Raw genomic sequence first — 115,343 nt, forward strand, 5'->3', positions numbered from 1 at the left:
AGCAGCTAGAACGGTTGGAGAATAATGCGGGGCCAGCGGATTATGACGCAGGACGGCGCAAACGCATTTATGGCTCGCTAACCACGACAATTGGCGCGGCAGAGCTGGCGTTGTTACAACAATTAGCCCAACCAGAGCTTGTGTTCACCCAGGATCGTTCTTTAACATCTATAGGGGGAGTGGATGCGGCTCCCCACGGTTTGTGGCGTCGGGTGGAACGTTTGCTCAGGAACTATGCCCAGTTTCACTTTGATCGTCCCATTCGCTCTGCTGCGCTAATCGATAGCTGCTTTGCTTCACCCGCTTATGCTTCGTGAGTCCGACGCCAATGAATCATCTAAGCTGCCAGATGCTGACCAGCAGTCGGCAGCTGACAAGATAGATGTGGGCTCACTGACCGAGCAGAACGGCAGGGCCACTGAGGCCCAGGCGGCATCCCCGCAGCCCGCCACCGGCTTTTGGCCGGTCTTAAAAAATCGAAATTTTCTGACTCTGTGGGGCGGTCAGGTCTTTTCCCAGCTGGCGGACAAGGTGTATTTAGTGCTGATGATTGCCATCATCGCGAGTCAATATCAGCTGCCGGGGCAAACCATCAGCGGCTGGGTATCGGCGGTGATGATTGCGTTTACCATTCCGGCGGTGCTGTTTGGGTCGTTGGCTGGGGTATATGTCGATCGCTGGCTCAAGCAGCCGGTGTTGGTGTGGACCAATATTTTTCGGGGGGCCTTGGTGATTGTGCTGCCCCTACTGTTGTGGCTCAGCCACGACTGGGGAAATGTTGCTGGCATTCCCGTGAGCTTTTGTTTGTTGCTGGTAATTACCTTTTTGGTATCTACCCTGACCCAGTTTTTTGCCCCGGCTGAGCAATCGACGATTCCGCTGATTGTGGAAGATCGTCATTTGCTGTCGGCCAATTCGCTTTACACCACCACCATGATGGCGTCGGTGATTATTGGCTTTGCCGTGGGGGAACCGCTGCTTGCGATCGCAGATAAACTCATGGCGCCCTTAGATCACGGCAGTGGCATTGGCAAAGACATTTTGGTGGGCCTCAGCTACTGTTTGGCGGGCCTGATCTTAATTGCCATGAATACCGGCGAGGCTGCCGAAACCCTGCAGCGCGATAGCCACGTGTTGACCGATATCAAGGATGGTCTGACCTACATCAAACAGCGTCCCCCCATTCGTAATGCCATTATTCAGCTAGTCCTACTATTTTCAGTGTTTGCCGCGCTGGCGGTGCTGGCGGTGCGTTTAGCGGAAGTCATCCCCGCCCTGAAGTCATCTCAGTTTGGTGTTTTGTTAGCCGCTGGCGGTGTGGGCATGGGTATTGGTGCCGCCATCATTGGGAATTTGGGTCACCGTTTCAAGCGTCGTCACCTGAGCATGGTGGGCCTATTGGGCATGGGGGCCGCTTTAGCAGGGTTAGCAACTACCATTCACAGCCTGGGGTTTAGCCTGGGGCTGATTGCGCTGCTCGGGGTGTTTGCCGCTGCGGTGGGCATACCGATGCAAACCACTATTCAGGAGCAAACCCCAGAAGATATGAGGGGTAAAGTATTTGGTCTGCAAAATAATCTAGTCAATATTGCGTTGAGTCTGCCTTTGGCATTGGCGGGGGTGGCGGAAGCGTTCTTTGGCCTGCGGCTGGTGTTATTTTCCCTGGCGACCATTGTGGTGTTGGGTGGTTTGTTTACCCAAACGGTGTTTACGGTGCCCGCAGAATCGACCGCTGATGCCCGTACTTAAGAGTGGATCACGCGAAGGCTGGGGACACGAACCCCTGAGTAAATTCTAAAATCCTGATAAAGTCGTATAAAGTATTCGTACGGCTGCTTAAGCAATATTAAGTTTATGAACTTGGTCTGGGGCTTGGGCACAACAATCTCGCCGCAGGGCAATTCCCCAACGGTTGCAAGCGTTAAGCCGTCAATGTTTGCTTTGGTTATTACGTTTGAAATAACCCTTTTTATAAACACTTATATAGCCACCCTGTTAGATGCATATTGCATGGATTGGTAAAAAATCCCCTTTTTGTGGAAATGTTACCTACGGTCGAGAGATTACCAACGCGCTACTAGAGCGTGGTTACCGGGTGACGTTTTTGCACTTTGCAACGACTGAAGAATCTGAAGGAGAGCAGGGTGGCTATGAAGAAGTTTCGCTGCCATTTATCTTCAAGTCCCAAATTTTAATTATTCCTAGCTTTCGGTCAGCCCGTCGGCTGGCGGAGGTGTTGGCGGAACTTAAGCCCGATTTAGTCCACGCCTCGTTATCCTTATCCCCGCTAGACTTTAAGCTGCCAGAAATTTGCCATGAGCTGGGTATTCCCCTGGTGGCTACTTTTCATCCTGCCTTTGACCGCAAACGCCGTAATTTAACGTCGGGGACCCAGCATTTTACCTATCAGCTCTATGCCCCTCGGTTGGCGCACTATGACCGAGTGATTGTATTTTCTAGAATCCAGCAGGAGCTATTGGTGAAGTTGGGGGTGCCCCTGGAGCGGGTGGCGGTGATTCCCAACGGTGTGGATGTGTATCGCTATTCTCCGGGGACTTCCCCCATTAAAAAGGAGCTGCGGGCCCGGTATCTGTATGTATATCAAGGGCGGCTGGCCATTGAAAAAAATGTTGAGTCGATGCTGAAGGGCTGGAAGCTGGCCAATTTGGGCCCTGACCATAAGCTGGTAATTGTGGGCAGTGGCCCCTTGGAACTGGCCTTGAAAACGGCCTATGGTGCCGATGATTCGGTGATTTGGTTGGGGTTTGTGGCGGATGAAAATCGCCGCATTGAAATTTTGCGGGGTGCGGATGCGTTTATTTTGCCGTCCCTGATTGAGGGATTGTCGCTGTCTTTGTTGGAAGCGATGGCCTGTGGGGCGGCCTGTATCGCCACAGATGCGGGCGCTGATGGTGAGGTGTTGGAAGATGGGGCGGGCATTGTGCTAGATACCCAGCGGGTGGCCCAACAGCTGCATACGATTTTGCCCCTGTTGCGGGACCATCCAGAAATGGTCTCGCTGTTGAGTAGCAAGGCACGGCAGCGGGTGTTGGATCGTTACACCTTGAGTAAAAACATTACCCAGTTGGAAAATTTGTATGCCCAGATGGTGCCCAGTAAGGCTCGGTATTCCATCCCTCAGCAGGTGGGACGTCTCTAGCGCGGGCGCTGGCTTTAGCTGGCCCAGGCCTCCGGGGCTAGCACGCTGTTCAAAATTTCTAAATCCTCAGGTCGATCCACATCCCGTAGTTGTTCTAGGGTGGCAACAGAAAGATTTAGGGTCTTTGCGATCGCAACCGTTTGGGCAAACACCTCACTAGTGCCCCAGGAAATATTTTCAAACAGTTGGGGCTGGGGATGATTCAGACCAATCATGTAGTAGCCACCGTCTGCGGCTGGCCCCAGCACCACATCATGGGTTTTAAGCAGCCGAAATGCCTGCTTAAAATGGCTGTTCTTTAGCTGGGGGCAGTCCGCCCCAATGGCCACCACCGCCTCCATCTCCAAGCCAAAATTATCCACAAAGGCCTGGTGCAACCGATTGCCCAAATCCCCAGCAAACTGGGGTAAATAGGTAAACTGTCGGCCTAGCCAGGTGCGCATTTGGGCGAGTTCGCCACCGGCAAAATGAACCTGCCGGTCAATCTCTGGCCCCAGGAAAGCCATTTCCCCAGCCATGGCTTCCGTCATCCTGCGCTGTAGTGCAGCGGCCTCGACCGCACCTAGGTGGGGAATCAGTCGAGTCTTGGTATTCCCAGCTTTGGGATACCGGGTAAACAACATTAGGCAAGCGTTTATCGCCACGATAATTCTCTATTTTAATTTTTCTTTATTATCACTGTTTGTTCAATGACCAGTCGTAGTCGAAGTAACTAACCTTGTACTCACCCGCTTCTAGATAGGCCCGTTCCTCTGCACTCACGTAGTTGCTAATAAAGTTCAGCACAGCGCGCTCTTCTTTGCTGCCCGTAAACCCACTATCCACTCCGTAGCTAGGGATCCAATCGCCACCAAACCAGCTAAAAATTTTAGATAGCTTGACCTCACCGCCCTCTTGGTCGATCTTTAGACCATCGGGCCTTGCTAGCCACTGGGTCACCTGTTCATCTAGCTGTTCATCTAGCTGGGCGCCGGTAAAGGCCTGATTGCGCAAGGGCGGGCAGCTAATGGCGGCACAGACAATGGCGGCGTGGAGACGGGGTTCATCAAAGTCCACCCGCAGCACATCATGCTCAATTTCGTTGAGTGTTTTTTCTGTTTGCCGAATGGGATGTTTCCGCAGACGCCATACCCCAGTAATATCCTTAATGCTCGACTTGAGCGGCGTTTGATCAACAATGGACTTGAGCGTAAGAGAGTTATAGGCGTTAATCCAATAGGCAATTTGTTCCGCCTCACTCCAGCCGCTGACGGTGGCTTCGTCAACGGTGGCTAAACCCTTGTTGAAGGTATCCAATACCTCCCGAGACTGTTGCAAATCAACGTAGTTAACCCAGCCTTCGTCATTGACGTAGGTGCTTAAAACATCATCGTAAATGGTGTAGTCAATCCCCTGGGCAGAGGCAATCTCCACCTGGGCTGAGGGGGTATTGGCGGTGGTGTCGGGGCCGGTGGAACACCCCACTAGGCCAACGGAGAACGCCAGAATAAGGGCTGATAAATACTTATGCTGCATAATAATTTTGAAAAAATCGTAGGGGGAATATGTGGATCAAGCCTTAACTGGTAATCTCTCACGGCCAACTGAATGCAGCCTGAGATGCGGCTTAAGTTCTGTTCAATTTTGGGGTTAACCCCAGCTTGGGCCAGGTGATTTTGGCGCTGCTCCAGGCAATGCCCAGGACAAAGGGCCACCATAAAATATGGCGCTGGGCCTCGGGCAAAATCCAGCTGTAGTCTTCCTGGGCAGACATATATAGCAGCGTGAAGTACACATAGGCTGAGAGACTAATCAGTCGAATCCCTAGGTTGCGGCTGAACACTAGAAAAGGCATGAGCCAGCTCAAGTACCAAAAGTGAATGATGGGGGAAATTACCATCAAAAAAATCAGATACCATTCGGTGAATTTGTGGAACGTATGGGCCCGCAGCAGCAGCCACACAACGACTAACGCCAGGGGAAAGGCATAGAGCCAGTTGGCCCAGCGTGAGGGTTCCCAAAGTTGTTCAACAATATAGGGAATCAGTTCAGAACAGCGCCCGGTAACAACGAAGGACGACCCAAATTTTACTAATGGGCAAGATGTGGGACTACAAAATGGCACGGCGGCCAGGACCACGGGCCCTAGGCCGAGGATGCCGCTGCCTAGGGCCGTGGCGATGCGCCCTCGCCGCAGGGCATGCCACACCACAAAGGCGAGCACCGGTAGGGAAATCCATTTCACGGCGATGCTAATGCCCACAAAAAAAGCACTGCCTAGATAGGTGAAGGGGGGGAGGGTGTCTGCGGCGGCACCGGGGCGATCAAACCATAGCCAGGCCATCACCAGGGGTAGCACAAACCAGCTGTCGTAGTGGCCCCCACCGGCAAAGCTATAGAGCACTAGGGGGTTCCAGGCATAGAGGAGGGTGGCCCGATGGCCAAAGCGACGGCTCAGCAGCCAGCACACGGCTAGGTCGGCGGCGGCAAAGGCGGCCTTGAACAGGGGGACCCATAGGCCAATGCGGGCTAGGGTTTTGAACCCAAACTGGGTGACGGGGGGATAAATGGCTGAGGCGTAGGGGTGGTTAATTTGGTCCCACCATTCGGTGCGCAGCGGCTTAAGCACATCGGCCATGGGGGAAAAATCGTAGGGGCTAAAGCCCTGGAGCTGAACGTAGCCCTCCCATAGGTAGCGCCAAATGTCATTGCCGGGGTACATGGTGAGGAGCAGCAGTCGGGTGGCGATCGCAACTCCCCAGAACCAGATGCCGGGAACGCTGCGCAGCATCCAGGCCAAGATAAACCCCACCCCCATGATGGCGCTGCCAATCCAAAAGTGAATGACCGATGTGGGTTCGCTAAAAGCACCGTGGGGCAAGGTGTAGATGGTGCCTGCCACAAGCAAAAAAGCACTCAGAAAGAGCAGCCCCGGCTGATGCTTTTCTGGGTTGGGGGTGGCGCCGCCGCGCCAGAGATTGTGCCAGTACAGCTGGGTCAGGGTGGACAAAATAATGGTGCCGGCTTGGATGCTGCCGCCAAGGGTGCCGGAAATTTTGGATGTGCCCCCCTGGCGCGGCAAGTAGTTGACGGGCAGTTCGCAAATGCGCAACCCGCATTCGACGGCGCGGGCCTGCATTTCCACGGTCCAGCCAAAGTTGCGATCGCGCATGCCAATTTGGTCTAAGGCCGTTTTGCGGATTAGGCGTAGGGGGCCTAAATCTTGAAAGCGATGGCCCCAGCCAAGGGCAATCAAAGACCCCGACAGCCAATTGCCAAAATTTTGCACCGGGCTCAGCTGTTTGCGCCCTGCTGCTGTGCCCCGGCGATTGCCCAAAATCAAATCGTAACTTTGCCGCTGGGCCAAAAACTCCGGCAATTGCCCCAAATCATCACTGCCGTCCGCATCACAAAATAAAATCCATTCTATGGCGGTGGGCATGGCCTGCAGACCTGTCCAGCAGGCTTGCCCATAGCCCTTTATCGGTTCTTGCACCACCTCGGCCCCGGCTTGGGCTGCCACCTGGGCTGTGCCATCGATACTGCCGTTATCCACCACCCGAATGTGGTTTAACCCCTGGGTCTGCAGGGCCTGAATCACCTGGGGGATGGTCGCCGCTTCATTCAGCGCTGGAATAATAACTAACGTATTGTCTAAGGTCATGGGCTGCCACGAAACTGCGCTGGGCTTATTAAATAGGGTGTGGCTGAAATTCTGCTGAGCTTTTTAACAGCAAATTCTCAGATATCGGCAGTTATGTGGGGGGTATGCGGTCATTTTCTCAGCCAAACATCTTAAGTTCTCCGTGCCAATTCCTCTGCTACCAATTACCCTCTGTAAACTGTAGTAGCGGTATGTAGGAGTGGTCCATGGCAACAGCAGCAAAACCAACAACGATTATCGATCCGCAGTTGCAAACCTATCGCACTGCCCTGGCGGAACTGCTACAGCGGATGCAGGCCTTAGCCGCCAGCATTAATAACCCGGCCTTGGCGGAAACCACCGACAGCCTGCGCCGCAACATTGATGAACCCTTTTTGTTTGTGGTGGTGGGGGAGGTCAAAGCTGGCAAAAGCAGCTTTGTGAACGCGTTGCTAGATGCGGAGGTGTGCGCCACGGATATTGCCCCCTGCACCGATTCGATTCAGCAAATTGTCTATGGCGATCAAGAGACCGTTGAGCAAATCGAGCCCCATCTGCGCAAGCTGAGTCGCCCCATTGAGATTTTGCGAGATGTGTCCATTGTGGATACGCCGGGCACCAATTCCCTGGTGGATGGCCATCAGGTGATTACGGAACGCTACATTCCCAACAGCGACCTCACCTTTTTTGTTCTGTTTGCCAAAAACCCTTACCAGAAAAGTGCCTGGGACTTTTTGGACTATGTCAGTGTGAACTGGCGTAAAAAAGTGGTGTTTATTTTGCAGCAGGCAGATTTGCTACGGTCTGAAAATTTGGCCACTAACGTTCAGCAGGTGCGGGACTACGCGATTCAAAAACAGATTCCTGACCCGATGGTCTTTGCCACATCGGCGGAAATGGAATTTGAAGGGGATGCGGACAATAGCGGTTTTGCCCCCGTCCGTCAGTACATTCGCGATATGGTCTCCACGGGGGAGAGCTACAAAGTGAAGCTGCGGTCCGTGAGCGGCACCACCCAAAAGCTGATTGAAGCGCTGACGGACGATATCAATATGCTGCAAAAACAGCTGAATGAAGATAGGGCAACGGCCGATGGCATTCGCCAGCAGATTGCTGGGGGCCGGGCGCGATCGCAAACCGAAATTGATACATTAGTGAGTCGCCTTAGCGATCGCTACGACACCATTGCCAGCCGCATCAAACTAGAATTTCGCGATAGCCTGTCTGTGATGACCGTAATGCGTCGGTCCTTTGTCGGCATTTTTAACAAAGAGGCATCGCTGCAGGCCTGGATGAACGACTTCAAAGATCGCTGCCAGGACGAACTCAAAACATCCCTAGAAGAACTTTCCAATGAAGGTGCCCAGCATTTTGTCGATGGCATTCGTCAGCTACTCCAAGGATTAACCGATGACCTGAATGCGGTGCAGACCCATCAGCTTCAAAGCAATGCCATTTCCATCAAAATCCTAGAACGCCGCCAAGAAGTCATCGAAAGCGTTAAAGCCAAAGTCGGCACCCTGCTGACCGATGAGGGGCTAACGCGCACCCTGGGTTCCGAAGCTGAAAGCATGGCCGCCGAAATTGTTGGCGGGGCCTTTGTGGCCGTAGCCGGCACCATTCTCCACATTGTCGAATTTGCCGTAGCCGAGGCCATTATGAACGCCATTGGCATCGCCTTTGCCGGTATCGGCGTCATTTTTCTAGCCATTGGCATTGCCTGGCAGCGCCGACAAATCATTACTAAATTTGAGCAGGCCCTCGATAGCGAAAAAAGTCGCTTCAAAACGGATGTGGCCGATCGCCTCAACCAAAAACTGAGCCTAATTTACGAAGAAGTGGAGCGTATTTTTGTCCAGTTTTACGATTATGTAGAACGCGAAACTGAAGCCGTTGCCCCGGTGCTAGACCAATACGACGCTATCCAAACCGAGGCCAAGGACTTATTTAACGAAATGGCCACTCAAAACCTATTGCAATAGTCTTCTCGATAAAACATGGGGAAAGGATACAGCCATATCAACCTGCATCCTTTCCCCATGCCCTTAAGCTAATAAGTTTTGAGGTAGATTTCTAATCTTCCTTGGGCTCTTCTAGGGATGTGCCACCGCCTGAAGATTCATAGATAGCATCCAGCTGCTCGCGCGCATCTTTGATCGAAATAGAGCGCATTACCAGCAGAGGCTCATCGAGCACATTGCCATCGTCGTCTAACAATTCCGGGTGGGGGACACGGCGGGGCTGCTTGGGTCTAGATGCAGCGACACTGCCAGTGCCTCGCCGGGTTTCGATACCCAGGCTAATAAGATTACGGACTAAATTGACAATTGCCAATACAGCCAGAATCGAAAACGCAAAAATATAGAGTAAATGCAGCATAGGAAGAAGCGTTTGCGCTAATTGTCCTCTGTGAGTTTGTCTGGAGCCGCTTGGGCTTGCTGCTGTCGGAACCGAATCGCCACATTCCAACATTCATGGACCAGCTGATGCCAAGACATTACCACGGCAACATCGACACCAGCTTGGCTGTCGGTTGCCTGAAATAGCGCCTGAGATGCACTCACCAGCTGTTGAGCTTCACGCACCCGAGCCAGCAAATTTTGCTGTTCGTCTTCACCAAGAAAATCAATGGTCTCAGCTTCGAGCAAAGTAATAGAACGACTGAACCAGTGCTGGAAATCGTTCAGGAGGGGTTCTAGGACCGCCTTCATTAGCTTTGTTTCGGGGGCGTTGGGACTGGACATCAGCTGTGTTTAAGCTAAACAGTTAGAGTACTTATGAATGTTTAGTTAAAATCCACAAGCTATTACTAGCTTAAACAGAACCTCCAGAGAATGCCAATTAGCATGTGTATTGAGAAACAATAGGCAATACCAATGAGCTTTCCGTAAGGAGTATTAATTACGGTATATATTAGCGCTATTCTCATTTGAGAATAGTTAAGATATGACATCAATTTTACCGTTACGCTTTGAGCGCATACACCAATACTTATTGCTGGCGGTGTCTCGGCCTGTTTGGGATGCCCTCAAAGGGCGCAGAAATACCGCAATTTTGCTGACTATCCTGTGATTTCTTCTAAGGTTTGCCAGCCAGCTTTCCAAAGCTGTCGATTTTTTAACACCGTAGCGTTAATCCAAAAGCGTACGGTGGGGTCGCAGGAGGCTACCAGTTCAGCGAAGACGAGCTTGCCTTGGTTTTTGCGATTGACAACTTGAAAATGCCGCCAACCCATGGTCCTTTGCTGGGCTGTCCATTTGGAGCCTACTAAGTGGGGAAATTTTTGTTTCTTTGGTTTGGGCATTAGTCGCTGTTATGGCGCTGCTGTGTTGAAGCATGGGTGGGTGGGCAAGCTATCCTCAACCATGGTTTGGCCGAGCGTCGTTCTACGGTGCTCAACCATAGGCTGGCTAGCTCAGAATTTTTTTGAGCCCGCGAATATGCACGGCGCGGCTGGTGATATAGGCGGTTTTGGGTTCTAGCCGGATGTACACTTTGCCCGATAGCAGACCGCGCACATTTTGGCGTCCATAGACAACGATATCTGCTGGCAAATTATCGTCGTCTAGGGGGGTGTAGCCTAGTTCGGCTAGGGGTTGACTGATTTGGTTGAGAAAAACTTTGTGGCCTTTGATGGGTTGCTTGAGGGTAATCGATCGGTTGAAATATAGCCCTAGGAAGCCGCCAACTAGTCCCATGACTAATCCCATTTGGTTGGGGATAGAACTCATGGGGCTTAGATTTAGCACCAGGCTGGCCAGCACAATGGTAATCAGTGTCGTGGTGCCAAAGTAATACAAAAAGGTGAGGGAGTTTTCAGGCCCTGGATTGCTGGTCGTCATAGGGAGGCTGATGCATTATTGTCGTACATGGCAAATCCTTGATGTATTAGGATATTTGCGCGCTAGGGTAGCCTTTGAACGGGCTGGGGACATGGTCAATGGGTTGTCCTACCCTGACAAATAGTATAGGGTTGCGCAATTTGTCGTTACTGATTTTTGAGGGCAAAGCTACCTTTGAAACTGTCTTGTAGCCTGGGTTTGAGGAATATCCTCATGATTTGGATGGCAAATGCTCATAATTTTATGGCAATCCTTGGGAAATTCAGTGGCAGAATGGTCAAGCTGTTTCGCTCAGCCTATGGATATTGGACTGGTAAACCATGATTGAGGTAGATCAGCTAAGTAAGGCCTATGGTTCCACACTGGCCATTAAGGATGTGTCCTTTAAAGTCGAGCCGGGGGAAATTCTAGGTTTTCTGGGACCCAATGGGGCGGGCAAAACCACCACCATGCGGATTTTGGCTGGCTATTTGCCGGCCACCAGTGGTACGGCACGGATTGCCGACCATGAGGTGCATACGGATTCTATGGCGGTGCGCCAAAGCATTGGCTATTTGCCAGAGACTCCCCCCCTCTATCCGGATATGACGGTGGAGGCGTTTCTTTATTTTGTGGCCCGGATCAAGGGGGTGCCCATTGGCGATCGAAGCCAGCGGGTGGCGTCGGCCATGGAGCGCTGCAACCTGGGCGAAAAGAGGCGGATCCTGATTCGGAAGCTGTCGAAGGGATTTCGTCAGCGGGTGGGGATTGCCCAGGCGATTGTGCACGATCCGCCGGTGATTATTTTGGATGAGCCTACGGTGGGGCTGGACCCAAAGCAAATTATTGATGTGCGAAATCTGATCAAAAGCCTGGCGGGGCAGCATACGATCATTCTCTCCACCCACATCCTGCCCGAGGTGAGCATGACCTGCGATCGCATCACCATCATCAATCAAGGGCGCATCGTTGCCACCGATACGCCAGAAAATCTGACGGCGCGGTTGGCCGGACAGTTGGGCTATGCCATTGAGGTGGCGGGCGACCCAGAGCGGGCGAACTCGGTGCTAAACGATTTGGAACAGGTGGAGTCGGTGACGGCCCTATCCGGCGAGGGCCTGGCGGAAAATCATTATCGATTTCAGCTAGTGTCGGCCACGGAAGACGATCCGGGCAGTGAGATCGCCAGCGCCATTATCAATTCAGATTTGGGCCTGTATGAACTGTCCCGCAACCGGGTCAGTTTGGAAGATGTCTTCATCAACCTGATCACCGAAGACCCCTCCACCGCAGAAGAAGACGATTCCGAGACCGAGCCCTGCGAGGCTGTCGTAGATGATGACCCAGAAAACGATGACCCAACGAAGGCCGAGGCCGAGCCAGACGATGAAGCCGCTTTGGTAGCCGCCGCGGAGCCACCGACGGATAGTGCCGCCGACCCCGCCGACCAGACCCCAGAAGATTCTGCCGAACAAGACACCCCAGCCAAGACCGATGAATAGCATCGTTACCGTTATCAGCAACATCATTGCCATCTACCGTCGGGAACTCCAAAGCTACTTTGCGTCTCCCCTGGCCTACGGCATTGCCACCATATTTTGGCTCTTAGCCAGCTTCTTGCTCATTATTCTGGTGTTTGGTCCCCAGGGATTGCTAGAGCAGTCGGCCTTTGCCGACCAGGCCGGGTTGCAAAGTGCCCCCCTGGATCTGCCCTACGAATTCACCCAGTTCTATCTAGGGCTATTGGGGTCCCTGGCCATGTTTGTGCTGCCCGCCCTTTCCATGGGGCTCTATACCGATGAGCGCAAGCAGGGCACCCTCGAACTCTTAGCCACCTCCCCCATTACCAACTGGGCGGTGGCCTTAGGCAAGCTGCTGGGGGTGGTCACCTTTTTTCTCACCATGGTCTTGCCCCTGCTGGTGTTAGAAGCCCTGATTGTGGGCGCATCGGACCCACCATTTGACCTCAACCTACTGTTTATCGGTCATCTGGGGCTGATCTTGATGGCCGCAGGGGTGCTTTCCCTGGGGATGTTTATTTCCTCACTTACAGAAAGTACGGTGCTGGCGGCTATTCTCACCTTTGCCATGGTGCTGGTGCTATTTGTGTTAGAAGGTGTGGCCAGTGGCTTGGAAGGCCCCCTGGGGGAAGCCATTAGCCATTTATCGTTGCTCAAGCACTACAGCGATTTTACCCAAGGGGTGTTTGACCTCGGCGGGTTTGTCCTGTTCCTGTCCTATGCGGTTTTAGGGTTATTCTTAACCGCCCAGTCCATCGAAGCCTTTAGGTTTCAGCGAAACTAGCCCGTGTAGAGTTCCTGACTGGCCCCGCCAAAGCATTTGTCCCACTTCATTGATACTCTTCTTTCTACCTCCACTGTATGAAAGCGCTGTCTACCCTTCGCCCCTATCTCCGCTGGTTAATTTGGCCCGGTTTAGCTCTGACCACGGCGGGGCTGATCTCTGGTTTTGTCGGTGCCTGGACGGCTGTCCCCGTGACCCTTTTGGTGGCGGGTGTGGCGCTCACCCAAATTGGCCTATTTATGGGTGGGGGTGGCTATCGCAACTTTTTGCAAAGTCGATCTACCCAGGCGGGGACGAATGCCGTCCTGGCAACGGTGTCGGTGCTGCTGATTTTGGCGGTGGCCAACTTTTTGGCGGTGCAATATGGGCCGCGCATTGATTTTACCGAAGGCGGTCTATTCACCTTGGCCCCCGAGACCCAGGCCGTAGTTAGCAATTTAAGACAGCCCGTGAATGTGGTGTTGTTTGATGCGTCGCTCAATTCCAATGATAAGGAGTTGCTGGATAGCTATCAAAATATTAATGAGAACCTCACCTACGAATATGTAAACCCGTTTCAAAACCCAGGCATTGCCAGGGAGTTTAATGTGTCGGGGGAAGGTCGGGAAGTGCACCTAGAGGTGGGCGACAAGAAAATTTTTGTGCAGCCCCTGGGGGTGCAAGGCTTAAACGAGCAGGACCTGACTAATAAATTGGCCCAGATTGGCCGCGATCGCGATGCCGTTGTGTACTTTCTCCAGGGCCATGACGAATTCCTCATCGACGGCAGTGTCTCCGGCTATGCCCAGGCCGCCGCAGCCCTAGAAGAAGATGGGTTTACGGTGGATACCCTGAACTTTGATGAAATCGGTGTGGTGCCAGGGGATGCCAATGCCCTGGTCATTGCTGGGCCGAAGCAAACCTTCTTTGAACCCGAGGTGGAGATCCTCGAAACTTATCTGGATGAAGGGGGCAGCGTTTTGCTAATGGTAGATCCCCAAACCAATCCAGAACTGGACAGCCTGCTAGAGGAATGGGGCATTACCCTAGATGAGCGTCTGATTGTCGATGCATCCAATACGGGGCAACTGGTGGGCCTAGGCCCTGCCGCACCTCTGGTGACCGACTATGGTGAGCACCCCATTACCGAAGCATTTGACAATGGCCGTTCGTTTTATCCCCTGGCCCGTCCGGTGCTGGTGGAGGAGGTGGACGGTGTGGAGGCAACGCCCCTATTGCTGAGCAATGCCCAAAGCTACGCCGAAGAACTGTCGCCCACCGGCGAGCTTAATGTGGATACGGAACAAGCGCCGGAAGGTCCGTTTACCATTGGTGTGGTGCTGACAAGGGAGATTCAGGACCCGGATCTGGAAGAAACAGAATTTTCGGAAGAGTCCTTTGAAGACCCCTCCTTTGACGAGGCCGAAGAAGAGGCCGAAAACGAAGAGACTGTGGAAGAAGAAGAAGCTACTGCAGACGGGGGTGAAACAACATCCGAGGCTGAGGACGAAGGCGCCCAGGGTGAAGGGCGGCTGGTGGTGATTGGCAATGCGACATTTGCCACCGATGGTCTGTTTGGTCAGCAGTTAAACGGGGATGTGTTTCTCAATAGTGTTACCTGGCTCAGCAATCTGGAAGATTCGATCCTATCGATTCGGGCTAGGGAAATTACTAACCGTCGCATTACTATGACGGTTTCTCGTCAGATTTTGGTCATTGTTTTGGCGCTGATTGTGTTGCCCTTACTCGGCTTAATCGGTGCCACCGTGACTTGGTTCCGTCGTCGTTAGGTTTTTTAGGGAGCATATGCCATGAAGCTACAGCGTAGCACTGGGGTGTTGTTGGGCGTTGCGATCGCGCTGGTCGCCACCGTTGCCATCATCGAAACCACCAAAAAAAATAGACCCGAAAAGGGGCAGCCTCTCTATGCCTTTGCTGAGGAAGATGTGGATGCATTTACCATCACCCGCAGCGACACCACCCTCGCCTTTGAAAAAACAGACGGCACCTGGCAAATGACCGCACCCGAAGATGCCCCAGCAGATCCGTCGGCCATTGCCTTTTTCCTCAATATCATCACCACCGATCCGATTACGGAAACGATCTTAGCGACCACAGCGCAGCTGGACGACTATGGCTTAGACGCCCCCCGGGCCACGGTGGAGATGACTGTGTTTGAAGAGAGTCATACGTTGGCCTTAGGCGACGAGGACTTTAGTGGGTCCTCAATGTATGTGATGACGACTGAGATTACGCCAGAGACTGAACCTGGAGAGCTTTATTTGATGCCCAATAGTCTACGATCTGGCATTGGGCGTCGCATAGATCAATGGATTGCGGCCGAAGATAGCGAAGAGGCAGTAGAGGAAGGATTAGAGCCTGAAAGTGAAGAAACCACAGAACCGTCGGCATCTGAAGAGTCTGAACCATCCGATGCTTTAGATAGTGCGGACGAAGATGCTGATGCAACAGGGGAAGAGTCAGAAGCAGAAATATCAGAGCCTGACAGTGAGGAAACCACAGAACCATCGGCATCTGAAGAGTCTGAATCACCGGATGCTTCAGACAGTGAAAGTGAGTGACTCTTCTAGAGTTCAATTAACTTCTCTTAGTGAGAATCAGAAGAACTCTGAATCACCTGGAGTTAGTCCTCTTAACCATATTCCACCCTCACGTCTTCAGGGATTTCTGAGGGTTCTAAAACAACGTCTTCGTACAGTTCAGTAAAGGTACCTGTGAAATCAATACTCTTCAAGTCAAACGTCTCATCTTCTAACGTGTAAAATTGCAACACCCACTGTCCAGAGTCATTACGACGAAAGATTTCTAATCGCTGACAGTGAGTGTTGATCAACACATATTCCTGCAAGCTCTCCAACGCCCGATAGGCGGCAAACTTATCTCCCCGATCATAGGCTTCTGTCGATTTAGACAATACTTCGATCACCAACTTTGGAAACCGCTTGTACGTATCCGTCTCCTGATCGCGCGGGTCACAGGTAACCATCACATCCGGATAAAAGAAGCGATTTCGTGCCTCCACCTGTGCCTTCATATCTGAAATATACAAACGGCAACCGGTCCCTCGTATATGCCCCCGCAGTGCCGCGAATAAGTTACCTGCTATGGTCACATGGCTATCCGTGGCCCCAGCCATGGCATAGATTTGGCCGTCGATATACTCATGCTTAATGGGGCTTTCGGCCTCTAGCCGCAGATAATCATCAACGCTTAGATACTGCTCGGGTAAAGCAACCATGGCAACTGTGGCAGGTTTCCGTGCCCATTGTAACGCCATAATTAAAGCGCCAGAGACAAGCCCCCGGCGCTGAAACCTTTATTCCGATAACGCTTACTGCGGCAAGACTTGAGCGGGGTATGAGCCATGCTTGGTAAAAACATGGCTCACGTGCCCTAGGTTAGGGTGAAGCTGACAACGGTGTCGTTAAAGTCCGCATCACCCAGACCCACCAGGTCTTCAAAGCCAAAGGTATTGTTACCCAGCTGTCTAACGTGGTCATTGCCACCATTGGCTGCCCCGTAGGAGAAGAACACATCGTTGCCGGCGGCCTCAGTGCCATTGGCGATCAGGTAGGTGCCTAGGAACCCGCCTGCATCTAAGGTGGCGGTGCCAGTCACCACCTGACCATTTTCGCCGGTGATATTAACATCAACCCGATTGGCCAGGGCCGCTTCTTGGTACCCCGCATCTTCTGGCTGCAGAATAGCCCCGGTGACAGGATCCGTCACACCGCCGTTAGCATCGACAGTGGTGTAGAAGCCCACGGTGTTGTCGAATGCCGCCTCCCGGAACACCGAGAAGTTCATGGTCAATGAATCACTCTCTCCGCTGAGGTTGATTAGCTCATCGCCCGCTGCATTTACTTCCAGCGCGCTGGTGCCAACGCCCACATCAAAGGCACCGATGGCTAGGTTTAGGCTAATGTTGTCCCCAAAGTCGAGGGTGACCTGACCATTGTTTAGAGCGGTTGGTGTTGCCGTTCTGGTGTTGCCGTTTTGCACGAGTAGGGCTTGGAAAAACTCACCATCTTGGAAGTCGTCCACTGTAAACTGTGGCGAGAAGCCTGCAAGACTATTGTTGTCGGCAAGCAGTGACAGGGTGCTGACCGGGCTATTACTAATGATGTTGCCTGCTGCATCGGTGCTAAATAGCTGAAGCTCACTCACCTCGTTGATATTTTGGCTATTGATGGTGAACTGTAGGGCATTGTCGCCAGCGGCTAGGTCGAGCTGTACTAGATTATTGCCGGGGAGTACAAAGGTGCTGCCGTTGTTGCCGTTTTCAAACTCGAAGTTGTCGGCGGTAAAGTTGGGCAGGGCGTCAATGGCGTCTTGCCCAGTTAGGTCTGTTTGGCGTGAGAGAATGCTAATGCCTGCATTGGCGTCGCTTAGGTCTTCTGAATAGACCAGACGGTTAACGCCAAGGGCCGTGTTGAAGTAGGCAAAGAAACCGGGACGACTTTCATCGGTCAGAGATGCGATCTGATCGGCGGCGGCAACGGCGTTAAAGCCCGTATTTGGATCATTGTCATTGGCGTTTTGCAGCACGATAACGTTGGCATTATCTGAGATGCTTGCCCCGGCAGCATTGGCGTCTAGGGACTGGAAGTTAAGCACTGCCCCGGCCATGTCAAAGCTGGCAAGGTTGAGCTGGTAGCGATCGCGAGCAAAATCGAAGTCAGTGATGAAGTCGTCACCCACGCCTACGCGCCGAGTTGGCGTTTCGACCACCTGCCGGTCAAAGGGCGCATCGGAGAACCTAAAGGCATCTGCACCGGCACCACCGGTTAGGGTATCGACGCCCAAGCCACCATCAAGGACATCGTCACCGCCTTGACCATTGAGGGTGTCTGCGCTGTCATTGCCAGTGAGGGTGTTGTTGCCGTCACCGCCGTTAATGGTGTCGCCATCGTTGGAACCAATGATGTTTTCAATGGAGGTAAGGGTGTCAGTTTCGGTAACCTCGTTAAAGACATTCCCATCGCCTGTATTAGCAGCTGGTGTTTGGGCTACACCATTAATATCGCCCCCCGCATCCTGGACTATGTCTAAAATTACCGGGCCATTGACGCCAGCGGCACCCTGGTGAATGTGGATGGCGCTGAGGCCAGCAACGGGCAATAGGTCTGAGGTGGCGAGGCCGGTGACTGAAAAATCCGTGCTGTAGGTAATGTCGCCGTTGGCGTCTACATTTAGGGTGAGGGTGCCAGTGCCAGTGGCCTCAGAATCAGAGGTGCCACCGGGTTCTTGGCCTGCATCCAGCCCGCCGGAGATGACGACGGTGCCGATACCATTGGCATCGCGTTGGTCGTTGATGGTGCTGAGCTGACCTCGAATTTCGCCACCGCCAAAATCGTTGGTGTGGATATTGAAATACAGGTTGCCAGCCAGGGCTTCCGCTAAGAAAGCGGCGTCATCGGCAACGGCATCTGTGGTCAGGGATTGCACGGCGACATCGTCATAGCTAATGGAGAAGCCGGTTGCGCGGGTGGCGGTGCCATTGCCATTGGCATCTAGGGTGACGGTGACGGGCACATCGATGTCAGAAAAGTCAGCCGTATCGATACCAGCGCCACCGTTGAGGGCGTCACTGCCTAAACCGCCCTGCAGAGTTTGGTTACCACCTGCGCTGGTGATCGTGTCTCCTTCGGGAGAGCCAATTACCCTATTTACATCAGTGAGGTTTTCGGTAGACAATATTTCATCGAAAACATTGCCATCACCTGTGTTGGCCGCTGGAGTCAGGGCATTACCGTTGGTATCCCCACCAGCATCTTGCACCACGTCTAGGATGACAGGGCCATTTGTACCACGGGCACCCTGGTGAATGTGAATGGCGCTAAGGCCAGCAACGGGCAGCAGGTCCGAGGTGGTGAGACCGTTTAAAGTTAGGTCGGAGCTGTAAGTAACGTCGCCATTGGCATCCACTGTCAATGTGACGGTGGCGGTGCCAGTAGCGTCAGAAGTAGAGGTGCCACTGGGTTCTTGGGCGGCATCTAATGTTGCTGTTAAAGTGATAGAACCAACGCCATTGGCATCGCGCTGGTCGTTAATATCATCGAGTTGACCGCGAGTGGCACCACCGGGAAAGTCTTTGGTGTGAACGTTGAAATATAGGTTGCCAGCGAGGGCTTCGGTGACGAATGCAGGATCGTTTGCGATCGCAGCCGCTGTTAACGATTCAACCGCAACATTCCCATGGCTGACTGAAAAACCAGTCTCACGAGTAGCGGTGCCATTGCCATTGGCGTCTAGCGTTACTGTTACAGGAACATTGATGTCAGAGAAATTTGCAGTTGTTGCCATGAGTGCCTCCAGGAGCCCATAAGTTGATTGATTCGCAAGGCCATTATCTAAAAGCTAGAGAGATCAACGCTTGTATATTTCTCTGATTCGTAGAACATTCTGCCAAGTAGTTATATCCGCAGCCGTAAGTCCTTTGAGGTAAGCATTTTTGTGAAATGGGCGAGCTGTCGTCAACGGCTTGAATTGGCATTTTTAACAACTAAAAACCGTATCGGAGTCAGGCATTTTCGACTCCGATACGGTTGTTGGTAACGTTGATTGAAATTTCAAAGAGAGGAGATAGAAGGCTACTACCTCCTCAACATACAATTTTGATATCTCATATGTGATCAGACTGGTCTATTGAGTCGCCCAAAAGCGAATATTGCCATCGGTGCTACTGCTCATCAACCTTGTTCCAGTATCGTCAAATTCCACACCCCATATTGCAGTCTTGTGGCCTTCGAGGGTTTGTCGGTGCTGCTGAGTTGTCACATCCCAGAGTTTGACAGTCCTGTCATAGCTACCCGTGGCTACCGTGCGACCATCTGGACTAAAGGCAACAGCATAAACTGCCCGCTGATGGCCCTCAAATATGCCCACGGGAGCCAAGGTGTTTAAGTCCCACAGAATCGCTGTTTTATCCTGGTTACCGCTGAGCAACATGGTGCCATCGGGGCTAAAGACCAAATCCCATACTGTGCGGGTGTGACCGTGTAACGTGGCCTGTTTTAACCCACTGTCTAGATCCCATAGGGAGATCTTTCCCCGTCGGTCACCACTGGCTAGGATTTTACCATCCGGGCTAATGGCCACAGAGGTAATGCCATGGCTATGTTCAAAGGTGTGTAACAACTTGCCAGACTGCACATCCCATACCTTAGCGCTTTTATCAAAGCTGCCACTCACCACCAGTCGGTCATCTGGGCTCATGGTCAAGGCTTTGATATCATCGGTGTGCCCGATCAGCGAATAGCCCCTTTGACGATTGTCTAGGTTTGTAATGTGAATAGTATTGTCCCAACTGCTGCTGGCTAAAAGTTCGCCATTGGAGCTTAAAACAATGTCCTCAATGGCATCTGAATGTATGGCATGGGACTGTTGCAGCTTTCCCGATGTTGAATCCCAGATATCAACCGTGCCATTAAAGTTGCCAGTGGCAAAAATATGTTTTTTGGAGTGTAAGTCACTGGCATAGGTGACTCCATTGCCTGCAAAGGCTTGGGTGGGCTCAAATTGTCTATCTAAGGTCAACGCTGCGTCAGCTTTTGCCACACTGGCGACCATATCTGTGGGCTGTATTTTTGTCGCTATGGTAGCAGGAGCCAGGTCTATCAACATGGTGATGCCAGCGGCAGCCAAACTTATCAGTCCTAGTTTTTCGATGGTTGATTTTTGCTTTGGCCGTTTGCCTTTAACTTTGCGAGCTTTGGGCTGATGGCGCTGGTCTGTTGGATAGAGAGAGAGTCTACTGGTTGTCTGTGGAGAAGTGGATGTGACGATCATGGGTTTAATGGGGCACGACGAATACAATTCAATTGCTTGAATTCAGTGGAAAGAGTGACATTCTCGGGGGGCGATAGCAGTTTGGTGTTTCCTTTGGTTAGGAATTGCTACGGTGCTTACGAAATTCAGTTAGCTGCCGAATACAAAACAAGACTGTGATGGTGAGAATACTTGTTGCTGCAATGGGTGTGATCATTGTCCATTGACCTGCCATTTTGTTAATCACATGCCAGGTCAACAGAAACATGGCCATGTAGGTTAAGGTGTGTAAGCGTTTCCAGTTTTTCTTAAGGCGCTTGATGCTCCAATCGTTGGATGTGATGGAGAGTAGGGTGAAAATTATTAATGTGGATGCGCCTTCCGCACTGGCCTGGTAGGTGTGGAGGTCAAAAAAGTCGAAATTGCGTTTGCGCACAACAAAGTAGGTGTGGCCGACAGCGAGCACAAACGCCAGTATGCCAATGGCTCGACGCTGTTTTAATAGCCAACGGACGGCGTTGTGGGACTTAAACTGGGGTAAAACAATTCGGACAGTGGTGGGGACTAGGGTGGCAATGTAGGCGGCTAGTGCTAGAAAACCTAAGTTGTTACCAAGGGGGGCAAAATCAAGGGGCAGAGCTTCGGATAGCGCGTTCATCGGTTTAGGTCTTACTCTCGTGTGCGTTTGTGCGTTAACACAATCATTATGTAGACGAGGGTGAGCTGAGGGATTGTATGTTTTGCTGATGGACAGAACATTCTGCCAGTTAGTTGATTCAACCTGGATGCGCCTTAATTACGGCCTGCTATGGCGATTTTCCCTGGGTGTTTTAGCGAGTTAAGGTATGGCAAGCATTTTGGGTGAGTTGGCCCACGTCATGCTCACTGAGTTCTATGGTGTCACCCTCACTGATCAGCCATAGCAAATATTCGATATTACCTGCGGGACCTTGGATGGGTGACCAGGTAAGACCTTTAGCCTGCCATCCTAGTTGTTGAGCGGCCAGGTAAACTTGCCAAATAGCCGATGCGTGGTCTTTGGGATCTCGTACTACGCCTTTTTTGCCGATTTTCTCGCGGCCTACTTCAAACTGGGGCTTGACTAACAAAATACATTCCCGTGCGGCGGCCATGAGGTTCCAAAAGGCAGGGAGAACTTTGGTTAAGGAGATAAAGGATACATCCATCACACCCAGGTCTGGCCGCTGGGTGTTTTCGTCGTATAGGTCGTCTGGGGTGAGATGGCGTAAATTTGTTCGTTCGCGCAAAATTACCCGTGGGTCCTGGCGGATTTTCCAGGCCACTTGACCATAGCCCACATCGATGCCGTAAACCTGTTTAGCTCCGTTTTGTAGTAAGCAATCGGTAAAGCCACCGGTGGAAATGCCGCCATCTAAGCAGATGCGATCGCACACCTCGACACCAAACTCTGCAATGGCCTTGGCCAGCTTTTCCCCACCCCGCGACACATAGGGCGATTTTTGCTTCAGCACCACCACCGCACCGTCTTTAATTGGGGTGCCCGGCTTGTCAATGATGGCCTCGTCTACCTTGACCTCGCCCGCCCGGATGCAGCGCTGAGCCTGCTGCCGCGATTCACATAGCCCCTGTTCTACCAGGTATACATCCAAGCGTTGTTTGGCCATGGCGGGTGGTTTAACTAGAAAAAAAGCGGTTCAAAAAAAGCAGGCATTGCTCACCCTACCATTTTGTTCGAATGAGTCTTTACAAACCCTTTTTGTCTGCCCCCTAGACAGTGCTGGCAATTTGTCTTTAGATAGGAATGGTTAAAGAAATATTAAGTACACTTGCTCACACGCTGCTAAAATCGCTGACCTACGGGTCAATAGCTCTAGTCTCTATGGGGGATAGCTCAGTCTAATGCGCCTGCACTGGAACTTTAGCCTACGCGGTGGGCTTGGGTTCTTGCACGTTTGACTGGGCAAGACAGCGTCCTATTAACAATGTTTATTCGTTGCTGATGCTCAAGGATGTACTGGTCAACGTGCTACATCGTTCTCCAGATTCAACCTATCCAATGTTCAGTAACGTCCAATTTATTTTTAAGCTTAAGGAGACCCCTTGAATACTCGCACTCTTAATTTTCGGTCCCTAAATTGGCGTTCCATTAAACGGGAATGGTTACTGAACCCCAAGGACGACCTCCTGGCCGGAGCCTTGGTTGGGTTAGCCCTGATCCCTGAGGCGATTTCGTTTTCCATTATTGCTGGGGTGGACCCCAAGGTGGGGCTATATGCCTCGTTCATTATTGCGGTTATTACCGCCTTCCTGGGGGGGCGACCGGCCTCGATTTCGGCGGCCACCGGGGCGATGGCCCTGCTCATGGTGGATTTGGTTAAGGACCACGGGCTGCAATATTTGCTGGCGGCCACCTTCCTCACCGGTATCTTCCAGGTAATTTTCGGGCTGCTGAAGCTGGGTCGCCAGATGAAGTTTGTGCCTAGGGCGGTGATGATTGGCTACATCAATGCCCTGGCGGTGCTGCTGTTTTTGGCCCAGTTGCCCCAGCTCACCAACGTGCCCTCCATGGTCTATGTGCTCACCCTGGCATCCCTGGGGATTATTTATATTTTGCCCCGGTTCACCCAGGTGGTGCCGTCGCCGTTGGTGGCCCTGGCGGTGATGACCATTGCTGCGATCGCGCTGCGCTTGGATGTACCCACCGTAGGCGACATGGGCGAGCTACCCACCGCCCCACCCATCTTTTCGTTGCCCCAGGTGCCCTTCAGCCTAGAAACCCTGCAAATTATCCTGCCCTACTCCCTAACCCTGGCGGTGGTGGGTTTGCTGGCCTCCTTCCTAACCGCATCCCTAGTGGATGACTTTACCGACACCCCCAGCGACAAAAACCAGGAAGCCAAAGGTCAAGGTGTGGCCAACATAGTCACTGCCTTCTTTGGTGGCATGGCCGGATGCGGCATGATTGGCCAGTCGGTCATTAACGTGCAGTCCGGCGGTCGCGGTCGCCTGTCCACACTGTCCGCGGGTATCTTTTTGCTGATTGCCATTTTATTTTTGCAAGACTGGGTGCGCCAGATGCCCATGGCGGCCCTAGTCGCAGTGATGATTATGGTGTCCATTGGTACATTCCGGTGGTCCTCATTTACCAACCTGCGGAAGGTGCCCCGCAGTGAAGTGGCGGTGATGCTCACCACCATGTTTGTGATCATCTTTACCCGCAACTTTGCCTTTGGTGTCGCCACAGGCATTGTCATGAGTACGGTGTTCTTCTCTCGGAAAGTGGCCAAGCTGGTATTTGTGGACAAGGTGCTAGATGAAGATGGCGCCCACCGCATTTATAAAGTGTCTGGTCAGATTTTCTTCTTGTCTCGCGATGAGTTTTCCGCCTCCTTTAACTTTGCTGAGCGGGTGGAGCGGGTCACCATTGACCTGAGCGATGCCCAACTGTGGGACCAAGGGGCCGTGGAAGTGTTGGACAAAACCGTGCAAAAGTTTCGCCGTAAAGGGGTGGAAGTCACGGTGGTGGGGCTGAATGCCGCCACGGCCAACCTGCTGAATCGCTTGGCAACCGAAGAAGACCTGGTTGCCAATAGTTAAGCCCAGTTCGGTTTTATGTGTGGATTGTGGAGCGGGACGGTTTAGCAACGCTGAGTTCGGAATTGGGCAGTCGGAGTTGGGAATTTAATCCCTTTCCGCATTCCGACTTCCGCATTCCGAACTCAGCCGCTTGATTACCCTTCTGGCTGTTTACCCACCCCCCTCTCTGTCCCAAATGTTTAAGTTTGACGGACGACTAGTTCTGCTGTGCCCGTGATCTCCTAGACTGCATTTTATAAGAGGCAAAAAGGATAAAACACAGCGTATGAAAACAATTCTGATGTGCTCCGATGGGTCTGCCTTTGCAGACGGCATTTACCGATATGGAGCCTGGTTTGCCCGCCACTTTCAGGCCAAGGCAGAGGTGCTGTATGTGACCGATATTCGTAGCCAAAAGCTGGTGTCTACCGGTAACTTCACCGGCAGCATCGGCCTCGGCGCATCAGATCAGCTATTAACTGATTTAGTGAACCTGGAGCATGAAAAGGCCAAGCTCAACAACCAGCGAGCCCGGCTGATTTTGCAGCATGCCGAAGAGATGCTTAAGGCCGAAGGTCTGAGCGATGTGGCGCTGATCAATAAAACTGGTTTTTTGGTGGATCAGCTCCATGACTTTGAGGCTGATGCCGACATGGTGGTGCTGGGGAAGCGCGGTGAGGCTGCCGAATTTGCCTCGGGCCACCTGGGGGCAAACATCGACCGGATTGTGCGCAGCAGTACTAAGCCCTGTCTGGTCACCCCCCAATCCTTTGCACCCATTGAGAAATTGCTCGTGGCCTATGACGGCAGTCCCACGGGTAAGCGGATCCTAAGTTTCTTGGTAGATAGTGCCGAGGGCTTTAAGGATATTGATATTCATCTGCTGACGGTGGCCAAGTCGGATACTGCGCCGCCCACCGAATTAGAGAGCGCTCAAGCAACGTTGCAGCAGGCTGGGCTCAGCTCCACAACGACCGTGCTCAGTGGCGACCCTGAAACGGTGATTAGTGATTACATCGATAAAAATCAAATCAGTTTGCTGATGATGGGGGCCTATGGCCACAGCCGCATTCGTCACTTGGTCATCGGTAGTACTACGGTGCAACTGCTGAGAAGTGTGCAGGTTCCGGTGCTCTTATTCCGTTAGGTTGCGTTGGTGTCAAACTCCACTGTTTGCACAGTCGATGGGGTTTAACCTGGTTGAGGGATGCTCACAATGCGATCTAACGAATGCTGAGATATGTTTGCCGCCGACTCTTAGTTGCCATTCCTACGCTGTTGGCAATTAGTGTGGTGATTTTTGTGCTCCTTGCGATCGCACCCACCAATCCCCTGGGTGAAATGGCCACCAACCCCTCCATCACTCCAGAGGTGCGCGAAAACCTACGGCGGTCCCTGGGGTTAGATGACCCGATTATTATTCGCTACTTTAAATGGCTGTGGGCCTTAATGCAGGGCAACTTTGGCTATTCCTTTGGCAGTCGTAGTCCGGTCAGCGAACTGATTTTGCAACGGCTACCGGCCACCCTATGGGTGATCGGGTCAGGCTATTTGTTGAGCGTACTGCTGGCATTGCCCCTGGGCACCCTGTCCGCCATCAAAAAAGGCACCTGGGTAGATGGGCTGATCACCACATTGGCCTTTGTCGGGCTGTCGTTACCTACCTTTTTTACCGGGTTATTACTGATTTTGTTGTTTAGCGTTCAGCTGGGCTGGGTGCCGTTTATTTACAGCAGCACCTTAGTGGTCACCAATTGGAGCAGCTTTATCGAACTGGTGCGCCAGTCGATTTTGCCAGTGTTAGTGCTGGCGTTATTTCAAACGGCAGTGCTGATGCGGTTTATGCGAACAGCGATCGCTGAAGAGCTACCCCAAGGCTATGTGCGTACGGCCCGTGCCAAGGGCCTATCTCGGGCCCGCATTTTAGGCATTCATGTATTACGCAATGCGTCTATTCCAGTTGTCACCCTACTAGCCTTGGATATTCCCAGTCTGTTTACCGGGTCTTTGGTGCTAGAACAAGTCTTTCGGATTCCCGGCATGGGGGCATTGTTAATTGACTCTATTTACCGTAGTGATACGCCTGTGGTTATGGCGGTTTCATTTATCTATGCGGTTTTAGTCGTGCTGTTTAATCTTGTTGCCGATGTGTTGTATGGCTGGTTAGATCCAAGGGTGCGATTTGGATAAAAGAGAATTTACCAGGAGTACTACCCTGCCCCTGCCCCTGATGTTGGATACAGCCTGTCAGAATTTGAAAACATGTCAAGCCTGAGAAAAATACAGCCTACTACTCTCTTTGGCACCGTTACCTTGGCTGTGATTGTGCTAGCTATCGTTGTTGGGCCGCTCGTCTATCCCCAGTCCGCCGAAGCGATCGATTTTTCCCTTGCTAGCCAGCCGCCGAGTTTAATCCATCCCTTTGGCACCAATACCCTCGGCCAGGATCAGCTAGCTCGGGTGATGTTAGGGGGGCGCATCTCGCTGACGGTGGGCATTGCCGCCATGGCCATGGCGGTGAGCTTTGGCACCTTAGTGGGGGCGATCGCAGGTTTCTACGGTGGCCTGCTCGACTCCCTACTGATGCGCTTCACCGACCTGTTTCTATCGCTGCCCCAGCTGCCCCTGTCGCTGCTGGTGATCTACCTATTTGGCGACCACGCCAGGGAGCTCTTAGGACCCCAAAACGGCATTTTTGCCCTGGTAGTCTTAGTCATTGGTGGCTTTAACTGGATGTCGGTGGCCCGCCTGGTGCGGGCTGGGTTTTTGGCCAATCGAGATCGTACCTTTATGCAAGCAGTCAATGCCCTAGGGGCAAAACCCCGGCGGTTAATCTGGCACCATTTGTTGCCCAATGTTCTGGGGCCAGTGATTGTGGCGGCTACCCTGGCCGTGGGTAATGCGGTGCTGGCCGAAGCGACGTTGAGCTTTTTAGGGTTAGGTTTTCCTCCGGATGTACCCACCTGGGGGCGAATGTTGTTTACTGCCCAAGATTATTTAGACAGCGCACCCCACATGGCCATTTTTCCGGGGGCTGCTATTTTTCTCACCGTATTGAGCATTAATTTCATTGGTGATGGGTTGCGAGATAGTTTAGGCCCCAATTAATCCTGGAATATTCCTGGTTTTTAGAAAAAATTAGCTTTATAGGCCTGTCCTTTGGCACCTTGCTTCAGCATCCTGTTGGGGAAATATCTAGCTATCCGTAAAAAAAACGGACAGTTTATCAGAACTCAACAATCTAAGAAATGCTAAAAAGTCCTTTCCCATAGGTAGATTAAGCCTGCTCTCAACAATATTAGGGTGCAATTATATAAAGCCCCATGGCAGACCTAGAACAATTCTCCGGGAATCTTCTAAAAATGCTGTAGAAGATTCATAGCAACATCGGGCATCACTTACCGTACCTGATGTCTAAGGGACTCTATCATTTTAATGGCGTCATCCGTTGATATGCGAGGCAGTGCGTTACTGCCTAACCAGCACTATCACGGGGATATGCTCAGGTTCATTCTCTACTCTAAACATCAATACCCAGCAGTTCAACAACCGCTGGGTATTTTGTGTTGCCACTGCCGCTTGGCTGATATATGGCAATAGCTTCAGCCGTTTTGGGACAAACTGGCTTTATCTAGGAAAAACAGACTATGGGACAGTGCTGCATTGTTGTTGTAAATGAATGACTACATAATGCTTTGTACAAAGTCGCTCAACCGTTCTATGCCGCGCTCTATGGTGTCCATGTCGGTGGCGTAGGACACGCGGATGCCCGTATCGTCACCAAATGCCACCCCTGGAACGGCTGCTACATATTTTTCATTCAAAAGACGGCTGCAAAAATCAAAGGATTTTAGTTGCGTTTTGCTGATGTCGATAAAGATATAAAAGCTGCCATCGGGGACAACGCAGCTCAGACCAGGAATGGCATTGACTAGGTCAACAATGCCGCGACGGCGCTTGGCAAAGGCTTTGAGCATGGTGGCTACGCAGTCCTGGGGCGATTCTAGGGCAGCGATCGCACCATACTGGGCGAAGGTGCACACATTGGATGTGCTTTGGCTTTGGAGGGTGTTTGCCGCTTTGATCAATTCCACCGGACCCGCCAAATACCCTAAGCGCCAGCCGGTCATGGCATAGGCTTTGGCAAAGCCATTACTCACAATCGTGCGCTCGAATATAGCGTCACTGACGGCACCGATACTTAGGTGTTGCGCGCCATCGTACAAAATCTTTTCGTAAATTTCGTCGGCGACGACCCAAATATTATTGGCGACGATTACCTCTGCCAATGCCCGTACTTCATCCGGTGTGTACACCACCCCCGTCGGATTAGACGGGGAATTAAAAATAAGGAATTTAGTTTTGGGGGTGATTGCTTTTTGTAACTGCTCTGGTGTGATTTTGTAACCACTTTGGGTGGTGGTTGAAATGACGACCGGCGTTCCTCCAGCTAATTTGACCATTTCTGGGTAGCTGACCCAGTAGGGGGCTGGAATGATCACTTCATCCCCTGGCTCAATGGTGGTCATCATCAGGGCATACAGGGAATGCTTGCCGCCATTGGTGACGATGATATTTTCTGCGTTGTAGGCCAGGTGGTTATCGGTTTGCAGTTTGGTTGCGATCGCTGCCCGCAGGCGCGGTTCCCCTGAGGCTGGACCGTAGCGAGTTTTGCCATCATCCAATGCTTTCTTCACTGCAGCGCGAATATGCTCTGGAGTATCAAAGTCAGGTTCACCAGCACTGAAACTACATACATCCAGTCCCTCAGCTTTCATGGCCTTGGCCTTAGCAGAGATGGCCAAGGTCATTGAAGGAGTGACTTGCTGCACCCTTGCAGCTAACTTGATACTCATTAGAACGCTGTTCGCCTCCGGCTCAAAACCTTATTCTGATTAGCTTAAATCGATTTGTAGTGCAGATTGCAAATCTTCATGATTTGCTCGAATCATGACCAAAAAAAAACTCCTCTGGCATTGCCAGGGGAGTAAGTGTTCTTGATCTGTGTGAAGGAAACGGTGTGAGGAGAGAGGTTGTCAAGGTCATAGCCTCGGCAAAATCCCAATGCAAGGAGCACAGCTCGTACGGCAAATCGGCAGTAATTACTGTGATATCGCTTTTCAGGAACTCCAATTTTTGGATGTCATCCAACTATTGGATTGATTTAATAATCTCGTATATACAGCTCTTTTGATGTGATTCCATGGCCGTAAACCTGTGATACCAAAGACTTTTGCCGGTGATATGGGTGATACCCCCTAGTGATATAAATGCCAGGGGCCTGTGATATAAATCACGGGCCCCTGGATGGGGCACAGTGGGTCAGCCTGCTGGCGGGCGAGCCAAGATTCGGCTGGCGGGGTCAGGACGCTGGTTAGCGGGTCAGGACGCTGACTGTAATTGCTTCAGGTCCACAAAGTTGCTGCGGTGAGAAATCGCACAGCGGGTAAATACTTGCAGCGGTTCTAGTTTGGATGTTTGTTTGCCATTGGGGAGGCGGATGCCATAGCAATGGACGTTCCTTAAGTTAGCGCCGCATAGTTCGGCTTCGTAAAAACTGGCTCCAGCAATATCTGTGCATACGATGTGTGCCCTAGAAAGCAGGGCCATGCGAAAGTTCGTATGGCGTAAATCGGAACGGGAGAAGACAACGGCGTCGAGCTCGGCATAGCTAAAATTTGCCCAGTTTAGGCGGGTTCCACGAAAGCTAGCCCGTTCTAGCTGGGCATGGCTAAAGTCCACATTATCTAAGACGGCTTGGCTGAAGTCAGTTTGCTGTAGCTGGCTCTGACTCAGATTGGCACCAGTCAGATTAGCCCCAGAAAAGTTAGAGCCTCGGAGATCCGCCCCCCGGAAGTTAGCACCGGTCAAATCGGCCTGGCTAAAGTCAAATTCGGTGAGAATGCATCCTGTCCAATCTGCATTGCGTAAGCACTCTCCACGAAACGTGTGATGTTTCAAATGCCAAGCCAAATTTTTCAGATTCATCATTGGTATCCCCTTAGGCTCTGTGAATAATGACAGTTAATTAGGCATAAAGTCGGTTTATCTGTCGCTATTTTTATTCGATAATACAGGCATTTAATAGACATAAAATACTTTTCTCGCTTTAATAATGCCTTTTGTTGGTTTTTTGATGTCTAATTGATGAGTTTATATAGGTTTAATCTCTGGCTTAGGCGATATGATCTAACGTAGATATAGATGTTTTTCTGGCATAATCTTTCGGGAGATGCCTGGAAAATATCCTTATGTGTTTAAAAATCCTGAAAATAATGTGACTGCTACTGGATATGAATGCTTTTACCGAGTTGCCCCAAACCTATTTAGAAGAGCGGGCGGGCTATGCTGGCTTGACACTTGAGCAAACGAGGTTATTTTTGCTCAAGTTTCAGCAGGCTAAGCACAATCGTGCCATCGCTAGTGAGCTGGATATTACGGTGAATGCCTGTGTGCAGTGTTTGGGGGAAATTTATCGCAAGTTTGGTATTGAGGGGCGTGGGCGTGGCAAGGAGAAACGCCTGCGGGATGTTCTGGTTCAGGGCTATGAATCCCGTCAATCTGATCAGCCTGCTGGCGGCGTTCCCGATCAAGAGTCGGTCATGGTGGCGCTGCAGCCGATGGCACAAACCGAGTCGTCGGCTAAGGCGTTGACTCGGTTTGCGCAAGCTTCGCCCCCTGCCGCTAATGCTCAGTTTTTGAGGGGGTGGGTGAGATCGCTACGCTATTCCCAAACCAACCTGAACCACGAAGAGGGGCAGGAAATGGTTGACGACATCCTCCAAAGCTTGTTTAAGACCTTGCCGGTTGCCGTGACCGCGTTGGCTGCTGAGACGCCCAATACCAAGGCGGAGATTGTGGCCAAATTATTAGACCGTTTAGATCAGCTGGTTTTAGAATTGCAACCTCGGGTGGAAAAAGATCGTCTGCCCCAGCTGCGGTTTTTTCTACAGCAAAATTCGAATCCCCTGGCCCGCAGTGTCTTTGCCTTTGTGCTCAGGCTGCGATCTCAGCTGGGGCTCACCGACGATGACTTCATGCCTTGGGAAGTTATCGACGAAGCCATGGAAAACGTCAAACATGCCTCCAGCGGTGAGGCCAAGCCACCGTGGGGGATGAAAGCCTATTCAAGAATGATTCGTCAGCAATGTTGTCTATCGATCATTCAGCGATCGCAGCATCGGAAATCGGCACCTTCTGTCGACTCAATTGCCCCAGAAGTTTTACCGGAACGTCTGCAACGGGGGCTTCAGGCCATTGATCATGCCCTGCTCGATTTATATTTAGCCACCAAGCAGCGCTCGGAAGCTAATATCGACTTTTTCAATATTCTGCGGACCCGTTGGCTAGAGCCCTTAGAATGGGGCCGATATTCTACGGAAATCCAAAGCAATCGGAATCATTGGGCGAGCCGTAATTATTTAGCCACCACATTAGAAGAACAATGGGATTTCGAAATTAAGGCCCTGCGGGCGCTCAGGGTCGCATTTCATAACTACGACCAAGACTCCTTTGAGCAGCTATATGCGGACTTTGGCCAAAAGGTTCAAGTTCGCCATCGCACCTACTGCGAAAAGCTGTTTTACCCCCTGCGGGAGCCCCCAACGTCTGGCTTTTATAAATTAGTGGCCGTACCTCGGGGCGATCAGTTAAATCAAGCGGATATTCTGCTATCTAACCAAGTGTGGCGCTATGCCATCCTGATGGCCAAACCTCAGCTGACTGCCCTTGATTTAGATGAAATTCAGAAGCTCTTAGATGATGCGGCCACGCGACCTGGATTAGATTTCTGGCTCCGAGAAGTGGATCATCTGATTGCCCACGAAACTGAGATGGCACCAGATTCACTATTAGAAGTGGAGCAAATTCAACAGGCCGAACTCAAGAAACATAGCATTCGCCTATAGCCGCCCCAGCTAAACCACTAGCCAAATTCCCAAACCCCAGAACGGAATAAAGCGCAACGCTCTGATTCGTTCCCCCACGGGAATAATGGCGCCCATCAGCCAGATCTGAAATACCCAAAATAGGCTGATATCAACCGCAAAGGCTAGCGTGACTCGATTGCCGGCTAGCTGCTGCCCCAGATAGTCAAAGCGACTAAGCACTCCGCCCAGCTCTGGTTGATTCAGGCAAAACCACATCACTGCCAAACTACCGACAGTTAGTCCCACAGACCCAAATAGCCGAGCCAGGGCTCCTTTTTTTTGGGAGTCCGGTGATGTGCCGGCGGGTTTCCCTAGGCGCAGTGCCATGTAGGGCATCAAAAAAACATTAGTTAGAAACATGGCACAGCCCCACAAGCCGACCCGAGGTAGTTGCCGACTCCGCCCATCCATTAGCATTAGGGGGAGGAACATAAAAATCCACGCTTCTGCCAGATTAAAGAATCCCTGGACTGCTGGATGCACTGACGGGGCTTGCAAATAGCTAATCCCCATCCAGTTAAGCAACGGCAGAATAAAAAAGAAGTTTAGTGATTCATTGAGGATTTCTGCCATCGTATCTGGCTGAATGGCCCAGGCCGGTTCACCGGGTAGCCAATCCGGGGGCGATAGGAGTAATAGACCTACATAAATAGCCGTGGCAATCCACAGCAGTTTTTGGATCAGCACTATGTTTGGGGCTGGTAGGTCATTTGGGGCCGGTGTAGACGGGCCATGGGCGGATACAGGGGGTTTCTGCCCCAGCCAATAGCGGGCTAAAGGGGTGACCCAACGAATCAGAATAAAAGCCGCTTTGCCAGGTTTGACAGCAGGTTCTACACAATCGCGGGCATAGATGAGTTTATTCGTCTCGGGAGAAAATCGATAAAAGCTAACGCCGCGGCCATTGGGGAAAGGGCCTTCGTTCAATTCGACATGCCAGGTGATGCCGACTGCCAAGTCATCCCCTGTGATGTCATCAATGACGAACTGTAAATCCGCTGGCACCGCCTGACAAGACTCTGAAAATAAACCTTGAACCGCCGCTTTGCCGAGAAAAGTGGCGGAAAAATTTAAATCTTCGTATCGGCAATTTTCATCAATCAACCCGATGGCCTGGGGGACATCACGCTCATTAATGGCTGCATAGATCTGTCGGATACGATTGGCGGCGTCTCCCATGCTTTTTCAACCAGCAACGTTACTTGAAATAATAATGAACTTTGTAAATGTTCTGAAAACTCACAAATGTTCTGAATATTGAATTATTGGTGGATTGTCAAAAATCTTCCTGAAGAAAAACTGTGATTGTTGTCACACTCGTATGTGATTGTTGTCAGATTTTCACCGTGTTTGAAAACCTTGTGGTGATTAAGGTGTGGCTTTTCAAGAAGAATTTTAATCTTCTTGAAGCTAGCCTGAAATCTTCTGGTTATTTTTACTTTTCTAGATAAGAATCTAGGTGCTTTTGCCAGAATGGAATCAACTGTTCGTGACGAGTCTGCCCCTTAATGTTCCCGAATTTCAAAAAACATGACGATAGACGACACTCTCGTCGTACTTCTATAACAACGACCGATGTGATGTCTCCTATGCCTGAAACCCCGGATCAACTTGTCGATGCAGGTCTTGGATTTGCAAAGCAACGGATATACGAAGAGGCCCTGTGCTGTTTCGAGCGAGCCCTTGAGCTGCGGCCGAATCATTTACAGGCGTTGAGAAACCGTGCTTTAACCTATGTCCACCTTGGACATACGCGAGCGGCATTGGTAGATCTTGATCGCTTGATTAAGTTGGATCCTAAAAATTTGTGGGCCTATGCGAATCGTGCAATTATTTTTCGTGATTTAGGTCATTATGGCAATGCCATTAGTGATTTTGGTTATTTGATCAAGCACGATCGTCCTAAGCGTTGGCAGTGGTTAATTTCCCGTGGCGCCACATTAAAATTAATGGGCCACTACGATGAAGCCTTACAGGACTTTAATCTCTCATTGAAAATAAAGCCCAACAATAGCTGGGCTATGGAAGAAAGAGATGCAATGGTGCTGCAGGTGCGCCACTATTCTTGACGATCGATCTGTTTTCGATTCCTGTGGTAGCTCGCTTTTGATATTTTTGTTGTTGAACTATAGATTGACTAAATAATCGGTTAGAGCGAGTGATGATATTTTTGACTCTCTCGGTATGACCCAGGTGATCGTTACCTGTTTTGTTACAGGGCTATGAGAGATGTCTCCCGAAGACTTACGTTGTATACTCTGCATTAATTTTGACGTAGTCGTAACTGAGGTCGCAGCCCCACGCCTGGCCTTTCCCAGGCCCTTCTCCCACTGCAACGGTAATGCGAACAGGATTGGCTAGGGACTCTGTAGCGCCGGGTTTATGGTCAATGGCGCAGGCTTTGAGATAAGCGTGGGCCCCCTGATGATCAAAGGGTTGGGGTTGACCATGGTCTAACAGGATAAAGCTCCCCAACTTAATCATGATGTTTGACTGATCTAGGGTAACGCCCGCTCTGCCAGCGGCTCCTGCAATTCTGCCCCAGTTGGGGTCGCGGCCAAAGATTGCCGATTTTACTAGGGATGAACTGGCAATGGTACGGGCGATTTTACGGGCATCTGCGGCCGTGGAACTGCCTGATACATTCACTTCAATTAGGCAGGTAGCCCCTTCTCCGTCGCGGGCAATGCTTTTGGCTAGGTAGATACAGACCTCCGTTAGCATCGCTTCTAGTTGGTCGGCCGCAGGACCGGGGCCAGTAATGGCGGCTGTGCGGGACTGTCCGTTTGTCAGTGCGATGACGGTGTCGTTGGTGCTGGTGTCACCATCCACCGTAATTTGGTTGAAGCTTTGGTCGACGGCGCGGGATAGCATTGCTTGCCACAGGGTGGGGGAAACGGCGGCATCGCAGGTAATAAAGGACAGCATGGTGGCCATGTTGGGGTGAATCATGCCAGACCCTTTGGCAATGCCGCCAATGCGGATGGGGCGGCCATCGACATTGGTTTCTAGGGCATAGGATTTGGTGACTAAATCGGTGGTGAGGATGGCTTGGGCGGCGGCATCGCTGCCCTGGTCGGATAGCTGGGCGGCGAGTTGAGGAATATGGGCCACGAGTGGGTCCATTTTGATGCGTTGTCCAATCACACCGGTAGACGCAATCAGGATTTCACTGCTGTTGGTTGCTAGGACCTGGGCGGCGGTCGTTGCCATGGTGACGGCGTCTTCCCAACCTTGCTGGCCGGTGCAGGCGTTGGCCTGGCCTGAGTTACAGAGGATGGCTCGGGCCGAGGCTTGCTCGTCTAATTGCTGTTTGCAGTAGTCTACACAGGCGGCACGTACTTGGGATTGGGTGTAGACGGCCGCTGCGATCGCATCATTCTCTGACACAATCAGCGCTAGGTCTGGTGCTCCAGATGCCTTCAGCCCTGCACTCAGCCCTGCAGCCATAAATCCTTTGGGCGCTGTCACCCCCCCCGGAATAACTTGCCACTGAGCATTGTCCTGTTCCATTGCCATACCCCTGAGCCTGATTGCTAGTATCTCTACAGGAAATTTACTTCCCCCAGGGCTGAGAATAGCTCAAACATTGCTCTTTAACCATCCAATTTTTCAGGTTTAATCCTTTAATCCGGCGATGGTTCTTCCACTAATAGATCGTTTAGCAAATCGCTGTGACTATTAATCGTTTTATTCAGGTTATCTCCCCTGGCCTGAAAGAGAGATAACATAACTTTTGGCGTATTGTCCGACAGCACACAAAAGTGGTCGATAACAAATTTAAGTGTGTGACCCAGTTGAATCTCACCCTGGGCTTCGGGGGATAATGCTTGGGGTCTCATTTGGATTTGTTGCCCATTTTGAGATTGTTCTCTCACCCACCAAGAGAGAAATTCTAACGTCAGCCAGCCAGCCCGATCATAGGACAAAATGATATCCGTATTTGCCCAGGCTTCATTGTCTAACCCGCCATCCGTACGGCGTAGTAGAGCATGGGGTAAATCTCCTAAAGGACCTGAGGTTTTATAATCTTCAAGAGAGATTTGATCTAGCTTTTTAATGCCAGTGTTGACCTCTATCACCCCTCGAAAACGAGAAATCGCTTGGTGGAATACGCTAACCTGTGGTGGATAATTATCAGCCATAAAATCTCTCTCTTGCCATGGCTGTTGGTTATCCCATCATCTGATTAACAAAGTTGGTATAGACTTCCCCTTTAATAAATTCGGGACGTTCTAGTACCTGCTGATGAAACCCGATAGTTGTTGGTAGGCCGGTGATGGCACACTCCCGCAATGCCCGCTTCATGCGCTGAATAGCCGTAGTGCGATTGGGACCCCATACAATTAATTTACCAATGAGAGAATCGTAATAGGGAGGAATTTCATAGTCGGTGTAAACGTGGGAATCCATCCGCACACCCAACCCACCAGGCGCTAGGTAGCCGCTAATGCGACCGGGGTTAGGGCGGAAATTATGTTCCGGATCCTCTGCGTTGATGCGACACTCGATGGCATGTCCTTTGAGGTTAACGTCCTCTTGTCTGAAAGACAGCCGTTCCCCTTGGGCAATGCGAATCTGCTCGCCGATTAAATCTATCCCAGTCACCATCTCAGTGACGGGATGTTCCACCTGGATGCGGGTATTCATTTCCATAAAGTAGAAATCGCCGTGGCTATCCACGAGAAATTCCACCGTACCAGCCCCCACATAGTTAATGGCTTTAGCGGCCCTTACCGCAGCAGACCCCATGCTTTGCCGGAGTTCCGACGTTAAGGCAGGGCTAGGGGCTTCTTCCAATAGCTTTTGGTGACGGCGCTGAATAGAACAGTCTCGTTCGCCCAGATGCACCACGTTGCCATAGCTGTCGGCCAAAATCTGAAATTCGATGTGGCGCGGGTTTTCAACAAACTTTTCTAAATAAATGCCGCCGTTACCAAAGGCGGCTTCCGCTTCTCCCTGGGCCGAGAGAAACAGCTTATTCATTTCGCCCGCTTCCCGCACTAGGCGCATGCCCCGGCCACCGCCACCGGCGGTGGCTTTAATCATGACGGGGTACCCAATTTCGTTGGCTAAGGCCATCGCTTCGTCCGGTGTGTCTAAAAGGCCTTTGCTGCCCGGCACAGTCGGCACCTTTACCCGCTGCATGGTGGCTTTAGCGGTGGATTTATCCCCCATGGCCCGCATGGCCGCCGCCGATGGGCCGATAAAGACGATTTTGTGATCGGCGCAGATGTCCACAAAGCGGTCATTTTCTGCCAAAAAACCATACCCAGGGTGGATGGCGCTAGCACCCGTGGTCATGGCTGCGGCAATAATATTGGGTACATTAAGGTAGCTGCGGCTGCTGGGAGCTTCCCCAATGCAAACGGCTTCGTCGGCCAGTTGAACGTGCAGCGCGTGACGATCGATGGTGGAATGTACGGCAACGGTAGCTATGCCCATTTCCTCGCAGGTGCGCAAAATTCTCAGGGCGATTTCACCTCGGTTCGCAATCAAGATTTTCGAAAAGCGCATCAGCCAGCCACTACCTTTAAGGAAACGTTTTTTGTGAGCATCAATTAGGATGGAAGCTGATCGTACCACGCGGTCTTCCCTGGCATAGTCCCTGATATTGGATAGATTAAGCTGCCTAAATTGGATAGATAAATTGGGTGCTTGGGACGGCTGTTTATGGTTTACTGTTATATGCTGTTGTGGAAATATTAAACAGCTCTTGCGGATGTGGTGGAATTGGTAGACACGCACGCTTGAGGGGCGTGTGGCTTATGCCATGCGAGTTCGATTCTCGCCATCCGCATTATTCAAAACGGCTCACTTTTGTTACCAAAGTGAGCCGTTTTGTTGAAAGTACATCCATTGGCTCCATTCGAATGCTGCATAGCTTGGGTCAACCGTATATCATGAAAACAGTTATGAATTTTTGTAAACAGTTTTGACTTCAACGCTTGGACCATCGCCAAAGGCTCAGACTACCCATGGATGGCATTCTCTGGATATGCTTTGGCAGGGGGATAAGGCCGTTGTGAAGAAGGGGCTGCCCCACGATCAGCTATCGCCAGCCTGGCAAATTTTAATGCTGGGGGATGGTTCCCCCACCCGTCATTTGCAGCTGCTCACCAGAGAACCCACCGAGGTAGATGTGATTGAAATGTCCTTGGTGGGCATGGCCAATGATGGTGCCCCCGATGTGATTAGCTATGTGCCGGGGCCTAGGCTGCGACGGCAGGTGTGGCTGCGGACTGCCTCTGGCCAGCGTTTGGCCTATGCCACATCCTGGTGGGAAGCCAGCCATGTGGATGAATATTTGAAGAATCGTTCCTTGCCCATTTGGGCTAGCCTGGCCAATTTACGCACTGAACTGTATCGAGACATTCAGGGCATTTACTATGGTTGGAGCCCACCGTTGGAAGCGGCCTTCGGTCAAAAAGGACCCTTTTGGGGGCGCCACTATTTATTTTGGCACCATGGCAAGCCACTAACGCTGATTTATGAGGTTTTTTCTCCTTATTTAATGCGTTATTTAGGGCCTATGCGTTCTGAAACTAGCCATCGTTAGATGTGTTCGCCCGATGGCGTCGTTTCCGGCATCGGTCAGAACAATATTTCACCTCTTCCCAACAGTCGGCCCATTTTTTTCGCCAGGTAAACGGGCGCTGGCAGACAGCGCACGGTTTGGTGGGTAGATCGGATTTGCGGCGTTGGCGGGCCATGGTGCTGACGGGCTTTGGTTTTGGTGACTTGTTCTAGGCTCAGTGTAAGGGACTTTCCTGGGGCCGTGGGGCTGCCTTTGGGGGCAAGTTGTATCCCTTTTGCCTGTGCAGGATTAGGATATGCGTTAGTTGATGATTTTTGTATACCGTAGGCGTTGAATGGATGCCTACTCTGAGATCGCATGTCCTCTGATAGTTCCCTAGCGCAGCTGCGTATCGTTTTAGTTGAGCCTGCTGGCCCTTTGAATGTTGGTTCAGCTGCCCGGGTGATGAAAAATTTTGGCCTCACTCAGATGGTGTTGGTGAATCCCCAGTGCGACCCCCATAGTGCCGATGCGAAGCAAATGGCTGTGCATGCCTATGATGTGATTGAAGCCGCTACCATTGTCGGCACATTACCCGAGGCCTTGGTGGGGTGTCAGCGTGCGATCGCAACCACAGCCCGGAGTCGAGATTTACAGACTCCCCTGGAGTCTCCCGCAAGTACGTTGCCCTGGCTGTTTGAGTCATCTCCCAGCGCTTTGATTTTTGGCCCTGAAGATCGGGGCCTTAATAATGATGAGATGCTCCAAGCCCAGCGATTTATTAAAATTGAAACGCGGCCGCCCTACGAATCGCTCAACTTGGCCCAGGCCATTGCCATTTGCTGTTACGAATTATCCCAGGCAGAGCAACGTTCGTCGTCCGAGGTGTTACCTTCCACCGAGGAAGTTGCTACCCTAGACCAGCTTGAAGGGTACTATCACCACCTGGAGTCGGTTTTGTTAAAAATCGGCTATCTTTATCCCCATACGGCGCTTAGTCGCATGCGAAAATTTCGCCAGCTCGGTCATCGCGCGGCTTTGTCTTCCCAGGATGTGGCCATGTTACGTGGCATCCTGCGGCAAATAGACTGGGCGGCAACCCATCAGGGAAAGGATGTGCCAGCTCCCTAAGGAGCGCCACGATGAGCCAGGGCAACGGTTAGCAATGCGTTTAGCAATGCGTTCACACTTATGACGGATCCACAGCAGCCTCATTCCACCTCACGCCGATCGGGTCGGCCTCGACGGCAACGTCGCCCCAAGCCATTCCCTTTGTCTAGGGGGGGTAGCAAAGACTCACCCAAAAGCAGGTCATCGCGTCAGCGTTCAACGCCGACGGGTCCTGCCACGGGCATGTTTGGGGACATGGTCGATCCATCCCGCCATGTGCGTCGCAATCGCCGGGGGCGCTCTGCATGGCCACCCGAATCTAAGGCGTCCTTTTTTCCAAAGCTGCCAAAATCTTTGGTCTATGGCGTCCGGCTTTTAATTATTGGCTTAGGGGTGGCGGCGATTGCCGGCACCTTGCTGTCGGTGCTCACACCAGCGGATGAATCCCTGGGCCAAGGAACGGCGGCTGAAGTGCGCTCGGCTGTGAATGCATCGGCCAATAAGGATGATGATGTGCTGGTGCGGAATCGGGAGCTAGCTACCTTAAAGGGGAGTTTAGCCGAACTGCAGGAGCTCATCCCTGAGCTAACCCCCACCGTCTATGTATTCGATTTGGATACCGGGGACTATGTAAATATGGCCGGTACGACGGCGGTGCCTGCTGCTAGCACGATTAAGTTACCGATTTTGGTGGCCTTTTTTAAGGCCGTGGATGATGGCCGCATTACCGTTGACCAAACGCTGGTGATGCAATCTAGCCAGATCGCTCAGGGGTCTGGTGATATGCAGGTGCAGCCCCCTGGGACGCGCTACACCGCATTAGAAGTGGCCACCCAAATGATCATTAATAGTGATAATACGGCCACCAATATGATGGTGGATTTGTTGGGGGGCGGCGCCTCCCTCAATCAGCAGTTTGTCGATTGGGGGCTGACGACGACGGTCTTGAATAATCCCCTTCCAGATATTGAGGGCACCAACACCACCAGCGCTGAGGATCTAGTGCGGATGTTGGCCCACCTACATAAGGGAGACCTCCTGACCCTGCGCTCTCGAGATCGTGTGTTTAATATTTTGCAGCGTACTTACAACAAAAATCTGCTGCCATCGGGGGTGAATGAAGGCACGGTTAGCTATAACAAAACTGGCGATATTGGCGAAGTCCTAGGGGATGTGGCCCTGATCGATGTGCCCAATGGTAAGCGCTATGCGATCGCAGCCCTGGTGCAGCGTCCCGATAATGATGGCCGAGCCCGAGAATTGATTCGACGCATTTCTCAAATTGTTTATCAGACCATGGATGATGCAGTTTCTGTGATTAAGCCCGTATCGGGTGAGCGGCCCGCATCCACTGACCCCGCCTCCACACCGGGGGAACGATTGCCGGCGCCCGAAATTGCCCCCTAGTGGCATGCCCTAGGCCAACAAAATCATGCAGAGAATCACCAATATCTCAAAAATAATTCTGGATTAAACCCTGAAATAAAGGAAAACCTGTGGAGTCACAGTTGACAAGAACCCATCTTTGATACACTCTGTCAGACAAGTTCGGGGGTGTCCCATCTACACTCTGATACTGGCCAATGCGAGAGAAATATGAGCAACCCCCCTGTAGATATCCATCAGGTTAAAAAACTAGCTTCCACTGGCCATTTTCGTTCAATTGCCCTGTGGCTAAATTATCCCCTCGTTCCCCAGGCAATCTATGCCCAGGTACAGCCCCATGAAAAGTCTGGCTACTTACAAGTTTTAATTGAATTTGAACGTCCACCCAGGCAAGACGCACTAATCCGTCTAATCTGCCATCGTATTTGTTTGCTCGAATCCAGCGTTATTCGTGGCGTGCATCTGGTTGGGCGTCAGGTAGGCATGCAGCAGCCTCTCTGGCAGCAACGGGTGCGTCTGGCAAAACGCCGTCGTTTTTCGGCTCCGGCGGTGGCCAATGGTGCAGTTCCTTCCAAGTCAGCGCCGCAGCCGTTGCATGCACCGCAGTCGGTCCATCCGCCCTCCCCACAGCCTTTGGCGAACGATGGCCAGCAGCCTGACCCCGTGCCACAAAACCCATCGGACTTAGTCACGGCTATTCCCTATGGGAGTGAAACCCTCGATACAGTTCCCTCGGCTCTAATTCCGCGCGAATCCAGCCATTCCGACCGTCGTCGTCGTCGTCCACATCGCAGCACCGCTCCAGCGCCGGTAGTGCATATTCGCCCAGCGGATATCGATTCCACGCGCACGCCTTCCCTGCGCCGCCGTATCCAGCGCCGTCGCATGACGCTAATTCCAGGCGAAATTTTGGAACACCAGTTTAAATATCTGCGGGCTATTGTAATCACGGGGTCGGCGGCGGCGGCCTTTATCCTGGGCTGTGTGACCGAATCCGTCATGTTCAATCGGGGGCAAGTGGCTCAGTCCCCCGCACTGCCTGCTGTGGATGAGGGCTGGCGTGCATTGAGTGATGTGGAAGCTCAGGAAGTTGCCTACCGTTCTTCCATCCGCGAGCCGTCTGTGTCTGCAGCATTAGAGCCCGTTGCCGTGATGCCTCACGAAGCGAACGATCCACAGGATCCCACTGTCACCCTTGTGTTTGGTGGTGATGTGGCTGTGGGTGATGTGCCTTTGCAAACGCCTGATGCGGTTGGTCAGGTGCTAGGAGACTTGGACATGTTTCGTGAAGCCGATGTCGCCATGGTGGGGTTGGGCAACTCCCTAGCCATGGCAGACACCTCTTTGCAAGAAACCTACCTGGACCGTTCCCGGGCGGATGCGGTAAATTCCCTAGAACAAGGGGGGATTGATATTGTCAGTCTCACCGGAGACCACACCATGGACTTCGGTCGTCATGGTTTAACCGAAACCCTCGAATCCCTAGATAGTGCCGGGATATATCGAGTAGGTGCAGGGCGCAATAGCCAAGAGTCTCGGCGACCAGAAATTTTAGACGTTAAAGGGCAGCGAATTGCATATTTGAGCTACGCCCCCGAAGGAAGCTTTGGCGCAGACATTGATAAAGCTGGAGTTAACATCCAAGACAAAGCTGGCATCGTCGAAGATATTGCCGCATTGCGCCAAGCTGTGGATTGGGTGGTGGTTAACTATCGCTGGCATGGTGAGCTGGAAACCGAACCCAGTTGGAAGCAGATTAACCTTTCTAGAACGGCCATCGACGCCGGGGCAGATTTGGTTGTGGGGTATCACCCTAAGCAAGTCCAGGGGGCTGAATTATATAAGGCTCGGCCAATTGTCTACGCCTTAGGGGATTTTGTCTTTCAAGATGCTCCCTTGGAAAATCGAGATACGGCAACCCTGCGGGTTTCGCTGCGAGATCAGCAGATGAAGGTGGAATTTTTGCCCATCAGCATTCGTGATGCGCGGCCTAAGGAAGCCTCCATAGAAACGGCAAAAGCTATTTTGAAACAGATCCGTCAAGCCTCCGCCACCTTTCCTTCACCCTTGAGGTTTCCAGCCATTTTAGAAGCAACTCCTCCCCAGGAGCCTCTGCTAAAGCCTGACAAAACATCGGCTCCCCTGAAGACCCTGGGGGAACTAGAGCCGTCTCAGGCCACCGAAACCTGGTCTGACCCGTGGACCGAAACCTGGACTGAAGATCAGCCGACGGATGCCGGCACGGTGGACTCGAATACGTGGGTGCCGGAGCAATATGAGCCGAATAGCTATGAATCAGGTGGCTATGAACCGGATAGCTATGGGCTAGATAACTATGAACTGGATGGCTATGACCTAAATAGTCCAGAGGCTCCCAATATTCCGTCTGTGGATGCTGAAATGGCGACGCCTGAGTTCGAAGCGGAGGCAGAACTGCCGGCATCGGATTTGGAGGATCCATGGGGCGACCCCTATGACAACACGGTCAATATTAATGCCCCGGTTGGACCGTTAGATGGTTTTCAGGCTCAGCCTGATGCCTTCACCAACGACTATGGCGCAGCTGATGATGTTGTAGATGATGCGCTGCCGCTACCAGAGAAGCCAGCGAACCCTTTACCGAAGGAAAATTTAGGGACCGAAGGGTTTTCCAATCAAGATTCTGTTGTCCCTGATAGCATCCCGTCAGGAGATGCGGTTACTGAGGATGGTAGTTTCTTAGACGAGTCCATGGGCGGAGAAGAGCAGCCTGATGAAGAGCTCGTTGTGCCTGTTGAGGAGCCTTTGCCGGGGTATGACTCTTTGCAAAACTGGGGGGAAAAGGAATCACCCCACAAGGAATTCAACCCGATTCAAGATCGCTTAAACAGCCTCAAACAAGATGGGCTTGATACTACATCGGATGAATGGGCGCCGATGTCGGCGGAACAGCCCCCTCTTCTAGAAGAGGACCCTCTGGAGGTAGATAAGTCTATCAAAGATACATCTGGTGCCATTTCCCCCCACGATGAGCCGTTGGTCGGTCCCCTGAGTTAGGAAAACGCGCTCGGTTTATACCTATTTTGGTGTCTTGCTGTGTAGAAGAAGGCACATAGGTTGGTGCTGTGTTCGTAATTATCAAAAACCAACGTGTAATTAAAAGCTACATACGTATGAATGTAGCTTATGTATCAGTGGACAAATTTGGACAGATTCCATAAAAAAAATCCCCTCGGGATGACATCCGTGAATACCCTTATTCTACAAAGGTTTTCTGGCGTAGATATCGGTCTATTTACGCAGATTTTAGTACACCTGAACTCAGTATTTCTACTGTGTTTGGATACAAGGGGTTTACCACATCGTAAAAGATTCAGGTATACTTTTACTTCCCACCTGGATCCTTGTAGAAATCTTAAAAATCAGGGTAAGCGCGTAGCATTTTGAGGCAAAAGACACATTCCTGAGCCGTTTTATACTGATATCGTTCAGTGGCTCGGAAGAAAGAACATAGGCAGGTCAATACTCGTATGACCTCCTTTCGATGTTGTAATCTTTGTGAGATTTATAACCGCTATGGGAAGGGCAGGAAAAGCACTTAAGCATGTACTGACTCAGTACGGAATTAGTCAAAATCGTTTGGCTGTAACAATGGGCGTCGCCCGTTCAACTGTTAATCAATGGGTCAATGAAGTTAGCGATCCGCTAGCTGATTCGGTCCCGGAGATTATTGTGGCATTGGAAACCTTAGAGCCAGCTGCGGCAAATATTTTCCTTAGTATGTACTTGGAAAGAGGCGCTGAAGCAGCTGCTGAACGTTAGAAACTTTAGAGCACAAAACTAAGCTGTTACTTAGGGAATCCAGGTGGGATTGAGGCCTGCAAAGGGAAGCGCCTGAGGCTCAATGGGCTGCGGTCGCTTGCTAAGGCGAGCTTCAGATGTTTGATACAGGGGTAACAGCCAAAGTTTAGAAGTTGCGATCGCAACACCATCATCTACAATCGCCGAATTGTCTGCACCCGGTGTAATTTCGTCATACAAGATAGCCAAGCCGTCCGGGGCGAGGCTCATATGACTTGATGGTTGTGGAGGCAGTTGCCGCAGCTCCTCCACATCGCCTGTTTGCAGATTCACAACGGTGATAGACGGTTGTACCTGATAGGTTTCAGCTTCTATCAGTTCGCTTGTGAGGCAAAACAAAAGCTCATTGGTAGGGTCAAATTGCGCGTCTAATATTGCCCCTGTGACATTGAGGATGGGCGTTTCATCGCCCTGATTAGATACCCAAAACAATGTTTGGGTATATCGTTTTTCAGGATCATCCTGGTTGAAGCTAACCATGGCCGCTGCAGCGCCATTGCTAGCTACATCCATGACTAGTCCATATTCAGGCAAAAAATCTAAGGTTTCTCCACTTTGCTCATCCTGAGCATTATTTAAGGCGATAACGGCCGTCCCTTGCCCCTGTTGTAGTAGCAGGGACTGGCTGTCCGGAGCGATAATAAAATCGCCGCCAGGTTCAGTTTCTAATCGTCGAGGCGCCTGTCCTTGGGTAATCACCCAGGGACCGAAGTCCCCTGGGTTGTCTCGACCAACGCGCTGTACAACAATAGTTTGACCATCTAAGGACAGATCAAATTTCAAATTTTGATAGTCCTGATTATCTAATACGGTTTCGATATTGCCACTGGCTTGAGATGTTTCTCCTAAGCCGGTGGTTACTGTATATAGCTGTTGATCTTGTTGGCCACTTTGTCCCGGTTCAAGGGCTGCCAAGAGAATGCGATCGCCCTGACTGTAGGGCTTGTAGTCGAGGATGGTCCATCCTTCTGGAGTTAGGGCCGTTTGGGACTGATCGCTCAAGTTATAAAGCATGAGTCGGCCCTGTTCGTCGCCCTCAACACCGATGTAAACAAAGGAGCGCTGACGGGAGGTGAAGGTAGCCTCAAAAGGGGTGAACTTCGCGGATGCCCCACTAAACCGATCGCTCGCTACGGGTAAACTCACCTTAAAATCGCTGCCGTAGGGCGCTGGAAAATTTAATGTGTAGGCCATGCGCCGTCCGGCCCAGCTAAAACGACCGGGCAATGGGGGCTCAATGGTTAAATTTTCCTCTACGCTCGCCTGGTCCATGGGACGGCTAAAGGTCATCAGAAAAGAGGTGTCTTCAACGCCAATTTTCTGGTTGTCCCAGCTAAATTCTCTTACCTTAGATGCAGCTGGACCGCCAAAAAGCACCATGCCAGCCATAATCACTGCCAGTAGGACCATGAGGGCCTGGGCTAAACGATCCAGAGGCTGGCGACGACGAAATTTGGTCATCTTAATACTCGTAGGGGTTGCGGGGTTCGGGGATGGTTTCAATCTTAGTGGGCTCGATGGTGAGCTGACGCTGGCCATCGATGGTAGCGGTCACCATTTTGCCTTCAATATCTAGCCAGCTATCAGGGTTGTAAGCCTGGCGCGATACCGCTAGCTGCACCGGTAAACCAACCGGATAAGCGTCTGCAGCACAGCAGGTTAAAACAAATCGTGACACCATTAAATAGTCTTCGGGCCAGGTATCTGGATGAATGACAAAGCCTGATACTTTAACGTTTTGACCCGTATAAGCATCGGGCTCAGGATAAACGTTAAGAGTGCGAATCCAATCGATGATGGTCCTTTCATCGGAGGAGGTTTGTCGAACGAAACGTTGGGGTTGAGACCGGGTCATGGTGAGGGTGTCCGAAACCCCCCGTTGGATGGCCGTATCACTGGCAAAGGCTCGCGGCGTATAGATTAGGCCTAGAACTGCCACCGCTAATAGAATGAGGCTACTGATCTGGGGCGGTAGCAAGGTGGTATGGCCGGGGGCTGGCTGCACCCGTCGCTGTCCTTTGATGGTTTTGATCAGCTTGAACAGGGCCATGGCCAACAGCACCATGGCGGCCCCATTGGCTAGCCACATATAGTCTGGGTGCAGTAATAGGAAGAGTTTGCCGGTTATCCAATATCGAAATAGGGTCAAACTCCAAGCCGCTAAAACAGCCACATCTAGCCACTGTTGATTGAACCAAGGTTTCTGGGGTGAGCGCTTGGGGGTCTTTTTCTTGCGTGGTTTGCGGTTTCGTCTAGCTGACATAGAGATTCATAAATAGGGTCAAAATAAAGCACATTTGTGCGCCCAAAATAAAAATGTAGAAAATGGCCCTAGGTTTAAAGAGGGTCATGAGCAACCCGATGTTTTTTAGGTCAATCATGGGCCCAAAGACCAGAAATGCTAGCTGTGAGCCGGTGGTAAAGGTGGATGCGAAGGATAGGGCAAAAAATGAATCTACGGTGGAACAAATAGAGACCACGGCGGCGAGCACCATCATTGCGATGATGGACGTAATAAAGTTTTGCCCCAGGGCTAAAATCCAGTCCCTTGGGATGGCTACCTGCACAAACGCCGCGATCGCACTGCCTAACACTAAAACCGCACCCAGTTCCTTGAGCTCTTGGATCATGTTATCCACCACCAGCTGAAGCTTTGTGGCCAAAGGTTGATCTGGTTTTTGAGCTAGCACTGCCGCCGGATCATCTAGCTGGATTGCGGCCCCATCGGTTTGTAAAAGATACGTCCCCGAGCGCAGTAGCGGATTCACCTGTTCTTTTTTTTGTACCTGGGGCATCTGTCTCACCACGGCGTTTTGCAGAATGGGGCGCAAATCTTTTTGCCGACTAAACACCCAGGCAATGGTGACAGCAATGATTAATGTAAAAATGACCCTGAGAAAAACAATCTCTGGCTGATCGCGAAACGCCACCCAGGTGGCCCAAAAGACAACCGGATTAATGGTGGGTGCGGCCAACAAAAAACCGACCGCGACCGAAGCAGGCGCCCCTTGAACAATGAGGCGTCGTGCCACGGGCACATTGCCGCATTCACACACCGGAAAGAAGACGCCCATTAAGCTACCGGCCAAGGCCCCCATCAATGGGCCCTTGGGTAGCAGTTTGATCAACGTGCGTTCATCAACAAAGAACAATAGCAAGCTGGAAAACGTGACGCCAATTAGCAAGAATGGAATAGCCTCCACCAACAAGCTAAAGAAAAGCGTTAGTCCATTGCTGAGTTGTTCCATAAATAGTGCAATTGTGAGTTCTCTATCGCTGAGCAGCTATTCTACAGGAGCATCAAGCCTTCAGCTGCACCAATGCTAAGCGGATGGATAAAAAATCTAATTGTGTGCTCTACCAAAGGCACACTTTACTGACACTGATATTGCCAGAAAAACAAACATCAACATCGGCTCCCGGGTCGCGTCGCCGGTTTTTATACGTGCCAGTATAGCGAAATTGACCTGCCTCTAGGCTAGATTCTGTGGGTAATGGCTGGGTGCAAACCGGGCAAAAGACAATGTCGGGCTCTGTTTGCGATGGGGAATTGAGCGGTAGGTTCACATTCCAAAACTGACCGGCTGCAATGGGTTTGTCCATGAGCACTTTTAAGACCCGGGCGGTTTGGTGGGTGGCTCTTTCCCAATCAATGGGGATACTCTGGTTTTTGTACTGGGAAAAAGAAATGGCTGGCACCCTTAGAAGAGTTGCCTCCCGGGCCGCTGCGACGGTACCTGAAACGTAGATGTCGGCCCCCAGGTTGCCACCGCTGTTGATGCCCGATAGCAGCCAATTTAGTTTTGGATAGAGGTGGTGGGCCACCCGGGTGCAGTCGGCGGGAGTGCCGCCCAGGGCATATCTCTGGGGAGCTTGCTGTTTGACGTCGATGGCGCAGTTGCCTCGGTTAATTTGGTGGCTACAGCCAGATAAGTGTTGGTCTGGGGCCACAACACCAATGGTGGTGTCGTCTGAGATGCTGGCAATTGCCTGGTAGAGTGCTTCGATACCTGGAGCATCAATGCCATCATCGTTGGTGAGAACGATATTGGTCAAAACTTTGTGGGGCATGGGACGTTCACAGTGACTCACAAAATGGCGTCACCTGTAAATACCCGCACTGCAGGCCCCGTCATATAGATGTGATTGTTGCTGGCCGACCATTCAATTTGGAGGGGACCGCCTGGCAGCTCAACGGTGGCTTTGCGATCGCATTTGCCATTGAGCACCGCTGCCACCAACGAGGCACAGGCCCCTGTGCCACAGGCCAGTGTGGGCCCTGCCCCCCGCTCCCATACCCTCATTTTTAGATAGTCCGAGCGCACCACCTGGATAAATTCCGCATTGGTGCGTTGGGGAAACGCCCCATGGGTTTCAACCAAAGGCCCAACGACCGCTAAGGGGACCGCATCCGTATTGTCGACAAAGGTAATGCAGTGGGGATTGCCCATGCTGACGCAGGTGACCTGATAGGTGTCATCCCCCACGGCTAGGGGCACATCAATGGCTTTCTCCCCTGGTAAGGTGGTTGGAATTTCGGCGGCCATCAGGCGAGGTTCGCCCATATCCACCGTGATCTGACCGTCGGGCTGGAGCGTGGGCACAATTTGCCCGGCCAAGGTGTGGATGGTGTAGCGATGGGGCCGCTGCCGGGGGTGTCCAGCGGCCGTGTCCAAATCGGCTAGGTATTGCGCCATGCAACGAATGCCGTTGCCACACATTTCGGGTTCTGAGCCGTCGGAATTAAAAATCCGCATGGTGTAATCTGCACCGGCTTCGCCAGGGAGGGCAAAAATGACGCCGTCGGCGCCAATGCCGGTATTGCGATCGCATAGCTGAATCGCTTGTGTAGGGGTTAAAAGCGGCGCTGTCTGGTGACGATTATCCACCAAGATAAAATCATTACCCAGACCGTGATACTTACTAAAGGGGAGACCCATGGCGTGGGGAAATATGGGTGAACGGTGTACCCGAAGTAGTATAGACCGGGTACGTTATTACTGTTTCATCTGAGATTGCCATGGCTACCGAATTTGACACAGGTTTACCCAGCGTTCGCCAGCTGCAAGGCGTAATCCGCGAGCAGAGTACGGTTGAAGTTAAGCTGCTGACGGGTGATGTATTGAACGGCATGATTGTGTGGCAAGACGCCCATGCCATCTGTTTGAGTGTAGATGGTGCAACGATGCTGATGATGCGGGCGGCGATTGCCTATGTCAAAATATCGGCTTAAATAAATTCGACACTGTTGTCTATTTACAATTTTTTTGTTTAAAGAGCGTGGGGCTAACCTTAGCCCCACGCTCTTTACTTATCGACTGCGATGCGGAGTTCGGAAGATGGTCTAGAAGCCAGGGCACCTATCATGGCGCCGTGTGGCAACACAATATTTTTACGGATTACCCTTTAGTTTTAAAGAGTTAGCTGATTGCCCCCATCGCGATGCTTTTATTTACTCCGTAAAAACGCGGTGATTCTAGTTTTCTCCGGTGATTACATCAAGTATTTTCAGTAAGAAATGGAGTATCCATCAACTATTTTTTCTATTAGTTCTATCGTGTTTTTATGCACTAAATGTGTTTGTTCATGAACGTCCGGGCATAATAGCGTCAACACAATCCCTGGGGGTGCTTTCCAAGATTCAACAGGGGTTGCTAGTTGCTGATGGAGCACATTTTCTAACCCCATTAGGATGTTTGTGCGGTTCCATTGTTGCTACAACCTATGGCTTCAGGATATTGCTTTATCCGAGGCAATGGACTTATATAAATGGAGCGTTTTCTCAATGGTAAAAAGCTGTAAAAGCCTCTGCCTACTATTTTTGAAAACATCGATTTATGACCATCTACTAATCCCATCAGCAACATCCCAGACTGTTTACAGAGATATGCAACGGAGCCATTTGACAGGATGAGCAGTATTGAAAAAATCGTTGACCAAGCATTGCAGGATGGTTACTTGACTCCTGCTATGGAAGCCGAGGTGGGCCGCATTTGCGACACTGCATCTGAGCTTTCCATTGAAGAATATATGGCCCTTGATCGGCTCATGGGTTCTCTTCTCACGGGCGAGGTGGTTGCTGTTCCCCGTAAGCAATTTATCAATGTGATGGAAGAGTTGGTGCTGACAGAGGCTATTGCTCGGGTGGCCGAAATCGAGGCTTCCACTGACTGTAGTCTGGATCTGGGCGATGTGGCTGCCTATGCTCTCAACCGTCTTCCACCCTTGTATGCCACTACCGAAGAAGGCGCATCTTATCAGCGTAATAAGGCCAATGAGGAACTGGCTGAACTGATCTCTGATCAAGTGAAAGATGCGATCGCAAATAGTCTGAACCGACCTGACTTCTTCCCAGAGCGCGAAAGCATTAAGCGTTCTAGCGATGGCTTCCTCGGTCAGATGAATGATCTACTGAAGGACTATGCCCATAAGTTTGAGCCTGCCCAAGTTGCTTAAGCTTTAGACAATCAGAGACAGTACAAATCCGAATTCATTCAGTCTGGTTAAAAGGGGCAACCCCATCGGGGCATTCCCTAGTGGAGGGCGGCTAAGCTTACTGTCGAAGCCTGCCCTTCAATACCGGGCACTCTGAGTCAGGATTTTGTATAAGTCAAACCAACGATCAGGCCCCGATAGATTTCTATCGGGGCCTGATCGTGTTTCTTAAACCGGTGCCGAGCTGGCGGCCAAAGGCCACCTGTTCCTAGGATGGGTTTACAGCGGGCGATATACCCGGTAGTTAATGCTGGGGAAGATGTTGTCGATTTCCTCAACTTTTTGCAGCCAGCCAGAATCAATCTTTTCAGCCATGATATCTTCCCGTAGCTTGTCAAAGCGCAATAGGTGGGCCCGAGTGCGGCGAACGGCGTAGGGCACCATGGTGCCGGTGCGCATAATAAATGCCCAGTCAGACGATTGAGCTAGCAGCAATTCGCGCGCGGCCTGGTTCAGGGCTCGCCATTCTAGTTCATCGGCGGGTTCACGGCGGGCCAGTTCAATCATCCGTTCTGCCGCTTTGTGCAAATGGGGATAGATCCAGGCGTTGGTTTCATTTAGCCAATATTCATGGAAACCTTTGTAGCCCCAGCTAGACTGGGACGGACGACACACTTGCTGGGTGGGGTTGCCCCGCAGATAGTCCGCCAGGTGAGTCATTTCATAGGTGTCTTGGTCGAACCAGGTCTTACGGAAGAGGTAGTCAATAAACCAGGGACCTTCGTACCACCAGTGGCCAAATAGCTCCGCATCGTAGGGGGAGATCACAATGGGCTTGCGCTGCATCATGCCATTGAGGTTGGCAATTTGCTGACCGCGGTTGTACATAAAGTTGCCCGCGTGTTCAGCCGCCTTTTCCCTAGCCCAGTAGGGGTCGTACCAGTCTTTCTCAGAGAGGCCTAGGTTTTTGCCCGTAATCTTGTGATATTTAATGCCCACGTTCTTGCGCTGACCGTTGGGCATGATATACGGCTTGATATAGTCGTATTCTGCGTCCCAACCTAGGTCGCGGTAGAACTCACGATATTCCGAAGCCCCTGGGTACCCCACTTTGGACGACCACACTTGCTGGGAAGACTCATGGTCACGGCCAAAGGCGGCTACACCGGTTTCAGTGTAGATGGGGGCGTAGGCCCCAAACCGAGGACGGGGGCGGGCATAGAGAATGCCGTGGCCATCGGTGAGGAAATACCGCAGCCCCACGTCGGCCACCATGCGTTCGAGGCCTTCGTAGTAGGCGCATTCAGGTAACCAAATGCCGGTGGGGGCACGACCAAAGTTTTCTTCGTGGCTCTCGACGGCAACCTTGAGCTGTGCCCATACCGCTTCGGGGTACATCTTCATCAGCGGTAGGTAGCCGTGGGTGGCACCGCAGGTGATGATGTCTAGGTTGTTGCTGTCGACGTACGTTTTAAAGGCAGATATTAGGTCGCCCTTGTGGTCTTCCCACACCTGGCGAGTGTGGTTAAACTCATTGGCGTAATATTCCGCCAAGTACTTAACGTGACCGTTGTGCTCATTGCGCTCGATTTCGCGCTCGGTCAGTTCTTCAAGATTGGTCAGATGCTCGTCGTAGCGTTCTTGGAGCAGGGGGTCTTTGAGCATCGACACCAGGGGCGGTGTCATGCTCATCGTCATTTTGAAGTCGATTCCATCCCGCTTGAGACCATCGAACATGGTCAAAAGTGGAATATAGGTTTCGGTAATTGCCTCAAACAGCCACTCTTCTTCTAAAACAAAATCACTCTCTGGGTGCCGAACGAAGGGAAGATGTGCATGGAGAACCAGAGCAAGATATCCGAGAGACATAGGGCAACCTTTGATTGAAAGTGAGCATCTTATGGAAAATTGCTAGGCTAGCCTTAGCCCTTAGCTATGTTTACGTTTCAGGAACAAAAAAAATGCTTTACGGTTGAAGCTAAGGTGCTAAACCACTTTCAGGGAAAGCTTTTTAGGAAGCTAGCAGTGATGAATGGCAGCATCAAAGAAGTAAAACTTTAAACTAATTTAAGCATTTCTCGAGTGCATTCGATTAAGGAAATGAGTGAGCTCAATGGAACTCATTTCACTGTACTATCCGGGATTTAATCTACGTCTCCGGCGGGGATCGCTTCCGTAGCGGTTATGTCTTTTTGTAAATCAGTCCCTTGACGTTCTTCATTCAGTGGGATCTGGGGTTTGTAATTCTTCTATTTGCTGCTGCAAGGTGGCCATCTGTTTTTGCAGATTTTTTAGGGTGCGGTGCATCTCTGGCAGGCGATTGTAGATTGCCGAAGATTTGAGGTAAGTGCGATAGGAACTGGCAGGGCTGCCCATCATGATGCTGCCTGGGGTGACATTGCTATGGAGCCCGGCTTTGGATCCGGCTTGTACTCCTTTGCCAATTTTGGCGTTGTTGGCGACGCCCACCTGTCCGCCTAAAATCACCAGGGAGTCTAGTTCGACGCCCCCGGCTAAGCCAACCTGGGCTGCCAGGACACAGTTGTCGGCGATCTGGCAGTTGTGGGCCACATGCACTAGGTTGTCCAGTTTGCTGTTGCGGCCGATGCGGGTGGTGCCTACGGCGGGGCGATCTACAGCTGCGTTGCAGCCCACTTCCACATGGTCTTCGAGGATGACGATGCCGGATTGGTGCATTTTTTCCCAACCCTGGTCCGTGGGCACAAAGCCAAAGCCCTCAGAGCCGATGACGGCGCCAGCGTGGATAATGCAGTGGTTGCCGATTTGGGCGCGCTCATGGATGACGCAGTTGGCATGGAGGGTGGTGTGGCTGCCTACCGTTGCGTTGGGGTAGACCACGGCATGGGGATGGATACATACGTTATCGCCCAGGGTGGCGCCGCTATGGATAACGGCATAGGCCCCAATGGCGACGTTGTTTCCTAGGGTGGCACTGGGGTCGATGACGGCGGTGGGGTGAATGCCAGGGGCTAATTGAAATGGCTGGTAAAACAGTGCGATCGCCCGCGCAAATCCGAGCCGCGGCTCCTGAACGCTAACCCAGGCAATGTCCTTGGCGGTTGCCTGGGCCTGGAGAGTTTCATTGAGGGGCAAAATCAGCGCTGCATTGGTTGTTTGCTCAATGTAGGGGGCAAACTTTTTCCCTTCCACATAGCTGATGGTATTGGGTTCAGAGTCTTGAACCGCCGTGACTCCCACGATATCTGGATTAAGGTGAGGTGAGGCTGCCAAACTGGATGTTTCTGCCAGGCCAAGCTGCTCTACGATGTCGCTAAATTTCATGGGTGCGTGGGTGCTATTGGCGTCTCCAGCGTCAGGCTATCAAAAAAAGGTCAAGCCGAAGATGATTCCTGGGACCGGTGCTCTAAAAAGGCAACGCATTCCACATGGGCCGTTTGGGGAAAGAAGTCGGCGGGCTGCACCTTTTGTAGGCGATAGTCCTGGGCACAGAGAATTTTCAAGTCCCTGGCCAAGGTGGTCGGATTGCAGCTCATGTAGACCACACGGGCTGGAGCAATCTCTAGCAATGTGTCAAGCACGGTGCGATCGCAGCCCTTACGGGGCGGATCCAAGACCACCGCATCGATCGGTCTGGCCTCTTGCCCACTAATGTCCTGCAACAGCTCTTCCACTGACCCCGCAAAAAACTCCGTATTTTGCAGCCCATTCAATGCGGCATTGTGACGGGCCTGGGCCACCGCTTCGGCCTGCAGCTCAATGCCAATACAGCGAGCTACCCGCTGCGCTATGGGCAACGATAGGGTGCCAATGCCGCAGTAGGTGTCCACTACGGTCTCATTCCCCTGCAAATTGAGTTCGTCCAACACAATTTGAACTAACCTCTCCGCTTGGAGCGTATTCACCTGGAAAAATGTATTGGGTTGAATCCGTAATCGCAGCCCCAAAAATAATTCTTCAATGTAAGGCTGGCCTGCCAAACATGTGGTTTCTTCCCCAAATATGCGATTGGTTTTATGGGTATTGATATTGAGACATACCCCGACCAAATTCGGATGCTCTTCTAGCCATTGCTCGGCCTGCTGTTTGACATCGGGCAGGTGGCCGGTGGTCACCAATGTGAGCAAGACCTGCTGGGTATGTTGGCCGACGCGCAAACCCAAGTGCCGTAATCTGCCCTGGTGTTTTTTCTCGTTGTACAAGCTCCATTGGCGCGTTTGAATCGCCGTCTTGGCTGCCACCAAAAGCGGATCCAACTGTTCATGCTGAATGGGACATTGATTCAGATTAACGATTTGGTGACTGCCCTGGCGGTAATATCCCGCTTTCACGGTGCCACCATTTCCCCGAGCCAAGGGATAGGTAACCTTGTTGCGATATTTCAGCACCTGGGGTGCCCCCAAAATAGCTTCAATCCGAACATCGGATAGGCCCCCGATACGTGCTAGCGCAGATTGTACCTGGTGTTCCTTGGCGGCCATTTGCTGGGCATAGTCTACGGCCTGCCACTGGCATCCCCCACATTTATCCGCCACGATGCAGGCGGGGCGAACTCGGTGGGGAGACGGCTGCAAAATCTGGATCCATTTGCCATAGCCATAGTTAGCCTTAATGCGCGTTAGCCGCACCTGGAGCGTATCCCCCGGCACAGAATTAGCGACAAAGACTACGCGCTCTTGCCAGCGCCCGACTCCGTCGCCGCTGTTACTTAAGCTTTCAATTGTTACGTCAATAATTTGTCCCTGTTTCCAGTCAGAGAGCGTGGTCTGTGCAGCCATGGTGAGGGTTCTGTGGGACGAGTCGAATCCGCAAGGAATAGCTTCCAATTCTATGGCAACTCTAGGTCAGTGCGTTGTCTGGAAATGGTTCTAGTGCTTTGTAAACTCTCTTAACATACCTCTCAGACTAGAACACGCAGTCAGTTATTATTCAAAACAATAAAAGCCTTAAGGCATAGGTAAAAGTCATCCTTCCCTTGTGCCCCCTAGAGTCGATACACTGTAATCATTACGAGTCACCGCATTCATTAAGCTATGTCTGTTGTTAGCCAAGTAATCCTCAATGCAGATGATGAGCTGCGCTATCCTACCAGCGGCGAGCTCCAGGGCATTCAAGATTTTTTACAAACGGGTCCCCAGCGTTTGGGTATTGCTCAAGTTTTAGCTGAGAACGAAAAGAAGATTGTCGATCGTGCTAGTCAGGCGCTTTGGCGTCGCCGTCCCGACTTTATCGCCCCCGGTGGTAATGCCTATGGGCAAAAGCAAAGAGCCTTGTGCCTGCGCGATTACGGCTGGTACCTGCGCCTCATCACCTACGGCATTATTTCAGGTGATAAGGACCCCATTGAAGATATTGGGCTAGTGGGCGTGCGCGAAATGTACAACGCCTTGGATGTGCCAGTGCCTGGAATGGTGGCAGCTATTGAGTGCCTTAAGGATGCGTCCCTGGGTTTGCTGACCGAAGATCAGGCTGTGGAAGCGGCCCCCTACTTCGATTACATCATTCAGGCGATGTCTAGCTAAGTTTGAAGCTAGGACCCTTGATTTGTCTCAATTTAATTGAATATCTTAAAATGAGGAGTACATATGATCGTACGCCTCATTTTTTGTATATGCTTGGAGCACTGTTCATCTGAATTGGAATCGTGTCCCCTAAGCACAGTTATCGCGGTTGTAAGTTAGGCACTGTGGTGAAGTCCAATTCCCACTGTGATTATGTCGTACAGCTCAATACCGATCGAGATGTCATGGAGCCCCCGGTGGCCAGTGATTATGGATTTGGTCAGTTTGTGGCCTTAGAGACAGACCACCAGCACTGGGCCGTGGGGATTATTTACAACTCACAGTTATTAAATCCAACATTTTTGAATAATGGGCCCCAGTTAACCAGCGCGCCTGATCCATTATTTACCCCTGACCTGATTCAAGAAACTAAAACCCTGCTCAATGTGGTGTTGGTGGGCACGTTAATTCAAAAGAGTAACCAGATCTACGGTCAGCAGGGGATTCCCCGTAATGTTGTACCGGTCAATACACCGGTGTTTGCTTTGCAAGAAAAAGGCCGCCATCAGTTTCATTTAAGTGCCGATGCCCGTCCGCAGTTTAAGTACTATGGTCATCTTTTAAGCGGTGGTGGTGCGTTTGCGGCCCAGCTAACTCAACAGGTGCTGACTGAGTTAAGTGCATCGGGCTTATTTAAAAATGCCGATCAGCGGGCTTTACAGGTTTTGTGTCGGGAACTGGCTTGGAAAAATACGTTGGGGGCCATGGGATAGATCAACCGGGTAAATGGGCTGAAAACGTCTGCTGGTACGGATATCTGTGATCAAAATCAATAAAAATGTGATCAAATGTGATCAAAATCACAGGTTGATGATGACTTAGATCGCCATCACCCCTCTGTAAATTCAGCATACTAAGGATGACTCAACTCTAGCCGAGTCATCTACAGGGAACACACAACCAGCCGATAGAACTCGCGGGAGTTCTGTCGGTTTTTTTTTGCCTAGGGGAATGGTGGGTAGCCATAGGGCTCTGGGCACCTATGGAGAGGTGTGAGCGCTGTCTGAAAGCTTTAAATTGCGATCGCTACGCCCGAAGTAATCCACCGCAGACCTGCAATAGACGCCTATCCCCATAAAAATCCAGGCTATCGATAAAACCAGTGGGCAAAGACAGTTTAAGATCAAACACTGTCCACCCTGGTCCTGTTTCATGTCTACCCCTTCATCCACCCCGATTCCATTTTCTCCAGAGGAAATTGCCTCTGAAGGGTTAAAGCCCGGTGAGTACGATGAAATTTTTCAACGCTTAGGACGCCATCCCAATCGAGCGGAGTTGGGCATGTTCGGCGTGATGTGGTCAGAACATTGCTGTTACAAAAACTCCCGCCCGCTGCTGAAGCAGTTTCCCACCGAAGGGCCTCGTATTCTGGTAGGCCCAGGGGAAAATGCGGGTGTGGTTGATGTGGGCCATGGCCAGCGTCTGGTTTTCAAAATTGAATCCCATAACCACCCATCGGCTGTGGAACCCTTCCAGGGCGCAGCCACCGGGGTGGGGGGCATTTTGCGCGATATCTTCACCATGGGGGCACGGCCAATTGCGGCCCTGAATGCGTTGCGGTTTGGCACCTTAGAAGACCCTAATACCCGCCGGATTTTTACCGGGGTGGTCTCTGGCATTTCCCACTATGGCAACTGCTTTGGTGTACCCACCGTGGGGGGAGAAATTTACTTTGACGCGGCCTACGCGGGCAATCCTTTGGTCAATGCCATGGCCATTGGGCTCATGGAAACCGAGGACATTGTTAAATCTGGGGCATCGGGCATTGGCAACCCGGTGCTCTATGTGGGCTCCACCACAGGTCGAGATGGCATGGGCGGCGCCAGTTTTGCCAGTGCAGAGCTCACTGATGAGTCAGAAGCCGATCGCCCGGCGGTGCAGGTGGGGGATCCATTTCTAGAAAAATCCCTAGTAGAAGCCTGCCTAGAAGCCTTTAAGACAGGGGCTGTGGTCGCAGCCCAAGACATGGGGGCCGCTGGCATTACCTGCTCGACATCAGAGATGGCTGTGAATGGAGGCGTGGGCATCGAACTGGATCTCGATAAGGTCCCCGTGCGTGAGACCGGCATGGTGCCCTATGAATATCTGCTATCCGAATCCCAGGAGCGCATGTTGTTTGTGGGACACAAAGGGCGTGAGCAAGAATTGATTGATATTTTTGAGCGCTGGGGTCTGCATGCGGTGGTGGCCGGTGAGGTGATTCAGGAGCCCATTGTTCGTATCTTATTTCAAGGAGATGTGGCGGCTGAGGTACCTGCCTCTGCCCTAGCAGATAACACGCCCCTGTATGAGCGGGAAGTTTTGGCCGAACCCCCGGCCTATGTGCAAACGGCCTGGGCTTGGAGCGAAGGCCGTTTACCCAATGCTTCTGCGGCTGGCATCGATGGCAAATCCTGGAATCAGGTGTTGCTAGCGTTGCTGAGTACGCCAACCATTGCGTCTAAGCAGTGGGTTTATCACCAGTACGACCATCAGGTGCAAAACAATACGGTGATGCTGCCTGGTGGCGCCGATGCGGCGATTTTACGTTTGCGCCCCCTGGAGGGCGACGATGGAACAAGCAGTAATTCTGGGGTGGCGGCCACCACCGATTGCAATCCTCGCTATGTGTATCTCAACCCCTATGGGGGCGGCCTGGCGGCGGTGGCAGAGGCGGCTCGCAACCTCAGCTGTGTTGGCGCTGAGCCCATTGCGGTCACCGATAACTTAAATTTTGGTAGCCCCGAAAAGCCCGTGGGCTATTGGCAGTTGGCAGAGGCGTGCCGAGGTTTGGCCGATGGCTGTCGTTTGTTTGACACCCCCGTGACCGGCGGCAATGTGTCTCTCTATAACGAAACTGTGGATAGTGAGGGCAAGCCCCAGCCGATTTATCCCACCCCCGTGGTGGGCATGGTGGGGGTCATTGATGATCTCGATCTCATCTGTGGCCAAAGTTGGCAAAATCCTGGCGATCGCATCTATCTCCTCGGTACCCCCTTAGGGGACCTTGCCGACGAAACCGTTACCTTAGGCGCATCGGAGTACCTCAAAGTGATTCACGGCCAGGTGGCGGGCCGGCCCCCTAAGGTCAATGTCGATCTGGAGTTAAAGGTACAGGCCGCCTGTCGCCACGGCATTCGCCAAGGTTGGATCACATCTGCCCACGATGCGGCGGAGGGGGGAGTTGCGATCGCCCTCGCTGAATCCGCCATCGGCGGCGAGCTGGGCGCTACGATCCACCTGCCAGATACCCAGCAACGTCAAGATACCCTGCTCTTTGGCGAAGGCGGTGCCCGCATTCTCGTGACCGTCTCCCCGCAATATTTCAGCCTTTGGGAAGAGTATCTGACCCAGCATCTCGCGGCTCAATGGATGACATTGGGCACAGTGGCCCAGGCCAACGACCCATTAACCATTCAAACCCCAAGCGGTAACCCTCTGATTAGTGTAGATTTACCCACCATGGTGGATAGCTGGCGCTACGCTATAGAAAGAGCCCTGGACAATTAAGTCTGTTCGAAGCAAGACTAGCCCCCTCCATTCAGCTTTGGATGCTAGGATCCTACTAGTAGTTAAGAAAATGTTAAGAGTTGTTGGTTCATTGATATGACTTTATTTGAGCGTATCGATCTCCGCTATCAAAGTTCTCAGTAACTCAAACTTTCTGTTTCCTTTAATGTCACCATTTTCTTCCCGTATGTTTTAGGCAGCCGTCTAAAACATACGGGGGTTAGATCATAAATTTCAGCGCTGCTTTTAACCGTCATTCCTACCTAGCGGACTCACGATGCCTCTTCCCTCTGATTTTTCCCCGCAAACTCCTGCCGTGGATGTTCGTCCCGATAAGCCAGAAGAAGCCTGCGGCGTATTCGCCGTGTTTTCTCCTAAGGACGATGTCGCAACGCTCACCTATTTTGGGCTATATGCTTTACAACATCGAGGACAAGAATCCGCTGGTATTGCCACCTTTGATCATGGCAGCATCAACGTCCACAAAGATATGGGTCTGGTTTCCCAAGTCTTCGATGAAGACGTACTTCAGAACTTGACTGGACAATGGGCCATTGGGCATACCCGATACTCCACCACTGGTTCGAGTCGAGTCGCCAATGCACAGCCAGCCATCTTATCCACTCGCCTAGGGGATATGGCCTTGGCCCATAACGGTAATGTGGTCAATGCCGGTAAGCTCCGCGAAAAACTCCTAAAGCGCGAGCATACCCTACTAACCACCACCGATACAGAAGTATTGGCTCTATTGATGGCAGATGCTGTGAATGATGGCAAAGACTGGATCGCCGCTGCCATTGATGCTTGCCAGCAGTGTGAAGGGGCCTTTAGTCTGACCGTTGCCACCCCTGAGGGAATTTTGGCCATTCGAGACCCAAATGGCATCCGTCCTTTGGTGATGGGCTACTTTGGCGATGAGCACCCCCATGATGGCGCTGGTCAATATGTAGTATCCTCCGAAACCTGCGGGCTCGATATTGTCAACGCCCACTATTTTCGAGATGTTCAACCCGGTGAGCTGGTTTGGATTAGTGAAAGTGGCCTTAAATCCGTGCAATGGGCCGAGCCAGAGCGTCGGCTATGCATCTTTGAAATGGTCTACTTTGCCCGACCTGACAGCATATACCACGGCGAGAGTCTTTACAGCTATCGCAAGCGCCTGGGCAACATATTGGCAGAAGAATCACCGGCCGATGTGGATTTGATTATGCCCGTGCCCGACTCGGGTATTCCGGCTGCCATTGGTTTTGCCGAAACATCTGGGATTCCCTACGCAGAAGGCTTAATTAAAAATCGCTATGTAGGGCGCACCTTTATTCAACCAACTCAAATGATGCGAGAGGCAGGTATTCGCATTAAACTCAACCCACTTCGAGATGTGTTGCAGGGCAAGCGAATTTTGTTGGTGGACGACTCCATTGTGCGCGGCACTACCAGTGGAAAAATTGTTAAAGCGTTGCGAGATGCCGGTGCCACCGAAGTACATATGAGAATATCATCCCCCCCGGTGACCCATCCTTGTTTTTATGGCATTGATACCGATAGCCAAGATCAGCTCATAGCAGCCACTAAGTCTGTTAAAGAAATCGAAGCCAAAATCACAGTAGATTCCTTAGCCTATCTAAGTTGGCAAGGGATGCTAAATGCTACTCAGCAAGATACGGGCACCTTCTGCTCCGCCTGTTTCACCGGTGACTATCCTGTGGCAATTCCAGAAATGTTCAAGCGCTCTAAGCTGATGTTGGAAAAAACACCCATAGAAGCTTAGGCGTCCTGATCTTGTAAAACCACTACCGAATCCCATTTTGACTGTGTCAGTTCTTCACGTACCTAATGGCTATGTATAAGGCTGTATCCTAGATGAATATATAGACATCTAGACGTGTTTTAAAATTTCATAGTGGTACAACCAGGGGATAAGGTTCAAATTTTATACCCAGCCTATGTTGCTGGTAAAACAACTGTGGTTTTAGAAAAGGAAACGCTTCAGGATGGATCTAAAACAGGTTACTGGTTGGTTCGAACTGAAGGTGATGGTGAGGTTTTGGTATTGTTAGCTAAAGAAATGCGTCTACTCAAAAGCACGTAAAAACTGTCACTTGGTCAAATAAAAGCGAATTGGTTGCTTTTTCACAGTTCTTGATTCAATACGGTTCCAATAAAAAAGGCTCTGCATTTGCAGAGCCTTTTTTATTAAGTAACTAAGTTAGAAACTTAGAACTTGAAAGTAGAACGAACTACACCATAGAGGCCGTCATTGTCACCACCGTCGGGGTTGCCGTAGATCACAGAAGGAGTCAGAGTCCAGTACTTGTTGATCTTAGCGGACATGTAACCTTCAATTACTTCGTTATCGTCGAAGTCTTGAGTGTAGTAAATGCCAACACCATCGCCAAGAAGGTTAGGTAGAGCAGCACCAAACTGGTAGCTGTCGTCACCATCTTGGTCAGCATAGTAACCAGCAAGCTCAAAACCACCGAAGTCTAGGCTTAGCAGACCAGCGATGATTTCATCCTCGTCATTAAGAGCATCAGAGGAACCACCCATGTAGGTTACAGCTGCGTCGATGATGCCATCGCTTAGGTAGTTCAGCTGGAAGATGTACTCATACTCATCAAAGATACCTTGGGAAGCATCTTGACCAGCACCAGTTGCATAACCAGCATCAAAAATTAGGTTCTCAGTTAGAGCAACGTTGAAACCAACACCTAGAGAGTTGCCACCGATACCTAGCTGATCGTAGAACTGAGGACCGCCGTAATCGCCAACGGAAGGACCATCGAAGGGAACGATGGTGCTAGATACAAAGTCGTCGGAAACGATGCTGTTTGCGGCGATGATACCGGAAACACGGCTACCAACGGGGAAGCTGTAGTAAACGTCGTCAATAACAACGTTGTTGCCAGTACCACCGTCACGGGCTAGGTTCCCGGGGATGCCAGTAGCACTGTTGTTGCTGTCGCCAAACTGGAGACGAGTACGCAGACGATCTTCGCCAGTGAAGCTAGTGTCTAGGTTTAGACGAGTACGATACTCAAAAGTAACTTCGTCAGCGTCGGTATCAGCAATACCGTCAGCATCGGTGTCAACCTGAACGTCGGTATCGAAAGGAATAACCAAGTGAGCGTCTAATTGACCCTTCAGCTTAGTAGTAGTAGAGAACTGGTTAGCTTCTAATTCAGCTACGTCAGCTTCAAGAGTGTCAACGCGACCACGGATGGTAGCAAGCTCAGCAGCAAATTCTTCTTGCAGACGCTTGATAGTCTCAAGTTCGCTGTTGCCGTCGGGGCCGATTAGCTGAACAATTACGTCCAAACAAGCGTTCAAACCAGCGGCAAACTCATAACGAGTCATGGCGCGGTTGCCGCGGTAGGAACGATCGGGGTAACCCTCAAGGCAACCGTACTCTTCAACTAGGCGTTGCAGAGCAGTGTAAGCCCAGTCAGAAGGAAGCACGTCAGAAAGCTCGGAAACACTAGTAACCTGAGCCAACTGGATAGAGTCAGAGTTGCTTAGAGCGTCAACGCTTACGGTCTCAGCAGCTACAGCAGAGTTGGAAAGAGCAGCACCCAAAACAAAGGGGCTAGCCATTAAGGCCTTCCAAAGATTAGCCATTATTTAATTTCTCCTCACACCTTAGAAAGTAGGCCGAGATCCAGCCAAACAGCTGAAAAACTCAGACTATTAAACACACGAACGAAGTCAACCAAAGTATTAAAATACATTGAGAGTACTTCTAGGTAGACATGCTAGCAGATTCTTCAGTGAAGAACCAGTAAATTCAATCACCATAAATGGTCAGAATTAATTAGCGTGCTCAGTCTACTTATACTTTGCATGCTCGTATATTCGATTAGAAATTTTCTCTAGGCTGTGACAGTTGATTTGCTGACCCAGTTATCGATGAAAATCCAAAAAATCTTTTGAGCAATGTGTTTGCGATTCTAAAGCGTGAAAAGAATTGAGCATGGGCTCTGAATTAACTAGAACCCATGCAAAGTCCCTAATAGGGCGTCTTAGAACTTGAATCTGGAACGGATGACACCGTAGAGGCTATCGTTGTCGCCACCGTCGGGGTTGCCGTAGATCACAGAAGGAGTCAGAGTCCAGTACTTGTTGATCTTAGCGGACATGTAACCCTCAATGGTTTCGTTGTCAGCGAAGTCTTGAGCGTAGTAGATGCCAACGCCATCACCCAGTAACCCAGGTAAAGCCGCACCAAACTGGTAGCTATCATCACCATCTTGGTCAGCATAGTAACCACCCAACTCAAAGCCACCGAAGTCTAGGCTTAACAGACCAGCGATGATAGCTTCATCAGCACCAGCGGACTCACCATCCATGTAAGTGATAGCAGCGTCAATGATGCCATCGCTGAGGTAGTTCAACTGGACGATGTACTCATACTCATCAAAGATGCCAACACTAGCGTCTTGACCAGAACCAGTGGAATAGCCAGCATCCAAGATCAGGTTCTCAGTTAGGGCAACGTTGAAACCAGCTGCGAAGCCACCGCCACCGATGCCTAGCTGATCGTAGAACTGAGGACCGCCGTAATCGCCAACGGAAGGACCATCGAAGGGAACGATGGTGCTAGTTACAAAGTCGTCGGAAACGATGCTGTTTGCGGCGATGATACCGGAAACACGGCTACCGATGGGGAAGCTGTAGTAAACATCGTCAATGCGAACATCGTTGATACCACCAGCACCAGCTGCAGCGAAGCCACCGGGAACACCGCCAAGGGCATTGGTATTGTCACCAAACTGAAGACGAGTACGCAAACGGTCTTCACCGGTGAAGCTAGTGTCTAGGTTTAGACGAGTACGGTACTGGAACGTTACTTCGTCAGCGTCGGTATCAACAATACCGTCAGCATCGGTGTCAACCTGAACGTCGGTATCGAAAGGAACAACCAAGTGAGCGTCTAGCTGACCCTTTAGCTTAGTAGTCGTAGAGAACTGGTTAGCTTCTAGTTCAGCTACGTCAGCTTCAAGAGTGTCAACGCGACCACGGATGGTAGCAAGCTCAGCAGCAAATTCTTCTTGCAGACGCTTGATAGTCTCAAGTTCGCTGCTGCCATCGGGGCCGATTAGCTGAACGATGACGTCCAAACAAGCGTTTAAACCAGCGGCAAACTCATAACGAGTCATGGCGCGGTTGCCACGGTAGGAACGATCGGGGTAACCCTCAAGGCATCCATACTCTTCAACTAGGCGTTGCAGAGCAGTGTAAGCCCAGTCAGAAGGAAGCACGTCAGAAAGCTCGGAAACGCTAGTAACCTGAGCCAACTGGATAGAGTCAGAATTGCTTAGAGCGTCAACGCTTACGGTTTCAGCAGCTACAGCAGAGCTGGAAAGAACAGCACCCAAAACAAATGGGCTAGCCATGAAGGCCTTCCAGAGATTAGCCATTATTTTTTAGTTCCTCACACCTAATTGACGGGATGAATAATTATTTCCCTAAGTAAAATAACCATTGCGTAAAATCCCTGAGGCATAAAGTACCAAAGGCTTATACTTAATTTCCGTATGTCTATATACAGAAAATTAATCTGAAGTTAAACTGCCCTTAATTTTTGCTGAAAGTTTCTTTGGTTAAGCGTTTTGCTATATGCCTGTCCTCGCTTTGCGTAGAGTCTATGCAATTTTTAAGTGCATAGACAATTTATTTTCGTGATGAATGAAAATCTTTGAGCGGTGTGTGTGCTTCTAAGGTATGAAGCTCTGCATAGAAGAAAATGGAAATATAGTCTCCTATGCAGAGGTTAGTTATTCGTGTGTGTTTTCTACCTAAGGTGTGGCAGAGAAATTAGCGAGGGCTGTTAAGTCCTCGCAGGGTATCTAAGAAGTGATCTTAGAACTTGAAGGTGGAACGAACTGCACCGTAAAGGCCGTCGTTGTCACCACCAGTGGGGTTACCGTAGATAACAGCGGGAGTTAGAGTCCAGTACTTGTTGATCTTGGCGGACATGTAACCCTCAATTACTTCGTTTTCGTCGAAGTCTTGAGTGTAGTAAACACCAACACCATTACCTAGCAGGTTGGGTAGAGCAGCACCAAACTGGTAGCTCTCATCGCCATCCTGGTCAGCGTAGTAACCAGCAAGCTCAAAACCACCGAAGTCTAGGCTTAGTAGACCAGCGATGATAGCTTCGTCGTTACCAGCAGTCTCAGAATCCATGTAAGTGACAGCAGCGTCGATGATGCCATCAGTTAGGAAGTTCAACTGAGCAATCCACTCATACTCGTCGAAGATACCAGTAGTAGAAGACTGAGCATCGGCAGTAGCGTAGCCTAGGTCAAGAATGATGTTCTCAGTTAGAGCAACGTTCAAACCAAGACCCAGAGAACCACCGCCAACATCTAGTTGGTCATAGAAGAAAGGACCACCAGCGTCAGCAACGGAAGGACCATCGAAAGGCACGATCGTGCTAGTTACGAAATCGTCGGAGCTAGCGCTGTTAGCAGAGATAAACGCAGAGATGCGGCTACCGATGGGGAAGGAGTAGTAGACGTCATCCAGACCTACGTTGTCCTCAAGGCCGTTACGAGGACCACTCTGACTAGCTAGACCACCAGAAACAACGTCAACATTGCCGCCGTTGATGACAGTTCTTGTGGAGCGAGTGCCGCTGCCACCGCGATCGCTGGCCTGGAGACGGATGCGCAAACGGTCTTCACCAGTGAAACTGGTATCGAAGTTCAAACGAGTACGATACTCAAAAGTAACTTCGTCGCCATCACCTTCTACATCGAAAGGAACAACCAAGTGGGAGTCTAGCTGACCCTTTAGCTTAGTAGTAGTAGAGAACTGGTTAGCTTCTAGTTCAGCTACATCAGCTTCAAGAGTGTCAACGCGACCACGGATGGTAGCAAGCTCAGCAGCAAATTCTTCTTGCAGACGCTTGATAGTCTCAAGTTCGCTGCCGCCGTCGGGGCCGATTAGCTGAACGATTACGTCCAAACAAGCGTTCAAACCAGCGGCAAACTCATAACGAGTCATGGCGCGGTTGCCACGGTAGGAACGATCGGGGTAACCCTCAAGGCAACCGTACTCTTCTACTAGGCGTTGCAGAGCAGTGTAAGCCCAGTCAGAAGGAAGCACGTCAGAAAGCTCGGAAACGCTAGTAACCTGAGCCAACTGGATAGAGTCAGAGTTGCTTAGCTCATCAACGCTTACGGTTTCAGCAGCTACAGCAGAGCTGGAAAGAGCAGCACCCAAAACAAATGGGCTAGCCATGAAGGCCTTCCAGAAATTAGCCATTATTTTTCTATTCCTCACACCTAATAAAGGGGCATTAAGCAGTGGCTATCCAAGAAGGATTAGCTGTTAATTAAAAGCCCTCGGAAAGCATGCTATCAAAGCATATTTTTTATGGCCAGTGTTTTTGAATACAAATCCAAAAACCTCTTCAGAAAAGGCTTTTAGCCGTATTAAGGCGTATTTAAGATAGATTTAACTAATTATTTAAAAATTAAAAATAGAGCCGTAAAAAATAAATTTTAATTTAAAAAAGATTAAAAATAAGAGTTGAATTAACTTGAGGTTAATTAAAGGTAAATAAATAAGCAAGTCTTTGTTTGTGGTTGTTTTAGTTCCGATAATCCTTGTTAGGTAGTAGCTTTGGCTTTGTTATCTCCTGTTGAATACACATTTGGTAAATGTAAATTTAAGAAATGCATTGTCTGAAGATTAAAATTTTATTGTCGCCAATTTAAAGTCGGTGAAAGTCATGACTGGTATAGGTCTTCTGGTTTAAGTGCGAATATTAAAAAGCCGCCCTCTAGATACCTAAAGGGCGGCAGAATATATAAATATTGCGTCGGTGAAGAGTTTGGTGGTAGTACCTTAGTGAAGGTAATCGTTCTCTGGGCTGAATGAAGGATCTGCGGGCTAGACGTGTTGACTGTGACCCTGCTCAAACAACTGTATGGCAGGCGTAGTTGCCAATGGAGCGCGTGTTGGCAAAAGACTCCCTGTTGAGTCGCAGGATCGCTGATAGAGAGTGGGGTTACGTCAGTGTTGATAAGGTTTTTGCCATAGTAAAGTCTTTCTGAGTGAGACCCCCTGCATCGTGGGTAGATAGGCTAATTGTCACTCTGTTGTAGGAAATGCTGAGATCGGGATGGTGACCTGCGGCTTCGGCGGGGGACACCACGCGATTGACAAACTCAACTGCTTCTATAAAATTTTTGAAATTCAACGTGGTTTGGATGGTTTTGCCGTTCAGGGTCCAGTCAGGGAGTGTGGCGAGCTGAGACTGGATTTCTTGGGTGGAAAGGAGACCAGGCATAGATGCGGGAACGTAAACGATAAACAACACCCTTTAAAAAAACTATCCGCTCCTACCGGGGAAGTGCCGCAGCAACTTCAAGATAGGAGCGGTCTAGTGGGGTCTTAGGTTGAAACCAGACTGCCGGAAGGAACTCTAGCGGGTCAGTTTCAAAAAAATGAAGCTAATTCTAGAGAACAGCCCCGGCACACAGCCGGCTCACGTCAACCTGAAGACCCATGCGTATACAACTACTTTCACTCATGGGCATCACCTCCTTATCCCTAAACGGTTTTTAATACCAGGAGCACTTTGTGCTTTCTGCAATATAGCACAGGCATTCGATAACGAGATAAGCCTTAGAGGATGAATAAAAAAAGGCCCCAGCGGTTTAATCCGCTGGGGCCTTTTTACTAATTATTCCAAACTCTATAGAGCGTTACCGCGAGGCAGTACCTCTTCGGGGAATACAAACTTCTCGTGGGGCTGGTCCTGGGGAGCCATCCACGCACGAATACCTTCATTCAACAAGATGTTCTTGGTGTAGAAGGTTTCAAATTCAGGGTCTTCAGCAGCGCGAGTTTCCTGTGAAACAAAGTCGTAGGCACGCAGGTTCAAAGCAAGACCAACGATACCGACGGCACTCATCCAGAGTCCAGTCACAGGGACGAACAGCATGAAGAAGTGCAACCAGCGCTTGTTGGAGAAAGCGATACCGAAAATCTGAGACCAGAACCGGTTCGCGGTCACCATGGAGTAGGTTTCTTCAGCCTGGGTGGGCTCAAACGCGCGGAAGGTGTTGGCGCCATCACCGTCTTCGAACAAGGTGTTTTCTACAGTGGCGCCGTGAATGGCACAAAGTAGAGCTCCACCGAGGACACCGGCAACACCCATCATGTGGAAGGGGTTGAGGGTCCAGTTGTGGAAGCCTTGCAAGAAGAGCAAGAAACGGAAGATGGCTGCGACACCGAAGCTAGGAGCGAAGAACCAGCTGGACTGTCCGAGTGGGTACATCAAGAACACCGATACGAACACGGCGATGGGAGCCGAGAACGCGATGGCGTTATAAGGACGTAGCCCGACTAGCCGAGCAACTTCAAACTGACGGAGCATGAATCCGATCAGTGCGAAGGCACCGTGGAGGGCGACGAAGGCCCAAAGTCCACCAATTTGGCACCAGCGGACGAAGTCACCTTGAGCTTCGGGACCCCAGAGGAGCAGTAGGGAATGCCCCATGCTGTCAGCGGGGGAAGAGACGGCAACCGTGAGGAAGTTAGCACCTTCAAGGTAGGAAGATGCGAGTCCGTGGGTATACCAGGAGGTAATGAAGGTGGTACCAGTGAGCCAGCCGCCGATGGCCAAGAAGGCGCAGGGGAACAGCAGCAAACCGGACCAGCCAACGAAGACAAATCTATCGCGCTTGAGCCAGTCATCGACGACGTCGAAGACGCCTCGATTGGCTCCAGCACGGCCCATTGCAATGGTCATCTCAAATCCTCTTAATATGGCATCAAGTTCCGTAAATATAAGAGTTGCATAGGAAATACAACCCCCCGGAACGTGGGGATGTGACAAGCACTCACATCAAGATGGCCGTAATCACCATCAGATAGGATTTTGGCTTGTACTTTATGATAAATAGACTTTCGTTTTTTTACAATCTGTCACGTACGTTCTCAGATTCAAAAAAACTCTGTGACGCCTATTCATGAAGCGCTTTAGGCAATTTCGCGGAAAGTTTTTGTAAACTTTTGTATCTAAGTAGGGGAGTGCTTGCCCCCTTGACGCATTGCTTCAGATTTTTGAGTTTAAGAAAACTCTCTAAATGCATCGCATTTTATAGATTTTGTCTGAAACTCTCGGCTAGGGTACTAAAGAAGTCCTAGGGCAGGATTCACTGCCGACATTACTGTGATTGCCAAGGGGGGGAATGGCCTCGTAGAGTAAACGGTTTCGCGCAGAATGATACGCTAGATGAATAGTTTTAATTCAGACTGGTGGTTCATCCTCTGTCTGAAGGGTTAGGAGATACTTAAAGTTCATCGCATGTACAATTCGAGCGTCATCGGCGGTAATGTCAGTGTTTCTGGTAACCGTCTGTTTATATACGAGGTAGAAGGGCTGGGTTCGACTGATGGTGCGACTGCACCTGTGCGTCAGAGCGGCAGCACGTTCATTACAGTTCCCTATAGTCGTATGTCTGTTGAAAGTCAGCGGATTATGCGGCTGGGTGGCAAGATCGTTAGCATTCGTGCGGTCGGTGGTGATGCTTCACCTGCTCCTGCGGCTGTAACAGCACCTGCAGCAACTAAACCCATGGCCGAAACAAAAGCTAAAGCTAAGAAACCCGGTGCTAACGTTCCGGTTAATACCTACAAGCCTAAAACTCCTTACTTAGGCGCCTGTTTATCTAACGAACCTTTGGTTGACGAAGGTGGTGTAGGCATTGTTCAGCATATTAAGTTCGACCTTTCCGAAGGCGACCTGAAGTATGTTGAAGGCCAGAGTATCGGTATTATTCCCGAAGGTACTGACGAGAAAGGCAAACCCCACAAGCTAAGACTTTATTCCATTGCATCCACCGCCCATGGGGATGATGTGGATGATAAAACTGTCTCCTTGTGTGTGCGACAGCTGACGTACAAGCATCCTGAGAGCGGTGAGACTATCAACGGTGTTTGTTCTACGTATCTCTGTAATCTAGAGCCTGGTACTAAGGTCAAGATTACTGGACCTGTCGGTAAGGAAATGCTGCTTCCCGATGACCCGGATGCAAAAATCATCATGATGGGTACGGGTACAGGTATTGCTCCGTTTCGTGCGTATCTATGGCGCATGTTCAAGGACAAGGAGCGCGAAGCTAATCCTGACTATCAGTTCAACGGATTTGCTTGGTTATTCTTTGGTGTGCCCAAAACTCCCAACATTCTCTATAAGGAAGAGTTGGAAGAAATGCAGGCCCAGTATCCTAATAACTTCCGTTTGACTTACGCGATTAGTCGTGAGCAACAGAACTCTGAAGGTGGTCGCATGTATATTCAGCATCGGATTGCTGAGCATGCTGATGAGCTTTGGAGTCTCATCCAAGATGAGAAGACCCACGTTTACATCTGCGGTCTGCGCGGTATGGAAGGTGGCATTGACGAAGCTCTGACCACGGCAGCGGGTAAGACCGGTGTGGATTGGACTGATTATCGTAAGTCTATGAAGAAGGCCCATCGTTGGCACGTTGAGACTTACTAGGTCTTGCTGACCTGATTTGTCGCATGGACAAATAAATAATATGTAAAAGCCGGGTGAGCCTAAGGGTTCCCTGGCTTTTACAATGGTTGATGGTAAATCGCAGGGAATAGCACATTGGTTTTTAAGGTTGGGTTATTAGGTCTGGGCACGGTAGGCACGGGTACGGCCAAAATTTTGTTGGATGCTGCGCGGCGTCATCCATTGCTAGAAACCTTAGAGATCCATAAAGTGGGTGTGCGCTCTTTGGATAAGCCTCGTGCTGTTGATTTGCCTGAAGCGTGCTTGACTACAGACCTAGAAGCGATTGTGACCGATCCTGATATTGATATTGTGGTTGAGGTAATCGGTGGGTTAGAGCCTGCGCGATCGCTAATTTTAGAAGCTATTGAAGACGGTAAGCATGTCGTCACCGCCAATAAGGCGGTTATTTCTCGCTACGGTAACGAAATTGCTGAGGCCGCCAAAAAAGCAGGGGTGTATGTGCTTTACGAAGCCGCTGTTGGCGGTGGCATTCCTGTGATTCAGCCCCTACAGCAGGCCCTGGGCGTAAACCGAATTGAGACCGTAACCGGCATTATTAACGGCACCACCAACTACATTTTGACCCGCATGGAGTCTGAGGGTGGGGACTTTGCGCCGATTCTCGACGATGCGCAGAAGCTGGGCTACGCCGAAGCAGACCCCACCGCCGATGTGGATGGTCTAGATGCGGCGGACAAGATTGCCATTTTGGCCTCCATTGCCTTTGGTGGCAAAATTCGTCGTGAGGATGTGTTTACCGAGGGCATTCGCAATGTCAGTGCCTCGGATGTGAACTATGCCAAAACCCTTGGCTTTGTGATTAAGCTGTTGGCGATCGCAAAACGCAATGACGATTCGGATACGACGATTCAGCTCCGCGTGCATCCCACCTTGGTTCCCCTCAATCATCCCCTGGCCAGCGTGAACGATGTGAATAATGCGGTGCTGGTGGAAGGCGACCCCATTGGCCGGGTGATGCTGTATGGCCCCGGTGCCGGCGAAGGCCCCACCGCCAGTGCCATCGTTTCCGATGTGATGGCCATTGCCGCCACCCTCCACATGGAGTCTCCGGCGGAGGAAAAATTGCCCAACCCCTTGTTGAGCAACGCCTATAGCGACTACAAAACCATCAGCCCCATGGAGGATCTGGAAAGTCGCTTCTACCTAAGGTTGATGGTGAAGGATAAGCCAGGGGTGATTGGCCATTTGGGCGATATCTTTGGCCAGCACGGTTTGAGCCTAGAGTCCCTGGTGCAAATTGGCTTGCAAGATAATCTGGCTGAACTGGTGATTGTGACCCATGAAGTGAAAGAAGGCGACTTTCAAAAAGCACTTGAAATCTTAAAGGCGTCCTCGGCGGATGTGGATTCCATTGCCAGTGTTTTGCGAGTGCTGGGATAGGCGGCGGTGGTAGGGTGGGCAATGCCCACCGTCTAGGGATGGGAACCCAGTTATGTGTGGCAAGAAGTCGAGCGATGGCGATGAGTAGCGTGGGCACTGGTCCCTATCCAGAAGGGGCAACGGTTGTTGCCGGCGAAGCGCTATACCAATGGAAGCTGCAGGCCCAGGGGGATGCTCAAAAAGCGGATATTCCCGTCTATGAATTGGACTGGTTTTTGCAGGGGATTAGCCCCTTAAGCCAGTCGGATCTCAGCTTAGGGCTCTATCGAGACCGCACCGTTCCCTTAAGACATCCCCTAGACTGGCTTACCCAGCAGTGGCAGCGTCGCGTTGCCGAGCGGGTGCCCGTGCAATATTTGGTCGGTGAGACACCGTGGCGGGATTTGATGCTGACGGTGACCCCGGATGTGTTGATACCTCGGCCTGAAACAGAATTGATCGTCGAGATTGTGCAGGCATGGGTGCAGCAGCAACCAAAATTTTTAGCGTCTGGTGTCTGGGCGGATTTGGGTACGGGCAGTGGCGCAATTGCGATCGCACTAGCCAAAGCCTTACCCCACGCCCAGGTTTTGGCCGTAGACATCAGTGCCGCCGCCTTAGCGATTGCCAAAGAAAACGCCCAGCGTAATCAAGTGACTAATATTGAGTTCCATCAAAGCAGCTGGTTTGACGCTTTAGAAAATTGGCGAGGACAGTTGTGTGGCGTCATCACCAATCCGCCTTACATTCCCAGCGATGTGGTGCTGACCTTAGAGCCTGAGGTCACTCACCATGAGCCTCATACGGCATTGGATGGTGGCCATGACGGGTTAGATGATATCCGTTTACTGATTGAGCAATCGCCTGACTTTCTCCATCCCGGAGGGATGTGGCTGACAGAACATATGCAGGGCCAGGCCCACATCATTGCAAACCTACTCAGCACCGCCCATGGGTATGACAACATCCAGGTTCATGCAGATTTAGCCGGTATCGAGCGATTTGTGTCAGCTACCCTGACCTGCAGCCAATAAAAAATAGGTCAATAAAATTTCATAGAAGACTGGGGCAAGGCTACGGGCTATGGGTGAAACCCCTGTATTGCTTGGTTTGCCGCTAGAATAAATTAATTGCGGGCAACCGCTTGTGTGGTGCGAACTATGGTTTCCCTAGCCCGTAAAAACTTACTCAAAGATTTACCCCGGTTTTTAGTGGCCCAGGCGGGCATTATGTTCGCCGTTAGCCTAGTAACCATTCAAACTGGCATCCTAAAAGGGTTTACCCGCTCCACCACCTTACTCATCGACAGTTCCGAGGCCGATATTTGGGTCGCCTCAGAAAATATCGTCAACTTTGAACTAACCGAACCGTTTCCCTATGTGCAGGTGCGCCAGGCCGAAGAAGTGGAGGGGGTGGCCAGAGCCGAAGCCTTAACCATCGGTTCTGGTCGTTGGTACTCCGATGGTAAGCTCACCACCTTGCGGGTGTTTGGCTTTGACCCCAACGGCGATTTGTTTCGCCCTGGCGATGTGTCTGATAATTCGATGCAGGCCCTAAATGCGCCCTATTCGGCGCTGATCGATCGCACTAACATGCGCTCGTTTCGCATTGACGGCGTAGGCGATACCGCCCGCATTCGTCAGTTGCCGGTGATGGTGGTCGGCCTCACCCGCGATACCCAGTCTTTAGTGTCCAGCAAGTTTGTCTTTACTTCGCTGGTTAATGCCAATGCCTATATTAGTTCAGGGTTTTCAGCGGGGCTGACCTGCCAGCTTGGAGAAGGGGATATTACCTGCATCAATGCGTTTCAGCGCGAACCCGATGCCGCCAATGCCGATGTGGCTGATCCAGAACCCCTAAAGGCCGATGCGCCAGTGACCTATGTGTTGGTGAAGGCGAAACCCGGCGAAAATTTGCAACGCCTCAAGCGCCGTTTAGAAAGTGAGCTGTCTGGGACCAAGGCATTTACCAAAAATGAACTGATTACTAGCACCCAGGCCTATTGGCAAAATCGCACAGGCATTGGCTTTATCCTGGGGTTGGGGGCCATCGTCGGTGTGATTGTGGGTATGGTGGTGGTAGCCCAAATTTTGTACACCTCCGTTTCTGAAAATTTGAGAGAATTTGGCACCCTCAAGGCAATGGGGGCGTCTGATTGGGATATCTACAGTGTGATTTTGGAGCAGTCTTTGTGGATGGCGCTGTTGGGCTATGTGCCGGGGCTGCTGCTGTGTTGGGGCGTGGGCACGTGGACGGCCGCCACCCAGGGCATCGTGGTTTTGATTACGCCCCTCAGTGCAGTGGGCGTTTTAGGCATTACCGTAGTGATGTGTGTCGGGTCAGCGGTATTTGCCATTCAAAAGGTGACCCGAGTGGACCCCGGCATTGTGTTTAAGGCTTAGGGAGTGCTGGTGAACTGTTGGTACGGTGTGAGTTAAAGACTTAATGGTTGCGATCGCAGCGCATAACATCCAAATGTCCTTTATGTCGGGCACCACCGAAACTAAGGTGCTCAAGGGCATTGACCTGGCCATTCCCTCCGGGCAAATCCGGTTGATGATGGGGCCGTCTGGGTCGGGAAAAACCACGTTGCTATCGATTTTGGCCGGGATTTTAACCCCCTCGGCGGGGCAGGTGGAGCTGTTGGGCCAGGAAATCACCCAGCTTTCTCGCAAACAGCTCACGGTCTTTCGGCGGGACCACATTGGCTTTATTTTCCAAAGCTTTAATTTGTTTCCCGCACTCACAGCCCTGGAAAATATTGAACTAGCCCTCCAGCTCAAGGGCAAAAAGGGACCAGGCAATCAAGAAATCGCCTTTGATTTGCTAAAACAAGTGGGTTTGGGTGACCGGGTTAATAATTTGCCTGCGGATTTGTCGGGGGGGCAGAAGCAGAGAGTTGCGATCGCCCGCGCCTTGGCCGGAGAACCAGAGCTCATCATGGCCGATGAACCCACAGCAGCTTTGGATTCTTCCACCGGTCGAGACGTGATCGAGCTGATGCAATACCTGGCGAAAAATAAAGGCTGTACGGTGCTGATTATTACCCACGATCCTCGCATCACCGATGCCGCCGATGAAATTACCTATTTAGAAGATGGTTTACTCGCCTCAGAATCTAGCCTGGTGACCGGTCTCCATTGATGAGTTTCTTTTAGACTGAAGGGGCTGCGGTCAGGAAACGTCTATGAAACTGAAACACGCCATCAACCTGCACAAGGGGTTAACCGCGTTTGTGGTGCTGGGGATGATGGCCATTTACCAGAATTTTCAAACCGGCCCCTGGATTTATCTTGCGCTCCATGGCACCTATGGCTTTCTCTGGTTGCTCAAGGATCGCATTTATCCCGATAAACAATGGGAGGAGGAGTTGCCCCTGCCCCAAGGCATTGTCATGTTTTTGGTCCTTGGTGCCTATTGGGTGGCCCCGTGGCTGCTAATTTCCCGTGGTGTGGAGGTGCCCCCGGCGCTGCTGGCCTTGGCAGTTTCCTGTAATTTATTTGGCTGCATGCTGCACTATACGGCAGATGCCCAAAAGCATTTCACACTGAAATATCGCCGGGGTCTGATTACGGAAGGCTTTTTTGCCCGTTGCCGCAATACCAACTATCTGGGTGAGATTTTGATTTATTTGGGCTTTGCCATTTTGCCCATGCATCCGGTGCCGTTTTTGATTTTGGCTGGTTTCGTATTAGGGATTTTTGTGCCCAATATGCGCAAAAAGGATCAGTCCCTGTCCCGTTATCCTGAGTTTGCTGACTATCAAGCCCAATCAGGTTTGGTTTGGCCTCAGCTTTGGGCCGCTAATAAACCATCAGCGGTTACGGAAAAGTGATTAGCATTGAGTGTAGACCGGTGTTCCTGAGCGGAGTCGAAGCGGATGACAGCCACACTTATTCAAAGCCCTGATCGGGTGGTTTTACAAAATATTAGCTGGCAAAGTTATCAAAGCCTGATTCATGACTTTGCCCAGGAACCGGCAATTCGGTTGACCTATGACCATGGCACGCTTGAGATTCGTATGCCTCTAGATCCCCATGAATCGTTTAAAAAGCTGATTGGTCGGTTGATTGAAGCGGCGACCGAGGAGTTGGATCTGGAAATTCGGAGTTTGGGATCGCGCACATGTGACCGAGAAGATTTGGCAAGCGGTCTAGAACCGGACCAGTGTTACTACATTCAAAATGAACCCCAGGTACGAGGTGTTGAGCAGATTGACCTGACTCAATTACCGCCACCGGATTTAGCGGTTGAGATTGATATTACTAGCAGTTCTTTGAATCGATTTGCGATTTATCAAGCTTTAGGAGTGCCAGAAATCTGGCGTTACAATGGCAACCGTTTGGAAATATACCTTTTACAAGGTGATGAGTATGTTGTCGAAACGAATAGTCGAGCCTTGTCCTGGCTGACAGCAGCAGATATTTCACGATTTCTTACTATTCATCAAACTATGGGTGAAAACGCCTTAGTCAAACAATTCCGTCAATGGATTAGGACAACAAATTAGGTAGTTGATGACCAACCTAAAATCTTTCCTCGATTTCTGTAAAGCTGTGCAACCTCAAAGTCAGAAAGATATCCAACGTTTTTTTGAAGGCGTTGTTTATTTCCCATACGATAAAGAACTACTGTTGCAATCTTTTTTGTATTTAAATCTGTCAGATTATTTCCCTAACTTCACCGATTTACTTTTATTTGAAAAAGCTTTGGATGGTTCCAGTACACATGACAGCAAGTGTGACTTCATTTTTCTAACAGAACAACAAAAAATTGCTCTTGTTGAGACGAAATATATAGATACCGATCAATCAGGCGCTACTGCAAAAAAGAGGCGTAATCACCACCGAAATAAAGTCTTTGCTCAAGTAAAAACCTTAAAGCAAAAAATCGTTGAAAAGCATTCTCTATCGCCAGAGTTGATTGATTGCTATGTTTTTACAACCGAAGATTTATCTGGTCGAGCAGAGATAGATATAGCTTCAAAATATATATTGATCCAGGAGCTAGAAAAGTGGACAAAAAAAGTAAAGGCAATTGATTTCGACTGCTTTATATTCTTGGTATATCGTCTTGAGACAAAGACATTCAATGTTTATTAAGAAATGAGCTTTTTCATGATTTTCACGACGGTTTGCAGCTGGTTCTCATGACGAGTAGATAGAGTGAATTTATCTGAGATGTCATACTCGCGGGTTTGTAAATCTGCTGTTACAAATAGAAAATCCTCTCCAGTTGTAATCAGCCCAAAGGCTTGTGGAGCATCAGCACTCGCCAAGTAGGCCAACGTTTGAGGCAATGCTTGCATTACGCTAAACCCATAGCGTTTAGTTTCCAGCAAAACTAGCCAGAAGCCATCTTGCACGATTAGTACATCGATTAAGCCTCTCAATACGGTGTCCCCACTCTCAATTTCAATGGAGATATATTTCTCACCGCGTAGCTTATAGGGCGGATCACATAGGCCCAATAGCTCTAATAGGGGTGACACCAAAATAAAATCTACGGTGCTTTCTGTAATGGCACCATCTGCCTGATAGTAACGATATCGGGCCTTCAGTCGGTCAAGGGTATCTACTTCTTCTGGAGATAACGCTGGTAATTCACCCTGCCACTCAGAAAAGAAATCAGCGCCATTGGCAGGTCTCAAGTTAAGGCGTTGATGCGCCTCATTTAGATTAGTAATTGCCGTAGTGACTGCCAGCGTTTGAGTCATCTAACTCAACTCCAGGAATGATCTTGCACTTAGTGTAGGTTTACTATTCGACTATTGCCCATAATGATATTTGCTAACATTACAGTGCAGTAGTCCATACACCCCAATGACGGTTGCAATAGTCGCTGATCCACCACCATTAGAAATCAACGCTGACAACGTCGTAATAATTGGGCAAACTCGCGTCACGCTAGACACCGTTGTCAATGTATTTAAGCACTGGATAACGGCTGAGGAAATTGTGCATCGTTATCCAGTGCTAAAACTCGCCGACGTTTACGCGACGATTGCGTTTTACCTAAATCATCAGCAAATGGTAGAAAGCTATTTAGCGGAACGTCGAACCCAGTCAGCAAGTGTGCGGAAAATGAACGAAACACGCTTAGATCCGAAGGGGATTCGTGATAGGCTCCTGACCCACAAGCGTGAACAGAAAGCATCCTAGAAAGGGCAGATTTTTTAGTTAGCGCCAGCTAAGCAGACGTTAGCTGTTTGGCAATACCGGTCAGAATTTCTGGCACTGGGCGGGGCTGCCACCCCAAGTCTCGCATCGCTTTTTCCCCGCTGATACGCACACAGCGATCATAGATATAGTGAACCAGTTCATTATTCAAAGGCGCATTCCAAGAGAAAGCTTTGCCGATGGGGTCTAGAATGCCACCGATGGCTCTGACCAATGGCTTTGGCGCATCCGCTGGGGCTTTCACTCCGGCGGCATCGCCTAGAATCTGAAACATTTCGCCAATGGATAGCTCGCCAGCGGAGATGATGAAATGTTCGCCGGAGGGGGCTTTTTCGACAGCCAGCACCATGGCTTGCACCAGGTCGTCTACATGGACGATGCCAGTGATGCGATCGCACCCAGGCCAAATTGGCAACCGTCCCTTGAGAAATAGCTTAACCACCGGGCCAAAGTGGGGGTCATCTGCCCCAAAAATCCCCCCCGGCATTAAACTCACCGCCGAGTAACCCTCAGCCACATGCTGATTCACTAGCTGCTGAGCCTTAAACTTAGTTTCATCGTAGGCCGACGAAAACCCTTGTTGCGTCCGCTGGTAGGTTTCATCAATTACTTGACCCGCCGTATCACCATAAATGCCAATGGTGCTGCAATAGATCAATTTTGGAGGCGTCGTCTGCGCGCGAATTGCCCCTAATACGGTGCGGGTTCCTGTGACATTAACCCGTTCCATCCGAGCTGCATCAACTATCCCCAAATCCACACAGGCCGCAATGTGGAATACCACATCCACGCCGGCCATGGCGGATTTTAGCACCGCTGCATCGGTAATGTCGCCATAGACCAGTTGCACATCTAAGCCATCCAACCGGTCTAAATTACTCGTGCGCCGCACTAACCCCACGACGCTGTGTCCCTGGGATGCCAATAGGTTGACCAAGTGAGAACCCGTGAAACCATTAGCCCCTGTAACCAGTGCTTTCATGCTGATGCTTGATGCTTAAATAAACCTACTATGCTCGCCAGTACCCATGGCCCTAAGCTGTTATCGTAACGGAAATCATGCCGTTTTCTTGAATGCCATTATCCGCGGCTGTATCTAGAAAGCAGTTAAGATGAGGAAGCTAAAAAAGTTAGCGATTATGGCAACCATCATCACTGAGTTTATTAGTGTATATTTCTAGATTTTGTATTGCTAAAATCTAAAAATATATATTATGAAAACCGTCTATTTAAAGTGCACACTTACCTGAAAAAAGGATGCTTATCAGAGCGCCCCATTAAATGAAAAAAATAATTCAAAAGTCTGACTTTGTTCTGTCTCCCTACATGCAGAGCAATGATTGGCGCGCTACCTATCAAGTCTTAAATACGCTAATTCCATATCTTCTGATATGGGCTTTAGCTGTGAAGTTAACTAAGGTTTCTATTGCCTTCCTGCCGCCAATTATTATTTTATTGGTGCTGTTCTCATTGCGATGTTTTTCGTTAATGCACGATTGCGGCCACTACTCACTGTTTCGGTCGAAAAAAGTCAATCGTATCGTTGGATTTATCTTTGGCCTAGTCAATGCAATGCCCCAATATTGGTGGTCTAGGGACCATGCCTATCATCATAAAACCAATGGTGATTGGGAGCGATATCGAGGTATTGGCGATTTCCTATCAACTGAAGAATACGCCCAGCTCACCCCATCGGATCAAACTATATATGGGGCCCTGAGACATCCTCTAATGGCCTTTCCGGGGGGCTTTTTCTATTTAGCCTTTAAGCCAAGACTGATTTTTATTCTGGGAGTTTATGACTTTATTTGCCATGGTTTTCGATGTTTAAAGGAAGATTCTAAAACAAGTTTTGCAGCCATGGTGGCATCCCATCAGCCGCAGCATTGGTCTACCGCAGCGGAATTTTGGGACATTTTTCTGAATAATATTTTTGTAGTGGGCGGATGGATTCTTTTAAGTAATTGGTTGGGGGTGGGCTTTTTCCTCGGCGTATATTCTGCTGTGCTGACATTTTCAGCGGCCATCTTTATTAATGTGTTTTTTGTACAGCACAACTTTGATGGCGCCTATGCCCATAAAACGGAAGGTTGGGATTATTTGACCGGCGCAATTGAAGGCAGTAGTTATCTGGAATTGCCTTGGATTCTAAAGTGGTTTACCGCCGATATTAGCTACCACAATATTCATCATCTGTCGGAAAGAATTCCTAACTATAATCTCAGGGCTTGCCATCAGGAAAATGCCCACTTACTTGCCCATGCAAGGACAATTCGAATGGGTGAGGTGCTGGACTGCGCCAAATTTATTTTGTGGGATGCTGATGCCAATGAGTTGGTATCTATCCAATCGTTCCATCAACGTCAGACCAAGGCTTTTTCGTAGATGCGGTAGGTCTTGTAGATGGTGGCGCCGGTGTTTTCGATAATATTGCGCGATCGCATATTGTCCTCATATACCCAGGACAGTTCAGATCGCTTATAGGGAGGGTTTTTTTCAGTGCCTCCCTTCATCCCTAAATAAACCACGGCTAGGGCCACCATTTTGCGACTATATTCGGGCAGGGTGCAAATGGCTAAAACCCTGGCCTGGTCAATTTTTCGCTTATGCCAAAGAAATTTTAGAATGCCGCAAATATTCAACTTGCCCTTCACGTGTTTCAGCGCAATATTGTAGTCTGGCAGGGCCATAAAAAAGCCCACCATTTTGTTCTCAGACTCTTTTTTGGGATCTTCTGCAATTACAAAGATGTCCGTATCCACGAGAGTTTGTAAATCCTTGGCCTCTTCCATAAACTCGGCTTCAGTGCGGGCACTAGAACTCCAGTTGTGGGAAAAAGCTGTGGTAAACAGCTCATAAATATGACGACAATCTTGTTCGAACGCCTTACCCTTTAAATTAATCGTGCGAAAGGTAATGCCCGCCCGTTGAGAAATTTTGTATCCCCGCTCAAAACTATCCGGCAGTGGCTTATCCAAAGGTAGATCATAGGCGTAGGCATCCTTGGCCTTTTGCCAGCCGTTAGCCTCCATCAACTCCAGATAATAGCTGGGGTTATAGGGCATCATGACCATCGGGTCAGAATCAAACCCATCGGCCAAAAAACAACAGTTATTGTGTGTGGACAAGTCAATGGGGCCACGGGCTAGGGTCATGCCCTGGTCTCGTAACCAATTTGTTGCGTGATCCAAAAGCGCTTGCCCAATAGAGGGCTCATTAATACATTCAAAAAAACCCATCAGACCGACGGAGTTTTTCTCTCGCTCGATGAGTCGTTCATTTATGGCTGCAACAATACGTCCTACCGGTTGCTCGTCCTGATATGCCACAAACTGTTGTAGCTTGCCATATTGAAAAAACGAATTCTCTTCAGAAAATTGCTTAGCAATACTAGATTCGAGGGGAGCAACCCAGCGAACATCATGGCGATAAACGTAAGCTGGAACGGCTAGAAAATCAGCTTGTTCGTCGGACGTGGCAACTGGCCTGATGGAAAAAGTACCCATGGCAGAGGGGAGTATTGAACATTACGGGGCAAGGGATTTAATACCCTTACCCCGTAATCACTATGCGTACTGAGCAACTGCGCCGCCGATCTTTTCACGGACAGCAACCATAGACTCTACCAACCGATCCATTTCGGCTTGGGTATGGAGCGCGTTGGCCGTAATCCGTAGGCGAGGTTTAGCAATAAACCAAATCGCAGAGACCCAAATGCCATACTCTTCCATCAGAGCTCGGGCATAGGCTTTTGGATCGAGGTCTGGGGGCAAAAGCACCGGGATAACGTTGGTTTCCCCAATCGCGTCAAATCCGGCTGCCACTAACTTCGACCGCAGGTATCGGGTATTGGCTTGCAGTTTCGCTACCCGCTCAGGCTCGCTGCGTACCAGACGAATACTTTCCAATGCGGCAGCGGTTACCGGTGGGGGCAAGGAGATGGTGCCAATAGATGTGGGAGACACATCTAACAGATCAATCAGCTCCCGATTGGGGGCGCTAATGGCCGCTCCCGCAGAACCTGCGAACTTGGAGAATGTGGTCATAATGACGGGCACAATGCCCCGCTCAATCACTGACTGGGGGGTAATGCCGAAGTGGTCATAAATGCCTTCACCTTTGCCACCAATAGCACCGCTGGCGTGGGCTTCATCCATCACCACAAGGCTGCCGGGATAATCTTCCATGATGTCGAGCATGCGAGGCAGGGGCACAACATCGCCATCCATCGAAAAGACTGCATCGGAGATAACGATTACCCGATCGTCAGGACGTACATAGCGACGCATTTTGCGCTCTAGATCGTCCATGTCGCAGTGGCGATAAGCTTTGACCCGCACCTTGGGGTTATGGCCAAACATCTTACCCGAACGATTATCCGCATTCACCACCGCAGCAATAATGCAGCCATGGTTGAGGACATCGCTAAAGATAATAGTCTCGCGGGTGTGCTTAAACCCAGGCACAGGCACTGCCAGATGGCAAAATCCGTCCATTAAAGCCTGTAGCGCCATCCAAGCATTTAAGAATAGCTGGGTGTGCGGTAGATGCTTAAAGGCAGAAATTTCTTCCTCTAGCTGACGGTGCAAGTCAATGCGACCGCTCAGCACAGAGCAAGAACTATTGGATGTGCCATAGCGACGGATAGAGTCAATAGCGGCCTGGGTAACGGCATCATCTTGTGCCATACCCAGTACATCGTTGGTGCAGAAGGTTAGAACCTTATGGCGTTTGCCGGTTCCTTGCTCTTCTACTTCAATCTGATTGCCATTTTTTTGATGGCAAATGAATTTATCAGGGTATAACCCGCTTGCATGCAAACGTTGCACGTAGTCATTAACGACTTCCACAATTTACTCCTCATCACCTACATTGAGCATATCAATCAACCAAGGTCTGAATTAAAAGGCCGATATCCCTTTATCAATAGGCCTTGGCAACGGGGCTTGGGTATCCCAAGCGGGCGAATCACACCAGCATACCGTTACTAACCTCCTGGGATGGTGGAATAGGAGACTCTTTTGAAGTCTCTTGTTGAGACTTAGGTAATTTCTCCAAATTCTCATACTGGCCGACAATGACTCGCTGGAGCGCGATAATTGCCGGATTAACTTCGACGTAGTTGCGTTTTGGGTCGATAGAGTAGTTGCGCTGCTCGCTCTCCATCATTTCTACGTCCTGATGCAGAAATTTGATAAATACGGTGTTCAAAATTACTTTCTCTAACACCCTGGCTAGGGGGCCACTAAGGAGCCATTGGGGCAGGGGTAGCTTTAGGAACAGCAGGGAAAATGACTTGGTTTCCTGGGGCCCCACCGGTAAACGCATTAAGTAGAGCGAGGAAACAGATTCTAGTGCGGTGGCATAGTGGGGGTAACGGTAGCGAATAGAAACAGTACGCGTGGCGCTGTCACTACCTTTTTTCCCCAGACCTAAAAGCTTACTGAGAAAGCCGTCGTAGGACACTTGATAATCGGCAGCAACGCCATGGTCGTCCTGTTTGAGGTTCAGCAGTTTGGGATCGTACCAGCCTTGGAGATCCTTGTGCAAAAAGCCATGGAATACATCCATTGTATTCTCATTGCAAATGGAGAAATGGGCTTGAAAATGCCCCGGTATGCGCACCATAAACCACCCTGGCTGGCCATACTGGGGAACTTCGGGGAGGGGGTGTTGCTCGGCTAACTCCACTGCCCCTGGAAAAACCCATATGATGCCATAGGCTTCCTGGGTGGGGTAGGTGCGAGCCTGGGCACAGGGAAGCTTTTGCTCTTTGGGAAAATAGGGAATGCCCACACAACTACCCTGGCTGTCGAATTCCCAGCCATGGTAAGGGCACACTAGGTTATTACCGTGTACTTCTCCCCTATGGAGTTCTACTCCCTTGTGGGGACAGGCATCTTCCACGGTGTGGACAATGCCTTGGGCATCACGATATACCGCCAGGGATGTGTCCCATATCTGTGCCGAAACGACTTCTCCTGACCTGACTTGGTCTGCCCAAAAAATGGGATACCAGTAGTTCGGATTGATGCCAACAGCGCGGGCACGCCGGTATATGGGTTGACCTTTGAGAACAGCAGATGCTTCCATCGTGTACGGCTAGAGCTAAAGATTGAAGAAAATCAGCGAAAAAGCTTTCCCACTGTACGAGACGTATCTTGATTTTTACTGAGAAAGCCTAATCAGGTGAGCTTTTTGCTTTTCAGGCGATTTTGATTGTGGTTGCAGTATGGCGGTGGGGGATAGTTTCAGACCACAATCTGGTGACGCTTCACGAACTGGCAATTGAACGTCTACAAAACGCTAAATTGGTCAGTTAAAACATTAGGAACACCTCAAGGGCCATTAGACAAATGCACTGAGTAACATTTGTCGGCTGGGTATAAGTTTTTGTCTGTGCTTACCCCTAATCACCAGTTATGGGTAATGTTAACATCTATTAACTTGTCACGAACGATAGGTCCTTGGGGCTGTCTGTTCTAACAAGTGTTGTTGTGTGCCCCCCTATGACCACCGTTCATAAGCAGCCAGTTAGGTCTGAGGTACCTGATGTAGGCCCGTTTCCCTCTCCTCCTCCCATCCGCCAGTCGTGGCAAGTGTTAGCGGTTTTGATGATGGCGGGATGCCTGTCAAGTGCTGCTGGCGCGGTAGTTGCGCCGGTTTTTCCTGAAATTGTGGAGTATTTTGGGCTGAGCAGTCGTTGGGCAGGGGTATTGGTGAGCACCCATACGTTGACCACGGCCTTGGCTAGCCTAGTGTTTGGGCTTTTGGCCAGGCGTTTGGGCAGTGTGCGAATTTTGCTGTCTTCGTTGGTGGCCTACGCTGTTTTTGGTGGTTTAGGCGCGATCGCAAATGGATTTTGGGGGCTTTTGTGCTCTCGGGCCCTAGTGGGGGTGGCCAGTGGTGGCATTGGGGCTGGCAGCATCGGCATTCTGAGCAATTTATATGATGGCGAAGCCCGCACGCGGATGATGGGCTATGCCACCAGTGCCTTGGCCACGGCTACGGTTATTTTTCCGATTTTAGGGGGCTGGTTAGGTCTCTACCATTGGCGCTTGGCGTTTTGGCTCTATGGTCTGGGGTTACCCGTGGCGGTGGTGGGGCTATGGCTGTTGCCCAAAGGTCGGCAGCGTGGGGCCAATATTCCCCAGGCCGATGGGATCGGTTCTATCCTGAAGCGCAGTCGAGTATTGGTGCTTTTGCTGGCATTGGCCACCGCGTCGGCGATTTTTTATGTAGTAGTGGTGTACGCGCCGCTGTACCTCAAGCAGGCTATTGATGCGTCTTCGTTGCTCAATGGGTTTGTATTGGCGGCACGGTCTGTGGGGGCGGCGGTAATTGCGGCGGTGGGGGCGGCGAAGGTCTCTAAGAAATTAGGATCGGGCGGTGCGATCGCAACCGGTTTCTTACTCATGGCCCTTTCCCTAGCCACGATTCCCAGTGTGCTAGCGCCGTCCCTGATGCTAATTGCGGGGTTGCTCTTTGGTTTGGGCTTTGGTCTTGTCATGCCCAATTTCTACAGTGCCCTGGCCGATTTATCTCCCGATTCTCAACGCTCGGGGGTGTTAGCTATTGGTACCGGCTGCGCTTCCCTCGGTCAGTTTATTTCCCCCTTTATTTTTGGCCCTATTTGGGCCGGTGCAGGCACCCAAGTGTTTTACCTTGCAGCTGCTATTGCTGCTACGGTAGGGGTTCTGAACTGGATACGTCGTTAGGCCCCACCTAAGCCATGATCCTCAAACAGTCCCTGCTGAAGTTTTTTAAAACCGGGGCCATTCCCCTGCTGCTGAGCACCATCGCTATTCGGCAAATTATTTTGGTTAATACTGCCGGGTTGAGCCCTTGGCACGGTGGTGGTTTTGGCATGTTTGCCTCGATCGATCGTGATGAGCGTCGAATGGTGACTGCTCAGATAGAGTGTGACCCGACTGAGACGCTTGCCTTACCTGGGTTAATAGCAGAGTCGCCTGAGGTGGTTAAGCCGCAAACCTATATTCACATTAGTACGTTCCCAACGGACGCTCAGCTACAGCGTTTAGGCCAATTGCTGGTGACCAATACTCCAGAAGTAAAGCAGCCTATTGCCGCACTAGCCAGTGAGAAACCTTGTGATGGGCCATTGCAGATGCAGGCATGGCGACTGATCTATGAGGATGGTGCCATTTCTTATGACCCTATTACTGAGCCAGTTGAGGTGCAACCGTGATCTGGGTTAAGCAATGGAACCAGTGGTTAGGCAGTTTGATGCAGCCGCCCGTTTATTTAATGGTGCTGCGGCTGACGACGATTTTATTATTGCTCCACGGCATTGATCATTGGCGTTGGACCATGCTGCCAGAAAAGCTCCTGGCGCTGGCCATGATGGTCAATGTGCCCCTGGTGCGCGATCGCTGGGCCTGGTTGGCCATGGGCATATTCCTGGTGGTGAATAATCTCTGGCACTGGTCTGCCCTGGTGAACCATGAATATCTCTACACCTACTGGGGACTGGTGTGTGCTCTGGCGGTTTGGAGTCGGACGCCGAAGCAGGTTTTGCGCTGGAATGCCCGCTGGATTATTGGCCTGTGTTTTTTGTTTGCCACCCTATGGAAGTTTTTGGGTGGGGAATATTTAGACGGTTCGTTTTTGCATCTGACGTTTTTGCTGGACCATCGTCTGGCCATGGGAGCCGTTCTATTTGGTGGGTTAGATTTAGCCACCCTGGCAGAAAATCGGCAAATATTTGACACGTTGCAAGCGTCGGGGGCAGTTTTAGAACCCCAGCAATTGGCTACCACTACCCGCATGGCGGTGGCCAGTGTGGTGCTGTCCTATTGGACGATTTTGATCGAAGGATTAGTGGCCGCCAGTTTTCTATTGCCCCTACGTCGTCTGCATCGCAAACGGGACTGGCTACTGATTATTTTTGTGCTGACCACATACACCGTGATTCCGGTGCTGGGGTTTGGTGCCCTGCTAATGGTGATGGGCTTTATTCAGGCAAAAAATAATGCCATTGCCCGGCTTTATCTGGGGTTACTTATAACGATGCCCCTGTGGATGCCTTTGCCCCAGGGCCTGTTTTGGGTCATTCAAAACCTAATTTTATCTGCGTAGAGTTTGGGGGCTACGTACTACCCAATCCGAGTATCTGGTGATTCTTGCAAGAGCCATAGGCCGCTATAGGTCATGCCCGAATCATCGGGGCGAATCAGCAAAAAATGTAGTCCCTTAGCAGTTGTCTTCCGTTGCTCAAATGCATTGGCCGCACCGCGCACATCGGCATCCTCAAACGTTGTAAGAACAAAGCGATCGCTCAGCCCGGCTTCTAAAATCAGGCCGTCCGGTTGTCCGGCAATGTATTGCAAAAATGTGGGCCGCACCGACTCCAACCATTGGGCTAACCCCATGGCCCGCTGTCCACCGTCGATTACCACCCCTGGAATCAAAACAGTGCTAGATAGACCAATTTCTAAGGGCAGTAGCTCCTTTGGCACCGAGCGTACGGGAATCGCCTCATACTGAAACCGCAGCAGGTCCGCATTGGACAGTCCGGCAAATCGCCAAGTTTCGCCCCACAGATTATCGGGCAAAGGGATCGGCGTGGACCGCTCGATGGCAAATGGTGAATAGGGTTCCCCCGTATAGGTTTTCAGGTTCGAATACCAGGCAGTGCGCTGGCGTAACCATTGCTTTAGGGTGGGCAATGCCCGCTTTGGTACGACGGGAATATCGAGTTCGCGGCAGGCAACTTCCGCTAACGTTTGGGTCTGGGGCCGAAAAACTTCTAATGTCTGGGGCCGATATCCAGCTTTATGGATCGCTTGCTTTAACTGATGTCGTAGCCACATGGCATCTGCCTGGGGCTGAGGACAGGTTTGGGCATAGCTAAAACCCATGTCGGGAGTGCACAGCAGCAGCTCCCACAGGGGGTTATGGTCAGAGTTTTTTAAGGGGCGGCGGTAGAAGTCAATCTGCCAGGGGAGGCTCATGAAAGATAGAGGTGTTGGACGTAATCGCGCACCATGCGATCGCTATTAAAAATAGGGGCAATGGTGCGGATGGAGGCTTTCATCCGTTTAACCCAGCTGCGGGGAACGTGGTTGCGATCGCAGTCGTAATAGATGCGGACGATTTCCCGTTCTAGCTGAGAATAAAAGGACTCTGCATCTATCGTATCTTGAACCTCCTGATCTCTTGAATCTACCTCTTTGCCAATGGACCAACCGTTGACACTATCTCGATAGCCTTCGCACCACCAACCATCGAGCACACTAAAGTTGATGCCGCCATTGAGGGCCACTTTCTGGCCGCTGGTGCCCGAGGCTTCTAAGGGGCGACGGGGGGTGTTCAACCATAGGTCAATCCCTTGCACCATCAGCTTAGCGGTATACATGTCATAGTCTTCAATAAAGGCAATGCGGTCCCGTAGGTCTGGGTGGCAACTCCATTCCATAATGCGTTGGATAATGCGCTTACCAGCGGTGTCGTTCGGTCTGGCCTTGCCCGCAATAATGAGCTGTACCGGGCGCTTTTGGTTTGAAAATATGCGTGTTAAACGGCTCAGGTCCCGAAAGATCAGGTCGCTGCGTTTGTAATCACTAAACCGTCGGGCAAACCCTAGGGTAAGGATTTTGGGGTCCAACAAATGTTCGACCGCATTGATGTCATCGGAACATTCTTTCCGGTCTTGCCTGGCTTTGAGCACGCGATCTCGGGTGTAGGCAATTAGCCGTGCCTTTAAAATTTGGTGCCGCTGCCACAGGCGCTCATCGGGGATGTTTTCGATTTTGCTCCAGGTTTCCCCATCGGTAATGTGTTCTGCCCAATCTAGACCGAGATAGTCTTGATACAGATCTTCCAATAACGGGGCAATCCAGCTGCGGGCATGGATGCCATTGGTCACGTAGCCTAGGGGCTTTCGCGTTTCGGAGGATTTGCTATAGAGGTTTTGCCACAGCTGGCGGGATACTTCCCCATGGCGTTTGCTGACGGCGTTCGCAGAGCCGGTGAGCTGCAGGGCCAACGCCGTCATGCTAAAGACCTCCGGGTTGGAGGTTTGGGCCCCCAACGCCAGAAAATCTGCGCGGTCTAGCCCCAAGTGGGGCCAATAGTCGGCAAAACTGCTTTCAATTTGTTCAATGGAAAAGGTTTGCCCGGTGGGCACAGGGGTGTGGGTGGTAAAGAGGGTGCGATCGCAGACCTTAGCTTTTACCTCGTCCAACGTGCTGTCGGTCTGGTCCATCTCAAATCGCGCCATTTCCAATAAGGCAAAGGCGGCATGGACATCATTTAGGTGATACATCGCCGGTTCAATGCCCAAGGCCTGGAGCATGCGAACACCGCCAATGCCCAACAGAATTTCCTGGGTGAGCTGTTTTTCAGAGTCCCCGCTATAGAGCTGATTGGTAATCAGACGATCGGTGGCATCATTTTCAATGATGTCCGTATCGAGTAAATAGAGCAGGCTGCGACCCACCTGCACCTGCCACACCTGGGCCTTGATCATGCGCTGGCGAATGGTGACCCGAATCTTGAGCCGCTGACCATGTTCATTACAGACGGGCACCAGGGGTAAGTGGTCAAAATCGTTATCCCGATATTGGGCTTCTTGCCAGCCGCTACGGTTGAGCCGTTGTGAAAAATAGCCCTGTCGATAAAGCAGCCCCACCCCTACCATGGGTAGCCCTAGGTCGGATGCCGATTTGAGATGGTCCCCTGCCAGCACCCCTAGGCCGCCACAGTAGAGGGGCAGCGACTCATGGATGCCGTACTCAATGCAAAAATAAGCGACCGGATTGTCATCGGTAATACTGGGGACGGTTTTTTGAGCCCAGGTGTCACTGCGCTGTAAATAGGTGTGAAATTCAGTCGATAGGTTTTGTAGCCGCTTGAGGTAGTTGGGGTCTTCGGCCAGTTGCCACAGCCGTTCTGGGGTAATGGCCTGCATCAGGGCCACCGGATTGTGCTGACAGTCTTGCCATAGATCAGGGGCTAATACCCTGAATAACGAGCCCCGTTCTGAGGTCCAGCTCCACCAATAGTTGTAAATAAACTGTTTTAGCGGTTTCAGTGGGGGCGGAAGCTTAGTGCTGATGGCGCGACGAAGTTGCATAGGTTTGAAGGGGGAGGATGAACGATCAGGGGGTAGTTCAGTTAGATCTCCAAGGGGTGTCAGGCTGCTGCGGTATAGTAATGCAATCCTAAAATTGGATATTAACTGTGGTGTTTTGGCCCGATGTGGGCCGTGATTGTAGCGTTAAGTGCCGCTTTGGGCGGCAATATTGAATGGCCCCAACACTTACCCAATTTGGTCAGCAGATGTCCCACCTAACGGGGGTGCGGGCAATCATGAAAGATATCATCGAAACTCTACAGTCGGGGCAGTCTGCAGACTTTATTAACTTAAGTGCGGGCAATCCAGTCATTATTCCTGAGGTGGAACAGCTGTGGCGTGACTGTACGGCGGAGCTGTTGGCCAGTGACGACTATGGCGAAGTTGTCTGCCGCTATGGCTCGAGTCGGGGCTATGAACCTCTGATTGAGGCGATCACCGCTGACTTTAATCGGCGCTACGATCTCACCCTTAAGCCCGAGAATATTTTGATTACGCCGGGGAGTCAGTCGCTGTACTTTTTGGCTGCGAATGCCTTTGGGGGATACACCACCGATCAGCGGCTGAAGGAAATTATTTTGCCCCTAAGCCCAGACTATACGGGCTATGGTGGGGTGTCCCTATATCCAGAGGCGGTGCGAGCCTACCGACCCACTTTGGAGGTGGATGAGGCGGCCCACCGGTTTAAGTATCGTCCCGATTTTAGTCAGCTCAAGATTACTGAGCAGACGGGTTTTGTGCTGTTTTCGCGGCCCTGTAACCCTACGGGCAATGTGGTGAGCGATGATGAAGTCCGTCGCATTGCGGAGTTGGCCGATGATGTCCCTGTGTTTATCGACTCGGCCTATGCCCCCCCGTTCCCCGCGCTCAATTTTACGGAGATGACGCCGGTGCTAGCGCCGAATGTGGTGCATGGTATCAGTCTGTCGAAAGCGGGCTTGCCGGGGGAGCGGGTGGGCATTGCCATGGGCGATGCGGCAACGATTCGGGTCCTAGAATCGTTTCAAACCAATTTATGTATCCATTCCTCCCGCTATGGGCAGGCCATTGCGGCTCGTGCGATCGCATCCGGGGCCTTGGCGGAACTGTCGCAAACAGTCATTCGTGCCCACTACCAGGAAAAGTTTGCCGTGATTGAAACCACCCTGGATGCAACCATGCCCGATGTGCCCTGGTATTTGCATCGAGCAGAGGGCTCTATCTTTGCTTGGCTCTGGCTGCAGGATTTGCCCGTAGATGACCAAGTGTTTTACCAAAGCCTCAAGCAGTATGGCGTGATTATTGTGCCAGGTAGTCCGTTTTTCCCTGGTTTGCGGGATGACTGGGACCACAAGCATCAATGCTTTCGCATTAGCCTGACGGATACGGCGGAACGCATTGCGATCGCAATTCGCCGCCTGGCTCAGTTGACTCAGGAAATCTATAGTCGAGGCCCCCAGCCATGACGTCAGCAGACTGGTTGACCATTGGCCGCATTGTCGGTCCCCATGGCCTCAATGGCGAATTGCGCGTCTATCCCGACACCGATTTTCCAGAACGCTTTGAACGCCCCGGCGAACGTTGGTTACTCAAGTCGGGGGCCCCGAGGCCAGAAGCTGTTCGGCTACTCAAAGGACGGTTTCAAACGGGGAAAGGGCTATATGTGGTTAAGCTAGCTGGCGTTAACTCTCGTGGCCAGGCAGAGGCCCTCCGGGATGCCCAGTTGATGGTTGCGGCCGACGATCGCTTGCCCCTTGAGCCTGGAGAATTTCACGTGGGCGACTTGAAGGGGCTTACGGTCATTCTCCAAGAGACCGGCGAACCGGTGGGTACAGTCAACGATATCTACAGGGCAGGCAACGATTTGTTAGAAGTCACCCTCATGGCCACTGGGGAGGGCAGCGCAGATCAGCCGCGTACTGTCTTGATTCCTTTTGTGGAAGCCATTGTGCCCGTCGTGGACATAAAACAAGGACGGGTGGAAATTACTCCACCCGCCGGTTTAATCGATTAATTTTGGGGTATCTGGTTTGAATGCGGCGGTTTGGCCTATCGGGCTTCTTGGATAATGCCCGCTGCTTGAGCTTGCTTGGTCAGTAACTGGCGAATACGGGTCAGGGTTTCACCATCCTCGATCCGCTGTTCTTGATAGCCCCGTTGCCACACTGGGGCTCCAGGTTCTCCCCTCACCAGATTAATGCGCTTTGCAGCAGCCGTTTTAAAGCCTGCCACAAAGGACGATAGCACTCTGGGTTTAACGGGGGTTTGGACTCCATAGTTGGGGGGCAGTGTGCCTTCCCGGTTAGTCACTGCAATGATTGCCCTTAGACCATTGGGTAAAACAGCCCATAGACCTACTCGAATATCATCACGCCGGTGGGCAATTGCGAGCTGCTGCCATTCAGCAACGGCAATTTGCCCAGAAGGATTGAGATGTGTGCATTCACCCGATGTGTCACCAAACAGAAACGCTTCTTGATGGGTTAACAAGTGAATGTGATAAACCGTGGTGCTGGGTTTGGACAGCCCCAACTGGAATGTACTAGCCAACCTTGCCTCAGTGCCTATCTAGGCGTTGCGTGGTCCTCTGTTGGTCTAGGTTGCCCAGATCTGTATTTACATTCTCGGTAGGAGAATACTGAAATTTGCCGTGCATTAAAAACTACAGCGGCAAAAAAGAAATTTACATATAAACAACAATACGAATGCTGTGGTTCTGTTCTAGGACTAATTCCCAGGGCAAAAAGCAACGAAAAGTTGACCTCCTGGCAATGCCCATCTCCAAGGCATCGGCAGGGAAACTCCTATTGTTTAATCAACCCCATAAAATAGCTTTTCGTATGGAACAAAGCTGTACTTAATTAAATTAATGGGCAGAGCGAGACTCGAACTCGCATGACCAAAGGCCGCCACATTTTGAGTGTGGTGCGTCTACCAATTTCGCCATCCGCCCGTTGTCTCACCATTATAGTGGATACTGCGCGTTTGTAATAACTTTTGATAATCTTGGCTGCCATGCCATTGTGTAATTTCTTTGGCCCTTAACACCGGCACGGGATGCGTTAATTCTTGGGTACGCATTTCTTTTAGCAGGGCCCCGAGCTGATCTTGGCTTAAATTTTCGTAGGCATTTGCCTGCTCTAAAAAGGCATCCAGATTGAGCTGAGCTGACAAGTTGGGAGAGCCTCCGGCCAGTTTCATCAATACTGAGGCAACCGTTCGGGAGTTTTGACTAACTAAGAGGGCCGCGCGATCGCAGGTAAATTCAGCACAACGCACCCACTTCAAAATCTGACTTTGCAAATTTTGGGTTACCACCGGCCCCAACGGCAGCTGACTGGCCGCAAGGGCCAGTAAATTAGCCAATGTTAGGTATACACCGTGGTCACACTTTAAGTGGCCCAGTTCATGGCCGATAACGGCCTGTAGCTCCCGATCATTCAGCAGCTCAATCAGGGATGTATGGACCACAATAAACGGCTGTTTGCCACGCATGGCAAAGGTGTAGGCATTGGGAACCGGATTTTGCTTAACGTATAGCTGCGGTTGTTCAATGTCTAGTACCTGACAGGCGTCCACCAATAGTTGGTAAATATGGGGCAGCTGAGCCGGGCCCACCAAGACGCTGGTGGCAATATTTTCTAAATAAAAAAACTGTTCTGCCGTAGGCCTCAGCAGGGTGCGAATTGCTAAATCGAAGCCAGGTAATTGCTTCAGGGATTCAGTCGCCCTCAGGTCTAGGGGATGACGGAAATGATTAGCCCGTAGTCCTGTCAAAATAGACTGTTGTTCCACGGTCCGCCTCCCCAACACTTACATTGCTACTAGTGTAGCGATCTATACGGCGACCGACTGAGGGGACGCTACGTCGGTTGTCGGAGCAGACCCTTCTACCCGGCGCAATTTGGCCCCAATCGCTGATAGTTTAGCCTCGATATTTTCATACCCTCGATCGAGGTGATGCAGGCCATGCAGGGTGGTTTTACCCTCAGCCGCTAACCCCGCCACTAGCAAAGCCGCAGCAGCCCTGAGGTCGGTGCCGGTCACAGGTGCGCCCGATAGCTGGGGTACACCTCGAATAACCGCCATATTGCCATTTAAGCGAATATCAGCACCCATGCGATTAAACTCGGCCACATGCTGTAGTCGGTTTTCGAAAACAGTTTCTGTAATCACACTATTGCCCTCTGCCAGGGTGGTGAGCGCCATGAATTGAGCCTGCATATCCGTTGGAAACCCTGGATGGGGACGGGTCTCAATTTCAATGGGCAAAATTTTCTTGCCAGGCACAATCCGAGCTCGTCTGTGGCCTTCCATTTCAACCGTAGTGCCAGCGGCCGCTAGCTTGGCAATAACCGGCGTTAGATGCTCTGGAATGATCGGCGATAGGCTAATGGGGGATTGAGTAATGGCCCCTGCCAGCATAAAGGTACCGGCCTCGACCCGGTCAGGAATGATGCCGTAGTCGGTAGAGTGCAGACTCGATACTCCGGCAATGGTAATGGTGTTAGTGCCAGCGCCACGAATGCGGGCACCCATGGCTCGACAGAAGTTGGCCAGATCTAAAACTTCAGGTTCTTGGGCTGCATTTTCAATGACGGTTTCACCTTCGGCCAGGGTGGCGGCCATCATTAATGTTTCGGTGGCTCCGACACTGGGATAGTCTAGATAGATTTTGCCACCTTTGAGGCGACCGCGACTGCCGGGGACATAGGCATGGACAATGCCATGGTCCATGTGAACCTGTGCGCCCAGGGCTTGTAATCCTTTGATGTGCAGTGCTACCGGACGGGCCCCAATGGCACAGCCCCCTGGCAGTGGAATCCGGGCAACGCCTAAGCGTGCCAACAGAGGACCAATGACGAAGAAACTAGCCCGCAGCTTGCTGACAATTTCGTAGGGAGCCCGGGAGTGGCTGATGGAACTGGCATCAACGTCGAGGGTATCGCCGCTGTGGGTGACCTTTACCCCCAATGCTGTGAGCACATCTGCCATGCGGCCAATGTCCACAAGGTTAGGAATGTTGCGAATTCGACAATCTTGAGAGCAAAGAATTGTTCCCGCCATCACCACTAAAGCGGAGTTTTTTGCGCCACTAACGGGAATGTGGCCACTTAGGGGTTGCTTCCCCCAAATTTCGATGACCGGTGAAGACTCGCTGGAGGAGCATTTATCAGCCTGAAGTGAGGTGTTGATGATTTTATCCTCCAACTTTTTTTAATAACAAGGTTCAGCCAAACCAGAACACAAAAAAGCCACGTGTGCCTTTTTTGCAAACATTGGTGATGATTCTACCTGAATCTTCTAATTTGTTAAGTCATATTAATACCCTTTTATGGATTGGGACTAACGTTATTTGGCGCAATTTAAAGGTTGGTGCAAAAAAGCGGAGCTGGTTTTCTCAAAATAGGGATTGACTAAAGCTGCTGATTAGAAGACAATTCTGAATCGACAGTCGCACCAGCGACCTTCAGCGGAACTGGCGGAATTGGTAGACGCGCTAGATTCAGGTTCTAGTGTTCGCAAGGACTTCCGGGTTCAAGTCCCGGGTTCCGCATCTTTTAGGCCATGGCCCGACGTCTTAGCTTTTTGTTCGGATGTCTGAAATACGTCGCTATAGAATCGGTTTTGGATGGGTCCCATAGCAAAAACTGTATTCAGTTTTTCTTATCAGTTTTGAGTCTGTCATTAGTGCTTGATGTGGATGGCCTAGGTTGACGGCTAATTGGTTGGTTGGACTCGGTTTAATTCGCCTATGTAGCGGCCCAGCTGTGGGCGTCATCAGCCGTGGGCGGCACCAGCCGTGGGCGGCATCACACGTTAAGGTTTTTCGAGATTTTGGATGTTAGAGCAATCGGTCGTCATTACTAGCACCAAAAACCCTGTCGCTCGACAATTTCGCAAGCTACACCAGGCTAAGGAGCGGCGACGTCAGGCCATGTTCTTGCTTGAGGGCACCCATCTTTTGCAAGAAGCCTGTGCCGTTGGCTATGGGCTTGTGCAGGTGGCTATGACGGAGGCCTGGTGTCTGAACCACGGGGGCTTATTGACGCAATTAGAGCCGCTGGCTGGGGATATTCGGCTGGTGACCCCTGACGTTTTGGATAGTATGTGTACCACCGTTAGTCCGGATGGTGTCGCTGCGATCGCAAAGCGCCGAGATTTCAGTCCTCCCGATCGACCCATTTCCCTAGGGGTGGCCCTAGAACGATTGCAGGACCCTGGCAACTTGGGCACCGTGATTCGAACGGCAGCGGCAGCGGCCTGCGATCGTCTCTGGCTTACGACAGATAGTGTCGATGTGGATCATCCTAAAGTGCTGCGGGCAACGGCGGGACAGTGGTTTCGGTTGCCCACAGAGGCCCTGCCAAGTTTTGAAACCCTGGGCTCATTGGACGTGCAATTGGTGGCAACGACACCTACGGCCTCCCTCGACTATTGGGATTTAGATTTGCGCCCACCCACCATTTTTTTAATGGGTAACGAAGGCGCTGGATTATCGGAGCCGATCATGGACCTCGCCACTCACCGGGTGAAAATATCCCTAGCGGCTGGGGTGGAATCGTTAAATGTGGCGATTTCAACGGCTATTTTGCTGTACGAGGCCCAGCGCCAGCGCCATGGATCCTAAGGCGTCTCAGGTTCCTGTGGCGATTGCGGCTGTTGGGGCTTTGGCTTGATTGCGCCATGGGGGTTCGCCCCACCGAAGGCAGGGGCAGTTGCCTCCTCTTCCAATGCTTCGCTCTCTATGTCATCGCCTAAAAGCTCGTTGAGTTGTTCTAGGGATTGCATAAAATCGGTTACGGCCGATTGTTTTAGCTGACGTTTATCCATACGCTTGCCTGCTAGTCAGCCCCACATGCCCGCCAACGGGTAGGTTAGCAGGGGAGCAGCATGGGGCTTTTTCTATGGGAGTTGTGAATCGAACTCTAGCCAGGATGTTCCAAATTTAGAAAAAACGTAAAAATTACTTTGAGTTTTGCCCAGAGCGTTCCTTGGGGGACCTTGCTCAACAACGAATATATCTATCTACACAGGGGAATCACAGACCCAAAAATTGATATTTGGCTATGAATTGCCAAATATCGAGTTGTCTAATTTCCACAATCTAGTCGAGAATGGATTTTGCCCCTAGTTTACCCACTTCGTTATCTGTTCCAGGCAATCGGTAGGAGAGCAGTGGTCAAGGGCGTCGCTAATGTGCTGAAACAGGAGATTGTTGTGAGTTCATCCTTTGATTACGACCTAATCATTGTGGGTGCCGGTGTCGGTGGACATGGGGCAGCATTACATGCTGTGAAATGTGGCTTAAAAACCGCCATTATTGAAGCGGCTGACATGGGAGGCACCTGTGTCAATCGAGGATGTATTCCATCGAAGGCCTTGCTTGCGGCTTCGGGGCGAGTGCGGGAACTGCGGGATAAGCATCACCTGCAGTCCTTTGGGATTCAGGTGGGAGATGTGCAGTTTGATCGCGCGGCCATTGCCGACCATGCGGGCAACTTGGTGAGTACCCTCAAAGGCAACTTGACCAATAGTCTGACCCGTCTTGGGGTGGACACCATTCGTGGCTGGGGTAAGCTGGCGGGCACCCAAAAGGTGACGGTGACGAATGCCGACGGTGAGAAGACGTACACTGCGAAGGACATTATGTTGTCCCCCGGTTCGGTGCCCTTTGTGCCCCCCGGCATCGAAACCGATGGCAAAACCGTCTTCACCAGTGATGAAGCCATTAAGCTTGATTGGTTGCCCCAATGGGTGGCCATTATCGGGAGTGGCTACATTGGCTTAGAATTTTCTGATGTATACACGGCGTTGGGCTGTGAGGTCAGCATGATTGAGGCATTGCCGAAACTGATGCCCACCTTTGATCCTGACATTGCCAAAATTGCGAAACGTGTCCTCATCGATCCGCGGGATATTGAGACCCATACGGGGGTGATTGCTAAGACGGTAACGCCTGGGTCTCCGGTGACGATTGAGCTTGCGGATCTTAAAACAAAAGAAACCGTAGATGTGCTGGAAGTCGATGCTTGCTTAGTGGCGACTGGCCGGATTCCGGCGACGAAAAATATGGGGCTGGAAAGCTTGGCCATTGAAACTGACCGTCGGGGCTTTATTCCGGTGAATGACCGCATGGAAGTGCTGCGGGATGGTGAGCCCGTGGCTAACCTGTGGGCTATTGGCGATGCCACTGGCAAGATGATGTTGGCCCATGCGGCGTCTGCCCAAGGGGTGGTGGCAGTGGAAAATATTTTGCAGCACGATCGCACTGTGCACTATCGCAGTATTCCTGCGGCCGCATTTACCCACCCTGAGGTGAGCTTTGTGGGGCTGACAGAGCCTGCGGCTAAGGAGCTAGCCGAGGCCGAGGGATTCAAAATTGGCACCGTGCGCAGCTACTTTAAGGCCAACTCTAAAGCGCTGGCAGAAAATGAGTCCGATGGTTTGGCTAAGGTGATTTACCGCAAGGATACGGGGGAAATTTTGGGTACCCACATTATTGGTATCCATGCGGCGGATCTGATTCAGGAAGCGGCGAATGCCATTGCCCAGGGGCAAACCGTTAAGGAGCTGTCCTTTATTGTGCACACGCACCCCACCCTCTCTGAGGTTCTAGATGAAGCCTTTAAGCGTGCTGAGGTGACCGCATGAAAATCAGACGGCGTTCTCCAAATCCGACCGTAGCGGTGGATACCCTGCGCTATCAGGTAAAGGTGCCCGATAGTGAACCCCGCAACATCCTAGAAAAAATTGTTTGGCATAAGGAAGTGGAAATTCAGCGGCTGCGGGAGAGAACTCCCCTGGCTGAGCTACAGCGTCAGGTGTTGACGGCTCCTCCGGCGTTGGATTTTGCCACAGCCTTACGGGATGGTAAAACGTCTCCGGCGGTGATTGCTGAAGTGAAGAAGGCGTCCCCGAGTAAGGGGGTGATTCGAGAGGACTTTGATCCGGTTGCGATCTCAACTTCCTATGAAAACGGTGGCGCCTCCTGTCTCTCTGTGCTCACCGACAAAGAATTCTTTCAAGGCAGCTTGGACTATCTGGCCCAGGTGCGCCAGAGTGTGAAACTGCCGCTTTTATGTAAGGAATTCATCATATATCCCTACCAGATTTATCAAGCTAGAATCCACGGGGCCGATGCCATCCTGCTGATTGCAGCGATTCTATCGGACAAAGATCTGGGATATTTCACTCGAATTGCTAAGGCCTTGGGGATGACTGCCCTGGTGGAAGTTCATACGGCTGAAGAACTAGATCGCGTGCTTAACCTTGAGCAGGTGCAGGTCATTGGTGTGAACAATCGCAACCTGGAAGATTTTTCAGTGAGTTTAGAGACCACACATCAACTTCTAGCGCAGGCATCGAGTCACCCACGGGCAAATGAAATTTTGTTTGTGAGTGAATCTGGTATTCATCAATCGAGTGATGTAGCCTATGTAGCCCAAGCTGGGGCTAAGGCTATTTTGGTCGGCGAGTCCCTTATGCGTCAGCCTGATCCCGGTAATGCTATTGGTCAACTCATGGCCTAGATGTTTTAGCGTAGCTATTGGCCATTAGTTTCTGGTTTACCAATCGATCTATTGATTATGAATCGTCCGATCCCTCTGCCCTCTCATATTCATTACGAGTTACTGCTACGGCTTTTAGAACGTGAGACCGCAGCTGCTGTCTATACTCACTCACCGCAAAAAGAGAAACTACAAGAGCTGATTATTACGTTGCGCAAGGCAATGTCTCAGCAGAAGCAGCTAGAGGAAAGCTGTAGAGTTGCAGATCTTGCGGTGGAGTATCACTGGTCATTAAACGAAAAACCGGGTGCCTAGCTATTTTTATCGTTAGATTTAGCGGTTAGGCATAGGTAGCAAAAAAGGAAATGGCTCACTTGATTCGAATCAAGTGAGCCATTTCCTTTTTTATTGTGCAAGATGAGCGGCTTGCCAAACTTAATAGGTTTCAACTACTAAGGATGTAGCAGCAGATCGGGGAAAAACCGGTTGAACTCAATCAAGATGCCAGCAGTGATAGTCATCCAGATTGCAGCTACAACAGGCGCTGTCGACAGATATTTCATCATGATAATTTCGTCCTGAATAAGAGCGTCAAAAAAAGCTTGAATACTGAATGTGAGCTAATGTTCTCGGGAAAGAGACTGTTAAAACACATTCAGTACCATGACTTTAGCGAGGCGAAACAGTAATCTCATCGTCCTTAGCAAACATTGCACCGGATGCCATGTCTTTGAAGGCAGCCAAAGGCCAAGCTGCACCAGCCAAGGAAGACTTGATAGCCAAGCCAGTATCAATGATGATTTCCATTTCCTCAGGCTTCTTAGCAGAGCGAGATTCAATCAGGTAAGAACGGCCAGCCCAACCAATCCAACCAGCAATGTAGAGGAATAGAATGCCAGGAATCACAAACTCACCCAAGTGAGCAAGATCGCCATCTACCACGATGTGGGGTAGGCCATCTTCACCACAGAGGAGGGTGGAATTTGCATAAAAATCGAAACGTGCCTTAGCTGCATCTGTGGTGGCTGCAGACGCACGCTGTTGGAACGCGGCAGATTCGCCACAGGGGGTCAGACCAGCTACGTTATCTCCAGCAAGACTGGCGGAAGCGGGTGCTGTGAAGCCACACCAAAGGCAAATAACTAGAGCCAGAGCAAACAACCGTCGCATAGAGTGTTTCCTTTGTATTTTACAAAAGACAAAAATAAAATCAGACAATCTCTTAACTTAGATGACCAACTGTAAAGCTGATTTAATCATGGAGACAATCATGATACGTGCCCAAGCAGTGGCCTGATGTAACTATTGCAATAGTTTCAAAGGAATTCCTAAAAACTAAGCCAACAGTGAACTAAATTAAGGATCTATTTAACTCTCAGGGATCATACCCTTCCGCCAAACCCTGTCAGGGGAATTGCTCACAAGACTTTACATGCTGACACAATTGACGAATGGCGACAATTTTAGCGATTGAAACTAGCTGCGATGAAACTGCTGCTGCCGTGGTGCACCAGCGCCAGGTCCTCAGTAGTGTGGTTGCGTCTCAAATCGAGCTGCATCGTCGCTACGGTGGCGTTGTGCCGGAGTTGGCTTCCCGTGAACATTTGTTGACGGTGGGGGATACGGTGGGGGCTGCGTTGGCACAAGCTCAGCGGTCCTGGGAAGAAATTGATGCGATCGCAACCACCTGTGCGCCAGGTTTGGTGGGTGCCCTATTGGTCGGCATGAGCGTTGGTAAAACGCTGTCGATGGTGCATCAAAAACCGTTTTTAGGTGTGCACCACCTAGAGGGCCATATCTACGCATCCTATCTCGACCAGCCTGGGTTAACGCCGCCGTTCCTTTGCCTGCTCGTGTCTGGGGGGCACACCAGCTTAATTCGGGTCGATAGCTGTGGCCAGTATCAGTTGCTGGGCAAGACGCGGGATGACGCAGCGGGCGAGGCCTTTGATAAGGTCGCTCGGTTACTAAATTTAGGCTATCCAGGTGGCCCCGTGATCGATCGCCTGGCCCAACAAGGCAATCCCAACGCCTTTAGGTTGCCAGAAGGAAATATTTCCTTGCCAGAAGGAGGGTTTCATCCCTACGATGCCAGCTTTAGTGGTTTGAAAACAGCGGTTCTAAGGTTGATAGAGCGGTTGCAGGCCACAGGCGATCCATTGCCTGTGGCCGATATCGCCGCCAGCTTTCAGCACGCTGTTGTGCGGGCACTGACAAAGCGAGCCCTGCGCTGTGCCCAAGATCAGCAGCTATCAACAATCGTTTTGGGCGGTGGCGTGGCGGCCAATAGTCACCTACGTCAATCATTAACATCCCTGGCTGCTGAGCAGGGCATTACCGTCCATGTGCCAGCCCTAAAATTCTGCACTGACAATGCAGCTATGATTGCTTGCGCGGCCGAAGCCCATTTTGACCAGGGCCACCGCTCCAAGTTAGACCTGGGTGTTTTTTCACGCCTGCCCCTAGGGTCCATCTCGCAACTGTATCAATCGTCCAACAGCCAATGACGTATTTGGTTTTCCAACGCTTGTGGTTGCTCGAGCATGGCAAAGTGTCCACAGCTTTCCAAGGCAACTACCGCCTGTTTTCCCTGTTGGAAAAAACGATGGAAACTTGCTAAGTGCCTGACATAGCGAGGCTCCATAACCATATCCTGTTCCCCAGTGACAAAATATACGGGCTGGGGCAGCTGGGCCACAATCTTTGGCAGTTGATGAACTTCGTGTTCGGTGGTCGATTCTAGGAGCGATTGGGCCGCTGCTTCTGGGTCAGCCCGTAAAAAATCTATCAGGCGCTGACGGCCCCAGCTATAGCTCAACCGTTGGCGCACCATGATATTGGCAAATACCCACGGTAGTAGTGGAAGATTTTGGAGCCACAGGGGTCGCCAGCCCAACATTTGTTGACCAGCGGTTCGAAACTTTTCAAAAGCGTTACGGATGTAAATGCCACCCCCGGCGTTAACGCAGATCACGCCTTTTATGCGCTCTGGAAATAAGTGGGCGGCCCACAGGGCAATGCTGCCCCCTAGGGAGTGTCCCATCAGCCATACGTTATCCAGCTCTAAGCTTTCGAGTAGCGCATTCAGGTCCTGGGCATAGGCCATTAATCCATAGGTGGCGTCGTAATGGCCATCGGTGCGTGCCGATAGACCTTGGGTCGAATCTCCGAAGCCGCGCAAATCGTAAGCTAAGCAGCCAATGTCTGGCGGTAGGCGCTCCATTAGAGGGTGCCAGTAGGTACGGCTCAGTAGCCATCCATGGATGCAGACTAAGACCGAACGATGTTTGGATCTGTTGGAAAATAGGTCGGGAGTGAAATCATAAGCATGGGGCACTCCGAAGATAGGTGTCACCACCATGGTGTCAATACGCGTGCAACGACATCGAAACGTGAATCAGTCCCACCGAACTTATGTGTTGCCCAATATGGCAAAACAGCAAAACCCACAGGGAAATAAGGAATCAGTAAAGCCCACCCAACAAACGCTCTCGCATGCCATCTGCAATTTTGTGACCCAAATATTCTGGAATCAAACTTTCATTGGGACCTAGCAGATACAAGATTAATCGGGTGCGCCCTCGCCATACCAATAGGTTAGCATTCACCACGAGTAAATCTTCTTGCCAAATGGCGTACATGACTTTGTAAAACAGGCCGGGTTGGTTGTCGGCTTCGATCAACAAGGCGGGCAGGTGGAAAACAGGATCGACATAAAATTCGGTTTCCACCTTTTCTAGGCCAGCGTTGAGATTAAATTCAACGCTGAGCATTTCTTCTACTTCGTAGCGTCCGGCTAAGGCTTCACGAATGGCCCTGCAAGTATTGTCTGCGGTTTTTTCGCTGAGGGCTTTGCCCCCACGGGAAACAACTAGTTTGACAAACACCAACATGGGGGGATTGATTTGCCCGTAGAGACTAAGGCTATGAATCGTTAGGCCATAGGCTGCCAAAACACCAAAAATATCGCTGAGCAAAAAAGACTGATTGCGGTATGCAAAATGGAGGGCGCTGCGATTGCCCTCCGGTTTGATTTCAATGACAGCCTTTTTGGTCTTGTAAAGCTGATAGGCAAGCCGTAAGTTTTGTAACTGGATTTCACTGCTAACAAATTGCTCATAAAACTGGGGGAACGCTCGATTGAAGCGTTTAAGCAATTCCACTGTTGCTGTCTTTAATCCGGCTGCCATAGATGTTCAGAAACTGTACATGTTGTACGTGGGAGCTAGCTTGGTGATGGGCATGGTTCAGCCTAAATACATGCATTATCCATCTGAGCACTGATACATATGCTCCCAATATCTGGCATTAATATGCCCTGAAATGGCCTGTCATGTTTGCTAAGGAACATCATGCCCAGTCGTTTGCCGAAAACATACGCCGTTGCTTATTTAGGGGCTGTCGCAATCGTTAGGCCTGACGCACACTTGAACAGATCAGGCATAAAGCTACGGTAAAAACCGGCGACCCCAATCTTATTGACGCTTACAGTGGCCTGCAAGTTGTACTTATTTGGCTGCAAGTTTATCGATTTGTCATCTAATGTTGATTGATTCTAAATCAATGTTTTTACCATCCTAGGAAAGGATAGACCTATACTGCTAAAGTTAGGACAGAGTTTATACTTCCAACTGTTTTGTATGCATGGGTTTCTGGAAAAGCTTATTTAGTCCCACCGAGGCTTCATCAGTGCCCACGCAAGCTGTTTCTGATGATTATGCAATAAACACTGCGGCAGCTGATCAGTCGGCTCGTATTGTGTTTAGTACGGATCGTAATATCGATTTGTATGAGCTTGAAGAACTTTGTGATGCTGTTGGCTGGTCGCGACGTCCCCTACGTAAGGTCAAGAAAGCGATTCAGCATAGCTTTTTGGTAGTCACCATGTGGGAAGAGCAGGGGGCTCGTAAACGTCTGATTGGTTTTTCTCGGGCCACCTCTGATCACGCTTTCAATGCCACCATTTGGGATGTTGTTGTGCATCCCAGTTTTCAGGGCAGGGGGTTGGGCAAAGCTTTGATGCAGCAGCTGATTAAAAAGCTCCGGAGTGAAGATATCAGCAACGTCACCTTGTTTGCTGATCCCCACGTGGTGAATTTTTATAAAAACCTTGGTTTTATGCCAGATCCCGAAGGTATCAAGGGCATGTTTTGGTATCCAGATTAGGGGTTGGTGTGCGTTAACTGCACAGCTGCTTAGCTTCAATAATCCATTGGGAAACTTGAGTCGTATCTGGGCTTAGGTCGGCTCTTTGCATCAGTTTAATTTGTAGCCGCTTTAATTGGCCATGGAGCTGAGCCACGGTTGCGATCGCAAGTTGCTGAGGTGAGCTAATGCCGGCATGCAGCAGCAGGCCACAGTATTGGCAGCCGACGCTGGGAATAGACGCGAGTTTAGCCAGAGCCGTCCATTTGTTGATGTATTGAATGTGGGAATTTAGCTGCTGAGCCAGGTGCAAACGTTCCGCTGGATTGCGGGTGGCTTTGAGTAAGTCGAGGGTGGTGGAGATGTTAAGCGTTTTGAGCTGGTGCTGATATTCGTTAGAAATACCAGGCAATTGCTCAATCGCCCAGTTTTGTAATCGGACAGATGATTTTGGCATGAATGGTTAAAAACCCATGGGGCAAAGGGAGGTATAGTGAATTTATGTCATTAACCTGTTAGACTAGAGCTCCTGGAAAGCAGTCTAGTCTGCTTTGACTACGGGATGTAGCGCAGCTTGGTAGCGCGCCTGCTTTGGGAGCAGGATGTCGCAGGTTCGAATCCTGTCATCCCGATTCTACAGATACGACGTTAGTTTAGGGGATGCGCCAAAGTTTGGTGTATTGCTTTAGTATCTGCTCTTTGGAGTGGCTTCATTGGCATCATGCTGATGGAGCTAGATGCTAGCTATCGATTAGGTTTCAGCAACGGCACTTGCTGAAACCTAATGCTATGCACGCTCATATTTTTGAGCCTGAGTGGATAACTTTTTGATTGGTTAATAAAGTGGTCAATTTTGTAAATGGCTCTATTGATTTTCAGTCAAATGGAGCTGTGTTAGATGATAATTGTGGGTATTTTAAAATTTGACCCCGTCAGGAGGTAGATATGAAATCAATGTTAAATCGACTACTCTGCGGTCTATTAGGTGGCGGGTTATTGTCTGTGGCAGTGGCTACCCCCCAAGCCGTTGCACTGTCGGAAAATGAATTATTGGAAAAATTTTCAGCCGTTCCCGTTTTTGTGGTTGCTGATGCCTCGGGTGATTATGTGACTTCAGTGGTCGATTTGCCTAACGATGGTGAGGGCAATGTTTCGTTGCTGAGGGTTTTCTTTAATGAAGCTGATGTTTTGACCTTTGTTGACCAAGTGCGTCAAGAGGAACCTCAATTTAATCAAGGGGGTGCCGTGGGTGTGATCGATTTGGCCACGGTGCATCGTTTGGCCCAGGAAGAGCGGGACGTGCCTCTCAAGCTTATTTTTATTCCTCAAGAAGATGATCTAGCGGCGGCCCGTGCCCTAGATAGTAATTTTGGTGGTAATACCGCATCATCATTAGTGCCGTTATTTGCATTGCAGGATGGCTCTGGTAATTATTTGCCATTGTCCTTGGGGGGCGACAATGGTGAGTCCATGTTTTCTATGTTTTTCTCCAAGCAGGATGCAGATAGCGTTTTGAATTCAGTGCAACAGTCTAATCCTGATTTGACGCAGGTGACGGTTGGCGTTGTTTCCTTGGCCGCGCTCTCGGGGAATGTGTTGAGTAGCGATGATGAAGCGTTTGAGCGCATTCGCTTTTTGCCAGATTCAGAGGTGATTAATCATATTCAAGGCTTGAATCTGGAATAGTTAGACCCCAGCTCCAATGTATGGATGAATGATGCATTCTGAGCCCATGGAGGTGGGTTTGGGATGCATGGCTATAGCTGGCGTAGTAAGTCGTAAATTTTATGGGCCATCAATAGTTTTGAGCTAGCCGCTAGTTCCACATGGGTGCCTTGTTTGTTGAGAAAGATGCCGTGGTTTTTGTCACTGCCAAAACCACTTTCTGGCTGGTCTACTGGATTAGCCACAATGGCATCTAGGCATTTGCGTTGGAGTTTGTCTAGGGCGGGTTCGAGAATATTGCCGGTTTGAGCCGCGAACCCAACTAGGGTTTGGTCGGCTCTTTTGTTAGCGGATAGTTTCGCTGCAATATCGGTAACGGGTTCTAGGGGAAGGGGATTGGGTAGATCGGCTTTGGGTAATTTGCCGGTGACCTGTTGTTGTGGCCGCATGTCGGCAACGGCGGCGGCCATAATAATCCAGTCGGCACCATGCATCTGGGCCATGAGGGCCGCTTCCATGTCGGCGGCACTGACCACCTCGGTGGCGTGGACTGCATCGGGAATGGTTTGTTTGAGGTTGGGTTCCATGGGGCCATGGACTAATGCAACTTTTGCGCCCCGGTGAATAGCGGCGGTGGCTAGGCCGATACCCATGCGGCCAGTGGATGGATTGCCGATGTAGCGCACACTGTCCATGTATTCTTGGGTGCTGCCGGTGCTGATTAGGATTTGTTTGCCTTGGAGATCCCTTTGGTGGGTATGTCGTAGGGATTCCAGGGCCGCCAGGAGGGTGTGGGGTTCTGCCATGCGTCCGGTGCCGATGCGATCGCAGGCTAAGCGCCCTGCCCCTGGACCTACCCCGTGGTATCGTTCGTCGGTTAACACCTGGGCCCAGTTTCTCTGCACAGATTGCTGTAGCCACATGTCCGTATTCATGGCCGGGGCTAACAACACTGGGCATGTGGATGCCAGGACCGTATTGGTCAGCAAATTATCGGCCATGCCATGGGTAAGCTTGGCCAATGTATTTGCTGTTAGGGGGGCAATTAAAAAAATATCTGCCCATTCAGCCAGCTCAATGTGGAGCGGCCTCGGCTGGTGGGCAGACCAAAACTGCTCATCTGTATGGGCTGTATGGCGTGAAAGGGTGGCAAAGGTCAACGCCGACACAAACTCAGTTGCCGAGGACGTCAAAATGACACGCACCGCTGTCCCTGCTTTCGCCAGGGTAGATACGACTTCGCAAACTTTATAGGACGCTATGCCACCGCTAACACCGACCAGAACGTTGGCCCTGGGCGATGATGGCTTCATTAAGCTTCGTCGTATGTTTCTACGTCCAGCAAGTGTAGATATTTACCGACAAGCTCTGGACGCTGAAACGCCACCGACCGCAGCCGATGCCAGTCCTGTAAGCCGGCGAAGGCATTGGCGTATTCGTCCTGTTCTAGACGTTGAGCTAGCTGGTCTACATCTTCTTGGGTGATGTCAGAAATTGGCTTATCAGAAACGTTGCTTGTACTTGAAACCATGATGCTGGCTCCTTGGGCTGGGCGATGCTTCCAGTGTAGGTGGTGTCGTTGGCAGTGTCCCCATGTTCGTCTGAAATGTTCACCTAGTTTGTATAAACGTGCGCGCAGAAATGTTGGGCTGCTTCTAGTACCTGCAGGCTGATTTCATGGCCCATCATGAATTCGTGATAGTCAACATCTAGTGACAACTCCCCTAGGGCGGATTTATTTTTGTGGGCTTGATTAATGGGGACAACGGGGTCTTGACGACCATGGACCAATAGAACGGGCCGGGGGGTGATCGGTGTGGCGATCGGTCCGTGACTATAGCCGCTGAGAATCAGCATGCCGGCTAGGGGCAGTTCCATGCCGACGTCTAAGGCCATGGCGCCACCTTGGGAAAACCCGCCGAGAATGGTTTTTTCTAAGGGAATGCCGGTGGTGTTGGGTAAATCCTTAAGCCAGTCCAGCAATAGCTGACGGCTCTCTTGTAGATCTGCTTGGTGGTTGAAGGGTTGATCAAAGTCAAAAATTGCAGGTAGCGCGTACCACATTTTGCCCCCTGGCGCGGCCATGCCCCCGGCGACTTGGTGGGGGTGGGGCGCATCGGGAAAGAGCAGCTGGTAATTGTCTAGCTGCATGTAGGGGGCGATGCCAGCTACATCCTGGGCATTTGCACCCCAGCCATGGAGCAAAACTAGCAAATGTTTTCCGGTGGGGTCACCGGCAGACAGGACATGAAGTGGCATGGTTGGCAAAAATTAAGTGGGTGCGATCGCTACGGATTTTACCGTAGTCTTAGCCCGTTCACGGTTGCCTACAAAATAGCGAGTCCATGACACGCATCAACAAAAAAAGAGTTTGCCAATGTGAATTAGCAAACTCCGTGAAACTCAGATGAACATGAAAATTTGAGTGAAATCTCGCACCTCAGGCTTGAGCCCGTATTTAACCGGCAGAATGCATGGCGATGACAGCCTTGGGCATGGGCTGAAACTTTCGTTTACCTAGCAACAGCAGCCCTGTCGTCATTAATCCTAATCCCAATAAATTATGGGGTTCGGGGACTTCTTGGACTTCAACTTCACCGCCTAACAACTTATCACTCGCATTTTCATCCACCTGCTGGAAACGAGCTGCGATCTTTAACTCTTCAGAGTCAAAGGCTGTTTCAAATCGGTTTCTAAAGGCATCGATCGATTCACCATTGAGGCCGGAATAAACCAAAGAAATACTATCCGTAAGACCTTCAGCTAAGGCCTCATTCGCATTACCCCCTTCGAAATTTTTATTGTCAGCTAGGGCAAAATCAAAATCACCAAGACTGTTACTGAAAGGCTTAAACGCGACTTCTGTCAGCAGAGTATCAAGCTGATTGCCAAGACTGTGGGATACCAAATCGAAGCCCTCAAACATGTCGAAGGCAACGCCCGTCAACTTAGAGGTAGTTGCACCATCGCCAAAGATGTCCTCACCAGTTGTATTTTTGATTTGTAAATCAATTTGGATTTGATTATTGCCAACATCTTCGAAATCAAACTCAATTTTAGCTGCGGCACCTGTAGCTGTTGCGTTTGAAGATGTACTTGCGGCACCAAACCTATAGGTAAATGCTTGGGCTGGCAAGATATTGATTAAACCCGCACTAAGCCCTATGCCAAAGGCTATGGATGCTCTTGATATTAGAGACTGTCTGGACATATTTGCTATTTCCTAGACGCTTGTTCAGGTGGGAAACACCACATCACCTAATGCGATGTTTCTCCATCTGACTCAAGGTATCTATTGATACATGCATCGGTCATCCCAAAAAATCAGGATCATGGCCGATGTAATGTACTTGAAATAAGTCTTTTGGTGACCCTAAGAGTGGCTAAAAGTGCGTTTAATTACGGAGCTAAACCTTGTAAAGATGCTCTCTTTATACTGACAGCTAAGTAGTTGAATGTGGTGTCTACGTCTATATGCCGAAATCATGCGTTCAGGTGCTAGGTGACGCCCATGGAATTTTGCTAATAACCTTGACCTCAGATTATTAGCAAAATTTGAAAGCAATAAAACTGGACACCATACCCCACATCACCATAGAGGTTGGTCAGTTACTCACTTCAGTAGCCACATAAATTTCATTGATAGTCTACAAATCTATAAAGGTGTCTGTATCTGAAGCTATGGTTGCCCTCTGGTGGCTTTACTTAGCTGCCAAATTTCATTGCGAAAAGCTATGCAGTATCCCTTTTCCCGCATTGTGTTATTGAAAGCTGCCCTCTCCGTCGCCCTAATGCCATTGGTTTGGCAAACTCTGCAACTATCCAGTTATGGCAGTGTTCTGTCCACTACCCCGCAGTCATCCATGTCACCGCCTCAGCTAAGTCAAGCTAATGGCTGGAACTCCGTGCTACATGTGGCGCGTTTAGTGGAGCGTAACCAACGGAGTCGCAACTTGATACTCCAGCTAGAGGTGTTAAATAAACCTCAAACTACCTATGCCAATGCGGTTTATCAAGTGTTTGCTCGTACTCGTGGCGCTAGGGATTGGCAAGAAATTCATACCAACCGCGGTGCACGGTTAATGCCGGGGGAAAGCGGTAAGTTCATTCTGGAATCAGAAGTAATTTCCATTACTGATTTAGAAGAAGAAATTCGTAATGAACTAGGTGAAGATGTACGCATTGAAGATGTAGAGCTAGATTGCGTAGTCAGCATTCGCTATGACTTAGTGGGTGGAGGTCGTGATTTGCGTGAACGGTTCACCTACAGCCAGAGCTATAGCGAAATCGTTGCAACTACGACAACATCCGTAGTTCTGGCATCCACATCCAGTACTGTCACATCTGGCCGAACCTCATCATCTATTGAGACAGTATCGTCTCGCCAAACATCTAGTAGTCATGCAAGCCGTGGATCGGATGATGACGATGACTGGGATGACGATGATGACGATGACTGGGATGACGATGATTGGGATGACGATGATTGGGATGACGATGATGACTGGGATGACGATCGTCGTCGTCGCCATCGCTCAAATACCCGAGTTGATAATGAAGTCACCCGTTCGTCTCACCGGACGTCACAACGACAAACCCAAATTAGCCGAGCAAGTGTTTGGGACTCAGTTTTGCATGTCGCTCGTCAAACCAGCCGCAGTCAGCAAGGTCGTAACCTAGTGCTGCAGCTAGAAGTCCTAAACAAGCCTCAAACTACCTACGCAAATGTGGTGTATCAGGTATATGCCAGAATCCGTGGTGGTCGTTGGCAAGAAATTCATACCAATCAGGGGGCGCGTCTGATTGAGGCTGCTAGTGGCAAATACATTCTGCAATCGGAGGTCATCTCCATTGGCCGTTTAGAGGAAGAACTGCGAGCAGAGCTGGGAGACAACCTGCGTTTGGAGGACGTGGAAATTAACTGTATAGCTAGTATTCGCTATGACTTAGCTAGCGGTGGCCGTGATATTAGAGAAAGCTTTGTTTATCAGCAACGCTACACCTCTATTGTGACCACTACCACCACCGATATTATTCGTTCATCCACGATTGCTGCAACGACCTCTTCAGAGGTAGTAACCCTTTCCAATGGATTCAAGATTTCCTTAATTGATGTGATTTATCAAGGGGGCGTATCTGTATGGAAGTATCGTGTAGAAGAGCTAGCGAGGGCACAGGATCTTAGCAATTGGGTTTTATCCCTACCTGCTTGTGCCAGGGTTAATCGCTATACACCTAGGGCTGAGCTAGTTAGTCCAGATCCCAATGCGGGGCTATATGGCATCAAGTGGGAAACGGGCGCTGGATTTTCAACCGGTATCTTTAGCATCACGATCCAAGGCGAAGTTTCTCTGGGCACGATTGACGTAGCCGCCAAAGGTCCAGATGTTGTTTTAGGTACCATTGCTGGCCCTGTTTGTAGGGTGGAAGCACCTGTTATTGATAACACCGGATGGGAAGAGCGTGAACGTGGTCAGCGTGGTCGCCGTCGTCGTCGTAACTGTAATCAGGGCATTGGCAATGGGCCAGAGGGCTGCGATCCAGGGAATTCACGTCCCCACGGTGGGAGTAATGATGAAGGTGGTCGTCGCCCTGGTCAAAGGCGGGGGCGCAGATAGGGGCTAACAGTAGTGAAGACCTGGGGCTAATGTCAGAACACCTGCAGGTCTTTGCTATTGCAGTCCGCTTGGATGGCTATAAATTCCAAAGGTTTTTCATTAGCCAGGATTAATATCATCTCTGGGGGCGACCCGATTCTAAAAACGCCCCCTCACGTTCTACCCTGGTAAAGTTGAACACCCCAGACCGTAGAATCCCATGACTCGCTTAGCGCTGCTTAGTGCATCTGATAAAACCGGCATTGTTGACCTGGCCAAAGTCCTCACTACAGAATTCGACTTTGACATCATTAGTAGTGGCGGTACGGCCCGTACCCTGACGGAAGCAGGCATTCCTGTCACTAAGGTCTCTGACTACACGGGTTTTCCTGAAATTCTCGGTGGTCGTGTTAAAACCCTGCAGCCGCGCATCCACGGGGGCCTGCTGGCGCGCACGGATAATGCTGATGATCAAAAAGATTTGGCCGACAACGACATTCGCCCCATTGACCTGGTCGTTGTGAACCTATATCCCTTTGAGCAGACTATTGCTAAGCCTGGTGCAACCCTCCCTGACGCCATTGAAAATATTGACATTGGTGGGCCTACCATGTTGCGGTCTGCGGCTAAAAATCATGCCTATGTGACGGTGCTATGCGACCCCGCTCAGTACGACGGCTACTTGAATGAACTGCGGGTTAATAAGGGGCAGTCTTCCTTGGACTTTCGGGCTGCCTGTGCTCGCCAGGTATTTTGGCATACGGCCACCTACGACCAGGCCATTGCCACGTATTTAACTGAGCAGGCTGGAGATGTTACCAGTGGTCGGTTTGCCATGGGGGGTACCCAAAAGCAAACGCTTCGCTATGGGGAAAACCCTCACCAGCCAGCGGTTTGGTACCAAACGGGGAGCCAGCCCAGTGGCTGGGCGGCGGCGGAAAAACTGCAGGGCAAAGATCTGAGCTATAACAACCTGGTGGATCTAGAGGCGGCCCGTCGTATTATTGCCGAGTTCCCTAGCGAAAATGGTCCGGCGGCGGCGGTGCTGAAGCATACAAACCCTTGCGGTGTGGCCATTGGCGCTTCGATGGCATCCACCTATAAGCGTGCCTTTGAAGCGGATAATGTGTCGGCATTTGGCGGCATTGTGGCCCTTAACCAACCCATTGATGTGGAAACGGCAGAATCGTTGACCCAGACATTTTTGGAATGTGTGGTGGCCCCTGGGTGTGTGGCTGAAGCCCGAGAAGTGTTAGCTAAGAAGAAAAATCTGCGGGTGTTGGTGCTGCCAGACTTGGTGAGCGGTCCAAGTCAGACAATTCGTGCGATCGCAGGTGGATTTCTGACCCAATCTTCGGACGATTTCCAAGAAGATGTGAGTCAGTGGAAAATGGTGACCGAACGTCAGCCCAGTGCGGCCGAACTGACGGAAATGTTATTTGCCTGGCGGGTGGCAAAGCATGTGAAATCTAACGCCATTGTGGTGACTAACGAAAATACCACCGTGGGTATTGGCGCTGGCCAAATGAACCGTGTGGGTGCGGCCAAAATTGCGCTGGAGCAAGCTGCGGAAAAAGCAGTGGGGGCGACATTGGCCAGCGATGGCTTTTTCCCCTTTGATGACTCCGTCCGCACGGCGGCTGCCGCTGGGATTCAAGCCATTGTGCAGCCAGGGGGGAGTATTCGCGACGAAGAGTCGATTAAAGCGGCCAATGAGTTAGGTGTGGTGATGGCGTTTACGGGTACCCGCCACTTTTTGCATTAACCCCC

General features: G+C 50.7%; 102 protein-coding genes and 4 tRNA genes (1 of these 106 only partly in view). 53 read left to right on the plus strand and 53 right to left on the minus strand.

The window, feature by feature from the left end; genetic code table 11:
- The 3 genes from recO to IXB28_RS02800 all read left to right on the plus strand — a co-directional run.
- On the plus strand, positions 1-317 hold the end of the coding sequence (gene recO, locus IXB28_RS02790) for a DNA repair protein RecO (RefSeq protein WP_215617031.1). It extends 562 nt beyond the left edge of the window; 317 of the gene's 879 nt are visible here — the last part of the coding sequence; its start codon lies beyond the left edge, outside the window; it ends in the stop codon at positions 315-317.
- Positions 307-1,749, plus strand: a complete 1,443-nt coding sequence (locus IXB28_RS02795) for an MFS transporter (RefSeq protein WP_215617032.1) — start codon at positions 307-309, stop codon at positions 1,747-1,749. Before recO ends, IXB28_RS02795 begins: the two co-directional genes overlap by 11 nt.
- 250 nt (positions 1,750-1,999) lie before the next feature.
- Positions 2,000-3,160, plus strand: a complete 1,161-nt coding sequence (locus IXB28_RS02800) for a glycosyltransferase family 4 protein (protein WP_215617033.1) — start codon at positions 2,000-2,002, stop codon at positions 3,158-3,160.
- Between the two features lie 14 nt (positions 3,161-3,174).
- On the opposite strand, the gene IXB28_RS02805 is transcribed toward IXB28_RS02800, so the two are convergent.
- From IXB28_RS02805 to IXB28_RS02815, 3 genes are all read right to left on the minus strand, one after another.
- Positions 3,175-3,804 carry a TIGR04282 family arsenosugar biosynthesis glycosyltransferase gene (locus tag IXB28_RS02805; protein WP_326520929.1) on the minus strand — a complete coding sequence of 210 codons (630 nt, stop codon included), beginning with the start codon at positions 3,802-3,804 and terminating at the stop codon, positions 3,175-3,177.
- A 31-nt stretch (positions 3,805-3,835) separates the two neighbouring features.
- The gene (locus IXB28_RS02810) at positions 3,836-4,675 is read right to left on the minus strand and encodes a DUF547 domain-containing protein (protein ID WP_215617034.1); all 840 of its coding nucleotides are present in this window, start codon (positions 4,673-4,675) and stop codon (positions 3,836-3,838) included.
- A 91-nt stretch (positions 4,676-4,766) separates the two neighbouring features.
- A complete protein-coding gene (locus tag IXB28_RS02815; RefSeq protein ID WP_215617035.1) occupies positions 4,767-6,803 on the minus strand; it encodes a glycosyltransferase family 2 protein in 2,037 nt (678 codons plus the stop codon).
- A 206-nt stretch (positions 6,804-7,009) separates the two neighbouring features.
- On the opposite strand from IXB28_RS02815, the gene IXB28_RS02820 reads away from it, so the two are divergent.
- Positions 7,010-8,764: a dynamin family protein gene (locus tag IXB28_RS02820; RefSeq protein ID WP_215617036.1), complete on the plus strand. Its 1,755-nt coding sequence runs from the start codon at positions 7,010-7,012 to the stop codon at positions 8,762-8,764.
- Between the two features lie 91 nt (positions 8,765-8,855).
- Here IXB28_RS02820 and IXB28_RS02825 read toward each other — a convergent pair whose 3' ends face one another.
- Complete coding sequence (locus tag IXB28_RS02825; RefSeq protein WP_215617037.1) at positions 8,856-9,161, minus strand: DUF2973 domain-containing protein; 306 nt, start codon at positions 9,159-9,161, stop codon at positions 8,856-8,858.
- Between the two features lie 17 nt (positions 9,162-9,178).
- On the minus strand, positions 9,179-9,526 hold the full coding sequence (locus IXB28_RS02830; protein ID WP_215617038.1) for a DUF2605 domain-containing protein: 348 nt from the start codon (positions 9,524-9,526) through the stop codon (positions 9,179-9,181).
- Between the two features lie 202 nt (positions 9,527-9,728).
- Between IXB28_RS02830 and IXB28_RS16700 the strand changes: the two genes are divergently transcribed.
- A complete protein-coding gene (locus tag IXB28_RS16700) occupies positions 9,729-9,854 on the plus strand; it encodes a hypothetical protein (protein ID WP_274609653.1) in 126 nt (41 codons plus the stop codon).
- Here IXB28_RS16700 and IXB28_RS02835 read toward each other — a convergent pair.
- Together IXB28_RS02835 and IXB28_RS02840 are read right to left on the minus strand one after the other, a co-directional pair.
- Complete coding sequence (locus IXB28_RS02835; protein ID WP_215617039.1) at positions 9,844-10,086, minus strand: TIGR02450 family Trp-rich protein; 243 nt, start codon at positions 10,084-10,086, stop codon at positions 9,844-9,846. The two genes, IXB28_RS16700 and IXB28_RS02835, sit on opposite strands and share 11 nt — an antisense overlap.
- A gap of 106 nt (positions 10,087-10,192) precedes the next feature.
- Positions 10,193-10,624, minus strand: a complete 432-nt coding sequence (locus tag IXB28_RS02840; protein ID WP_215617040.1) for a hypothetical protein — start codon at positions 10,622-10,624, stop codon at positions 10,193-10,195.
- 320 nt (positions 10,625-10,944) lie between these two features.
- Here IXB28_RS02840 and IXB28_RS02845 point away from each other — a divergent pair, with 320 nt between their 5' ends.
- The 4 genes from IXB28_RS02845 (at position 10,945) to IXB28_RS02860 (ending at position 15,468) form a co-directional block, all read left to right on the plus strand.
- Positions 10,945-12,105: an ABC transporter ATP-binding protein gene (locus IXB28_RS02845; protein WP_215617041.1), complete on the plus strand. Its 1,161-nt coding sequence runs from the start codon at positions 10,945-10,947 to the stop codon at positions 12,103-12,105.
- Between the two features lies 1 nt (position 12,106).
- The gene (locus IXB28_RS02850) at positions 12,107-12,907 is read left to right on the plus strand and encodes an ABC transporter permease (RefSeq protein ID WP_407659166.1); all 801 of its coding nucleotides are present in this window, start codon (positions 12,107-12,109) and stop codon (positions 12,905-12,907) included.
- Between the two features lie 77 nt (positions 12,908-12,984).
- Positions 12,985-14,676 (plus strand): GldG family protein, encoded by a 1,692-nt coding sequence (locus tag IXB28_RS02855; RefSeq protein ID WP_215617043.1) that lies wholly within the window; start codon positions 12,985-12,987, stop codon positions 14,674-14,676.
- 21 nt (positions 14,677-14,697) lie between these two features.
- Positions 14,698-15,468, plus strand: a complete 771-nt coding sequence (locus IXB28_RS02860) for a DUF4340 domain-containing protein (RefSeq protein WP_215617044.1) — start codon at positions 14,698-14,700, stop codon at positions 15,466-15,468.
- A 71-nt stretch (positions 15,469-15,539) separates the two neighbouring features.
- Here the strand turns inward: IXB28_RS02860 and IXB28_RS02865 are convergent, their stop codons facing one another.
- From IXB28_RS02865 to IXB28_RS02885, 5 genes are all read right to left on the minus strand, one after another.
- Positions 15,540-16,145 (minus strand): Uma2 family endonuclease, encoded by a 606-nt coding sequence (locus IXB28_RS02865; RefSeq protein WP_215617894.1) that lies wholly within the window; start codon positions 16,143-16,145, stop codon positions 15,540-15,542.
- A gap of 155 nt (positions 16,146-16,300) precedes the next feature.
- Positions 16,301-19,213 carry a beta strand repeat-containing protein gene (locus IXB28_RS02870; RefSeq protein ID WP_215617045.1) on the minus strand — a complete coding sequence of 971 codons (2,913 nt, stop codon included), beginning with the start codon at positions 19,211-19,213 and terminating at the stop codon, positions 16,301-16,303.
- Between the two features lie 339 nt (positions 19,214-19,552).
- The gene (locus IXB28_RS02875; protein WP_215617046.1) at positions 19,553-20,698 is read right to left on the minus strand and encodes a WD40 repeat domain-containing protein; all 1,146 of its coding nucleotides are present in this window, start codon (positions 20,696-20,698) and stop codon (positions 19,553-19,555) included.
- A 97-nt stretch (positions 20,699-20,795) separates the two neighbouring features.
- Positions 20,796-21,335, minus strand: coding sequence for a ferric reductase-like transmembrane domain-containing protein (locus IXB28_RS02880; protein ID WP_215617047.1), 540 nt, complete (start codon positions 21,333-21,335; stop codon positions 20,796-20,798).
- Between the two features lie 172 nt (positions 21,336-21,507).
- Positions 21,508-22,323 carry a TlyA family RNA methyltransferase gene (locus tag IXB28_RS02885; RefSeq protein ID WP_215617048.1) on the minus strand — a complete coding sequence of 272 codons (816 nt, stop codon included), beginning with the start codon at positions 22,321-22,323 and terminating at the stop codon, positions 21,508-21,510.
- Positions 22,324-22,843: 520 nt separating this feature from the next.
- On the opposite strand from IXB28_RS02885, the gene IXB28_RS02890 reads away from it, so the two are divergent.
- The 4 genes from IXB28_RS02890 to IXB28_RS02905 all read left to right on the plus strand — a co-directional run bounded on the left by IXB28_RS02890 (position 22,844) and on the right by IXB28_RS02905 (position 27,343).
- Complete coding sequence (locus IXB28_RS02890) at positions 22,844-24,256, plus strand: SulP family inorganic anion transporter (RefSeq protein WP_407659167.1); 1,413 nt, start codon at positions 22,844-22,846, stop codon at positions 24,254-24,256.
- Positions 24,257-24,521: 265 nt separating this feature from the next.
- Positions 24,522-25,382, plus strand: a complete 861-nt coding sequence (locus IXB28_RS02895; RefSeq protein WP_215617050.1) for a universal stress protein — start codon at positions 24,522-24,524, stop codon at positions 25,380-25,382.
- Between the two features lie 83 nt (positions 25,383-25,465).
- Complete coding sequence (locus IXB28_RS02900; RefSeq protein WP_215617051.1) at positions 25,466-26,425, plus strand: ABC transporter permease; 960 nt, start codon at positions 25,466-25,468, stop codon at positions 26,423-26,425.
- A gap of 72 nt (positions 26,426-26,497) precedes the next feature.
- On the plus strand, positions 26,498-27,343 hold the full coding sequence (locus tag IXB28_RS02905) for an ABC transporter permease (RefSeq protein ID WP_215617052.1): 846 nt from the start codon (positions 26,498-26,500) through the stop codon (positions 27,341-27,343).
- Between the two features lie 575 nt (positions 27,344-27,918).
- Here the strand turns inward: IXB28_RS02905 and IXB28_RS02910 are convergent.
- Both IXB28_RS02910 and IXB28_RS02915 read right to left on the minus strand, forming a co-directional pair.
- Entirely contained in the window at positions 27,919-29,085 is a 1,167-nt protein-coding gene (locus IXB28_RS02910; protein WP_215617895.1) for a pyridoxal phosphate-dependent aminotransferase, read from the minus strand.
- 532 nt (positions 29,086-29,617) lie between these two features.
- Positions 29,618-30,226, minus strand: coding sequence for a pentapeptide repeat-containing protein (locus tag IXB28_RS02915; RefSeq protein ID WP_215617053.1), 609 nt, complete (start codon positions 30,224-30,226; stop codon positions 29,618-29,620).
- Positions 30,227-30,528: 302 nt separating this feature from the next.
- Here IXB28_RS02915 and IXB28_RS02920 point away from each other — a divergent pair, with 302 nt between their 5' ends.
- On the plus strand, positions 30,529-32,142 hold the full coding sequence (locus tag IXB28_RS02920; RefSeq protein ID WP_215617054.1) for a hypothetical protein: 1,614 nt from the start codon (positions 30,529-30,531) through the stop codon (positions 32,140-32,142).
- Between the two features lie 9 nt (positions 32,143-32,151).
- Here IXB28_RS02920 and IXB28_RS02925 read toward each other — a convergent pair whose 3' ends face one another.
- Positions 32,152-33,342 carry a nuclear transport factor 2 family protein gene (locus IXB28_RS02925; protein ID WP_215617055.1) on the minus strand — a complete coding sequence of 397 codons (1,191 nt, stop codon included), beginning with the start codon at positions 33,340-33,342 and terminating at the stop codon, positions 32,152-32,154.
- 410 nt (positions 33,343-33,752) lie between these two features.
- On the opposite strand from IXB28_RS02925, the gene IXB28_RS02930 reads away from it, so the two are divergent.
- The gene (locus IXB28_RS02930) at positions 33,753-34,232 is read left to right on the plus strand and encodes a tetratricopeptide repeat protein (protein ID WP_215617056.1); all 480 of its coding nucleotides are present in this window, start codon (positions 33,753-33,755) and stop codon (positions 34,230-34,232) included.
- A 175-nt stretch (positions 34,233-34,407) separates the two neighbouring features.
- Here the strand turns inward: IXB28_RS02930 and argJ are convergent, their stop codons facing one another.
- The 3 genes from argJ to accC all read right to left on the minus strand — a co-directional run bounded on the left by argJ (position 34,408) and on the right by accC (position 37,680).
- Positions 34,408-35,676: a bifunctional ornithine acetyltransferase/N-acetylglutamate synthase gene (gene argJ / locus IXB28_RS02935; RefSeq protein WP_215617057.1), complete on the minus strand. Its 1,269-nt coding sequence runs from the start codon at positions 35,674-35,676 to the stop codon at positions 34,408-34,410.
- Positions 35,677-35,789: 113 nt separating this feature from the next.
- On the minus strand, positions 35,790-36,308 hold the full coding sequence (locus IXB28_RS02940) for a hypothetical protein (protein WP_215617058.1): 519 nt from the start codon (positions 36,306-36,308) through the stop codon (positions 35,790-35,792).
- 28 nt (positions 36,309-36,336) lie between these two features.
- A complete protein-coding gene (gene accC, locus IXB28_RS02945; protein WP_215617896.1) occupies positions 36,337-37,680 on the minus strand; it encodes an acetyl-CoA carboxylase biotin carboxylase subunit in 1,344 nt (447 codons plus the stop codon).
- Positions 37,681-37,881: 201 nt separating this feature from the next.
- On the opposite strand from accC, the gene IXB28_RS02950 reads away from it, so the two are divergent.
- Both IXB28_RS02950 and IXB28_RS02955 read left to right on the plus strand, forming a co-directional pair.
- Positions 37,882-37,963, plus strand: a tRNA-Leu gene (locus IXB28_RS02950).
- Between the two features lie 198 nt (positions 37,964-38,161).
- Positions 38,162-38,722, plus strand: a complete 561-nt coding sequence (locus tag IXB28_RS02955) for a chorismate lyase (protein WP_215617897.1) — start codon at positions 38,162-38,164, stop codon at positions 38,720-38,722.
- Here the strand turns inward: IXB28_RS02955 and IXB28_RS16975 are convergent.
- On the minus strand, positions 38,709-38,876 hold the full coding sequence (locus IXB28_RS16975; RefSeq protein WP_215617059.1) for a DUF2256 domain-containing protein: 168 nt from the start codon (positions 38,874-38,876) through the stop codon (positions 38,709-38,711). The genes IXB28_RS02955 and IXB28_RS16975 overlap by 14 nt on opposite strands.
- A 182-nt stretch (positions 38,877-39,058) precedes the next feature.
- Here IXB28_RS16975 and IXB28_RS02965 point away from each other — a divergent pair, with 182 nt between their 5' ends.
- The 4 genes from IXB28_RS02965 (at position 39,059) to IXB28_RS02980 (ending at position 44,977) form a co-directional block, all read left to right on the plus strand.
- Positions 39,059-39,811: an RNA methyltransferase gene (locus tag IXB28_RS02965; protein ID WP_215617060.1), complete on the plus strand. Its 753-nt coding sequence runs from the start codon at positions 39,059-39,061 to the stop codon at positions 39,809-39,811.
- Positions 39,812-40,045: 234 nt separating this feature from the next.
- Positions 40,046-41,197: a serine hydrolase gene (locus IXB28_RS02970; RefSeq protein WP_215617061.1), complete on the plus strand. Its 1,152-nt coding sequence runs from the start codon at positions 40,046-40,048 to the stop codon at positions 41,195-41,197.
- 189 nt (positions 41,198-41,386) lie between these two features.
- On the plus strand, positions 41,387-44,212 hold the full coding sequence (locus tag IXB28_RS02975; RefSeq protein WP_215617062.1) for a CapA family protein: 2,826 nt from the start codon (positions 41,387-41,389) through the stop codon (positions 44,210-44,212).
- 519 nt (positions 44,213-44,731) lie between these two features.
- A complete protein-coding gene (locus IXB28_RS02980; RefSeq protein WP_215617063.1) occupies positions 44,732-44,977 on the plus strand; it encodes a helix-turn-helix domain-containing protein in 246 nt (81 codons plus the stop codon).
- A gap of 30 nt (positions 44,978-45,007) precedes the next feature.
- Here the strand turns inward: IXB28_RS02980 and IXB28_RS02985 are convergent, their stop codons facing one another.
- From IXB28_RS02985 to dapF, 5 genes are all read right to left on the minus strand, one after another.
- Complete coding sequence (locus IXB28_RS02985; protein ID WP_215617064.1) at positions 45,008-46,477, minus strand: hypothetical protein; 1,470 nt, start codon at positions 46,475-46,477, stop codon at positions 45,008-45,010.
- A gap of 1 nt (position 46,478) precedes the next feature.
- Positions 46,479-47,279, minus strand: coding sequence for a TIGR03943 family putative permease subunit (locus tag IXB28_RS02990; RefSeq protein WP_215617065.1), 801 nt, complete (start codon positions 47,277-47,279; stop codon positions 46,479-46,481).
- Positions 47,269-48,264 carry a permease gene (locus tag IXB28_RS02995; RefSeq protein ID WP_215617066.1) on the minus strand — a complete coding sequence of 332 codons (996 nt, stop codon included), beginning with the start codon at positions 48,262-48,264 and terminating at the stop codon, positions 47,269-47,271. Before IXB28_RS02995 ends, IXB28_RS02990 begins: the two co-directional genes overlap by 11 nt.
- 109 nt (positions 48,265-48,373) lie before the next feature.
- Complete coding sequence (surE, locus tag IXB28_RS03000) at positions 48,374-49,087, minus strand: 5'/3'-nucleotidase SurE (protein ID WP_215617898.1); 714 nt, start codon at positions 49,085-49,087, stop codon at positions 48,374-48,376.
- Positions 49,088-49,104: 17 nt separating this feature from the next.
- On the minus strand, positions 49,105-49,956 hold the full coding sequence (dapF, locus tag IXB28_RS03005; RefSeq protein ID WP_215617067.1) for a diaminopimelate epimerase: 852 nt from the start codon (positions 49,954-49,956) through the stop codon (positions 49,105-49,107).
- 80 nt (positions 49,957-50,036) lie between these two features.
- Here dapF and IXB28_RS03010 point away from each other — a divergent pair, with 80 nt between their 5' ends.
- Positions 50,037-50,249, plus strand: a complete 213-nt coding sequence (locus IXB28_RS03010; protein ID WP_215617068.1) for an Hfq-related RNA-binding protein — start codon at positions 50,037-50,039, stop codon at positions 50,247-50,249.
- 677 nt (positions 50,250-50,926) lie between these two features.
- Complete coding sequence (locus tag IXB28_RS03015) at positions 50,927-51,472, plus strand: late competence development ComFB family protein (RefSeq protein ID WP_215617069.1); 546 nt, start codon at positions 50,927-50,929, stop codon at positions 51,470-51,472.
- Positions 51,473-51,730: 258 nt separating this feature from the next.
- On the opposite strand, the gene IXB28_RS03020 is transcribed toward IXB28_RS03015, so the two are convergent.
- From IXB28_RS03020 to rlmD, 3 genes are all read right to left on the minus strand, one after another.
- Complete coding sequence (locus IXB28_RS03020) at positions 51,731-53,320, minus strand: glycoside hydrolase family 57 protein (protein WP_215617070.1); 1,590 nt, start codon at positions 53,318-53,320, stop codon at positions 51,731-51,733.
- 348 nt (positions 53,321-53,668) lie between these two features.
- Positions 53,669-54,754: a UDP-3-O-(3-hydroxymyristoyl)glucosamine N-acyltransferase gene (lpxD, locus tag IXB28_RS03025; RefSeq protein ID WP_215617071.1), complete on the minus strand. Its 1,086-nt coding sequence runs from the start codon at positions 54,752-54,754 to the stop codon at positions 53,669-53,671.
- A gap of 50 nt (positions 54,755-54,804) precedes the next feature.
- Complete coding sequence (gene rlmD / locus IXB28_RS03030; protein ID WP_215617072.1) at positions 54,805-56,208, minus strand: 23S rRNA (uracil(1939)-C(5))-methyltransferase RlmD; 1,404 nt, start codon at positions 56,206-56,208, stop codon at positions 54,805-54,807.
- 255 nt (positions 56,209-56,463) lie between these two features.
- Between rlmD and IXB28_RS03035 the strand changes: the two genes are divergently transcribed.
- From IXB28_RS03035 to purF, 4 genes are all read left to right on the plus strand, one after another.
- Positions 56,464-56,952, plus strand: a complete 489-nt coding sequence (locus tag IXB28_RS03035) for an allophycocyanin subunit alpha-B (RefSeq protein ID WP_215617073.1) — start codon at positions 56,464-56,466, stop codon at positions 56,950-56,952.
- A 167-nt stretch (positions 56,953-57,119) separates the two neighbouring features.
- Positions 57,120-57,704: a hypothetical protein gene (locus IXB28_RS03040; protein WP_326520933.1), complete on the plus strand. Its 585-nt coding sequence runs from the start codon at positions 57,120-57,122 to the stop codon at positions 57,702-57,704.
- A gap of 439 nt (positions 57,705-58,143) precedes the next feature.
- Positions 58,144-60,480 (plus strand): phosphoribosylformylglycinamidine synthase subunit PurL, encoded by a 2,337-nt coding sequence (gene purL / locus IXB28_RS03045; protein ID WP_215617074.1) that lies wholly within the window; start codon positions 58,144-58,146, stop codon positions 60,478-60,480.
- A 277-nt stretch (positions 60,481-60,757) separates the two neighbouring features.
- Positions 60,758-62,248, plus strand: coding sequence for an amidophosphoribosyltransferase (purF, locus tag IXB28_RS03050; RefSeq protein ID WP_215617075.1), 1,491 nt, complete (start codon positions 60,758-60,760; stop codon positions 62,246-62,248).
- Between the two features lie 446 nt (positions 62,249-62,694).
- Here the strand turns inward: purF and IXB28_RS03055 are convergent, their stop codons facing one another.
- The 5 genes from IXB28_RS03055 to psbD all read right to left on the minus strand — a co-directional run bounded on the left by IXB28_RS03055 (position 62,695) and on the right by psbD (position 70,243).
- Positions 62,695-64,095 (minus strand): iron uptake porin, encoded by a 1,401-nt coding sequence (locus IXB28_RS03055; RefSeq protein ID WP_215617076.1) that lies wholly within the window; start codon positions 64,093-64,095, stop codon positions 62,695-62,697.
- A gap of 401 nt (positions 64,096-64,496) precedes the next feature.
- Positions 64,497-65,894, minus strand: coding sequence for an iron uptake porin (locus IXB28_RS03060; protein ID WP_215617077.1), 1,398 nt, complete (start codon positions 65,892-65,894; stop codon positions 64,497-64,499).
- Positions 65,895-66,336: 442 nt separating this feature from the next.
- Complete coding sequence (locus tag IXB28_RS03065) at positions 66,337-67,746, minus strand: iron uptake porin (RefSeq protein WP_215617078.1); 1,410 nt, start codon at positions 67,744-67,746, stop codon at positions 66,337-66,339.
- A 748-nt stretch (positions 67,747-68,494) separates the two neighbouring features.
- Positions 68,495-68,776 carry a 4a-hydroxytetrahydrobiopterin dehydratase gene (locus IXB28_RS03070; RefSeq protein WP_215617079.1) on the minus strand — a complete coding sequence of 94 codons (282 nt, stop codon included), beginning with the start codon at positions 68,774-68,776 and terminating at the stop codon, positions 68,495-68,497.
- Between the two features lie 408 nt (positions 68,777-69,184).
- The gene (gene psbD / locus IXB28_RS03075) at positions 69,185-70,243 is read right to left on the minus strand and encodes a photosystem II D2 protein (photosystem q(a) protein) (RefSeq protein WP_215617080.1); all 1,059 of its coding nucleotides are present in this window, start codon (positions 70,241-70,243) and stop codon (positions 69,185-69,187) included.
- A 558-nt stretch (positions 70,244-70,801) separates the two neighbouring features.
- Between psbD and petH the strand changes: the two genes are divergently transcribed.
- The 8 genes from petH (at position 70,802) to IXB28_RS03115 (ending at position 78,501) form a co-directional block, all read left to right on the plus strand.
- Positions 70,802-71,998 (plus strand): ferredoxin--NADP reductase, encoded by a 1,197-nt coding sequence (gene petH, locus IXB28_RS03080; RefSeq protein ID WP_215617081.1) that lies wholly within the window; start codon positions 70,802-70,804, stop codon positions 71,996-71,998.
- A gap of 114 nt (positions 71,999-72,112) precedes the next feature.
- A complete protein-coding gene (locus IXB28_RS03085; protein WP_215617082.1) occupies positions 72,113-73,420 on the plus strand; it encodes a homoserine dehydrogenase in 1,308 nt (435 codons plus the stop codon).
- Between the two features lie 56 nt (positions 73,421-73,476).
- Positions 73,477-74,433 (plus strand): peptide chain release factor N(5)-glutamine methyltransferase, encoded by a 957-nt coding sequence (gene prmC, locus IXB28_RS03090; protein WP_326520936.1) that lies wholly within the window; start codon positions 73,477-73,479, stop codon positions 74,431-74,433.
- A gap of 126 nt (positions 74,434-74,559) precedes the next feature.
- The gene (locus IXB28_RS03095; RefSeq protein WP_215617083.1) at positions 74,560-75,801 is read left to right on the plus strand and encodes an FtsX-like permease family protein; all 1,242 of its coding nucleotides are present in this window, start codon (positions 74,560-74,562) and stop codon (positions 75,799-75,801) included.
- A gap of 43 nt (positions 75,802-75,844) precedes the next feature.
- Complete coding sequence (locus tag IXB28_RS03100; RefSeq protein WP_215617084.1) at positions 75,845-76,543, plus strand: ABC transporter ATP-binding protein; 699 nt, start codon at positions 75,845-75,847, stop codon at positions 76,541-76,543.
- Between the two features lie 43 nt (positions 76,544-76,586).
- Entirely contained in the window at positions 76,587-77,234 is a 648-nt protein-coding gene (locus IXB28_RS03105; protein ID WP_215617085.1) for a DUF1295 domain-containing protein, read from the plus strand.
- Between the two features lie 45 nt (positions 77,235-77,279).
- Complete coding sequence (locus tag IXB28_RS03110; RefSeq protein ID WP_215617086.1) at positions 77,280-77,909, plus strand: Uma2 family endonuclease; 630 nt, start codon at positions 77,280-77,282, stop codon at positions 77,907-77,909.
- Positions 77,910-77,916: 7 nt separating this feature from the next.
- Positions 77,917-78,501 carry a hypothetical protein gene (locus tag IXB28_RS03115; protein ID WP_215617087.1) on the plus strand — a complete coding sequence of 195 codons (585 nt, stop codon included), beginning with the start codon at positions 77,917-77,919 and terminating at the stop codon, positions 78,499-78,501.
- Here the strand turns inward: IXB28_RS03115 and IXB28_RS03120 are convergent.
- Positions 78,498-79,115 carry a type I restriction endonuclease subunit R gene (locus IXB28_RS03120; RefSeq protein ID WP_246559599.1) on the minus strand — a complete coding sequence of 206 codons (618 nt, stop codon included), beginning with the start codon at positions 79,113-79,115 and terminating at the stop codon, positions 78,498-78,500. The genes IXB28_RS03115 and IXB28_RS03120 overlap by 4 nt on opposite strands.
- Before the next feature lie 106 nt (positions 79,116-79,221).
- On the opposite strand from IXB28_RS03120, the gene IXB28_RS03125 reads away from it, so the two are divergent.
- Complete coding sequence (locus IXB28_RS03125) at positions 79,222-79,560, plus strand: DUF433 domain-containing protein (RefSeq protein WP_215617088.1); 339 nt, start codon at positions 79,222-79,224, stop codon at positions 79,558-79,560.
- A gap of 28 nt (positions 79,561-79,588) precedes the next feature.
- Here IXB28_RS03125 and IXB28_RS03130 read toward each other — a convergent pair whose 3' ends face one another.
- Complete coding sequence (locus IXB28_RS03130; protein ID WP_215617089.1) at positions 79,589-80,560, minus strand: NAD-dependent epimerase/dehydratase family protein; 972 nt, start codon at positions 80,558-80,560, stop codon at positions 79,589-79,591.
- 299 nt (positions 80,561-80,859) lie between these two features.
- Here IXB28_RS03130 and IXB28_RS03135 point away from each other — a divergent pair, with 299 nt between their 5' ends.
- The gene (locus tag IXB28_RS03135; RefSeq protein WP_215617090.1) at positions 80,860-81,963 is read left to right on the plus strand and encodes a fatty acid desaturase; all 1,104 of its coding nucleotides are present in this window, start codon (positions 80,860-80,862) and stop codon (positions 81,961-81,963) included.
- On the opposite strand, the gene IXB28_RS03140 is transcribed toward IXB28_RS03135, so the two are convergent.
- The 3 genes from IXB28_RS03140 to IXB28_RS03150 all read right to left on the minus strand — a co-directional run bounded on the left by IXB28_RS03140 (position 81,942) and on the right by IXB28_RS03150 (position 85,671).
- Positions 81,942-83,084, minus strand: a complete 1,143-nt coding sequence (locus IXB28_RS03140; protein ID WP_215617091.1) for a hypothetical protein — start codon at positions 83,082-83,084, stop codon at positions 81,942-81,944. The genes IXB28_RS03135 and IXB28_RS03140 overlap by 22 nt on opposite strands.
- A 60-nt stretch (positions 83,085-83,144) precedes the next feature.
- The gene (locus tag IXB28_RS03145) at positions 83,145-84,428 is read right to left on the minus strand and encodes an aminotransferase class I/II-fold pyridoxal phosphate-dependent enzyme (protein WP_215617092.1); all 1,284 of its coding nucleotides are present in this window, start codon (positions 84,426-84,428) and stop codon (positions 83,145-83,147) included.
- 118 nt (positions 84,429-84,546) lie between these two features.
- A complete protein-coding gene (locus IXB28_RS03150) occupies positions 84,547-85,671 on the minus strand; it encodes an aromatic ring-hydroxylating dioxygenase subunit alpha (protein ID WP_215617093.1) in 1,125 nt (374 codons plus the stop codon).
- A 416-nt stretch (positions 85,672-86,087) separates the two neighbouring features.
- Between IXB28_RS03150 and IXB28_RS03155 the strand changes: the two genes are divergently transcribed.
- Genes IXB28_RS03155 through IXB28_RS03165 form a run of 3 tightly spaced genes read left to right on the plus strand, consistent with a single transcriptional unit; the run spans position 86,088 to position 88,677 of the window.
- Positions 86,088-87,296, plus strand: a complete 1,209-nt coding sequence (locus IXB28_RS03155) for an MFS transporter (protein ID WP_215617094.1) — start codon at positions 86,088-86,090, stop codon at positions 87,294-87,296.
- 14 nt (positions 87,297-87,310) lie between these two features.
- Entirely contained in the window at positions 87,311-87,787 is a 477-nt protein-coding gene (locus tag IXB28_RS03160) for a hypothetical protein (RefSeq protein WP_215617095.1), read from the plus strand.
- A complete protein-coding gene (locus tag IXB28_RS03165; RefSeq protein ID WP_215617096.1) occupies positions 87,784-88,677 on the plus strand; it encodes a hypothetical protein in 894 nt (297 codons plus the stop codon). The genes IXB28_RS03160 and IXB28_RS03165 overlap by 4 nt, the downstream gene beginning before the upstream one ends.
- A 17-nt stretch (positions 88,678-88,694) precedes the next feature.
- On the opposite strand, the gene IXB28_RS03170 is transcribed toward IXB28_RS03165, so the two are convergent.
- Both IXB28_RS03170 and glgP read right to left on the minus strand, forming a co-directional pair.
- Positions 88,695-89,552: a Tab2/Atab2 family RNA-binding protein gene (locus IXB28_RS03170; protein ID WP_215617097.1), complete on the minus strand. Its 858-nt coding sequence runs from the start codon at positions 89,550-89,552 to the stop codon at positions 88,695-88,697.
- Positions 89,549-91,675: an alpha-glucan family phosphorylase gene (glgP, locus tag IXB28_RS03175; protein ID WP_215617098.1), complete on the minus strand. Its 2,127-nt coding sequence runs from the start codon at positions 91,673-91,675 to the stop codon at positions 89,549-89,551. Before glgP ends, IXB28_RS03170 begins: the two co-directional genes overlap by 4 nt.
- A gap of 173 nt (positions 91,676-91,848) precedes the next feature.
- On the opposite strand from glgP, the gene IXB28_RS03180 reads away from it, so the two are divergent.
- Both IXB28_RS03180 and rimM read left to right on the plus strand, forming a co-directional pair.
- Positions 91,849-93,120, plus strand: coding sequence for a valine--pyruvate transaminase (locus tag IXB28_RS03180; RefSeq protein ID WP_215617099.1), 1,272 nt, complete (start codon positions 91,849-91,851; stop codon positions 93,118-93,120).
- Positions 93,117-93,668 carry a ribosome maturation factor RimM gene (rimM, locus tag IXB28_RS03185; protein ID WP_215617100.1) on the plus strand — a complete coding sequence of 184 codons (552 nt, stop codon included), beginning with the start codon at positions 93,117-93,119 and terminating at the stop codon, positions 93,666-93,668. The genes IXB28_RS03180 and rimM overlap by 4 nt, the downstream gene beginning before the upstream one ends.
- 35 nt (positions 93,669-93,703) lie before the next feature.
- On the opposite strand, the gene IXB28_RS03190 is transcribed toward rimM, so the two are convergent.
- The 4 genes from IXB28_RS03190 to murA form a co-directional block, all read right to left on the minus strand.
- Entirely contained in the window at positions 93,704-94,204 is a 501-nt protein-coding gene (locus IXB28_RS03190; RefSeq protein ID WP_215617101.1) for a hypothetical protein, read from the minus strand.
- A 320-nt stretch (positions 94,205-94,524) separates the two neighbouring features.
- Positions 94,525-94,607 (minus strand) — tRNA-Leu (locus IXB28_RS03195).
- A complete protein-coding gene (locus IXB28_RS03200; protein ID WP_215617102.1) occupies positions 94,586-95,449 on the minus strand; it encodes a M48 family metallopeptidase in 864 nt (287 codons plus the stop codon). Before IXB28_RS03200 ends, IXB28_RS03195 begins: the two co-directional genes overlap by 22 nt.
- Before the next feature lie 42 nt (positions 95,450-95,491).
- Complete coding sequence (gene murA / locus IXB28_RS03205; protein ID WP_215617103.1) at positions 95,492-96,865, minus strand: UDP-N-acetylglucosamine 1-carboxyvinyltransferase; 1,374 nt, start codon at positions 96,863-96,865, stop codon at positions 95,492-95,494.
- A gap of 262 nt (positions 96,866-97,127) precedes the next feature.
- Here murA and IXB28_RS03210 point away from each other — a divergent pair.
- Together IXB28_RS03210 and IXB28_RS03215 are read left to right on the plus strand one after the other, a co-directional pair.
- Positions 97,128-97,211, plus strand: a tRNA-Leu gene (locus IXB28_RS03210).
- Positions 97,212-97,496: 285 nt separating this feature from the next.
- Positions 97,497-98,285 carry a TrmH family RNA methyltransferase gene (locus IXB28_RS03215; RefSeq protein WP_215617104.1) on the plus strand — a complete coding sequence of 263 codons (789 nt, stop codon included), beginning with the start codon at positions 97,497-97,499 and terminating at the stop codon, positions 98,283-98,285.
- Here IXB28_RS03215 and IXB28_RS03220 read toward each other — a convergent pair.
- The gene (locus IXB28_RS03220) at positions 98,282-98,488 is read right to left on the minus strand and encodes a hypothetical protein (protein ID WP_215617105.1); all 207 of its coding nucleotides are present in this window, start codon (positions 98,486-98,488) and stop codon (positions 98,282-98,284) included. The genes IXB28_RS03215 and IXB28_RS03220 overlap by 4 nt on opposite strands.
- Positions 98,489-98,875: 387 nt before the next feature.
- On the opposite strand from IXB28_RS03220, the gene lpdA reads away from it, so the two are divergent.
- Genes lpdA through IXB28_RS03235 form a run of 3 tightly spaced genes read left to right on the plus strand, consistent with a single transcriptional unit; the run spans position 98,876 to position 101,481 of the window.
- Positions 98,876-100,309, plus strand: coding sequence for a dihydrolipoyl dehydrogenase (lpdA, locus tag IXB28_RS03225; protein ID WP_215617902.1), 1,434 nt, complete (start codon positions 98,876-98,878; stop codon positions 100,307-100,309).
- The gene (trpC, locus tag IXB28_RS03230) at positions 100,306-101,187 is read left to right on the plus strand and encodes an indole-3-glycerol phosphate synthase TrpC (RefSeq protein WP_215617106.1); all 882 of its coding nucleotides are present in this window, start codon (positions 100,306-100,308) and stop codon (positions 101,185-101,187) included. The genes lpdA and trpC overlap by 4 nt, the downstream gene beginning before the upstream one ends.
- A 57-nt stretch (positions 101,188-101,244) precedes the next feature.
- The gene (locus IXB28_RS03235) at positions 101,245-101,481 is read left to right on the plus strand and encodes a DUF5340 domain-containing protein (protein ID WP_215617107.1); all 237 of its coding nucleotides are present in this window, start codon (positions 101,245-101,247) and stop codon (positions 101,479-101,481) included.
- A gap of 137 nt (positions 101,482-101,618) precedes the next feature.
- Here the strand turns inward: IXB28_RS03235 and psaJ are convergent, their stop codons facing one another.
- Positions 101,619-101,732: a photosystem I reaction center subunit IX gene (psaJ, locus tag IXB28_RS03240; RefSeq protein WP_215606971.1), complete on the minus strand. Its 114-nt coding sequence runs from the start codon at positions 101,730-101,732 to the stop codon at positions 101,619-101,621.
- 103 nt (positions 101,733-101,835) lie between these two features.
- Entirely contained in the window at positions 101,836-102,336 is a 501-nt protein-coding gene (locus IXB28_RS03245) for a Photosystem I reaction center subunit III (protein WP_215617108.1), read from the minus strand.
- Positions 102,337-102,617: 281 nt separating this feature from the next.
- On the opposite strand from IXB28_RS03245, the gene tsaD reads away from it, so the two are divergent.
- Positions 102,618-103,673 (plus strand): tRNA (adenosine(37)-N6)-threonylcarbamoyltransferase complex transferase subunit TsaD, encoded by a 1,056-nt coding sequence (gene tsaD / locus IXB28_RS03250; RefSeq protein ID WP_215617109.1) that lies wholly within the window; start codon positions 102,618-102,620, stop codon positions 103,671-103,673.
- On the opposite strand, the gene IXB28_RS03255 is transcribed toward tsaD, so the two are convergent.
- The gene (locus IXB28_RS03255) at positions 103,652-104,527 is read right to left on the minus strand and encodes an alpha/beta fold hydrolase (RefSeq protein WP_215617110.1); all 876 of its coding nucleotides are present in this window, start codon (positions 104,525-104,527) and stop codon (positions 103,652-103,654) included. The genes tsaD and IXB28_RS03255 overlap by 22 nt on opposite strands.
- 103 nt (positions 104,528-104,630) lie before the next feature.
- The gene (locus IXB28_RS03260; protein ID WP_215617111.1) at positions 104,631-105,356 is read right to left on the minus strand and encodes a hypothetical protein; all 726 of its coding nucleotides are present in this window, start codon (positions 105,354-105,356) and stop codon (positions 104,631-104,633) included.
- Positions 105,357-105,810: 454 nt separating this feature from the next.
- Between IXB28_RS03260 and IXB28_RS03265 the strand changes: the two genes are divergently transcribed.
- Positions 105,811-106,332: a GNAT family N-acetyltransferase gene (locus IXB28_RS03265; RefSeq protein WP_215617112.1), complete on the plus strand. Its 522-nt coding sequence runs from the start codon at positions 105,811-105,813 to the stop codon at positions 106,330-106,332.
- Positions 106,333-106,345: 13 nt separating this feature from the next.
- Here the strand turns inward: IXB28_RS03265 and IXB28_RS03270 are convergent, their stop codons facing one another.
- Positions 106,346-106,768: a DUF4332 domain-containing protein gene (locus IXB28_RS03270; RefSeq protein WP_215617113.1), complete on the minus strand. Its 423-nt coding sequence runs from the start codon at positions 106,766-106,768 to the stop codon at positions 106,346-106,348.
- A gap of 101 nt (positions 106,769-106,869) precedes the next feature.
- Here IXB28_RS03270 and IXB28_RS03275 point away from each other — a divergent pair.
- Both IXB28_RS03275 and IXB28_RS03280 read left to right on the plus strand, forming a co-directional pair.
- Positions 106,870-106,943, plus strand: a tRNA-Pro gene (locus IXB28_RS03275).
- Positions 106,944-107,256: 313 nt separating this feature from the next.
- Positions 107,257-107,997 (plus strand): Tic22 family protein, encoded by a 741-nt coding sequence (locus IXB28_RS03280; RefSeq protein WP_215617114.1) that lies wholly within the window; start codon positions 107,257-107,259, stop codon positions 107,995-107,997.
- 71 nt (positions 107,998-108,068) lie between these two features.
- Here IXB28_RS03280 and coaBC read toward each other — a convergent pair whose 3' ends face one another.
- The 4 genes from coaBC to IXB28_RS03300 form a co-directional block, all read right to left on the minus strand.
- The gene (gene coaBC, locus IXB28_RS03285; RefSeq protein WP_215617115.1) at positions 108,069-109,289 is read right to left on the minus strand and encodes a bifunctional phosphopantothenoylcysteine decarboxylase/phosphopantothenate--cysteine ligase CoaBC; all 1,221 of its coding nucleotides are present in this window, start codon (positions 109,287-109,289) and stop codon (positions 108,069-108,071) included.
- Positions 109,289-109,507: a protein IsiD gene (isiD, locus tag IXB28_RS03290; protein WP_215617116.1), complete on the minus strand. Its 219-nt coding sequence runs from the start codon at positions 109,505-109,507 to the stop codon at positions 109,289-109,291. Before isiD ends, coaBC begins: the two co-directional genes overlap by 1 nt.
- Before the next feature lie 83 nt (positions 109,508-109,590).
- Positions 109,591-110,235 carry an alpha/beta hydrolase gene (locus IXB28_RS03295; RefSeq protein WP_215617117.1) on the minus strand — a complete coding sequence of 215 codons (645 nt, stop codon included), beginning with the start codon at positions 110,233-110,235 and terminating at the stop codon, positions 109,591-109,593.
- A gap of 199 nt (positions 110,236-110,434) precedes the next feature.
- Complete coding sequence (locus tag IXB28_RS03300) at positions 110,435-111,187, minus strand: PEP-CTERM sorting domain-containing protein (protein WP_215617118.1); 753 nt, start codon at positions 111,185-111,187, stop codon at positions 110,435-110,437.
- Between the two features lie 523 nt (positions 111,188-111,710).
- Here IXB28_RS03300 and IXB28_RS03305 point away from each other — a divergent pair.
- Both IXB28_RS03305 and purH read left to right on the plus strand, forming a co-directional pair.
- Positions 111,711-113,594 carry a hypothetical protein gene (locus IXB28_RS03305; protein ID WP_215617119.1) on the plus strand — a complete coding sequence of 628 codons (1,884 nt, stop codon included), beginning with the start codon at positions 111,711-111,713 and terminating at the stop codon, positions 113,592-113,594.
- 199 nt (positions 113,595-113,793) lie between these two features.
- Positions 113,794-115,338, plus strand: coding sequence for a bifunctional phosphoribosylaminoimidazolecarboxamide formyltransferase/IMP cyclohydrolase (purH, locus tag IXB28_RS03310; RefSeq protein WP_215617120.1), 1,545 nt, complete (start codon positions 113,794-113,796; stop codon positions 115,336-115,338).
- Positions 115,339-115,343: the final 5 nt, after the last annotated feature.

The organism is Leptothoe kymatousa TAU-MAC 1615, from assembly GCF_018739865.1.
Taxonomy (GTDB): Bacteria; Cyanobacteriota; Cyanobacteriia; order Phormidesmidales; family Phormidesmidaceae; genus Leptothoe; species Leptothoe kymatousa.

Coding starts and splice junctions, on each gene's coding strand:
- IXB28_RS02955 (WP_215617897.1), top strand. CDS start 38,162: ATGCTTTGGCAGGGGGATAAGGCCGTTGTGAAGAAGGGGCTGCCCCAC.
- rlmD (WP_215617072.1), bottom strand. CDS start 56,208: ATGGCTGCACAGACCACGCTCTCTGACTGGAAACAGGGACAAATTATT.
- IXB28_RS02800 (WP_215617033.1), top strand. CDS start 2,000: ATGCATATTGCATGGATTGGTAAAAAATCCCCTTTTTGTGGAAATGTT.
- IXB28_RS03055 (WP_215617076.1), bottom strand. CDS start 64,095: ATGGCTAATCTTTGGAAGGCCTTAATGGCTAGCCCCTTTGTTTTGGGT.
- IXB28_RS02940 (WP_215617058.1), bottom strand. CDS start 36,308: ATGGCTGATAATTATCCACCACAGGTTAGCGTATTCCACCAAGCGATT.
- IXB28_RS02970 (WP_215617061.1), top strand. CDS start 40,046: ATGGTCGATCCATCCCGCCATGTGCGTCGCAATCGCCGGGGGCGCTCT.
- IXB28_RS03060 (WP_215617077.1), bottom strand. CDS start 65,894: ATGGCTAATCTCTGGAAGGCCTTCATGGCTAGCCCATTTGTTTTGGGT.
- psbD (WP_215617080.1), bottom strand. CDS start 70,243: ATGACCATTGCAATGGGCCGTGCTGGAGCCAATCGAGGCGTCTTCGAC.
- IXB28_RS02915 (WP_215617053.1), bottom strand. CDS start 30,226: ATGATGAATCTGAAAAATTTGGCTTGGCATTTGAAACATCACACGTTT.
- IXB28_RS03150 (WP_215617093.1), bottom strand. CDS start 85,671: ATGGAAGCATCTGCTGTTCTCAAAGGTCAACCCATATACCGGCGTGCC.
- IXB28_RS02815 (WP_215617035.1), bottom strand. CDS start 6,803: ATGACCTTAGACAATACGTTAGTTATTATTCCAGCGCTGAATGAAGCG.
- IXB28_RS03305 (WP_215617119.1), top strand. CDS start 111,711: ATGCAGTATCCCTTTTCCCGCATTGTGTTATTGAAAGCTGCCCTCTCC.
- glgP (WP_215617098.1), bottom strand. CDS start 91,675: ATGCAACTTCGTCGCGCCATCAGCACTAAGCTTCCGCCCCCACTGAAA.
- IXB28_RS02810 (WP_215617034.1), bottom strand. CDS start 4,675: ATGCAGCATAAGTATTTATCAGCCCTTATTCTGGCGTTCTCCGTTGGC.
- IXB28_RS03115 (WP_215617087.1), top strand. CDS start 77,917: ATGACCAACCTAAAATCTTTCCTCGATTTCTGTAAAGCTGTGCAACCT.
- IXB28_RS03245 (WP_215617108.1), bottom strand. CDS start 102,336: ATGCGACGGTTGTTTGCTCTGGCTCTAGTTATTTGCCTTTGGTGTGGC.
- IXB28_RS03220 (WP_215617105.1), bottom strand. CDS start 98,488: ATGGATAAACGTCAGCTAAAACAATCGGCCGTAACCGATTTTATGCAA.
- IXB28_RS03260 (WP_215617111.1), bottom strand. CDS start 105,356: ATGGCAGCCGGATTAAAGACAGCAACAGTGGAATTGCTTAAACGCTTC.
- dapF (WP_215617067.1), bottom strand. CDS start 49,956: ATGGGTCTCCCCTTTAGTAAGTATCACGGTCTGGGTAATGATTTTATC.
- accC (WP_215617896.1), bottom strand. CDS start 37,680: ATGCGCTTTTCGAAAATCTTGATTGCGAACCGAGGTGAAATCGCCCTG.
- IXB28_RS02795 (WP_215617032.1), top strand. CDS start 307: ATGCTTCGTGAGTCCGACGCCAATGAATCATCTAAGCTGCCAGATGCT.
- IXB28_RS03265 (WP_215617112.1), top strand. CDS start 105,811: ATGGGTTTCTGGAAAAGCTTATTTAGTCCCACCGAGGCTTCATCAGTG.
- IXB28_RS02825 (WP_215617037.1), bottom strand. CDS start 9,161: ATGCTGCATTTACTCTATATTTTTGCGTTTTCGATTCTGGCTGTATTG.
- IXB28_RS02860 (WP_215617044.1), top strand. CDS start 14,698: ATGAAGCTACAGCGTAGCACTGGGGTGTTGTTGGGCGTTGCGATCGCG.
- IXB28_RS03180 (WP_215617099.1), top strand. CDS start 91,849: ATGGCCCCAACACTTACCCAATTTGGTCAGCAGATGTCCCACCTAACG.
- IXB28_RS02990 (WP_215617065.1), bottom strand. CDS start 47,279: ATGTCAGCTAGACGAAACCGCAAACCACGCAAGAAAAAGACCCCCAAG.
- argJ (WP_215617057.1), bottom strand. CDS start 35,676: ATGGAACAGGACAATGCTCAGTGGCAAGTTATTCCGGGGGGGGTGACA.
- IXB28_RS03160 (WP_215617095.1), top strand. CDS start 87,311: ATGATCCTCAAACAGTCCCTGCTGAAGTTTTTTAAAACCGGGGCCATT.
- IXB28_RS03070 (WP_215617079.1), bottom strand. CDS start 68,776: ATGCCTGGTCTCCTTTCCACCCAAGAAATCCAGTCTCAGCTCGCCACA.
- IXB28_RS03130 (WP_215617089.1), bottom strand. CDS start 80,560: ATGAAAGCACTGGTTACAGGGGCTAATGGTTTCACGGGTTCTCACTTG.
- IXB28_RS02985 (WP_215617064.1), bottom strand. CDS start 46,477: ATGACCAAATTTCGTCGTCGCCAGCCTCTGGATCGTTTAGCCCAGGCC.
- IXB28_RS03270 (WP_215617113.1), bottom strand. CDS start 106,768: ATGCCAAAATCATCTGTCCGATTACAAAACTGGGCGATTGAGCAATTG.
- IXB28_RS02975 (WP_215617062.1), top strand. CDS start 41,387: ATGAGCAACCCCCCTGTAGATATCCATCAGGTTAAAAAACTAGCTTCC.
- IXB28_RS02995 (WP_215617066.1), bottom strand. CDS start 48,264: ATGGAACAACTCAGCAATGGACTAACGCTTTTCTTTAGCTTGTTGGTG.
- trpC (WP_215617106.1), top strand. CDS start 100,306: ATGAAAATCAGACGGCGTTCTCCAAATCCGACCGTAGCGGTGGATACC.
- purF (WP_215617075.1), top strand. CDS start 60,758: ATGCCTCTTCCCTCTGATTTTTCCCCGCAAACTCCTGCCGTGGATGTT.
- IXB28_RS02870 (WP_215617045.1), bottom strand. CDS start 19,213: ATGGCAACAACTGCAAATTTCTCTGACATCAATGTTCCTGTAACAGTA.
- IXB28_RS02835 (WP_215617039.1), bottom strand. CDS start 10,086: ATGCCCAAACCAAAGAAACAAAAATTTCCCCACTTAGTAGGCTCCAAA.
- IXB28_RS03020 (WP_215617070.1), bottom strand. CDS start 53,320: ATGTCTCTCGGATATCTTGCTCTGGTTCTCCATGCACATCTTCCCTTC.
- IXB28_RS02840 (WP_215617040.1), bottom strand. CDS start 10,624: ATGACGACCAGCAATCCAGGGCCTGAAAACTCCCTCACCTTTTTGTAT.
- IXB28_RS03105 (WP_215617085.1), top strand. CDS start 76,587: ATGAAACTGAAACACGCCATCAACCTGCACAAGGGGTTAACCGCGTTT.
- petH (WP_215617081.1), top strand. CDS start 70,802: ATGTACAATTCGAGCGTCATCGGCGGTAATGTCAGTGTTTCTGGTAAC.
- IXB28_RS02845 (WP_215617041.1), top strand. CDS start 10,945: ATGATTGAGGTAGATCAGCTAAGTAAGGCCTATGGTTCCACACTGGCC.
- purL (WP_215617074.1), top strand. CDS start 58,144: ATGTCTACCCCTTCATCCACCCCGATTCCATTTTCTCCAGAGGAAATT.
- purH (WP_215617120.1), top strand. CDS start 113,794: ATGACTCGCTTAGCGCTGCTTAGTGCATCTGATAAAACCGGCATTGTT.
- rimM (WP_215617100.1), top strand. CDS start 93,117: ATGACGTCAGCAGACTGGTTGACCATTGGCCGCATTGTCGGTCCCCAT.
- IXB28_RS02855 (WP_215617043.1), top strand. CDS start 12,985: ATGAAAGCGCTGTCTACCCTTCGCCCCTATCTCCGCTGGTTAATTTGG.
- IXB28_RS16975 (WP_215617059.1), bottom strand. CDS start 38,876: ATGGCCCGCCAACGCCGCAAATCCGATCTACCCACCAAACCGTGCGCT.
- IXB28_RS03280 (WP_215617114.1), top strand. CDS start 107,257: ATGAAATCAATGTTAAATCGACTACTCTGCGGTCTATTAGGTGGCGGG.
- IXB28_RS03140 (WP_215617091.1), bottom strand. CDS start 83,084: ATGGGTACTTTTTCCATCAGGCCAGTTGCCACGTCCGACGAACAAGCT.
- IXB28_RS03100 (WP_215617084.1), top strand. CDS start 75,845: ATGGTTGCGATCGCAGCGCATAACATCCAAATGTCCTTTATGTCGGGC.
- IXB28_RS02820 (WP_215617036.1), top strand. CDS start 7,010: ATGGCAACAGCAGCAAAACCAACAACGATTATCGATCCGCAGTTGCAA.
- IXB28_RS03095 (WP_215617083.1), top strand. CDS start 74,560: ATGGTTTCCCTAGCCCGTAAAAACTTACTCAAAGATTTACCCCGGTTT.
- IXB28_RS03035 (WP_215617073.1), top strand. CDS start 56,464: ATGTCTGTTGTTAGCCAAGTAATCCTCAATGCAGATGATGAGCTGCGC.
- lpxD (WP_215617071.1), bottom strand. CDS start 54,754: ATGAAATTTAGCGACATCGTAGAGCAGCTTGGCCTGGCAGAAACATCC.
- IXB28_RS02980 (WP_215617063.1), top strand. CDS start 44,732: ATGGGAAGGGCAGGAAAAGCACTTAAGCATGTACTGACTCAGTACGGA.
- IXB28_RS03255 (WP_215617110.1), bottom strand. CDS start 104,527: ATGGTGGTGACACCTATCTTCGGAGTGCCCCATGCTTATGATTTCACT.
- psaJ (WP_215606971.1), bottom strand. CDS start 101,732: ATGATGAAATATCTGTCGACAGCGCCTGTTGTAGCTGCAATCTGGATG.
- IXB28_RS02965 (WP_215617060.1), top strand. CDS start 39,059: ATGTCCTCTGATAGTTCCCTAGCGCAGCTGCGTATCGTTTTAGTTGAG.
- IXB28_RS03010 (WP_215617068.1), top strand. CDS start 50,037: ATGGCTACCGAATTTGACACAGGTTTACCCAGCGTTCGCCAGCTGCAA.
- IXB28_RS03125 (WP_215617088.1), top strand. CDS start 79,222: ATGACGGTTGCAATAGTCGCTGATCCACCACCATTAGAAATCAACGCT.
- IXB28_RS03155 (WP_215617094.1), top strand. CDS start 86,088: ATGACCACCGTTCATAAGCAGCCAGTTAGGTCTGAGGTACCTGATGTA.
- IXB28_RS03110 (WP_215617086.1), top strand. CDS start 77,280: ATGACAGCCACACTTATTCAAAGCCCTGATCGGGTGGTTTTACAAAAT.
- surE (WP_215617898.1), bottom strand. CDS start 49,087: ATGCCCCACAAAGTTTTGACCAATATCGTTCTCACCAACGATGATGGC.
- IXB28_RS03065 (WP_215617078.1), bottom strand. CDS start 67,746: ATGGCTAATTTCTGGAAGGCCTTCATGGCTAGCCCATTTGTTTTGGGT.
- IXB28_RS02930 (WP_215617056.1), top strand. CDS start 33,753: ATGCCTGAAACCCCGGATCAACTTGTCGATGCAGGTCTTGGATTTGCA.
- IXB28_RS16700 (WP_274609653.1), top strand. CDS start 9,729: ATGACATCAATTTTACCGTTACGCTTTGAGCGCATACACCAATACTTA.
- IXB28_RS02900 (WP_215617051.1), top strand. CDS start 25,466: ATGCTGAGATATGTTTGCCGCCGACTCTTAGTTGCCATTCCTACGCTG.
- IXB28_RS02885 (WP_215617048.1), bottom strand. CDS start 22,323: ATGGCCAAACAACGCTTGGATGTATACCTGGTAGAACAGGGGCTATGT.
- IXB28_RS02880 (WP_215617047.1), bottom strand. CDS start 21,335: ATGAACGCGCTATCCGAAGCTCTGCCCCTTGATTTTGCCCCCCTTGGT.
- IXB28_RS02905 (WP_215617052.1), top strand. CDS start 26,498: ATGTCAAGCCTGAGAAAAATACAGCCTACTACTCTCTTTGGCACCGTT.
- isiD (WP_215617116.1), bottom strand. CDS start 109,507: ATGGTTTCAAGTACAAGCAACGTTTCTGATAAGCCAATTTCTGACATC.
- IXB28_RS03170 (WP_215617097.1), bottom strand. CDS start 89,552: ATGAGCCTCCCCTGGCAGATTGACTTCTACCGCCGCCCCTTAAAAAAC.
- IXB28_RS03295 (WP_215617117.1), bottom strand. CDS start 110,235: ATGCCACTTCATGTCCTGTCTGCCGGTGACCCCACCGGAAAACATTTG.
- IXB28_RS02830 (WP_215617038.1), bottom strand. CDS start 9,526: ATGTCCAGTCCCAACGCCCCCGAAACAAAGCTAATGAAGGCGGTCCTA.
- IXB28_RS02895 (WP_215617050.1), top strand. CDS start 24,522: ATGAAAACAATTCTGATGTGCTCCGATGGGTCTGCCTTTGCAGACGGC.
- IXB28_RS03300 (WP_215617118.1), bottom strand. CDS start 111,187: ATGTCCAGACAGTCTCTAATATCAAGAGCATCCATAGCCTTTGGCATA.
- IXB28_RS03015 (WP_215617069.1), top strand. CDS start 50,927: ATGAGCAGTATTGAAAAAATCGTTGACCAAGCATTGCAGGATGGTTAC.
- IXB28_RS03135 (WP_215617090.1), top strand. CDS start 80,860: ATGAAAAAAATAATTCAAAAGTCTGACTTTGTTCTGTCTCCCTACATG.
- IXB28_RS02865 (WP_215617894.1), bottom strand. CDS start 16,145: ATGGTTGCTTTACCCGAGCAGTATCTAAGCGTTGATGATTATCTGCGG.
- IXB28_RS02920 (WP_215617054.1), top strand. CDS start 30,529: ATGAATGCTTTTACCGAGTTGCCCCAAACCTATTTAGAAGAGCGGGCG.
- IXB28_RS03235 (WP_215617107.1), top strand. CDS start 101,245: ATGAATCGTCCGATCCCTCTGCCCTCTCATATTCATTACGAGTTACTG.
- coaBC (WP_215617115.1), bottom strand. CDS start 109,289: ATGAAGCCATCATCGCCCAGGGCCAACGTTCTGGTCGGTGTTAGCGGT.
- IXB28_RS02925 (WP_215617055.1), bottom strand. CDS start 33,342: ATGGGAGACGCCGCCAATCGTATCCGACAGATCTATGCAGCCATTAAT.
- IXB28_RS03215 (WP_215617104.1), top strand. CDS start 97,497: ATGTTAGAGCAATCGGTCGTCATTACTAGCACCAAAAACCCTGTCGCT.
- IXB28_RS02875 (WP_215617046.1), bottom strand. CDS start 20,698: ATGATCGTCACATCCACTTCTCCACAGACAACCAGTAGACTCTCTCTC.
- tsaD (WP_215617109.1), top strand. CDS start 102,618: ATGGCGACAATTTTAGCGATTGAAACTAGCTGCGATGAAACTGCTGCT.
- IXB28_RS03120 (WP_246559599.1), bottom strand. CDS start 79,115: ATGACTCAAACGCTGGCAGTCACTACGGCAATTACTAATCTAAATGAG.